General features: G+C 70.9%; 98 protein-coding genes, 1 tRNA gene and 1 pseudogene (2 of these 100 running past the window's edge). 40 read left to right on the forward strand and 60 right to left on the reverse strand.

Going from position 1 to position 114,945, the window contains the following annotated elements:
- Positions 1-1,230, forward strand: the 3' portion of a protein-coding gene (locus AB0259_RS08250; RefSeq protein ID WP_366222397.1) for a glycoside hydrolase family 3 N-terminal domain-containing protein. It extends 1,062 nt beyond the left edge of the window; only the last 1,230 of its 2,292 coding nucleotides appear in the window; its start codon lies beyond the left edge, outside the window; the stop codon is at positions 1,228-1,230.
- Positions 1,231-1,285: 55 nt separating this feature from the next.
- Here the strand turns inward: AB0259_RS08250 and AB0259_RS08255 are convergent, their stop codons facing one another.
- From AB0259_RS08255 to AB0259_RS08300, 10 genes are all read right to left on the reverse strand, one after another.
- Positions 1,286-4,030, reverse strand: coding sequence for an alpha/beta hydrolase-fold protein (locus tag AB0259_RS08255; protein ID WP_366222396.1), 2,745 nt, complete (start codon positions 4,028-4,030; stop codon positions 1,286-1,288).
- A 254-nt stretch (positions 4,031-4,284) separates the two neighbouring features.
- Positions 4,285-5,238, reverse strand: coding sequence for a 3-hydroxyacyl-CoA dehydrogenase family protein (locus tag AB0259_RS08260; protein WP_366222394.1), 954 nt, complete (start codon positions 5,236-5,238; stop codon positions 4,285-4,287).
- On the reverse strand, positions 5,235-5,705 hold the full coding sequence (locus tag AB0259_RS08265; RefSeq protein ID WP_251578118.1) for a ribose-5-phosphate isomerase: 471 nt from the start codon (positions 5,703-5,705) through the stop codon (positions 5,235-5,237). The genes AB0259_RS08260 and AB0259_RS08265 overlap by 4 nt, the downstream gene beginning before the upstream one ends.
- The gene (locus AB0259_RS08270; RefSeq protein ID WP_366222392.1) at positions 5,702-7,423 is read right to left on the reverse strand and encodes a dihydroxyacetone kinase family protein; all 1,722 of its coding nucleotides are present in this window, start codon (positions 7,421-7,423) and stop codon (positions 5,702-5,704) included. Before AB0259_RS08270 ends, AB0259_RS08265 begins: the two co-directional genes overlap by 4 nt.
- On the reverse strand, positions 7,420-8,415 hold the full coding sequence (locus AB0259_RS08275; RefSeq protein ID WP_366222391.1) for a sugar phosphate isomerase/epimerase family protein: 996 nt from the start codon (positions 8,413-8,415) through the stop codon (positions 7,420-7,422). Before AB0259_RS08275 ends, AB0259_RS08270 begins: the two co-directional genes overlap by 4 nt.
- The gene (locus AB0259_RS08280; RefSeq protein WP_366222389.1) at positions 8,412-10,712 is read right to left on the reverse strand and encodes a glycoside hydrolase family 3 N-terminal domain-containing protein; all 2,301 of its coding nucleotides are present in this window, start codon (positions 10,710-10,712) and stop codon (positions 8,412-8,414) included. The genes AB0259_RS08275 and AB0259_RS08280 overlap by 4 nt, the downstream gene beginning before the upstream one ends.
- Positions 10,709-12,217 carry an alpha-N-arabinofuranosidase gene (locus AB0259_RS08285; RefSeq protein ID WP_251578109.1) on the reverse strand — a complete coding sequence of 503 codons (1,509 nt, stop codon included), beginning with the start codon at positions 12,215-12,217 and terminating at the stop codon, positions 10,709-10,711. Before AB0259_RS08285 ends, AB0259_RS08280 begins: the two co-directional genes overlap by 4 nt.
- 46 nt (positions 12,218-12,263) lie before the next feature.
- Positions 12,264-13,172: a carbohydrate ABC transporter permease gene (locus AB0259_RS08290; protein ID WP_251578107.1), complete on the reverse strand. Its 909-nt coding sequence runs from the start codon at positions 13,170-13,172 to the stop codon at positions 12,264-12,266.
- Positions 13,169-14,113, reverse strand: a complete 945-nt coding sequence (locus tag AB0259_RS08295; RefSeq protein ID WP_251578105.1) for a sugar ABC transporter permease — start codon at positions 14,111-14,113, stop codon at positions 13,169-13,171. Before AB0259_RS08295 ends, AB0259_RS08290 begins: the two co-directional genes overlap by 4 nt.
- Before the next feature lie 73 nt (positions 14,114-14,186).
- Entirely contained in the window at positions 14,187-15,548 is a 1,362-nt protein-coding gene (locus AB0259_RS08300) for an extracellular solute-binding protein (RefSeq protein ID WP_251578103.1), read from the reverse strand.
- Positions 15,549-15,732: 184 nt separating this feature from the next.
- On the opposite strand from AB0259_RS08300, the gene AB0259_RS08305 reads away from it, so the two are divergent.
- Entirely contained in the window at positions 15,733-16,764 is a 1,032-nt protein-coding gene (locus AB0259_RS08305; RefSeq protein ID WP_366222384.1) for a LacI family DNA-binding transcriptional regulator, read from the forward strand.
- 15 nt (positions 16,765-16,779) lie between these two features.
- Here AB0259_RS08305 and AB0259_RS08310 read toward each other — a convergent pair whose 3' ends face one another.
- Genes AB0259_RS08310 through AB0259_RS08320 form a run of 3 tightly spaced genes read right to left on the reverse strand, consistent with a single transcriptional unit; the run spans position 16,780 to position 23,557 of the window.
- On the reverse strand, positions 16,780-19,278 hold the full coding sequence (locus AB0259_RS08310; RefSeq protein WP_366222382.1) for a glycoside hydrolase family 3 C-terminal domain-containing protein: 2,499 nt from the start codon (positions 19,276-19,278) through the stop codon (positions 16,780-16,782).
- Complete coding sequence (gene yicI, locus AB0259_RS08315; RefSeq protein ID WP_366222381.1) at positions 19,275-21,551, reverse strand: alpha-xylosidase; 2,277 nt, start codon at positions 21,549-21,551, stop codon at positions 19,275-19,277. The genes AB0259_RS08310 and yicI overlap by 4 nt, the downstream gene beginning before the upstream one ends.
- Positions 21,548-23,557, reverse strand: a complete 2,010-nt coding sequence (locus AB0259_RS08320; protein ID WP_366222380.1) for a beta-galactosidase — start codon at positions 23,555-23,557, stop codon at positions 21,548-21,550. The genes yicI and AB0259_RS08320 overlap by 4 nt, the downstream gene beginning before the upstream one ends.
- Before the next feature lie 176 nt (positions 23,558-23,733).
- Between AB0259_RS08320 and AB0259_RS08325 the strand changes: the two genes are divergently transcribed.
- Together AB0259_RS08325 and AB0259_RS08330 are read left to right on the forward strand one after the other, a co-directional pair.
- On the forward strand, positions 23,734-24,711 hold the full coding sequence (locus AB0259_RS08325) for a LacI family DNA-binding transcriptional regulator (RefSeq protein ID WP_366222379.1): 978 nt from the start codon (positions 23,734-23,736) through the stop codon (positions 24,709-24,711).
- A gap of 2 nt (positions 24,712-24,713) precedes the next feature.
- Complete coding sequence (locus AB0259_RS08330; RefSeq protein WP_366222377.1) at positions 24,714-25,328, forward strand: DUF624 domain-containing protein; 615 nt, start codon at positions 24,714-24,716, stop codon at positions 25,326-25,328.
- A 612-nt stretch (positions 25,329-25,940) separates the two neighbouring features.
- Here the strand turns inward: AB0259_RS08330 and AB0259_RS08335 are convergent.
- The 7 genes from AB0259_RS08335 to xylA all read right to left on the reverse strand — a co-directional run bounded on the left by AB0259_RS08335 (position 25,941) and on the right by xylA (position 34,249).
- On the reverse strand, positions 25,941-27,692 hold the full coding sequence (locus AB0259_RS08335) for an extracellular solute-binding protein (protein ID WP_366222375.1): 1,752 nt from the start codon (positions 27,690-27,692) through the stop codon (positions 25,941-25,943).
- Positions 27,693-27,729: 37 nt separating this feature from the next.
- Positions 27,730-28,662, reverse strand: a complete 933-nt coding sequence (locus AB0259_RS08340; protein WP_366222373.1) for a carbohydrate ABC transporter permease — start codon at positions 28,660-28,662, stop codon at positions 27,730-27,732.
- Positions 28,663-28,679: 17 nt separating this feature from the next.
- Positions 28,680-29,663, reverse strand: a complete 984-nt coding sequence (locus AB0259_RS08345) for an ABC transporter permease subunit (RefSeq protein ID WP_366222371.1) — start codon at positions 29,661-29,663, stop codon at positions 28,680-28,682.
- 216 nt (positions 29,664-29,879) lie between these two features.
- Positions 29,880-30,983, reverse strand: coding sequence for a Gfo/Idh/MocA family oxidoreductase (locus AB0259_RS08350; protein ID WP_366222369.1), 1,104 nt, complete (start codon positions 30,981-30,983; stop codon positions 29,880-29,882).
- The gene (locus AB0259_RS08355) at positions 30,962-31,663 is read right to left on the reverse strand and encodes a ThuA domain-containing protein (RefSeq protein WP_366222367.1); all 702 of its coding nucleotides are present in this window, start codon (positions 31,661-31,663) and stop codon (positions 30,962-30,964) included. The genes AB0259_RS08350 and AB0259_RS08355 overlap by 22 nt, the downstream gene beginning before the upstream one ends.
- Positions 31,660-33,060, reverse strand: coding sequence for an FGGY family carbohydrate kinase (locus AB0259_RS08360; protein WP_366222365.1), 1,401 nt, complete (start codon positions 33,058-33,060; stop codon positions 31,660-31,662). The genes AB0259_RS08355 and AB0259_RS08360 overlap by 4 nt, the downstream gene beginning before the upstream one ends.
- Before the next feature lies 1 nt (position 33,061).
- Positions 33,062-34,249: a xylose isomerase gene (xylA, locus tag AB0259_RS08365; RefSeq protein ID WP_366222363.1), complete on the reverse strand. Its 1,188-nt coding sequence runs from the start codon at positions 34,247-34,249 to the stop codon at positions 33,062-33,064.
- 93 nt (positions 34,250-34,342) lie between these two features.
- On the opposite strand from xylA, the gene AB0259_RS08370 reads away from it, so the two are divergent.
- The 4 genes from AB0259_RS08370 to AB0259_RS08385 all read left to right on the forward strand — a co-directional run bounded on the left by AB0259_RS08370 (position 34,343) and on the right by AB0259_RS08385 (position 38,881).
- The gene (locus tag AB0259_RS08370) at positions 34,343-35,515 is read left to right on the forward strand and encodes an ROK family transcriptional regulator (RefSeq protein ID WP_366222361.1); all 1,173 of its coding nucleotides are present in this window, start codon (positions 34,343-34,345) and stop codon (positions 35,513-35,515) included.
- A 190-nt stretch (positions 35,516-35,705) separates the two neighbouring features.
- On the forward strand, positions 35,706-36,710 hold the full coding sequence (locus AB0259_RS08375; RefSeq protein WP_366222359.1) for a tripartite tricarboxylate transporter substrate-binding protein: 1,005 nt from the start codon (positions 35,706-35,708) through the stop codon (positions 36,708-36,710).
- Positions 36,711-36,795: 85 nt separating this feature from the next.
- Positions 36,796-37,371, forward strand: a complete 576-nt coding sequence (locus AB0259_RS08380; RefSeq protein WP_366222357.1) for a tripartite tricarboxylate transporter TctB family protein — start codon at positions 36,796-36,798, stop codon at positions 37,369-37,371.
- A gap of 1 nt (position 37,372) precedes the next feature.
- On the forward strand, positions 37,373-38,881 hold the full coding sequence (locus tag AB0259_RS08385) for a tripartite tricarboxylate transporter permease (protein ID WP_366222355.1): 1,509 nt from the start codon (positions 37,373-37,375) through the stop codon (positions 38,879-38,881).
- Between the two features lie 51 nt (positions 38,882-38,932).
- Here AB0259_RS08385 and AB0259_RS08390 read toward each other — a convergent pair whose 3' ends face one another.
- From AB0259_RS08390 to AB0259_RS08430, 9 genes are all read right to left on the reverse strand, one after another.
- On the reverse strand, positions 38,933-39,622 hold the full coding sequence (locus tag AB0259_RS08390; protein ID WP_251578068.1) for a response regulator: 690 nt from the start codon (positions 39,620-39,622) through the stop codon (positions 38,933-38,935).
- A complete protein-coding gene (locus AB0259_RS08395; RefSeq protein WP_366222712.1) occupies positions 39,619-41,199 on the reverse strand; it encodes a sensor histidine kinase in 1,581 nt (526 codons plus the stop codon). The genes AB0259_RS08390 and AB0259_RS08395 overlap by 4 nt, the downstream gene beginning before the upstream one ends.
- A 197-nt stretch (positions 41,200-41,396) precedes the next feature.
- Positions 41,397-42,092 (reverse strand): SDR family oxidoreductase, encoded by a 696-nt coding sequence (locus tag AB0259_RS08400; protein ID WP_366222353.1) that lies wholly within the window; start codon positions 42,090-42,092, stop codon positions 41,397-41,399.
- A 27-nt stretch (positions 42,093-42,119) separates the two neighbouring features.
- Positions 42,120-42,695 (reverse strand): TetR/AcrR family transcriptional regulator, encoded by a 576-nt coding sequence (locus AB0259_RS08405; protein ID WP_251578064.1) that lies wholly within the window; start codon positions 42,693-42,695, stop codon positions 42,120-42,122.
- Between the two features lie 4 nt (positions 42,696-42,699).
- Positions 42,700-43,491 carry a CoA ester lyase gene (locus AB0259_RS08410; RefSeq protein WP_251578062.1) on the reverse strand — a complete coding sequence of 264 codons (792 nt, stop codon included), beginning with the start codon at positions 43,489-43,491 and terminating at the stop codon, positions 42,700-42,702.
- Positions 43,488-43,979 (reverse strand): MaoC family dehydratase, encoded by a 492-nt coding sequence (locus AB0259_RS08415; RefSeq protein ID WP_366222350.1) that lies wholly within the window; start codon positions 43,977-43,979, stop codon positions 43,488-43,490. The genes AB0259_RS08410 and AB0259_RS08415 overlap by 4 nt, the downstream gene beginning before the upstream one ends.
- Positions 43,976-45,940: an acetyl/propionyl/methylcrotonyl-CoA carboxylase subunit alpha gene (locus AB0259_RS08420; RefSeq protein ID WP_366222348.1), complete on the reverse strand. Its 1,965-nt coding sequence runs from the start codon at positions 45,938-45,940 to the stop codon at positions 43,976-43,978. The genes AB0259_RS08415 and AB0259_RS08420 overlap by 4 nt, the downstream gene beginning before the upstream one ends.
- On the reverse strand, positions 45,940-47,502 hold the full coding sequence (locus AB0259_RS08425; protein WP_366222346.1) for a carboxyl transferase domain-containing protein: 1,563 nt from the start codon (positions 47,500-47,502) through the stop codon (positions 45,940-45,942). The genes AB0259_RS08420 and AB0259_RS08425 overlap by 1 nt, the downstream gene beginning before the upstream one ends.
- Before the next feature lie 87 nt (positions 47,503-47,589).
- A complete protein-coding gene (locus AB0259_RS08430; protein WP_366222344.1) occupies positions 47,590-47,985 on the reverse strand; it encodes an SRPBCC family protein in 396 nt (131 codons plus the stop codon).
- Between the two features lie 57 nt (positions 47,986-48,042).
- Here AB0259_RS08430 and AB0259_RS08435 point away from each other — a divergent pair, with 57 nt between their 5' ends.
- Positions 48,043-48,618: a nitroreductase gene (locus tag AB0259_RS08435; RefSeq protein WP_366222342.1), complete on the forward strand. Its 576-nt coding sequence runs from the start codon at positions 48,043-48,045 to the stop codon at positions 48,616-48,618.
- Positions 48,619-48,621: 3 nt separating this feature from the next.
- Here the strand turns inward: AB0259_RS08435 and AB0259_RS08440 are convergent, their stop codons facing one another.
- The 4 genes from AB0259_RS08440 to AB0259_RS08455 form a co-directional block, all read right to left on the reverse strand.
- Positions 48,622-49,746 (reverse strand): acyl-CoA desaturase, encoded by a 1,125-nt coding sequence (locus AB0259_RS08440; protein ID WP_251578983.1) that lies wholly within the window; start codon positions 49,744-49,746, stop codon positions 48,622-48,624.
- A 139-nt stretch (positions 49,747-49,885) separates the two neighbouring features.
- A complete protein-coding gene (locus AB0259_RS08445) occupies positions 49,886-50,866 on the reverse strand; it encodes a cation transporter (RefSeq protein ID WP_366222340.1) in 981 nt (326 codons plus the stop codon).
- Positions 50,863-51,357: a transporter substrate-binding domain-containing protein gene (locus AB0259_RS08450; protein WP_366222338.1), complete on the reverse strand. Its 495-nt coding sequence runs from the start codon at positions 51,355-51,357 to the stop codon at positions 50,863-50,865. Before AB0259_RS08450 ends, AB0259_RS08445 begins: the two co-directional genes overlap by 4 nt.
- A gap of 76 nt (positions 51,358-51,433) precedes the next feature.
- The gene (locus AB0259_RS08455; RefSeq protein WP_251578046.1) at positions 51,434-51,973 is read right to left on the reverse strand and encodes a YaeQ family protein; all 540 of its coding nucleotides are present in this window, start codon (positions 51,971-51,973) and stop codon (positions 51,434-51,436) included.
- 87 nt (positions 51,974-52,060) lie between these two features.
- Between AB0259_RS08455 and AB0259_RS08460 the strand changes: the two genes are divergently transcribed.
- A complete protein-coding gene (locus AB0259_RS08460; protein ID WP_251578044.1) occupies positions 52,061-52,432 on the forward strand; it encodes a hypothetical protein in 372 nt (123 codons plus the stop codon).
- A complete protein-coding gene (locus AB0259_RS08465) occupies positions 52,432-53,238 on the forward strand; it encodes a hypothetical protein (protein ID WP_366222335.1) in 807 nt (268 codons plus the stop codon). The genes AB0259_RS08460 and AB0259_RS08465 overlap by 1 nt, the downstream gene beginning before the upstream one ends.
- Positions 53,239-53,260: 22 nt before the next feature.
- On the opposite strand, the gene AB0259_RS08470 is transcribed toward AB0259_RS08465, so the two are convergent.
- On the reverse strand, positions 53,261-53,563 hold the full coding sequence (locus tag AB0259_RS08470) for a DUF1540 domain-containing protein (RefSeq protein WP_064003688.1): 303 nt from the start codon (positions 53,561-53,563) through the stop codon (positions 53,261-53,263).
- 329 nt (positions 53,564-53,892) lie between these two features.
- Between AB0259_RS08470 and AB0259_RS08475 the strand changes: the two genes are divergently transcribed.
- A complete protein-coding gene (locus AB0259_RS08475; protein WP_366222333.1) occupies positions 53,893-56,352 on the forward strand; it encodes a LuxR C-terminal-related transcriptional regulator in 2,460 nt (819 codons plus the stop codon).
- Between the two features lie 235 nt (positions 56,353-56,587).
- Here AB0259_RS08475 and AB0259_RS08480 read toward each other — a convergent pair whose 3' ends face one another.
- Positions 56,588-58,336: a DUF4012 domain-containing protein gene (locus AB0259_RS08480; protein WP_366222331.1), complete on the reverse strand. Its 1,749-nt coding sequence runs from the start codon at positions 58,334-58,336 to the stop codon at positions 56,588-56,590.
- Positions 58,333-58,986, reverse strand: a complete 654-nt coding sequence (locus AB0259_RS08485) for an LPXTG cell wall anchor domain-containing protein (protein WP_251578036.1) — start codon at positions 58,984-58,986, stop codon at positions 58,333-58,335. Before AB0259_RS08485 ends, AB0259_RS08480 begins: the two co-directional genes overlap by 4 nt.
- Before the next feature lie 719 nt (positions 58,987-59,705).
- On the opposite strand from AB0259_RS08485, the gene AB0259_RS08490 reads away from it, so the two are divergent.
- Positions 59,706-60,272, forward strand: coding sequence for a WecB/TagA/CpsF family glycosyltransferase (locus AB0259_RS08490; protein ID WP_251578034.1), 567 nt, complete (start codon positions 59,706-59,708; stop codon positions 60,270-60,272).
- A 136-nt stretch (positions 60,273-60,408) separates the two neighbouring features.
- On the opposite strand, the gene AB0259_RS08495 is transcribed toward AB0259_RS08490, so the two are convergent.
- From AB0259_RS08495 to AB0259_RS08510, 4 genes are all read right to left on the reverse strand, one after another.
- Entirely contained in the window at positions 60,409-61,518 is a 1,110-nt protein-coding gene (locus AB0259_RS08495) for a DegT/DnrJ/EryC1/StrS family aminotransferase (protein WP_366222328.1), read from the reverse strand.
- 33 nt (positions 61,519-61,551) lie between these two features.
- Entirely contained in the window at positions 61,552-62,619 is a 1,068-nt protein-coding gene (locus AB0259_RS08500) for a Gfo/Idh/MocA family oxidoreductase (RefSeq protein ID WP_251578030.1), read from the reverse strand.
- Between the two features lie 477 nt (positions 62,620-63,096).
- Positions 63,097-64,350, reverse strand: a complete 1,254-nt coding sequence (locus AB0259_RS08505) for a glycosyltransferase (protein WP_366222325.1) — start codon at positions 64,348-64,350, stop codon at positions 63,097-63,099.
- Entirely contained in the window at positions 64,350-65,387 is a 1,038-nt protein-coding gene (locus AB0259_RS08510; protein WP_366222323.1) for a hypothetical protein, read from the reverse strand. The genes AB0259_RS08505 and AB0259_RS08510 overlap by 1 nt, the downstream gene beginning before the upstream one ends.
- Before the next feature lie 127 nt (positions 65,388-65,514).
- On the opposite strand from AB0259_RS08510, the gene AB0259_RS08515 reads away from it, so the two are divergent.
- Genes AB0259_RS08515 through AB0259_RS08530 form a run of 4 tightly spaced genes read left to right on the forward strand, consistent with a single transcriptional unit; the run spans position 65,515 to position 69,549 of the window.
- On the forward strand, positions 65,515-66,636 hold the full coding sequence (locus tag AB0259_RS08515; protein WP_366222321.1) for a hypothetical protein: 1,122 nt from the start codon (positions 65,515-65,517) through the stop codon (positions 66,634-66,636).
- Complete coding sequence (locus tag AB0259_RS08520; RefSeq protein WP_366222319.1) at positions 66,633-67,739, forward strand: glycosyltransferase; 1,107 nt, start codon at positions 66,633-66,635, stop codon at positions 67,737-67,739. Before AB0259_RS08515 ends, AB0259_RS08520 begins: the two co-directional genes overlap by 4 nt.
- A complete protein-coding gene (locus tag AB0259_RS08525) occupies positions 67,736-68,731 on the forward strand; it encodes a glycosyltransferase (protein ID WP_366222317.1) in 996 nt (331 codons plus the stop codon). Before AB0259_RS08520 ends, AB0259_RS08525 begins: the two co-directional genes overlap by 4 nt.
- Positions 68,728-69,549, forward strand: coding sequence for a galactosyltransferase-related protein (locus AB0259_RS08530; protein WP_366222315.1), 822 nt, complete (start codon positions 68,728-68,730; stop codon positions 69,547-69,549). The genes AB0259_RS08525 and AB0259_RS08530 overlap by 4 nt, the downstream gene beginning before the upstream one ends.
- Here the strand turns inward: AB0259_RS08530 and AB0259_RS08535 are convergent.
- The 5 genes from AB0259_RS08535 to AB0259_RS08555 form a co-directional block, all read right to left on the reverse strand.
- Positions 69,542-69,760: a hypothetical protein gene (locus AB0259_RS08535; protein ID WP_366222313.1), complete on the reverse strand. Its 219-nt coding sequence runs from the start codon at positions 69,758-69,760 to the stop codon at positions 69,542-69,544. The two genes, AB0259_RS08530 and AB0259_RS08535, sit on opposite strands and share 8 nt — an antisense overlap.
- Positions 69,761-69,880: 120 nt before the next feature.
- Positions 69,881-71,080 (reverse strand): glycosyltransferase family 4 protein, encoded by a 1,200-nt coding sequence (locus tag AB0259_RS08540; RefSeq protein WP_366222311.1) that lies wholly within the window; start codon positions 71,078-71,080, stop codon positions 69,881-69,883.
- Positions 71,077-71,979: an ATP-grasp fold amidoligase family protein gene (locus AB0259_RS08545; protein ID WP_366235835.1), complete on the reverse strand. Its 903-nt coding sequence runs from the start codon at positions 71,977-71,979 to the stop codon at positions 71,077-71,079. The genes AB0259_RS08540 and AB0259_RS08545 overlap by 4 nt, the downstream gene beginning before the upstream one ends.
- Positions 71,958-72,293 carry a hypothetical protein gene (locus AB0259_RS08550; protein WP_251578012.1) on the reverse strand — a complete coding sequence of 112 codons (336 nt, stop codon included), beginning with the start codon at positions 72,291-72,293 and terminating at the stop codon, positions 71,958-71,960. The genes AB0259_RS08545 and AB0259_RS08550 overlap by 22 nt, the downstream gene beginning before the upstream one ends.
- A 62-nt stretch (positions 72,294-72,355) precedes the next feature.
- Positions 72,356-72,814, reverse strand: coding sequence for a GNAT family N-acetyltransferase (locus AB0259_RS08555; RefSeq protein ID WP_366222309.1), 459 nt, complete (start codon positions 72,812-72,814; stop codon positions 72,356-72,358).
- An 89-nt stretch (positions 72,815-72,903) separates the two neighbouring features.
- Between AB0259_RS08555 and AB0259_RS08560 the strand changes: the two genes are divergently transcribed.
- Positions 72,904-73,107 carry a hypothetical protein gene (locus tag AB0259_RS08560; protein ID WP_251578008.1) on the forward strand — a complete coding sequence of 68 codons (204 nt, stop codon included), beginning with the start codon at positions 72,904-72,906 and terminating at the stop codon, positions 73,105-73,107.
- Between the two features lie 8 nt (positions 73,108-73,115).
- On the opposite strand, the gene AB0259_RS08565 is transcribed toward AB0259_RS08560, so the two are convergent.
- From AB0259_RS08565 to AB0259_RS08575, 3 genes are all read right to left on the reverse strand, one after another.
- Positions 73,116-74,447 carry an APC family permease gene (locus tag AB0259_RS08565; RefSeq protein WP_366222307.1) on the reverse strand — a complete coding sequence of 444 codons (1,332 nt, stop codon included), beginning with the start codon at positions 74,445-74,447 and terminating at the stop codon, positions 73,116-73,118.
- Complete coding sequence (locus tag AB0259_RS08570) at positions 74,444-75,508, reverse strand: YihY/virulence factor BrkB family protein (RefSeq protein ID WP_366222305.1); 1,065 nt, start codon at positions 75,506-75,508, stop codon at positions 74,444-74,446. Before AB0259_RS08570 ends, AB0259_RS08565 begins: the two co-directional genes overlap by 4 nt.
- Positions 75,509-75,597: 89 nt before the next feature.
- The gene (locus AB0259_RS08575; protein ID WP_366222303.1) at positions 75,598-76,980 is read right to left on the reverse strand and encodes a cytochrome P450; all 1,383 of its coding nucleotides are present in this window, start codon (positions 76,978-76,980) and stop codon (positions 75,598-75,600) included.
- Between the two features lie 148 nt (positions 76,981-77,128).
- On the opposite strand from AB0259_RS08575, the gene AB0259_RS08580 reads away from it, so the two are divergent.
- The 8 genes from AB0259_RS08580 to AB0259_RS08615 all read left to right on the forward strand — a co-directional run bounded on the left by AB0259_RS08580 (position 77,129) and on the right by AB0259_RS08615 (position 86,018).
- Complete coding sequence (locus tag AB0259_RS08580) at positions 77,129-78,082, forward strand: phosphodiester glycosidase family protein (RefSeq protein WP_251578000.1); 954 nt, start codon at positions 77,129-77,131, stop codon at positions 78,080-78,082.
- A gap of 3 nt (positions 78,083-78,085) precedes the next feature.
- Positions 78,086-79,225, forward strand: a complete 1,140-nt coding sequence (locus AB0259_RS08585) for a bifunctional glycosyltransferase family 2/GtrA family protein (RefSeq protein ID WP_366222300.1) — start codon at positions 78,086-78,088, stop codon at positions 79,223-79,225.
- On the forward strand, positions 79,222-79,845 hold the full coding sequence (locus AB0259_RS08590) for a DUF4956 domain-containing protein (RefSeq protein WP_251577996.1): 624 nt from the start codon (positions 79,222-79,224) through the stop codon (positions 79,843-79,845). The genes AB0259_RS08585 and AB0259_RS08590 overlap by 4 nt, the downstream gene beginning before the upstream one ends.
- Complete coding sequence (locus AB0259_RS08595) at positions 79,842-80,645, forward strand: polyphosphate polymerase domain-containing protein (protein ID WP_366222298.1); 804 nt, start codon at positions 79,842-79,844, stop codon at positions 80,643-80,645. The genes AB0259_RS08590 and AB0259_RS08595 overlap by 4 nt, the downstream gene beginning before the upstream one ends.
- Entirely contained in the window at positions 80,630-82,420 is a 1,791-nt protein-coding gene (locus AB0259_RS08600) for a carbohydrate-binding domain-containing protein (protein WP_366222296.1), read from the forward strand. Before AB0259_RS08595 ends, AB0259_RS08600 begins: the two co-directional genes overlap by 16 nt.
- Positions 82,421-82,502: 82 nt before the next feature.
- A complete protein-coding gene (locus AB0259_RS08605) occupies positions 82,503-83,231 on the forward strand; it encodes a response regulator transcription factor (RefSeq protein ID WP_285875694.1) in 729 nt (242 codons plus the stop codon).
- Positions 83,228-84,694, forward strand: coding sequence for an ATP-binding protein (locus AB0259_RS08610; RefSeq protein ID WP_251577991.1), 1,467 nt, complete (start codon positions 83,228-83,230; stop codon positions 84,692-84,694). The genes AB0259_RS08605 and AB0259_RS08610 overlap by 4 nt, the downstream gene beginning before the upstream one ends.
- Before the next feature lie 82 nt (positions 84,695-84,776).
- Positions 84,777-86,018 carry a hypothetical protein gene (locus tag AB0259_RS08615; RefSeq protein ID WP_366222293.1) on the forward strand — a complete coding sequence of 414 codons (1,242 nt, stop codon included), beginning with the start codon at positions 84,777-84,779 and terminating at the stop codon, positions 86,016-86,018.
- Positions 86,019-86,043: 25 nt separating this feature from the next.
- Here AB0259_RS08615 and AB0259_RS08620 read toward each other — a convergent pair whose 3' ends face one another.
- The 5 genes from AB0259_RS08620 to AB0259_RS08640 form a co-directional block, all read right to left on the reverse strand.
- Positions 86,044-86,343 carry a DUF3072 domain-containing protein gene (locus tag AB0259_RS08620; RefSeq protein WP_251577988.1) on the reverse strand — a complete coding sequence of 100 codons (300 nt, stop codon included), beginning with the start codon at positions 86,341-86,343 and terminating at the stop codon, positions 86,044-86,046.
- Positions 86,344-86,405: 62 nt separating this feature from the next.
- Complete coding sequence (treS, locus tag AB0259_RS08625; protein WP_366222290.1) at positions 86,406-88,694, reverse strand: maltose alpha-D-glucosyltransferase; 2,289 nt, start codon at positions 88,692-88,694, stop codon at positions 86,406-86,408.
- Positions 88,695-88,806: 112 nt separating this feature from the next.
- Positions 88,807-91,326 carry a polynucleotide kinase-phosphatase gene (locus AB0259_RS08630; RefSeq protein ID WP_366222288.1) on the reverse strand — a complete coding sequence of 840 codons (2,520 nt, stop codon included), beginning with the start codon at positions 91,324-91,326 and terminating at the stop codon, positions 88,807-88,809.
- Entirely contained in the window at positions 91,323-92,675 is a 1,353-nt protein-coding gene (locus AB0259_RS08635; protein ID WP_366222286.1) for a 3' terminal RNA ribose 2'-O-methyltransferase Hen1, read from the reverse strand. The genes AB0259_RS08630 and AB0259_RS08635 overlap by 4 nt, the downstream gene beginning before the upstream one ends.
- Before the next feature lie 59 nt (positions 92,676-92,734).
- Complete coding sequence (locus AB0259_RS08640) at positions 92,735-93,091, reverse strand: metalloregulator ArsR/SmtB family transcription factor (RefSeq protein ID WP_366222284.1); 357 nt, start codon at positions 93,089-93,091, stop codon at positions 92,735-92,737.
- 81 nt (positions 93,092-93,172) lie between these two features.
- Here AB0259_RS08640 and AB0259_RS08645 point away from each other — a divergent pair, with 81 nt between their 5' ends.
- The 4 genes from AB0259_RS08645 (at position 93,173) to AB0259_RS08660 (ending at position 96,611) form a co-directional block, all read left to right on the forward strand.
- Positions 93,173-94,474: an FAD-dependent oxidoreductase gene (locus AB0259_RS08645; RefSeq protein WP_366222282.1), complete on the forward strand. Its 1,302-nt coding sequence runs from the start codon at positions 93,173-93,175 to the stop codon at positions 94,472-94,474.
- The gene (locus tag AB0259_RS08650; RefSeq protein WP_251577976.1) at positions 94,474-94,992 is read left to right on the forward strand and encodes a GNAT family N-acetyltransferase; all 519 of its coding nucleotides are present in this window, start codon (positions 94,474-94,476) and stop codon (positions 94,990-94,992) included. The genes AB0259_RS08645 and AB0259_RS08650 overlap by 1 nt, the downstream gene beginning before the upstream one ends.
- Positions 94,989-95,390 (forward strand): arsenate reductase ArsC, encoded by a 402-nt coding sequence (locus AB0259_RS08655; protein WP_366222280.1) that lies wholly within the window; start codon positions 94,989-94,991, stop codon positions 95,388-95,390. Before AB0259_RS08650 ends, AB0259_RS08655 begins: the two co-directional genes overlap by 4 nt.
- 132 nt (positions 95,391-95,522) lie before the next feature.
- Positions 95,523-96,611, forward strand: a complete 1,089-nt coding sequence (locus tag AB0259_RS08660; RefSeq protein ID WP_366222278.1) for a hypothetical protein — start codon at positions 95,523-95,525, stop codon at positions 96,609-96,611.
- An 81-nt stretch (positions 96,612-96,692) separates the two neighbouring features.
- On the opposite strand, the gene AB0259_RS08665 is transcribed toward AB0259_RS08660, so the two are convergent.
- Positions 96,693-98,567, reverse strand: a complete 1,875-nt coding sequence (locus AB0259_RS08665) for an FAD-dependent monooxygenase (protein ID WP_366222277.1) — start codon at positions 98,565-98,567, stop codon at positions 96,693-96,695.
- A gap of 38 nt (positions 98,568-98,605) precedes the next feature.
- The gene (locus AB0259_RS08670) at positions 98,606-99,988 is read right to left on the reverse strand and encodes an MFS transporter (protein ID WP_366222275.1); all 1,383 of its coding nucleotides are present in this window, start codon (positions 99,986-99,988) and stop codon (positions 98,606-98,608) included.
- Between the two features lie 112 nt (positions 99,989-100,100).
- Between AB0259_RS08670 and AB0259_RS08675 the strand changes: the two genes are divergently transcribed.
- The 6 genes from AB0259_RS08675 to AB0259_RS08700 are packed head-to-tail and all read left to right on the forward strand — an operon-like array spanning position 100,101 to position 106,570.
- The gene (locus tag AB0259_RS08675) at positions 100,101-101,600 is read left to right on the forward strand and encodes a fumarylacetoacetate hydrolase family protein (RefSeq protein WP_366222273.1); all 1,500 of its coding nucleotides are present in this window, start codon (positions 100,101-100,103) and stop codon (positions 101,598-101,600) included.
- Positions 101,582-102,280, forward strand: coding sequence for a GntR family transcriptional regulator (locus AB0259_RS08680; RefSeq protein ID WP_251577964.1), 699 nt, complete (start codon positions 101,582-101,584; stop codon positions 102,278-102,280). Before AB0259_RS08675 ends, AB0259_RS08680 begins: the two co-directional genes overlap by 19 nt.
- A gap of 22 nt (positions 102,281-102,302) precedes the next feature.
- Positions 102,303-103,814: a 5-carboxymethyl-2-hydroxymuconate semialdehyde dehydrogenase gene (gene hpaE / locus AB0259_RS08685; RefSeq protein WP_366222270.1), complete on the forward strand. Its 1,512-nt coding sequence runs from the start codon at positions 102,303-102,305 to the stop codon at positions 103,812-103,814.
- Between the two features lie 24 nt (positions 103,815-103,838).
- A complete protein-coding gene (hpaD, locus tag AB0259_RS08690; RefSeq protein WP_251577960.1) occupies positions 103,839-104,987 on the forward strand; it encodes a 3,4-dihydroxyphenylacetate 2,3-dioxygenase in 1,149 nt (382 codons plus the stop codon).
- Between the two features lie 12 nt (positions 104,988-104,999).
- The gene (locus AB0259_RS08695; RefSeq protein WP_366222268.1) at positions 105,000-105,785 is read left to right on the forward strand and encodes a fumarylacetoacetate hydrolase family protein; all 786 of its coding nucleotides are present in this window, start codon (positions 105,000-105,002) and stop codon (positions 105,783-105,785) included.
- Positions 105,770-106,570, forward strand: a complete 801-nt coding sequence (locus AB0259_RS08700) for an HpcH/HpaI aldolase/citrate lyase family protein (protein WP_366222266.1) — start codon at positions 105,770-105,772, stop codon at positions 106,568-106,570. Before AB0259_RS08695 ends, AB0259_RS08700 begins: the two co-directional genes overlap by 16 nt.
- Positions 106,571-106,574: 4 nt before the next feature.
- On the opposite strand, the gene AB0259_RS08705 is transcribed toward AB0259_RS08700, so the two are convergent.
- The 3 genes from AB0259_RS08705 to AB0259_RS08715 form a co-directional block, all read right to left on the reverse strand.
- Positions 106,575-107,294 carry an ABC transporter ATP-binding protein gene (locus AB0259_RS08705; protein WP_251578979.1) on the reverse strand — a complete coding sequence of 240 codons (720 nt, stop codon included), beginning with the start codon at positions 107,292-107,294 and terminating at the stop codon, positions 106,575-106,577.
- A gap of 50 nt (positions 107,295-107,344) precedes the next feature.
- Positions 107,345-108,826, reverse strand: a complete 1,482-nt coding sequence (locus AB0259_RS08710; protein WP_366222264.1) for an ABC transporter permease — start codon at positions 108,824-108,826, stop codon at positions 107,345-107,347.
- Between the two features lie 148 nt (positions 108,827-108,974).
- Positions 108,975-109,065: transfer RNA gene (locus AB0259_RS08715), tRNA-Ser, on the reverse strand.
- Between the two features lie 150 nt (positions 109,066-109,215).
- Here AB0259_RS08715 and AB0259_RS08720 point away from each other — a divergent pair.
- From AB0259_RS08720 to AB0259_RS08730, 3 genes are read left to right on the forward strand one after another with little or no spacing between them, the layout of a single operon-like run.
- Positions 109,216-109,986, forward strand: a complete 771-nt coding sequence (locus AB0259_RS08720; protein WP_366222262.1) for a DUF429 domain-containing protein — start codon at positions 109,216-109,218, stop codon at positions 109,984-109,986.
- Positions 109,987-110,046: 60 nt separating this feature from the next.
- A complete protein-coding gene (locus AB0259_RS08725) occupies positions 110,047-111,426 on the forward strand; it encodes an MFS transporter (RefSeq protein WP_366222256.1) in 1,380 nt (459 codons plus the stop codon).
- A 53-nt stretch (positions 111,427-111,479) separates the two neighbouring features.
- Positions 111,480-112,433 (forward strand): L-lactate dehydrogenase, encoded by a 954-nt coding sequence (locus AB0259_RS08730; protein WP_366222254.1) that lies wholly within the window; start codon positions 111,480-111,482, stop codon positions 112,431-112,433.
- Positions 112,434-112,584: 151 nt separating this feature from the next.
- Here AB0259_RS08730 and AB0259_RS08735 read toward each other — a convergent pair.
- Positions 112,585-113,082, reverse strand: a pseudogene (locus tag AB0259_RS08735) (TRIC cation channel family protein); the annotation flags it as partial.
- 27 nt (positions 113,083-113,109) lie between these two features.
- Positions 113,110-113,808, reverse strand: coding sequence for an alpha/beta hydrolase (locus AB0259_RS08740; RefSeq protein ID WP_366222252.1), 699 nt, complete (start codon positions 113,806-113,808; stop codon positions 113,110-113,112).
- 149 nt (positions 113,809-113,957) lie between these two features.
- Here AB0259_RS08740 and radA point away from each other — a divergent pair, with 149 nt between their 5' ends.
- Positions 113,958-114,945, forward strand: the 5' portion of a protein-coding gene (radA, locus tag AB0259_RS08745) for a DNA repair protein RadA (protein ID WP_366222250.1). It continues 371 nt past the right edge of the window; only the first 988 of its 1,359 coding nucleotides appear in the window; it begins with the start codon at positions 113,958-113,960; the stop codon falls past the right edge of the window.

Below are 114,945 nucleotides of genomic sequence, written 5' to 3' on the forward strand. Positions count from 1 at the left end.
GAGGACTTCACACAGCCGCCCACGAGCATCGACCTCGACGACCTCCGGCACCGCGACCTCGCACGGCGACTCGCCGCCGAGTCCGCGGTCCTCCTCTCCAACGACGGCACCCTCCCGGCCACGGCGCCCGCGCGGATCGCGGTCCTCGGCCCGAACGCCGACTCGTCCGAGGCGCTGATGGGCTGCTATTCGTTCGTCAACCACGTCCTCGCCCACCACCCGGGAACGCCCGCGGGCATCGAGATCCCGACCGTTCTCGACGCCCTGCGCGCCGAGTATCCGGCCGCCGAGATCGAGGCGGTCCGTGGCTGCGACGTCGAGGGCGACGACGAGACCGGCATCGCGGAGGCCGTGGCCGCGGCATCCCGCGCCGACCTCGCGATCGTGGTGGTCGGCGACCGCGCGGGCCTGTTCGGCCGCGGCACCGTGGGCGAGGGCAACGACGTCGACGACCTGGAACTGCCCGGCGTGCAGCGCCGCCTCGTGGAGGAGGTCGTGGAATCGGGCACGCCGGTCGTCGTGCTCATCCTGTCGGGGCGTCCGTACGCGATCGGGTGGGCGCTGGACGGCGCCGGGCGCCCGGCATCCGTCGTGCAGTCCTTCTTCCCGGGCGAAGAGGGAGCGGACGCGCTCGCGGGGATCGTCTCGGGCCGCATCACCCCCTCGGGCAGGCTGCCCGTCTCGCTCCCCCGCTCGGCCGGTGCGCAGCCGTTCACCTACCTGCACCCGCGGCTCGGCGGGGCGAGCGACATCACCAGCGCGGACCCGACGCCGGTGCGACCGTTCGGCTTCGGCCTGACCTACACGACGTTCGCGTACGAGGACCTGCGCGTCGCCTCGCACGCCGGAACCGGCGACGGCGTCACGGCGACCGTGACGGTGCGCAACACCGGAGCGGTCGCCGCGACCGACGTCGTGCAGCTGTACGGCCACGACGTCGTGGGGACGACGACCCGGCCGGTGGCGCAGCTGCTCGCGTACCAGCGTGTGCCGCTGGGGCCGGGCGAGACGGCGATCGTGGAGTTCCGCGTGCCGCCGACGCGACTCGCCTACACCGGCCGGGACGGCGTCCGCGCGGTGGAACCGGGCCGAGTGGACCTGTGGGTCGGGCCCTCCAGCGCCGAACGCCGGGCGACCGCATCGGTCGAGTTCACCGGCGAGGCGTACGCGGTCGGACCGGACGACGCGCGACTCGCGACGGCATCCGTCCTCGAGGCCGCCACGCTCTGATCCGCACGCGCGACGACGCCCTCCCCGAGAATCGAGGAGGGCGTCGTCGTGTGCGTCAGTTGAGGACGAACGTGTACGAGGCGGTGTTGCCCGCCACGTCGTGCACGATCATCTCGTTCTCCCCGGCGACGGCCCCGAACTGTCCAGGACGGATGCCGTTGACGTCGGACCAGCGGTTGTTCGTCAGGTCCTTGGAGACGCCGTTGATGACCACCTTGTCGACTCCCACCGCGTCGTACAGCTTGTAGCTGACGACGTCCCAGGTGTCGTCGGCACCCGCGACCGAGTCCGCCTTGGTGGTGGCCGTCGGCGCGTCGACGTCGACCGTGAACGCGAACGTCCCGGTCTTCGAGACGTTCCCGGCGGTGTCGCGGGCGTTGTACTTGACGGTGTAGTCACCCGAGGCGAGCTCGACCGTGGCCGTGTGAGTGCCGCGCTCGGCGCCGCCCACCGCGGTCTGCGTGCTCTTCACGAGCGTCGAGCCGCGGTACACGTTCGCCACGATCCGGTCGAGTCCGCCGACGTCGGCGGCGTCGACCCGCAGCTCCACCTGGCGGAACGGTCCGGCGCCCGTCGGCGACACCAGGGTCGCCTCGGGGCGGACGGTGTCGGCCGGCAGCGACTGGAACAGGCGCGGGGCGAAGTCGATCAGGTTCTGCTGCCACACATCCCAGCCGTGCGGACCGACCGTGACCCCGTTGAACTCGTAGTCGATACCGAGTTCGTCGAGCACCGGCAGCGAGTTCACAACGGCACCGTAGGTGAAGTCCGTGATGTCGCCGGTGTAGAGGCGGTACAGCTCCGTGCCCTCGTTGATCGCGTCGACGTCGACCCCGGCGGTGCCGCCGAAGCCGGCGGCGAAGGTGCCGATCCACGCGAACTCGCCCGGGTGCGCCTTCAGCATCCCGACGGTGCGGGCACCGCCGGCAGAGAGCCCGGCGAGCGCACGCTTGTCGGGATTGGCGCTGACGTTGTACGCGTCCTCGACGGCGGGGACGACGTTCTCGCGGATCTCCCGGTTGTAGTCGCTCACGTTGCCGTTGGGCATGACCACGACCATGTCCTCGAGGTCACCGTCCCGTGACAGGTTGTCGAGGATCTGGCGCGCGCGCCCCATCTCGACCCAGTCGGTCCAGCTCTGCCCACCACCGTGGTTGAGGACGAACATCGGGTACGGCTCGGCGCGGTCGGCGTCGTAGCCCGCCGGCGTCCAGACGTAGGCGCTCCGCTCCTGGTTCGCCACCGCGCTCGGGTAGGTGAGCACGTCGAGGTCGCCGCCCTCCCCCGCGGGCACATCGGCCAGCAGTCGAGACCCCTCGCCGGGGACGAGGAAGGTGCTCCACGCCGGCTCCGAGGTGACCTTGGTCGGGTTGGAGGCGTCTTTCACCGACTGCCGGTCGACGATGAACCGGTAGTGGTAGAACTTCTCCTCCAGCGGCCCGACGGTCGCCCGCCAGCGGTCGCCGACCTTGTTCATCTCGACGCGCAGCCAGCTGCCGCCGGGAGCCCAGTTGGCCCACACCGACACGTAGTCGGCATCGGCGAACTCCGTCGTCGTCTCGAAGGTCACGAAACCCTCGTCGTCCTGTAAGGGCGTCGGGGTCGTGCCCGCTGCGGGCGGCTCGAAGCGCTCGGTGAGGGCGGTGTGACCCTCACTCATCCCGGCGTCCCCGCCGGCGCCGCCGAACAGCCGCGGTGCGAAGTCGCGGAGGTTCTCCTGCCAGGCGTTCCAGTTGTGCCCCGCGTCGGGGTTGACGCCGTCGAACTGATAGTCGAGGCCCAGCTCGTCGAAGGCCTTCAGCGAGTCGTGGACGTCGTTGTAGGCGATGTCCGTCTTGTTCCCGACGTAGACGCGGAACAGGTCCGTCCGGTTGTTCATCTTCTTCACCGGGATGTCGTCGAGCTCGCCGAATCGTCCGGCTCCGAACGTACCGATCGCGGAGAACTCGCCCGGGTGCTCGCTGAACACCTCGAACGCCTGACCGCCTCCCATCGAGAGGCCCGCCAGCGCGCGCTTCTTGGCACTCGGTGACACGTTGTAGGCGTCCTCGACGGCCGGCACGATGTTCTCGAGCAGCTCCTCGGAGAAGTCGGAGACGTTGCCGTCGCCCATGACGACGAGCATGTCGGCGAGATCGCCCTCCAGCCAGAGGTTGTCGAGGATCTGCTCGGCGCGACCCACTTCGACCCAGTCCCGGTCGCCCTGTCCGCCGCCGTGCTGCAGGTACAGGACCGGAAGCTTCTTGCCCTTCGCCTTGTACGTCGGGGGCACCCAGACCAGGGCCTCGCGCTCCTCGTCGGCAACGGCGCTCTCATAGGTCAGCGTCTCGATCGTGCCGGCCTCCTCGGCAGGCTCCGCCAGCCACTCGGCTGACTCGCCGGGGATGAAGAAGGTGCTCCACTCGGGCTCGGACGTGACCGCGGTCGGATTGGAGCCGTCCTTGAACACCTTCGAGTCGTCGCCGGTCACCTGGTAGTAGTACAGACCCGGTTCGAACGGACCGTAGGTGGCGGTCCAGTTGGCACCGCTGCGCTGCAGCCCGATCTGCGCCCAGTTGTGGCTGGGGCCAAAGTTGCCCTCGACCACCACCTGGGACACGGCGCCGATCTCCTGCTGCACGGCGGCGTCGGGGACGGCGATGCGCAGATAGCCGTCGTCCTGGACCGTGATCCAGGCGTCGGCGGCGACCGCCGGTGACGCAGCGACGACGCCGGTCAGCGCCAACGCACCGCCGGCGACCATCGCCGTGATGCGTTCTCCGAGCCGGCGCGATCGCCGACTCCGGGATGTGATCTCCATCGATACTCCATCTCATCGTGGTGGCCGCGCGCGTCCGACACCTAGGGAGTGGCAGCGCGGAGGACGGCCCTGGGGATGCGGATCCACGGCGTCAGGTCAAAATTTACAACGTCGTAAATCTCGTTCGCGGACACTCTCCCAGTCGATCGCCCGGGGGTCAAGAGGCAATGTACAACGTTGATAATCGCGTCGTCGCCATTGGGCACGCTGACCGCCCGAGCGGCCTTTCGCGGCTCGGGCTGTCCGTGGAACGATCACCGGGGGTCGTCGAAGGGAGAGGGCCCCAGCTCCTCGAGCAGCCTCGCCATGAGGACGTAGGCCCTGTTCCGATAGGCGATCAGCTCATCGGTGCGCGCCGCGTCGATCGCGCGGAAGCCTCCGCCGCTCTTGGTGCCGAGCTGCCCTGCGGCGATCCGCTCGCTCAGCATCGCGGGCGTCGGGAAACGGTCGGGCAAGCCCTCCTGCAGCGAGGCGTAGCAGAACGCGTACACGTCCAGCCCTGCCATGTCCGCGATCGCGAACGGGCCGAAGAACGGCATGCGGAATCCGAACGTCGATCTCACGATCGTGTCGATGTCGGCTACCGATGCGACCCCCTCCTCGACGAGCTGCGTCGCCTCGTGGAAGAGCGCGTACTGCAGCCTGTTGAGGACGAAACCGGTGACGTCCCGCACACGCGCCGGGAGCTTCCCGACACTGCGGACGAACACCTCGGCGGTCGCGATGGCTTCCTCGGAGGTGCCGTCGTGCGGGATGATCTCGACACCCGGGATGAAGGGCGCCGGGTTGGAGAAGTGCACCCCGAGGAAGCGATGCGGGTTCTCGACCGGAGGCGCCAGGTCCCCGAGTGCGATCGTCGAGGTGTTGCTGCCGATCACCGCGTCCGGATTCGCGCGCGAGATCCGCGCCAGCGTCCCGCGCTTCAGCTCCAGGCGCTCGGGGACGGCCTCTTCGACGAGGTCCGCGCCGACCACGGCGCTCTCGACATCGTCCGCCGCGGAGATGCCGTGCCGGACGGCCGCCGCGGCACCCTCGGGGAACAACCCCTGCGCCTCGAAGGCCTCTGCTTCGGCGTTGATGCGGTCGAGGTTGGCGCGCGCGATCTCGGGCGTCGCATCGGTGATGACGACCTCGTGACCGGCGATGGCTGCGACCTGCGCGATACCGCCTCCCATGTAGCCGCTGCCGACGACGGCGATGCGACTCATCGGTCCCCTCCCGCTTCGTACTCGGCGATCGCAGCGACCTTCGCTGCTGACGGCGACGATGTGTCGAACCGATATCCCAGCCACTCGGTCACGAGGCGCTTGGCGAGTTCCAATCCGATCACGCGCTGACCCAGTGCGAGCACCTGGGCGTCGTTGCTCAGCACCGCGCGTTCGACCGAATACGAGTCGTGAGCCGTCACGGCGCGCACGCCCGGCACCTTGTTCGCCGAGATGGCGACTCCGAGTCCCGTCCCGCAGATGAGCAGCGCCCGGTCGGCGGCGCCGGCCGCGACGCGCTCAGCGGCGGCGACCGCGACGAGGGGGTAGGCGGTGTGCTCGTCTCCCCCGACGCCGACATCGACCACGTCGGCGACCCGGTCATCCGCCTCCAGAAGCGCCCGCAGGGCCGTCTTGTACTCGTAGCCGGCGTCATCGCTGCCGATGACGATCCGCCATCCCTCTGTCATGGGTTCTGCTCCAGGTGTCGGGCCACGGCGGTGGCGATGAGGGCGAACGACGTCGCCCCCGGGTCGGGGTGGCCGAGACTGCGCTCGGCGAGAGGTCGCGCCCGCCCCTTCGAGGGGCGAAGACCGGCGGTGGCCTCCGCCGCCGCGGTCGCCGCGCGAGCGGCGTCCGCGAGGAGGGACCGGATGTCGGCATCCGCGGTGGCACCTGCGCGCAGCGCGTCGGCGTAGGGACGCATCGCGTCGAGCATCGTCTTGTCGCCGACCACCGCTCCCCCGCGCTCGGCGACCGCGTCGACCGCTGCGCCCACTGCGGATGCCAGCTCCACGGGCGTGAGCGTGGACCGCCCGCCGGAAGCGGGGAGTTCGGCAGCGAGCCGGCGCAGCGCCGTCGCCCACAGGGCACCCGAGGTGCCGCCGGCACGCTCACTCCACGCGTCAGCCGCCGTCGTGAGCGCGCGCTGGAGCCCGGCCTCTGGGTCGAAGGCCGCGACGGCGGCGTCGACACCGGCGCGCATCCCGACACCGTGGTCGCCGTCTCCGGCGACGGCGTCGAGCGCCCCGAGATCCGCCGCCGCGACTGCTATCGCCTCCTGCGCCGCCCGCAGCAGGGCGCGCGCGTGTTCGGCCCGTCGGCGGTCATCGGGGGCCGCGAGGGGATGCCGCGGCGCCTCGGGCTCCGACGCGATCGAGGCCGCCACGGCGCGGCTCGACGCCGTCCGGACCGCGGCCCCCTTGCGATAGGCGGGAGTGTCGGCGGCAGCGGCCCACAGCGGCTCGAGCTCGTCGTCGAGCCAGACGAGGGTCACCGATGCGCCGGCCATGTCGAGGCTCGTGACGAGGTCGCCCACCTCGGGCTGGACCACCGCCACGCCCGCAGCACCGAGCTCTGCGGACACGTCGCGGAAGAGGACGAACAGCTCCTCGTGCGAGACCGACCCCAGGCCGTTGACGATGACCGCCGCGCGGTCGCCGCGCGATTCCGGGACGTCGTGCAGCAGATCGCCCACCAGCATCCGAGCGAGCTCTCTCGACGACGTGCGCGGGACGTCGCGGATGCCGGGCTCGCCGTGGATGCCGAGACCGATCGACATCATGCCCTCGGGGACGGTGAACAGCGGCGCGTCCGCGCCGGGGAACGTGCAGCCCCCGAAGGCGACGCCGAGTGTGCGGGTTCGCTCGTTGGCGTGCCGCGCCAGGCGCTCGACCTCATCGATGTCGTCGCCGCGTTCGGCCGCCGCCCCCGCGATCTTGAAGACGACGAAGTCGCCGGCGATACCGCGTCGCCGGGCTCGTTCGGCGAGCGGCGCGCTGGCGATGTCGTCGGTCACGAGCACCGTCCGCGCATCCACACCTTCGGCACGCAGGCGGTCCTGCGCGTCGCCGAAGTGCAGGACGTCCCCGGCGTAGTTGCCGAAGAGGAAGAGCACCCCGCCCCCGGCGTCGGCGGCGCGGGCGACCCGATACGCCTGTCCCGCGGAGGGCGAGGTGAAGATGTTGCCGCAGACGGCGCCGGCCGCCATGCCGGGGCCGACGACACCGGCGAACGCCGGATAGTGGCCGGACCCGCCACCCACGACGACGGCCACCGAGCCGAGCGCGAGCGGCGTCGCCCGCACCACCCCGCCGTCCACGCGGCGCACCGCCTCGGCGTGCGCGGCGGCGAAGCCCTCGAGGGCGTCGTCGACGAAGGAGGCGGGATCGTTCGCGATGCGGGTCATCGTTCGGGTCCTGTCTGAGGCCGGGCCTCACCGAGCTGACGCACGCGGCTCGTCCCGAGCTGCGTGGACGGTCGGCGCGGCAGCACGTGGCGTCGGAGATAGTCGCGGTTTTCGGCGCAGACGCTGAGACCGTCGCCGCCGTAGTTCTCGACGCAGATGACGCCCTGGAATCCGTTCGCGAGGGCGATCCGCATCGCGCGCCGGTAATCGATGACCCCCGCGACCATGGGCGACGGTGCCGCGGTGTAGAAGTCGCGCGCGATGTCCTCGTCGCGGGTGTAGTTCTTCACGTGCCAGAAGTTCGCGTACGGGAGGGTCTGCTCGCACAGCTCCAGCCAGGACTCGACTGGCCGGTGGAGCCGGATGAGGTTGCCGATGTCGGGATTGAGCCCCACCCCGGAAAGACCGATCTCCTCGATGAGGCGCACGGCGGATGATGCCGTTCCGAGGAAGGTGTCCTCGTACATCTCGAGTGACATGAGGACGCCGAGCTCCTCCGCATGGCGGCCGAGCTCGCGCAGCCGCGTGACCGCGAGGTCCCAGTCCGCGGGGTCGTCCTTGGGCCCGTCCACCGTCCAGAACCAGAGCTGCGCAGACTGCTCGGCGGTGAGGGGACGGTGCAGCCCGAACGACACGGTGCCGATGCCGACGGATGCCGCGGCCTCGAGCACGCGGTGGCTGTAGGCGAGGTTCGCGTCGCCGTCGCCCGGGTCGACGACGCTGCGTCGGATCGCGGAGAGCGAGAGCGGCCGCACCCCCGTCTCACGTGCCACCGCGAGGAAGTCCGCACGACCCGCGGCATCCAAGTCCGCCAGCCGGAGCCACGAATCGGTGACATCGAGGGCGTCGAAGCCGGCGTCCGCGATCTCGGCGAGCGTGACCGCCCATTCGTCGGGTCCCGCCTCGGTCACCGACCGACCGTCGGGGAGCGTGCCGGAGAAGGGCAGCGCTGCGGCGGCGATCGGCCAGTCGTCGGCCGTCCACGCGGTCATGCGTCGACCCCCTCGACACGGGTCGGGGTGTCGAGAATCGCGTGCTCGACGCGTCTCGTGGGGCCCGCGAGGCGGAGGAGCACCTCGGTCGAGCGGTCACCGACCGAGCGACCGCTCGAGAGGAGGATGTCGCCGGGCTCGACGACGCGCCGTCCCTCGAGACCGACGAACGAGAACCGGTCGGCGTGCACGTCGAAGTGCACCCGCGCAGCGGCACCGGGGTCGAGCTCGACCCGCGCATAGCCGAGGAGCTGAACGACGGGCCGCGTGACCTGCGCCACCGGGTCGGAGGCGTACAGCTGCACGACCGTCGCGCCCCTCCGGCCGCCGGTGTTGCGGACCGGCACCGAGACCGAGGTGCGGCCGTCGGTGGGCAGGTCGCTCGCCGCGGGCTCGGGCGCGCCGACCTCGAACGACGTGTACGACAGCCCGTGACCGAAGGGGAAGGCCGCGGCGATCGACAGGCTGCTGATGCGATCGCCGTCCTGACCGAGGGGCGGGGCGAGGTAGGTGTGCGGGAGGGCATCCGCGTGACACGGGATCTGGACGGGCAGGTGACCCGACGGTGCGGTGTCCCCCGCCAGGATGCCGGCGATCGCCGCCGGTCCCTCGACACCGGGGAAGAAGGCCTGGACGATCGCAGCGGCCCTGCCGACATAGCGTCCCAGCGCGTACGGACGCCCCGAGACGACGAGGAGGATCGCGGGCGTTCCCGTCGCGAGCACCGCGTCCGCAAGGCGACCCTGATGCCCGGGAAGGTCGAGCCCCGGCGCATCGGAACCCTCGCCCGACGTGCCCTTGCCGAACATGCCGGCCCGATCGCCGACGACCACGATCGCGACATCTGCCTCGGCGGCCGCGTCGACGGCACGCTCGATCTCACCATCCGCCGGCGGCTCGACGAGCGGGACCCCCGGAACGACCGAGACCTCCGCCTCGCCGAAGCGGCGGCGGACGGCAGCCGCGATCGAGTCCGCGTCGATGCCGAGCCCCAGCTCCGGGTGCCGCGGAAGGACGTGGATCGGGTACGAGTAGGCCCCCATGAGGACGCGGGGGTCGTCGGCGCCGGGCCCGACGACGGCGATCCGCGCCGGCGGGAGGGTGAGCGGCAGCAGCCCGCGCGGGTTGTCGAGGAGGACGACGGATCGCTCGGCGAGGCGACGGGCGATGCTGCGGTTGCGCTCGCTGTCGAGATCGACGTCGGCCGGTTCCGGCGGCTGCCAGCCGTCGTCGAGCAGACCGAGCGCGACCTTTTGGCGGAGGACGCGACGCACGGCCTCGTCCACCTCGGACGCGGTGCGCTCCGGGTCGGGGTCGTCGACGGCGAGCGCCGCGAACGCGGCGGTGTCGGGGAGTTCCACGTCCATCCCGGCGTGCAGGGCGAGCCGACCGGCATCCGCCACCGTCGCCGCGACGCGGTGCTTCGCCTTCAGGAAGGCGACCGCCCAGTAGTCCGAGACCACGGTGCCCTCGAAGCCCCACTCCCCGCGCAGGATGTCGGTGAGCAGCCGCCGGTCGGCGGCGGCCGGCACGCGGTCGGTCTCGGTGTACGAGTTCATGACGCTGCCGGCGCCGCCGGTCCGCACCGCCATCTCGAAGGGCGGCAGGACGAGGTCGCGGAGATCCCGCTCGCCCATCGCGACCGGAGCGTGATTGCGCCCGCCCCGCGACGACGCATGGCCGGCGAAATGCTTGAGGGTCGCGATCACTCCGGCCGACTGCAGCCCCCGTACGTAGGCGGTGCCCAGGGTGGCGACGACGAAGGGATCCTCGCCGAGGGTCTCCTCGACGCGTCCCCACCGGTAGTCGGTGGTCACGTCGAGGACGGGCGCGAGCCCCTGATGCACCCCGAGCGCACGCATGTCGGCGCCGATCGCGGCCGCCATCTCGTGGACCAGCTCACGGTCGAAGGTCGCCGCCCACGCGAGCGGCGTCGGATACACCGTGGCGCCGAGCGTCGTGAGACCGGTGAGGCACTCCTCGTGGAGGATCGCCGGGATGCCGGGGCGCGTCGAGTCCCGCAGGAACAGCTGATCCTCGCGCGCGGCGATCATCCCGTCGCGCGGTCGCACCGGCGTGGTTCCGAACCGGCGGGTGAGATGCCCCATGCCGTGGCGGGCCGCGGCGGCGAAGTCGAGGCGCCCCGCGCCCATGACGTCCTGCATCGGCGCGATGATCTCGCCGCCCGTCCGCCGGTCGTTCCAGTGACTGCCGAGCTGGGCCAGCTTCTCCTCCCACGTCATCCGGGACAGGAGCTCCTCGATCCGCTCCGTCGTCGTCTGGGTGTCGACGCTCATCGGATCTCGACCACGACCCACGAGACGGCCGGGAGGGTCAGGGTGGCGACCTCACCGTCGCGGTCGACCGCGACCTCGCGTAGCGTCACCCGTTCGGGATCCTCGAGTGTGTTGCGGGCGTGGATGTCGGCGTCGGAGAGCAGGCGCGCGGAGAGCGATGCCGACGCATCCAGTCGGGACACGTCGACCTCGAGGACGACCTCCTCCTCGAGACTGCGGTTGACGGCGAACACCGTGGTCGCCCCACTGTCGGCGTCGTGCGTCGCGACGGCGTCGACGAGCGGCACACGCCCGAAACGCGCGGTCTCGTAGTCGGGCGCGTCGACCGCGACGTCGAGGGTCACGCCGCGGGCGTGGCGGGACGTCTCGGCGAACGGGAAGAAGGTGGTCTGCCGCCAGGCGGGACCGCCGGGCTCGGTCATGATGGGCGCGATCACGTTCACCAGCTGCGCGAGGCTCGCGGACTTGACCCGGTCGGCGTGACGCAGCAGCGAGATGAGCAGGTTGCCGACGACGACGGCATCCATCACGGAGTAGCCGTCCTCGAGCAGCCGCGGCGCGACCGGCCAGTCGTCGATGTCGGTGATCTTGTCGACCTCGTGGAAGCGGCTCTGGTACCAGACGTTCCACTCGTCGAACGAGATCGCGATCTCCCTGTCGCTCCGGCGAGCCGCCTTCACGGCATCGGCCGTTGCGACGACGCTCTCGATGAAGCGATCCATGTCGGTCGCAGAGGCGAGGAAGCTGCCCAGGTCGCCGTCCTTGGGTTCGTAGTACGCGTGACACGAGATGAAGTCGACGTCCTCGTACGACCGCTCGAGCACCACCCGCTCCCATCGGCCGAACGTCGGCATCTGCGAACTCGAACTGCCGCAGACGACCAGCTCCAGCGCGGGGTCCACCTGCCGCATCGCGCTCGCGGTCTTCGCGGCGATCTCCGCGTACTCCTCGGGTGTGCTGGCCCCGAGCTGCCAGGGACCGTCCATCTCGTTGCCGAGGCACCACATCCGTATGCCGTGGGGCTCGGGCGTCCCGTTCGCGACCCGACGGTCGGCGAGGGTCGTCCCGGGGCGACCGTTCGCGTATTCGAGCACGTCGAGCGCGTCGAGCACGCCGCGCGTGCCGAGGTTGACGGCGTACATCAGTTCACTGCCGGCCTTGCGCGCCCAGGAGGCGAACTCGTCCAGCCCGATCTCGTTGGTCTCGGTGGAATGCCAGGCGAGGTCGCGCCGGCGCGGGCGGTCCTCGCGCGGCCCGATGCCGTCCTCCCACCGGTACCCCGACACGAAGTTCCCGCCGGGATAGCGCACCGTGCTGACGCCGAGCTCGCGGACGAGGTCGAGCACGTCGGCGCGGAACCCGTCGTCGTCGGCGGCGGGGTGGGACGGCTCGTAGATGCCGTCGTACACGCAGCGTCCCAGGTGCTCGACGAACGAGCCGAAGAGGCGGCGGTCGATGGCGCCCACGGTCGCGCGCGGATCGAGGGTCAGACGTGCCGTGGGCATGAGGGGACTCCGAGGGTAGAGAGCGGGAGCAGGCGGGTGCGGCAGGTCATTTGAGGCTGCCGATCGACAACCCGCCCTGCCAGTACCGCTGCAGGGTGAGGAAGGCGATGATCAGCGGGATGACGGAGACGAGCGAACCGAGGATGATGATGCTCCACAGCGACGTCCCGCCCGCGTTGTTCGCCGACGCGAGGCCCTGCCAGAGACCGATCCCGACGGTGACGGGGAACAGACGGTTGTCGGAGAGCATCGCGAGCGGCAGGAAGTAGTTGTTCCATGACGCGACGACCGACAGCAGGAGCACCGTCACGATCGCGGGGCGCAGCATCGGGAGCGCGAGCTGCACGAAGATGCGGAAGTCACCCGCCCCGTCGACGCGTCCGGCGTCGAGGAGCTCGTCGGGAACGGCATCGCGCGCGTAGACGTGCATGAGGTAGACCCCGAACGGGTTGAGCAGGGTCGGCAGGATGACCGCCCAGATGGTGTTCGTGAGGCCCAGCTCGGAGAACAGGATGAAGGTCGGGATGACGAGCGCCGTCGCCGGCACCATCACCGATCCGAGCAGGATCGAGAAGCTCAATCGACGCCCGACGAAACGGTACTTCGCGAAGCCGTACCCCGCCGCGACGGCCAGGACCGTCGCCCCGACCCCGCCGACGAGGGCGTACAGCGCCGAGTTGCCGAGCCACCGCAGGTAGATGCCGTCCTGGAAGGTGAAGAGCTGAGTGAAATTCGCGATGTAGTCGATGTCGTCGGCGAACCAGAGCGAGCTGCCGCCGCCGAACAGCCCGCCCGCGTTCTTCGAGCTGTTGACGATGACCCACCAGAACGGGATCAGGAAGTAGATGACGAGGAAGCCGAGCAGCACCTGCAGCGGCAGGTACCGGCGGGGCGACGTTCGGCGTCGCGTGTCGACCGGAACGGGACGACGGGGCGTGTCGGCGGTGGCGGTCATGACAGGAAGCTCCCCCGCTTGCGCGTGATGAACATGAAGAGATAGACGCAGATGAACACGACGGCGCCGAGCGCGAACGAGATCGCGGAGCCGTAGTTGTAGTTCGCCAGCGCGAACGCCTGCTGGTAGGCGTACATGTTGGGTGTGAAGTCCGCGGGGATCGCTCCCGCGGCGAGGTAGCGCAGGATCTGCGGCTCGTTGAAGAACTGCAGTGTCCCGATCAGGGCGAACACCAGGATCAGGACGAGCGCCGGCGCGATGAGCGGGATCTTGATCCGGAAGATGATCTGCCACTGGTTCGCGCCGTCGATGCGCGCCGCCTCGTACAGCGTCGGGTCGATCCCCTGCAGAGCGGCGTAGAGGATGATCATGTAGTAGCCGGCCCACTGCCAGATGACGATGTTCAGCAGTCCGACGAAGATGAGGTTGCGACTCAGGAAGTCGGGGCCCACGAGTCCGAACATCCCGAAGATCTCCGCGAGCGGGCCGAAGCTCTTGCTGTAGAGGAATCCCCACATCAGCGCGCCGATCACGGCGGGGATGGCGTAGGGCAGGAACACCATCAGGCGGGAGAACCGCGAGAAGGCGCCGGTGAGGACGTCGAGCATGAGCGCGACGGCGAGCGACACCGCCATCTGCAGCGGGATGAGCACGACGGAGAAGCGCACGACGAACCAGACGCCGTTCAGGAAGCTGTCGTCCGTGAACGCCTTCACGTAGTTGTCGAAGAGGACGAACCGCTCGCCGCCGATGAGCTGGTTCTGGAACAGGCTCAGGTACAGCGCGAAGAGCAGCGGGGCGACGAGCAGGGCGAGGAAGACGATCGCGAAGGGCGCGACGAATCCCCAGCCGATGAGGCTCTGGCGCCCGCGGCGGCGACGCCGCCGGGCGGTGGGGGCGGATGCGGGGGTGACGGCGCTCTGCGCCAGGTCGACGGTCATGGCGACTCCGGGTTCTCGGGTGGGGGCGCGACGCGTGGGCCGGTCCGGAGGACGGACCGGCCCACGAGCAGGGTCACTGGACCGTGAATCCCTGTTCTTCGGCGTATGCGACGACGTCCTCCTGGAGGGCGTCGGCTGCCTCCGACCCGGTCACGGAGCCCTCGTTGATCGCCGCGAGCTGCGACGTGAAGGCGTCGTAGTAGTACTGACCGAACGGGGTGTAGGTCATGCCGCCGTAGGCGTTGGCCGCCGGGACGTAGACCTCCTCGTTGGCCCGCTGACCGCCGAAGAACGGCACCTCGTAGTCGACGAACTCGTCGGAGTTCAGCGCCGTGAGGTTCAGCGGGAAGATGACCTGGTTCTGCCAGCCGTCGGTCAGCGAGGCGTCGTCGGCGTAGACGCCGAAGGCGGCTTTCGCGGCGAGCTCGGGGTCAGCGGCCTGCGACGTCACCGAGAAGGCCGATCCTCCCCAGTTGACCGACACCGGGTTCGCGGCATCCCACTGCGGGAGCGGCGCGGTGCGCCAGACCCCGGCATCCTCGCCCTCACCGACACCGGCGCCCGTCAGATAGCCGGGAGCCCACGCGGCCGAGATGTAGGTCGCGTAGTCGCCGCCGATCACACCGGCGATGTACTCGGGGGTGAACTGGTCCTGCGTGCCGACGAGACCCTTCTCGACGAGGCCCGCCCAGTAGTCGAGCACCTCCTTGGAGGCGTCGTCGTTGAGCGAGATGCCGATCTGCTCGGGCGTCGCCGAGTCGTACTCGAACGGCTGCGCGCCGTTCTGATACTGCAGGGCCATCATGACGGCGGGCACGTTCGCTCCGAGGTCGCCGAAGAGCGGGCCGCCGGCATCCTTCATCTTCTGTGCTGCGGCCTCGTACTCCTCCCACGTCGTGGGCGGCGCGATGTCGTACTCCTCGAAGAGGTCGGCGCGGTAGATCATGCCCATCGGCCCGCCGTCGACCGGCACGCCGTAGACGCCCTCGCCGACCGACACGTCCTTCCACGCGCCGTCGCTGTAGTCGTCCCGGACCTCGTCGAGGCCGTAGTCGGAGATGTCGACGATGGCTTCCTGGATCTGGAAGGTCGGGATGCGGTCCGCCTCGATCATGATGACGTCGGGCGCGCCCGTGCCCGCGGTGATGGCGGTCTGGAATTTGTCGTATTCGTCACCGCCCTGGCCGACGTTCGTCCAGCAGACCTGGACCTCGTCGTTCTCCTCGTTGAAGTTGTCGATGACGGTCTCCATGTTGGGATACCAGGCCCACATGGTGACGACGGGCAGGTCGTCCTTCGGGATGTCGTTGGTGCAGTTGGTGGCGTCGTTGCCGCCGCCTCCTCCCCCGTTGCCGCCGCCGCCACCGCTGCAGGCAGCGAAGGCGAGGGTGAGGCCGAGGGCGGCGGAGGTAGCGAGGACAGTCTTCGTCTTCACTGTGATTCCTTTCGGATGCTGGGACTTCTTCGTCGGCGCGATCACGATGCGGAGCGGGATTCGCCACGCAGGACTACAACGTTGTAGATCAACGTTGTAGATGAACCTAGAGTCGGGATGCGGAGGTGTCAAGATCCTCCGTGGGACGCCCTAGAGTGAGGGGGTCCTCGAGGGAGGGAGCAGCATGGGTGCGACGATGCACGATGTCGCCCGGGTCGCCGGAGTCAGCATCAAGACCGTCTCGAACGTGGTCAACGACTACCCGTACGTCCGCGACGACACGCGCCGACGGGTGCAGGAGGCGATCGCCGCGCTCTCGTACCGGCCGAACGTGTCGGCGCGCGGTCTGCGCTCGGGACGCACGGGCGTCATCGCCCTCGCGGTGCCGGCGCTGCGCGAGAACTACTTCGCCGAACTCGCGGACCACATCATCCGCCTCGCCGACGCCCGTGGCGTGGGCGTCGTCGTCGAGCAGACCGGCGGTCATCGTGAGGCAGAGATCCTCGCCATCAGCGGAGGCCGACGCCGCTTCACGGACGGCCTGCTGCTGAGCCCGGTGAACCTCGGACAGCTGGACGTCGACGTGCTGGACGTCGACTATCCGCTCGTCCTCCTCGGCGACCGCATCTTCAACGGCCCCACCGACCACGTGGCGATCCACAACACCGCCGCCGCCCGGGCCGGCGTCGAGCACCTGCTGTCACTGGGTCGCCGCCGGATCGCGATCCTCGGCGGCAGCGACGACGACCCCGCGCAGCCGAGCTCGGCGAGCCTGCGCCTCGCGGGTTATCGCGAGGCGCTCGCCGCCGCGGGCGTGCCGGAGGACCCCGCACTCATCCGACCCCTCCTGCACTGGACGCGGGACGCAGGATCGGAGGCGGTCCATGCACTCGTCGCCGAAGGCGTCGCCTTCGACGGGCTCTTCGCCCTCAACGACACACTCGCCCTGGGAGCGCTGCGCGGTCTCGCCCGCGAGCGCGTGACGGTGCCCGACGACGTCGCGGTCCTCGGTTTCGACAACATCGACGAGGCGCGGTTCTCCGTGCCCTCTCTCTCGAGCGTCGATGCGGGGAAGGAGCAGATCGCCGAGACGGCACTCGATCTGCTGCTCGAGCGCATCTCGGAGAAGGGACCGCGCAAGGATCCGCGCACCGTCCAGCCGGCCTTCTCCGTGGTCGCGCGCGAGTCCACCGGATTCGGCGGCGGAGACGTCTGAGCCGATCCGGTCGGGTCAGACGCGGACGACGAGGGTCGCGTCGACGACGAGCCGATCCGCCGAGGGACCGGCAGCGATCCGGTACTCCCCCGGCTGCACCCGCAACGCCCCTTCATGCAGCCAGTCCTCCGGCGCACCGTCGATCCGGATCGTGTCGTCCCACACCGCGAGACGCTCGATCGCGAAGGGCACCTGCACCGTGCGGGTCGTTCCCGGCTGCACGCGCACGCGGGCGTACCCGAGCAGCAGACGTCGCGGCGCGGCGATGGGCAGCTCCGGAGCGACGGCGTACACCTGCACGAGCTCCTCGACGACCCGCGCCGACGGGTTCGCGACCGTGACCGTGGCGACGACGACCTTCTCGTCGATCCGAGGGTCGAGGGCAGGATGCCGGTGGCTCGGCGCCGGCACCGTCACCTCCGCGGCATCCACCGTCACCGCCGTGTAGGCGACCTCGCCGTAGCCCAGCCCGTGGCCGAACGCGAAGGCGTAGGGATCGGGTTGATGGCGGTAGGTCGCCTGCTGCCGCTGCGTGTCGTAGTCGAACAGGTCACCCGCCTGCTCGGGACGCGCCGGCCACGACTGCGCGAGGCGCCCCGTCGGTTCCACGTCACCGCTCAGGACGTCGAGCAGACCGTGACCGAGCTCCTGCCCGGCGTGGCTCGACCACACGACCGTCTCGGCGTCGGCGGCGTCTGCGAGGACGTAGGGGAAGCTGGAGACGATCGTGAGGATGCTGCGCGGATTCGCCGCGCGGGCGGTGCGCCAGATCTCGGTCGACGCGGTGGGCAGCAGGAGGTGGGGCCGGTCCGCGGTCTCCCGCCCCGACAGGTGCGGGTCGTTCCCGACGGCGACGATGACGACGTCCGCCGCAGCGGCCGCCCGCGCGACGTCCTCAGCGCCCGAGACGACAGTCTCGGCCTCGAAGCGCGCCGCGTCGTCGAGGGTGACGGCCTCGGCCGCGAGCTGGCCGATGTCGCGGACGACGCGCACCCAGCGGCCCGAGCCCAGGTGCAGGAGCGACCACGTGCCGTCCTCGTGGACATGGCGACGGAAGCTCTCCTGCACGACCCAGCCGCCCACCCGTGCGGCGTCCGCGCGCATGGGCCAGCCGGCACCCGTGAGGAGCCGACCGCTCCCGTGCGAGCGCAGGGTGAGGACCCCGTCGCCCCAGTCCGTGACGTCGAACAGCGTCGCCGGGGTACGGGTCTCGGTGGTCGCGTCGACGATCGCACCGTCGGCCGTCGCGGCGACGTAACCCGACGGTGCGCGCAGCGCGACGGTGTCGGCGCCGGTGACCGCCTCGACCTGCGCAGCCGGGTAGCGGTCGCGCACACCCTGCGCGATCCCGATCTCGTAGGGAGGCGTGCCCGAGTACCAGTCGGTGAGGACGAGGTCGGCCATCGGACCGACGACGGCCACCGCGGACGGCGACACGAGTGGGAGGACGCCGGCGTCGTTGCGCAGCACCACGACCTGGCGCCCCGCGGCGACCCGGGCGAGCTCGCGCGCGGCGGGGGTGTCGATCTCCTCGGATGCGATTCCCGCGTAGGGGTCGCCGTCGCCGTCGAACTCGCCGGTGCGCACCCGCATCTCCAGCAGGCGCAGGACAGCGGTGTCCACGTCCGCCTCGGTGAGCAGCCCCGCCGCGAGCGCGCCGCGGAGCGCTTCGAGGGTGGGCCCCGGGTCCGGGCCGTCGTCGGTGAAGGAGTCCATCCCGCTCGTCACGAGTGCGGCGGCGCCGTGGACCTCGTCGGGCTGCGCCCGTTGGATCGAGACGAGGAAGGTGGGAGCCCCGGCATCCGATACGACGGCGATCGACTCGTCGCTCCAGCGGCGCGCCTCGGCGACGAGCTCGGGCTGCGTGTGCGCGGGCACGCCGTTGACCCGGTTGTAGGCGAGCATCATGCCGCCCGCGACCTTCTGCTCGATCGCGGGGCGGAACGCCGGCAGCTCCTCCTCGTGGAGGGTGCGCAGCGACATCTCCGACGAGGTGGCCGACCGATCGGTCTCGTTGCTGTAGGCGAGGAAGTGCTTGAGCGACGGCACCGTCCTCCACACGCGGGGGTGGTCGCCGCGCAGCCCACGGCTGTAGGCCGCACCGAACTGCCCGGTCAGGTGCGGATCCTCGGAGTACCCCTCCTCGTTGCGGCCCCACGCGGGGTGGCGCAGCGTGTTCACGACGGGCGCCCACACGTTGAGGTCGACATCGGCGCCCGAGGCGCGCTTGGCGCGCACCTCGGTCGCGACCAGATCGCCGATCCGCTCGATCAGCTCGGTGTCCCACGTCGCGGCGAGACCGACCGGCTGCGGGAACACCGTCGCCACCCCCACCCAGGCCAGCCCGTGCAGGGCCTCGCACCCCGTGTGGAAGGGACGGATGCCGAGGCGCTCGACGGCCGGCATCGCCTGGTGCAGCATCGCGAGCCGCTCGTCCGGGCTCAGGCGGTCGAGCAGGTCGCGGGCACGGTCGGCGAGGGGCAGGTCGACCCGGCGGAACGCGTCGGAGCTCACCCCGCCGTCTCCACACTGATGCTGCCCGCGCCGGTCGCCGACGCCGTCCGATCGCCGACCTGCAGGCTCCACGGCGCGCGGGCGTCACGGGACTCGGCCACGATGCGACCGCCCTCGCGGCGCACGCGGAAGACCGTCGCGGGCGCCCCGTCGTGTCCGGGCACGACCGTCTCGGCGTCGTAGCCGTCCGGCAGCTCGAAGCAGCGCAGCGTGACCCCGTCGGCCCAGTCGTAGTCGGGTCGGTCCTCGCGGGCACCCCACGGCAGCACCGTGCCCGGGCGCACCCGCAGCGGGACGGAGTCGTAGCCGTGGCGCTCCGCGTGCCACCGGCGACCGTCGGCGACGTCACCGGTCAGGAGGGAGGTCCACCGCCCGTCGGGCAGGTAGTACTCCACACCGCCGTCCTCGGCGAACACCGGCGCGACCATGAGGGCGTCGCCCAACAGGTACTGCACGTCGGCGTCGTGCGTCGTGCGGTCGCCGGGGAACTCGAGCACGAGCGGGCGCATCATCGGGATGCCGTCCGTGTGCGCCTCCTCCGCGACCCGCCCGAGGTACGGCATGAGGCGCAGCTTCAGCCGCGTGAACAGGCGCGTGACCTCGACGGCCTCCTCGTCGAACGCCCAGGGCACACGCACACTGCCCGAACCGTGCAGCCGCGAGTGCGACGACAGCAGGCCGAACGCCAGCCATCGCTTGAACACACCGGCATCCGGTGTCCCCTCGAAGCCGCCGATGTCGTGACTCCAGTAGCCGAACCCGCTCATGGCCAGCGACAGCCCGCCGCGCAGCGTCTCAGCCATCGACAGCAGCGTCGAGTCGTTGTCGCCGCCCCAGTGCACCGGGAACTGCTGCCCGCCGGCGGTCGCGGAGCGCGCGTACAGCACCGCCTCGCCGACGCCCCGCTCTTCCTCGAGAACCCGGAACACGAGCGCGTTGTAGAGCTGCGGGTAGTAGTTGTGCATGCGACGCGGGTCGGACCCGTCGTGCCAGGCGACACCCTCGGTGGGGATCCGCTCGCCGAAGTCCGTCTTGAAGCTGTCCGCCCCCTGCCGCACGAGTCGGCGGAGGTGCTCGGCGAACCACTCGGATGCCTCGGGGTTGGTGAAGTCGACGATCGCCATGCCGGCCTGCCACATGTCCCACTGCCAGACGTCGCCGTCGGTGGTCTTCAGCAGGTACCCCTTCTCGGCCGCCTCCGCGAACAGCGCCGAGCGCTGGGCGATGTAGGGGTTGATCCAGAGCGATACCTTGAGCCCCCGCTCCCGCAGGCGCGCCAGCTGGCCGTCGGGGTCGGGGAACATGCGCGGGTCCCACGTGAAGTCGGTCCACTGGAACTCCCGCATCCAGAAGCAGTCGAAGTGGAAGACCGACAGCGGCAGCTCGCGCTCCCGCATCCCGTCGACGAACTCGGTGACACTCGCCTCGTCGTAGGCGGCCGTGAACGACGTCGTCAGCCACAGGCCGAAAGACCAGGCGGGTACACGCGCGGGCCGACCGGTGAGCGCCGTGTACCGGCGGAGCACGTCCTTCGGCTCGGGGCCGGCGATCACGTAGTAGTCGAGCTTCTCGCCGGGGACGGAGAACTGGACGCGCGAGTTGATCTCGGACCCCACCTCGAACGACACCGCGTCGGGGCTGTCGACGAAGACGCCGTAGCCGCGACTCGTCAGATAGAACGGCACCGACTTGTACGCCTGCTCGCTCGAGGTGCCGCCGTCGGCGTTCCACGTGTCGATGGACTGCCCGTTCTTCGTGAACGCGCCGAACCGCTCGCCGAAGCCGTAGACCCGCTCGCCCGGTTCGATCGACAGCTGCTGGTGGACGAAGGTGCCGTCGGGTCCGCTCATGTGGCCGATCGACCGCGGCAGCGAGGTCGTGAGCACGCGGTCGCCCTGCTCGAAAGCCACCCGCCACGCCCCCTCGCGCGACACGCGGACGCGGAGGTCACCGGCATCCAGCACCGCTTCGGTGTCGTCGGCGGTGACCTCCGGCACATAGCCCTCCTGCGCCGTCAGCGCGAAGTCGGGCCCGCGGTGCCGGCTGCCGGCGTGCCGCTGCACCCGCACCCGGATGACGCCGGGCGCCGGCGCGGAGAACGTCGTCGTGATCAGCGGCCGGTTGAGCGTGTCGCCCCGGTGACGGATCTGCGCGGTGGGGGCGTAGACCCTGAGCGTCCCCGCCTCCGCGTCGGCGCGGATGTCGTCCACGCTGCTCGCGTACAGGCCGGTCACCCCCGGCCGCATGAGCCAGTAGCCGTCGGTGAACTTCATGTCCTGCGCCTTTCCGTCACGACCCGCGCGTCCCCACTCGGGACCCTCACGTGCTCGTCCATCTCTTCATCCGTCAGCAGATCGATCCATGCGCCCGGGAGGGGGATCGTCGCATCCTCGCGTCCCCGGTTCAGCAGGAACAGCGCCTCACCGCGTCGCACCGCCTCCACGCCCGGCACCGAGTCCGTCACCGCGCCGGTGACCCCCGCCGCCGCGAGCACGTCGCCGAGGATCGCGTCGAGCAGGTCGTCGGCGACGACCGCGGCGACGTACCAGGTGCCGCCGTGGCGCGTCACGACCGGCCGACCGGCGAGGTCTCCCTGGGCGAACGCGACCAGCGTCTCGGCGCCGTCCGAGCGCAGCTTCTCGGCCAGGACGGACGCGACGGATGCCGGGCGTCGCCCGTCCGTCGCCGCGACGGCGACCCCGTCGTCGGGAAGGCCGACCCACTCCTCGCCGCTCGCGCCGATGAGCTCCCGAAGGAGCGCCGGCGAGCGGCCGGTCAGGATGTGGCCGCGCTCGTCGGCCACGCCGCTGAAGGGCCCGACGACGACCTGGGCTCCGGCCGCCGCGGCGGCCGCGAGACGGTCGGCGTCACCCGGACGCAGCACATAGCCGTGCGGCAGGACGACGACGTCGTAACCGGTGAGGTCCGCGTCGAACCGCACGACGTCGACGGGCACGTTCCGCCGCCAGAGCACGCGGTACCACCGGTGCACCTGCTCGAGACTGTCGAAGCGGGTCGTGGGGCGGGCGGGCTCGCCCGCGGCCCACCACGACGACCAGTCGAACAGGAGCGCGGTCCGCGCCGGGACGCGGGACCCGGCCACCGGGCTCAGCCGCTGCAGGTCGGCGCCCTGCCGACGGACGCCCGCGAACACCTCCGTGTCGGCGCCGGCGTGAGGGAGCATCGCGGAGTGGAACCGTTCGGCGCCGGCGGTCGACTGGCGCCACTGGAAGAAGCAGACACCGTCCGCGCCGCGCGCGACGGCCTGCAGCGAATCGAGCCGCGCACGCCCGGGCGTCTTGGGCAGGTTGTGCGGCCGCCACTGCACGGCGCTGATCGCCTGCTCCATGAGCAGCCATGGCGCCCCGCCGCCGAGCCCGCGCATGAGATCCTGCGCGAACGCAATGCCGGCGGGGCTGTCGGGGTCGGCGGGGTCGGGGTACTGATCGTCGCTCACGACGTCGACGTCCTGGGCCCACGACCAGTAGTCCACGTGTGCGAACGGCCCCATGAAGTTGGTCGTGATGGGTTGCGTCGCCCCGGCCGCGCGGATGGTGTCGCGCAGTTCCCGGTAGCAGTCGCGCAGCTCGTCGGAGGTGAACCGCCGGAAGTCGAGGGACTGCGTCGGGTTGATGAGGTACGGCGCGCGTCGTGGCGGCAGGATCTCGCCCACGTCCGCGTACCGCTGCGCCCAGAAGGCGGTGCCCCACGCCTCATTGATGCCCTCGATCGATCCGTACCGGCGCAGCAGCCACGCGCGGAACGCCCGCGCCGCCTCGTCTCCGTGGTCGATCTGGCCGTACTCGTTGCCGACATGCCACATCCGGACGGCGGGATGCTGCGCGTACCGCGCCGCCAGGTCCGCCGTGATCGCGCGCGCCGCGTCGCGGTAGACGCGCGAGGAGGGCGCGAACTGGTTGCGGGAACCGGCGACCAGGCGCACGCCGTCGCGGTCGACCGGGAGCGTCTCGGAATGCCGCACGCCGAGCCAGGGCGGTGGCGAGGCCGTCGGCGTGGCGAGGTCCACCGCGATGCCGCCCGCGTGCAGCAGGTCGAGCACCTCGTCGAGCCAGCCGAACTCGCGCGCACCGGGAAAGGGCTCGATCTCCGCCCAGCTGAAGACTCCGACGGTGACGAGGTTCACACCGGCGCGCTGCATGAGTTCGACGTCCTCGCGCCAGACCTCGCGGGGCCACTGCTCCGGGTTGTAGTCGCCTCCGAAGAGGATGCCGAGACCCTCCGTCAGGTCCGCGAGGGACGCGGCGGCGGCAGAGGTCATGACCGGGGCCTTTCAGCGATGTGGACGACTTTGTCGAAGCGCTTCAACGATCTCAACTTATACTAGCGATCACGGCCGTGTCCATCGGCCGCCGGGCCTGCGTTCCCCGCTCATGACGAGCCGATACGCTCGATCCACCCGGGTGTCGAGGCCGACTCCCGGGAGAAGGAGTGTCCATGACCACGATCGCGGACGTGGCCCAGGCCGCGGGGGTCTCGATCTCGACGGTGTCCTATGTGATGAGCGGCAAGCGCACCATCTCGCAGGAGACGCGGGACCGCGTCGAGCGGGCGATGGCGGACCTGTCCTACAGCCCTCAGGCCAGCGCGCGATCGCTCGCCTCACGATCGACGAGCGTCCTCGGTCTCCAGGCCCCCATCCGCGCCGGTGTCGACGTGCACGTCGTCATGCAGATCGTCGCCGGCGCGCTCAAGGAGGCACGCGCGCACCATCACGACATCCTCCTGCTGACCAGCGACGATGCCGCGGGCGTCGAGCGGGCGGCCCGGGCGGGCATGGTCGACGGCGTGCTGATCCTCGACGTCGAGACCAGTGATCCGCGTGTGGGCGCGCTGGCGGAGCTGAGCATCCCGGCCGTGCTGATCGGGTTGCCGGATGCCGCGGACGACCTGGTCTGCGTCGACTTCGACTTCGAGGCCGCCGGTCGTCTGGCGGCCCAGCGGCTCGCCGAGCGCGGCCACCGGGCCGTCGCCCTGCTGGGGGCTCCGCCGCAGGTGCAGGCTCGGCACACCTCGTACTCCGACCGGCTCATGCGGGGGTTCCTCGCCGCGAGCGAGGCGGCCGGCCTCACCGCGCAGGCCCTCCCCTGTCCGTCGGGACCCGGGGCGACCCGGGTCGTCGATCAGGTGCTGGCGGAGTCGCCCGACACGACGGCGCTGTTCGTGCACAACGAAGCGGCCCTCCCCTTCATCGCCGCGCGGCTGATGGGCCGGGCCGACGGCGGCCCCGTTGAGATCCTCGCGCTGAGCCCCGCCGAACTCGCCCTGCACGTGCCGGGCGTCTCGGACGTCATCGACCTGCCCGCCGAGACCCTCGGCGCGCGGGGCGCGCGGGCGTTGCTCGACGCCATCGGAGGCACCCGCGGGCCGGGGGCGGAACTGATCGCGCCGCGCTTCGCCGACCCGGCGAGCTGATCGTGCGGATCGACCCCGAGAACCGCGCCGTCCAGGGGCTGAGCACCTTCCTGGAGTTCGTGGTCCTCAACATCCTGTTCCTGCTGTGCTGCATCCCGATCGTGACGATCGGGGCCGCGACGAGCGCGCTGTTCGAGGTCACGCGACGCTTCTCCGACGAGGAGAGCGGAAGGCCGGTGCGCGACTTCCTCCCCGCATTCGCGCGGAACTTCCTCCCCGCGACCGGGCTCAGCCTGATCCTGCTGACGGCGGCCGTCGCGCTCGCCTTCAGCGGACTCTTCTGGCTCTCGTCGCCCGAGCCGCTGTTCACCGGGCTCGCGGTGCTCGGATTCGCCGCCGCCGCCTACGCCGTCGCGGCGTTCCTGCACGCGATGGGACTCGTCGCGGCCTACCGCGCATCGTTCCGCCAGAGCTTGAAGAACGCCCTGCTGCTCCCCGCCGCGGAGCCCCTGCGCACCCTCGTGCTGCTCGTCATCCCGGTCACCGTGCTGTGCCTCGTGATCGTCTTCCCACCGACGATCTTCCTCGTCGCGACGATCGGTTTCTCCGTCGGTGCCTACGGCTGCGCGTTCCTGTTCCGCAGCATCCACCGCCGCCGCTCCGGCACCGCCGCCTGACGCCGCGCCGCGCACGGGAGTGACGACAGATAGACCGCCCGTGCCTTCGCGCCCTGCTCGCAACGCATCGAAGTGAGGATGAATGCTAAGACCCCTCGCGGTCCCCTCTGGAGTCAGGTTCGGGATCGCTGCCTCGCAGTTCGTCGCCCGTGCCGCGAGGCCGAGGATCATCTGACCCCGCGTTGGCGGCAATGACCTCATCGAGCTCCCTGTTCTCGACGGATCGACGTGTCCAGGTAACAGCTGCAACCGCGCCCACGATCGCGATTCCCGCAGGTATCCACCACCCGAGCGCGGAGAAGATGGTCACCGCGACCCCGAGCGGCATGAGGACGGTGACCTGAATCAGTAGGCCCTTGTTCATCTGTCTCCCTGAAGCACGGGTGCGGGGACTCTCGTTCTCGACTCTGCAACCTCAGTCAAGCAGCCTCCAACGGCTTGCGCTTGTTCTCCCAGGGCGTCGGGTACGGAGTCTTGCGCCACGGCCGATGGCACGGAGATCGCGAGAGACGTCCGATCGACCTGACCGTGTCCTCGGGAGAGGTCTAGACCCGCACACGGAAGGGCCCCGCCGGATCATCCGACGGGGCCCTTCTCGCGGTCCGACGGAGGTCAGTCGGCGAACTCCGCGGCGACCGCCTTGCGCGCGGCATCCTGCTCTTCGGCCCTGCTCATGTCGACCTCGAGCACCTTGTCGTAGCCGAGCCCCTTCGCCGTCTCCTGCAGCGAGGCGAAGAGCGAGTCGAACTGCGCGTCGTTCTCGGCGAACACCATCTGCCACGAGGTCTGCACGATGGCGGCCTTGGCCTGGTTGCGCAGCGTCTCGATCTCCGACGAGTCGGCCTCCGGGGTGTAGCTCGCGCCGGGTCCGACCAGCAGCTGGTCGTTCTCACGCAGGTAGTCCATCGTCGTCGTGGCGCCCATCTTGGCCGACCAGTCGTCGGTCACCGGGTTGCTCGTCTCGGCCTGGTACGTCGGCCACAGCTTGTAGCTGTAGGGGAAGCCGGTGTTCGGGTCCGTGTCGATCGGGAGGACCGAGCTGATGTTCAGCTGTGAGGCACCGTCGATGTAGCTGCCGCCGCCCCATTCGGCCGGGACCTCGGCGTCGCCCTCGAAGAAGACCTTGTGGCCGAGCTCGTTCAGCTCGGGCTCACCTTCGGCGTTGACCTCCCACGTGAGACCCTCGGGACCGGCCGCACCCTGCGTCTGGCTGTTGTTGGACAGGGCACCCTCGGGCGAGAACAGCCAGTCGATGAAGGCCGCGATGCGCTCGGGATCCTCGGCCTTGGAGCCGATCGCGAACACCTGCTTGCCGCCGTAGGCCTCGGCCCCGTACGAGAAGATGCTCATGTCGTCCATCGGCGCCATCATGAAGCCGCGTCCCTCGTCGACGTTCGCATCCGTGTTGTAGGCGGCCTGCCCGAGCCACGGCCAGAACGAGAACAGCACCTGACCGTTCTGGTACTTCGTCCAGAGCGTGTCGTAGTTCTGCGTCGTGGAGTCGGGGTCGAGGATGCCGAGCTGGTTCGCCTCGTAGAAGAAGCGGAGCGCGCGGACGTACTGACCGTCGTCGTCGAGGATGCCCTGGTACTCCGAGCCGTCGCCCTTCGCGAGGGCGAAGCCGACCTCGTCGAAGCCGTAGTAGGTGGTGGGCTGCTTCGCGTTGTTCAGCATGTTGCCGTCCCAATCCTTGAACAGCGAGACCGCGTAGGTCTTCTGCCCGTTGGGAGCGGTGGGCTCGGCATCCTGCATCTCCTTGAGGACCGGCAGGAGGTCCTCGAGCGTGCCGATCTCGGGGTAGCCGACCTCTTTGTACAGGTCCCAGCGCACGTAGGGTCCGAAGGTCGGGTCGAGGCCTTCGGAGGGCTCGGTCGGCTTCAGCGACGAGACCTGCGAGGGGAACGCGTAGGTCGCGCCGAGGTCCTCGTTGATGCGGTCGACGGCGGCGTCGAAGCGACCGACGTTCTTCATGGCCGGGTAGAAGCTCTCCGAGTCCAGGAGCAGGCCGCCCTCGGCGAGTTCCTCGAGGCGCTGGCCCTTGTCGGTGATGATCAGGTCGCCGAGGTCGCCCGCCGTCACCCGCGTGTTGAAGAGCGTGTCGCCGCCGCCCGCCACGTTGGGGGCGATGATGTTGAGCTTCATGTTGAACTTGTCCTCGACGAGCTTGCCGAACCATCCCTCCTGCATCCCCATGTAATTGGCGAGGCCGTCGAACACGTCGATGGTGATGGGCTCATCCCACTTCTCCGGGAACGAGGAGATGGTCTCTCGTTCCTGATTCGTGGCGGGGCCGGTGCAGGCGCTCAGCAGCCCGACCGTGGCCAGAGCGGCGACGGCGCCGATGGCCTTGCGTGATAGCTTCATTGCTTTCCTCTCGGTGGTGTGACCGGGATCGGTCGATTCAGCCCTTGACCGCGCCGAGCATGATGCCCTTGACGAAGAAGCGCTGGAACAGCGGGTAGACGAAGATGATCGGCAGGATGACGATCACCGAGATCGTCATGCGGATCGACGTCGGGGTCTGGCTCGTGGCCGCGTCGACGATCGAGGTGAGGTTGCCGCCGTTCTGCATGGCCAGGGCCAGGCTGTTCGCCTGGTTGATGAACATGTAGAGCAGGTACTGCAGGGTGTAGAGGCTCTGGTCGGTGATGTAGATGAGGGTGTCCTGGAAGCTGTTCCACTGCGCCACCGCCGAGAAGATGGCGACGGTCGCGAGGATCGGCGTCATATTGGGCAGGTAGATGCGGAAGAAGATCTGGAGGATGTTGGCGCCGTCCATCTCTGCCGCCTCCTGCAGCTCGGTCGGCATCGCCTCGACGTACGTCTTCACGAGGATGATGAAGAACGGCTGCACTACGAACGGCAGGACGTAGACCCAGAAGTTGTTCGTCAGCCCGAGGTTGCGGACGACGATGAACACCGGGATGAGGCCCGCGCTGAAGTACATCGTGACGATCACGAAGCGGTACCAGAACTGGCGGCCCCACATGCGGGTCTGGGTGAACATGAAGCCGAGGAACGCCGAGGCGAGGACGGCGGCGACGGTGCCGATGACGGTGCGCCCGACCGAGACGATCGCGGCCTGCGTGAGCCCGCCGAGCTGGAACACCTGCTCGTAGTTCGAGAAGTGGATGCCGGTGGGCAGCCACCGGATCTGCCCGAGGGCGGCGAGATCGTTCGAGCTGATCGAGTTGATGATCAGGTAGTAGAACGGGTACGCGCAGACGAAGGCGAGCGCGAGGAACACGCCGTAGTTGACGATTGAGAAGACCGCGCGGCCCGACAGGTCGGTGCTGCGGCGGATCTCGCGACGCGTGGGAGTCGTGGTGACCATGACGGTGCGCTCCTGACTCAGACGATGGATTCGCCGCGCACGCGCTTGGCGATCCCGTTGACGGTGAACAGGAGGATGACGGAGATGAGGCTCTTCAGCATGCCGATCGCCGTCGCCATCGACAGGTTGTTGCCCGTCATGCCGATGTTGTAGACGTACAGGTCGAGCACCTGGATGTAGTCCTTGTTGAAGGCGTTTTGGAACACGAAGTACTGCTCCATGCCGTTGTTGAGCAGGTTCGCGATCGACAGCAGCAGGAGCACGAGGTAGGTCGGCATGAGCTGCGGAACGGTGATGAACCACATCTTCTGGAAGCGCCCGGCGCCGTCGATCTCCGCCGACTCGTAGAGCGACTGGTCGATGCCGGCGATCGCCGCGAGGTAGATGATCGCGCCCCAGCCGAGCCCCTTCCAGATCGACCAGAGGGTCATCGTGAGCCACACGTTCTGATCGGTGTCGAGGAACTTCACCGGGGTGGTGATGAGCCCGGCGTCGGAGAGGATGCCGTTCACGAGGCCCGAGCTCGAGAAGAGCGAGAAGGCGATCATGTAGACGAGCACCCACGAGATGAAGTTGGGCAGTGTCGTCAGCGTCTGCACCGAGTTGCGGAACCAGGGCGCTTTGATCTCGTTGAGGAAGATGGCGAACGCGAGCGGCAGGATCGACGTCGCGATGCCGAGGAAGCTGATGGCCAGCGTGTTGAGGACGACCTGCCCGACCTGGGCCACCTGCGTCGGTGAGCCGACGAGGAGCTGGAACCACTGCAGGCCGACGAAGTCGCTGCCGGCGAGGCCGAGGGCGGGCCGGTAGTCGTACAGCGAGTAGATCCACCCGTAGAGCGGGAAGTAGGAGAAGAGGAAGACGAGCACGAGGAACGGGACGATGCAGAGGAACATCCGGAACGATCGCCGGTTCTTCGACACCCGCTGCTCGGACCGGTGCGGCGCCTTCTCCTCGATCGTCGCGGCCGCAGCCTCGGTGACGATCGCCTGCTGCGTCATCGATCGTGCCGATTCGCGCGCTCGGACATGTGGCGGGTCATCTCACTCCTTTGTGATCGAAGCGCTTCTCCGGGTTACCTGCGAACAGGAGTCGAACCGCTTCGATACGAAGATAACGCCCGAGGGCGACAGCGTCAAACATCTCGTTTCGGTCGCACGAAGACGCCGCTCCGCCGGAGGGGCGGAGCGGCGTTCTGCGCGCGGGGGAAGGTCGGGTCAGGTCAGGGATCGAGACCATTCGGACGCGGCCGTCAGCGGCACGAGAGGAGGCCGCTCGGCGACGGTGTGGATGCTGAGCCGCCGACCCTCCGCGGATGATCGCAGCAGGCTCTCCATGACATCGAGCACGTGGAGGGCGAGCGAGCCGCCGGCACGTCCGGGGCCTTCACCCGCGACGGCATCGATCAGCCCGATCCCGCGACCGGAGTCCGCGTACCCCGCGGATGCCGCGACGGAGCGCCAGCCCTCACGGCCGAGCTCGGCCAGACGGACCTCGCCGTCGAACATGTTCGGGTCGGGCACGATGAGCGACCCGCGATCGCCGTGCACCTCGATCGGCGGCGACGTCGACGCGACGGCGTCGAAGCTCGTGACGATCGTCGAGACCGCCCCGCCGGCGTGCTCGAGCAGGCCGCTCACGTGCGTGTCGACCTCGACCTCGATCTGCTCCCCGGCGTGCGGCCCGGTCGCGATCGTCCGCTGCGACCGCGCGCGGCGAGCGGCGCCGGTGACCGCGACGATCGGCCCCAGGAGGTGCACGAGGCTCGTCAGGTAGTACGGACCCATGTCGAACAGCGGGCCGCCGCCGGGCGCGTAGTAGAAGCCGGGTGCCGGATGCCACAGCTCGTGCCCCGGCGAGACCCACGTGGCACTCGCCGACATCGGCGTGCCGATGGCCCCGTCGTCGACGAGTCGCCGGGCCGTCTGGATGCCGGTGCCCAGGACGGTGTCGGGTGCGGACGTGACCCGCACGCCCGCAGCGGTCGCCGCCTCCAGGATCCCCCGCCCTTCCGTGACGGTCAGGGCGAGCGGCTTCTCGCCGTGGACCGACTTGCCCGCCGAGACGGCCGCGTGGGCGACCTCCGCGTGCGCAGCCGGCACGGTGAGGTTCAGCACGGTCTGCACGTCCTGGTCGGCCATCAGCTCCGCGACCGTGAGGGCCCGGGCGTCGGGTAGGGCCGCCGCCACGTCGGCCGCCCGCTCCGCGTTCAGGTCGGCGACCGCGGCCACGCGGATGGACGGACTCGTCGCGAACAGATCGAGGTACTGGCGGGAGATGACGCCGAGGCCGACGATGCCTACGGCGTGCGGGCTGCCCACAGCAGTCCCCTCTCGACGATGGTGCGGACGTGGGGCTCGGCGAGGACCTCGGGGGTGTGGCCCGGTGTCGCGACGAAGACGCGCCCCCGCCCCCAGAGCCGGGTCCACACGGCGGGACTGACGATCGGACGGTGCCACGGATGGTAGTCCTGCGTCGGATGCGTCGTCGTGGCGAGGACGTCGATGAGGTCGTCGTGCAGCACCCAGTACTGCTCGGTGTGGAGGACGAAGTCCTCGATCCCGGCCGTGATCTCGTGACGCCGCCCCAGGTCGGTGATCTCGACCGTGTAGTCGAGGTAGTTGTCTCGCTCGTCGCCGGGGCGGTCGTCGGGATGCCGGCCCGGATGGGTGGCGAACTGACCCCCGACCAGCTGCAGGTAGTCCGAGCTCCCGCGGTACGAATCGGCGATGCCGCCGTGCCAGCCGGCGAGACCCGTTCCCGACTCGACGGCGGCGCGGAGCCCTTTCACCGCGGCATCCGAGATCGACGACATCGTGACCGCCTGGACGATGAGATCGGTCTCGGCCATCGCGGCGGCCTCGGCGTACACCTCGTTCGTCTCCTCGACGCGCACGTCGAATCCCTGCGCGTCGAGGAACGGGCGGAACATGTCGGTGGCGGCGACGGGGTGGTGCCCGTCCCAGCCGCCGCGGACGATGAGCGCGCGGCGGCGGGTCATCGCAGCTCCGCCGCTCGTCGCGCGGCGACGCGATCGTACCGTTCGCGCACCTCGGGACGGGGGTCGGATGCCGCGTCGCGGTCCATCGCGACCGGCCACTCCGGCCACGATCCGCCGAGTACGGCCGCCGCCTGGCGCGCCGCGCCCAGCGCGACATACTCCCCCGGCGACGGAACGGCCACCGGCACGTCGAAGACCTGGGCGGCGACCGCGGCCACGGCGGGATTGCGGGCCGCTCCGCCGACGAGCAGCACACGCTCGGTGTCGACGCCCAGGGAGCGGATCGCCTCGAGGCCGGTCGCCAGCCCGGCCAGCATGCCCTCGACCGCGGCGCGCGCGAGGTTCTCGCGCGTCGTGTTCTCGAGCGAGAGCCCGTCGAGTGAGGCGCGCGCGGTCGGGAGGTTCGGCGTGCGTTCGCCCTCGAACCACGGCACGAGGACGACACCGCCCGCCCCCGGTTCGGCTGCCGCCGCCAGCTCGGTCAGACCCTCGTGGTCGACGCCCAGCAGGCGCGCGATCGCGTCGAGCACGCGCGCCGCGTTGAGCGTCGCGACGAGCGGCAGGAACCGGCCCGTCGCATCGGCAAAACCGGCCGCCGTCCCGGTCGGGTCGATCGTCCGGGTGTCGCTGACGGCGAAGACGGTGCCGGAGGTGCCGATCGACACGACGACGTCACCCGCCATCGCCCCGACGCCCAGGGCGGCGCCGGCGTTGTCGCCCGCGCCGGGCCCGACGCGGCGGCCGTCACTGTCCGTCACCCACTCGAGCGGCCCGAGGACCCGCGGCAGCACGGCGTCGTGACCGAGCGCCGCCGCGAGCAGCTCGCGGTCGTAGCCACCCGACTCGGGATCCCAGTAGCCGGTGCCCGACGCGTCGGAGCGATCGGTGACGAGCTCGTCGAGCGCGGGGTTCTCGGGTCCGTAGCCCCGCAGGCGCCACGTCAGCCAGTCGTGCGGCAGCGCGACCGCCGCGACGTGGGCCGCGTGGGCCGGTTCCGCATCCCTGAGCCAGCGCAGCTTCGTGATCGTGAACGACGCGACGGGCACGAGACCCGTGCGCTGCGCGAGGGTCGCGGCGCCGAACTCCGCTGTGAGATCGGATGCCGCCAATCCCGACCGCGTGTCGTTCCACAGCAGCGCGTCACGCACCACGGAACCGCCCGAGTCCAGCGCGACCATGCCGTGCTGCTGACCCCCGATCGACCACGCCTCGACGCCGTCCAGACCCCCGGCATCCGCGATCGCGCTCTGCAGCGCGACCCACCACGCCTCGGGATCGACCGATGTGCCGTCCGGGTGCGACGCGCGACCGGAGCGGACGACCGCCCCGGTCGCGGCGTCGACGATGACGACCTTGCAGGACTGCGTCGACGAGTCGACGCCCATGACGAGGGTCACGTCAGCGTGCGCCCAGCAGGTGCTCGGTCGCCAGCTGCTGCAGGCGCACGAAGCCGCCGCCCTTGCCGCCGAGGTAGACGCTCGGATCGAAGTCCTCGTACGCGGAGCGGTCGGCGAGGAAGTCCTCGTACGTCTCGCCCGGGTTGAGGGTCGGCGTCGAGAGCTCGTCGACCTTGGCGGCGGCGAGCGCCTCCTGCACCTCGGGGTCGGCGCGGAACGCCTGCGCCCGTTCCTTGAGCAGCAGGTAGGTGCGCATGTTCGCGGCTGCGGACTCCCAGACGCCGGTCTCGTCCTCGGTGCGGCTCGGCTTGTAGTCGAAGTGACGCGGGCCCTCGTAGGCGGGGACGCCGCCGGGGCCGCCGTTCTCGAGCAGGTCGACGAGCGCGAACGCGTTGTGCAGGTCGCCGTGGCCGAACACGAGGTCCTGGTCGTACTTGATGCCGCGCTGCCCGTTGAGGTCGATGTGGAAGAGCTTGCCGTGGTACAGCGCCTGGGCGATGCCGGCGGCGAAGTTCAGGCCCGCCATCTGCTCGTGACCGACCTCGGGGTTCAGGCCCACGAGCTCGGGGCGCTCGAGCGAGTCGATGAAGGCGATCGCGTGGCCGAGCGTCGGCAGCAGGATGTCGCCGCGCGGCTCGTTCGGCTTCGGCTCGATCGCGAAGCGGATGTCGTAGCCCTTGTCCACGACGTACTGGCCGAGGAGGTTCACGGCCTCGCGGTAGCGCTCGAGCGCCTGGCGGATGTCCTTCGCGGAGTCGTACTCGGCGCCCTCGCGGCCGCCCCACATGACGAAGGTCTTCGCGCCGAGCTCGGCGCCGAGGTCGAGCTGGCGGAACACCTTGCGCAGTGCGAAGCGACGGACGTCGCGGTCGTTGGCCGTGAAGCCGCCGTCCTTGAACACGGGTGCGCTGAAGAGGTTCGTCGTCACCATCGGGATGATCATCCCGGTGGACTCGAGCGCGCCCTTCAGACGGTCGATCTCGCGCTGACGCTCGGCGTCGCTCGAGCCGAAGGCAAAGAGGTCGTCGTCGTGGAAGGTGAGGCCGTACGCGCCGAGCTCGGAGAGCTTCTCGACCGCGTGGACGACGTCGAGCGGGGGTCGCGTCGGTCCGCCGAAGGGGTCGGTGCCGTTGTAGCCGACGGTCCACAGGCCGAAGCTGAACTTGTCTGCGGGGGTGGGGGTGACCATGTCGCTCCTTCGCGAACCAGATAATTGTTGTTGGCAACAACCTATACCAGGCGCGTCGCCGCGACAAACCCCTTTCGTGGCTATGGTGGGTCCGTGACCGAGCAAGGGCGAACCGTCGAATCCGTCCGGCGGGCCAACCTCGGCAGCATCCTGGGCATCGTTCACCGCGAGGGCCCGCAGTCCCGCTCCGCCCTGACCGAGTCGACTGGGCTGAACCGCTCCACTGTCGCCGATCTCGTGGCGACGCTCGCGTCCTTCGGGCTGGTCACCGAGCGGGCCCCCGATCCGTCGCACCGCGTCGGTCGCCCCTCCCCCGTCGTCTGCGTCGACCCCGCCGTCGTCGCGATCGCCGTCAACCCCGAGGTCGACGCGCTCGAGATCGCCGCGGTCGGCCTCGACCGCGACATCCGCGCGGTGGTCGTCCTGCCGCAGGATCGGCTGCTCACTCCCACGGCCACCGCCGAGCTCGTCGCGGCGCAGATCGCCTCCTGGCGCCGGGCGGAGCTGGCGGACGCCCGCATCCTCGGCGTCGGACTCGCCGTCCCGGGGCTCGTCCGGGTCGAGGACGGCCTGGTGCGCGACGCGCCCCACCTCGGCTGGGTCGACGCGCCCCTGCGCGACGTCGTCGCGTCTGCCACCGGCATCCCCGTCGTCGTCGGAAACGATGCGACGCTCGGCACCGTCGCAGAGCACCTCTTCGGCGCCGCGAGCGGCATCGACCACGCCGTCTACCTCAACGGCGGTGCGAGCGGCATCGGCGGCGGCATCATCGTGAACGGGATGCCGGTGCTCGGCGCTGGCGGCTACGCCGGGGAGTTCGGGCAGAACCGCCCCGGCATCGCGACCCTCGCCGACCGGCGGGCGCGCGACGGCGTGCTCGAGGACGAGGTCAGCCGAGCCCGGCTGCTGTCGGTCGTGGGGCTGAACCGCGGCGACGACCGCGAGCTCGGGGAGGCGCTCGCGGCGCAGCTCGACACGCCGTCGGTCGCCGGGGAGGTCGAGCGGCAGCGCCGCATCCTCGCCACGGCGCTCGCCAACGCCGTCAACGTCCTGAACCCGTCCGCTGTCGTGCTCGGCGGGTTCCTCTCCGTGCTGGCGGGGCTCGACGTCGCCGCGCTCGAGACAGCCGTGCGCGCGCAGGCGATGCCCGCCTGCGGCGAGGAACTGCGCATCCTCCCGGCCGGGCTCGCGGAACACCGTCTGCTGATCGGCGCGGCCGAGGCCGTCTTCGAAGGCCTCCTCGCGAACCCGCAGCCCGTCACCTGAGACGCCGGCTCCGCCCGCCGGAGCGGACTTGCGTTCACAGTGTTCACCGCGATCCGGCGGCGGTTCGGTTTGTGTTCACAGTGGTCACGCGCCGCGCCTTGTCGGGCGCTCATCGGCGTTCCCATCATGAGTCGTCGCGGCGAAGACGCCCGGCATCCACCCGACATCGACGACGATCGAAGGACACAGCATGCGACTCATCCGACCTCTCTCCACCCTCGCCGTGGGCGCCACCCTCTGCCTGGCCCTCGCGGCCTGCAGCTCCTCCGGATCGGGAGGAGGGGGCGGCGAAGGCGGCGCGAACTTCCCCGATGACACGATCGACGTCATCGTGCCGTTCGCCGCCGGCGGCCCCACCGACACCGTCACCCGCATCCTGGCCGAGCCGCTCGGCGAGGAACTCGGCGTTCAGGTCGTCGTCGACAACGTCGAGGGCGCGGGCGGCACCGTCGGCGCCGGCGAGGCCTCCACCGCAGACCCCGACGGGTACACACTCCTGCTCCACCACATCGGCATGTCCACCGCACCGGCTCTCTACCCCGACCTCAACTTCGACCCGGTCGAGGACTTCGAGCCGATCGGTCTCGTCACTGAGGTCCCTATGGCGATCCTCTCGCGGTCAGGACTCGGCCCCGCAGACCTCGACGAGCTCGTCTCGTACATCGAGGACAATCAGGGCTCGGTCACCCTCGCCCACGCCGGCGTCGGTTCGGCCTCGCACCTGTGCGGCACGCTTCTGCAGGACGCCCTCGGTGTCGAACTGACCGAAGTCCCCTACGACGGCACCGGCCCCGCCATGGCCGACCTGCTCGGCGGGCAGGTCGACCTGCTGTGCGACCAGACCACCAACTCCGCCAGCCAGATCCTCGCCGGATCCGTCGAGGCATACGCGGTCACCGTCCCCGATCGGGTGGCCGTGCTCCCCGAGATCCCGACGACCGCCGAAGCAGGGCTCCCGGACGTCGAGGTCAGCATCTGGCACGGACTCTACGCGCCCGCGGGGACGCCCGAGGAGGTCGTCACGATCCTCAACGAGGCGCTCATCACCGCGCTCGGCAACGAGGAGGTCGGCACGCAGTTCGAGGAGCTCGGCACCTCGCCGGTGACCGCCGAGCAGGCCTCACCCACCACTCTCGCGACGCAGCTCGACGACCAGATCGCCCTGTGGGGCGGCCTCCTCGGACAGGAGGGCTGACATCGTCCAGGACACCCCGGGGGGCGGGCACCGCCCGTCCCCCGGGGGCTTCCCCTTCTCCTCCGCCGACCTCGTGGGAGGTCTCGTGTTCGCGGGCATCGGTGCGGCCTTCGCCGTCTCGTCGTTCGCCTACGACATCGGAACCCCGCTCGCGATGGGTCCCGCCGCCTTCCCGCTCGGGGTCGCCGTCCTGCTCATCGTGCTGGGCGTCGCCGTCATCGTCCGCGCCGTCGTCGCCCCCAGCCGCGAGGAGACCTTCGTCGAGGGGCCGGCGACGGAGGAGCAGCTGGCCGAGGACTCGACGCTTGATAAGCTCGCCGCAGCGAAGGCGTCGCAGGCGGAGGGCGTTCCCTTCGTCACCCGTCCGGTGCCCGTCGTCGGCGACGTCGAACAGGGCCCGCCGCTCGGGTTCGGCCGCATCCCGTGGCGCCCGTTGCTCATCGTGACGGCGACCATCCTCTTCTTCACCATCTGCGTGGAGGGGCTCGGACTCGTGCTGACCTCGTTCATCGCCGTGGTCGGCGTCTCCTTCGCGCGCGTCGAGACGACCTGGAAGCAGGCACTGCTCACGGGTGTCGTCATGGCGGCGCTCAGCTGGGTGGTCTTCATCCTGCTGCTGCGCCTGAACGTCGACGCCATCGGACCCTGGATCGGAGGCTGAGATGGAGATCCTGGACAACCTCGCCCTCGGCCTGTCGACCGCGCTGCAGTGGGAGAACCTGCTGTTCTGCCTGCTCGGCGTCGCCCTCGGGACAGCGGTGGGCGTGCTGCCGGGCATCGGCCCGACGGCGACCGTCGCGATGCTCCTGCCGCTGACCTTCGCCTTCGGCGAGCCTGTCACGGCGATCATCATGCTCGCGGGCATCTACTACGGCGCCCAATACGGCGGATCGACGACGGCCATCCTCATCAACCTGCCGGGCGAATCGTCCTCTGCGGTGACCGCGATCGACGGCCACAAGCTCGCAAGGATGGGAAAGGCGGGCACCGCCCTCGCGGTCGCCGCGCTGTCGTCGTTCGCGGCGGGGACGGTGGCCACCGTCATCCTCGCCCTCGCCGCCCCGCCCCTCGCGCAGGTCGCCCTGAGCTTCGGCGCGTTCGAGTACTTCGCGCTCGTCGTGCTCGGGCTCATCGCGTCGATCTCCCTGGCGAGCGGCTCGACGCTGAAGGCACTCGGGATGATCGTGCTCGGTATCCTGCTGTCGACCGTCGGGCAGGACAGCTTCACGGGTGACGCCCGATTCACCTTCGGCATCCGTGAACTGGACGGCGGACTGGACTTCGTCTCGCTCGCCGTCGGCATCTTCGGCATCGCCGAGATCCTGCGCAACCTCGCCAACCCCGAATCGCGCAACCCGGTGCTCGCCAAGCTGTCGCGCCTGTGGCCGAACCGGGAGGACCGGCGGGCGATGATCGGCCCGACGATCCGCGGCACCGCGCTCGGATCGGGGCTCGGCGTCCTCCCCGGCGGCGGTCACATCCTCGCCTCGTTCGCGTCGTACGCGCTGGAGAAGAAGATCTCTCGCAAGCCGTGGACCTTCGGCAGGGGCGCCATCGCGGGGGTCGCGGGGCCGGAGTCGGCCAACAACGCGGCGGCACAGACCTCGTTCATCCCGCTGCTGACCCTCGGCATCCCCGCTCACCCGGTCATGGCCCTCATCCTGGCGGCCTTCATCATCCAGGGCATCCAGCCGGGTCCTACCGTGATACAGACCGAGCCGGTGCTGTTCTGGGGCCTCATCGCCTCGATGTGGGTAGGCAACCTGCTGCTCGTGGCGCTGAACCTGCCGCTCATCGGGATCTGGGTGCGGATGCTGCGGGTGCCGTACTGGGCGCTGTTCCCGGCGATCGTGCTGTTCGCCGCCATCGGGACGTTCTCGCTCAGCGGCAACCCGTACGACGTGCTCATGGTCGCGGTGTTCGGCCTGCTCGGCTTCGTCCTGCTGCAGGCGGGCTGCGAGCCGGCGCCGCTGCTGCTGGGCTTCGTGCTCGGCCCGCTGCTGGAGCGCAACTTCCGGCGGGCGATGATCCTCGCCCAGGGCGACGTCACCGAGTTCGTCACGCGACCGATCTCGGGGTCGCTGCTGGCGGTGACCGTCGTCATCCTGATCGTCGCGGCGTTGCCGAAGATGCGCAAGCGTCGTCAGGTGATCTTCGCCGACGCCGAGTGACACGGACGGATGCGGCCCCGCCGCCCCCTCTCGGGGCGGCGGGGCCGTATGTCATCCGCTCCAGGCGTAGTCGATCTCGGGTCGGCCGCGTCCCGCCGGTCGCTGCATCCGGACGCAGAGGCCGAGGTCGGCGAGGTATTCGAGATACCGGCGGGCGGTCACCCGCGACACCGCGCACGCCTCGCCGACCTCCGCAGCCGACATGGGGCGGCCGGCCCGCCGCACCTGCTCGACGATGACGCCGTACGTGGTGCGGGTGAGCCCTTTCGGCAGCACCGAGGTGCGCACCTGACGCAGCGACAGCAGCGAGTCGATCTCGTCCTGCGTCGACGCGCGCTCGTCGATCGCGACGCTCCCCCGCCGATAGCGGAGGTAGGCGTCCATCCGGTCGTGGAAGGTGCGGAAGCCGAAGGGCTTGATGAGGTACTGGACGGCGCCGAGAGCCAGGCACCGACGCACCGCGTCGACGCTGCGATCACCCGTGACGGCGATGAAGTCGACGTCGATCTCGCGGGAGCGCAGGAAGCGTGTGACATCCGTCCCGTGCCCGTCGGGGAGCGTCAGATCCAGCAGCACGAGATCGACGCCCGCTCCGGCGTCGTGATGAGCCGTGATCGTCTCCCGTGCCGAGGTGACCGAGTCGGCGACGGCGACCACCTCGAACTCCTCGAGACGCTCGAGGTAGCCGGTGTGCGTCGCGAGGGCGCGGGGGTCGTCGTCGACCACCACCGTCCGGATCACGACCGGACCGCCGCATCGACCCCGGGGAGGCGCACGTACGCCGTTGCGGGCGCCCCCGGCAGGAACCCGACGTCGCCGCCTCGACCGTCGACGATGGAGCGCACCAGCGCGAGCCCGATGCCGCGGCCCGGTCCGGGCTTGGTCGAGACGCCGAGCTCGAACACCTCGTCGCTGTGCGGCCCCGGTCCGCTGTCGCTGACGAGGATCTCGGCGGTGTCGCCGACGATGCGGCAGGTCACCGAGACCCACGGGTCCTCGCCCTCGCGGGCGGCCTCGAACGCGTTGTCCACGAGATTGCCGACGATCGAGACGAGTTCGGTGGGGGTGAGCGGGAGGACGAGGCTGTCGGGCATGGACACCGAGAACTCGATGCCGAGCTCGTGGGCGGTCGCGGACTTCCCGAGCAGCAACGCGGAGAGGACCGGCTCTCCCTGGGCGCCGACGATCTGATCCGTCAGGTCCTGGCTCGCCTGGCTGGACTCCTCGATGAAGTCGATCGCCTCGTCGACCCGGCCCGCTTCGAGCAGACCCACGATCGTGTGCAGGACGTTCGAGTGCTCATGGGTGCGGGAGCGCAGCGCGTCGCTCATCGTCCGCACGGCGTCGAGCTCGCCTGTCAGCTCGGTCAGCACACTCTGGTCGCGGAGCGTCATGACGGCGCCGGGAGCGGCCGGGTCCCCCGTCTTCTCCTGGTTCACCAGCAGGACGCGATCGACGCCCACGTGCACCTCCTCGACGGCGCGTTCACCGGTGGCCAGCAGCCGGGCGATCTCCGGCGGGACGCCGGCGTCCGCGGCATCCAATCCCTCTGCCAATCCCTCGCCGGTCGACGGCGGCAGGCCGAGCAGATCCGCGGCTTCGTCGTTGTACAGCACGATGCGCCCGCGGCCGTCGGTGAGGACGACGCCCTCCCGCACGGAGTGCAGGACCGATTCGTAGAAAGACACCATGCTCTTCACGCGCTCCGGCGCGAGGTCGCCCGCGACCCGGCGCACGACCCGGCGGGTGAGGGCCGCCGCGACCGTCCCGATGGCGACGAAGACGAGGGCGAGCAGGAGGATCGCGGGCATCCGCGGCAGGACCGCGTCCGAGATCTGGCGGGTGGTCACACCGGCCGACACGATCCCGATGAGCTCGCCGTCGGCGGTCACCGGGACGACGGCGCGCACCGACGGCCCGAGCGTCCCCGTGAAGGTCTCGGTGATCGTCTCGCCGCGCCGCGCGGCGCTGATCGTGCCGAGGAAGGTGCCGCCGATGCGCTCCGGGTCGGGGTGGGTGAAGCGGATGCCGTCGGGCGACATGATCGTGACGAAGTCGACACCCGAGGCATCCATCGTCGACAGGGCGATGGGCTGCAGGACGGCGGTCGGATCCTCGTCGCGCAGCCCCGCGGTCACGGACGGGTAGGTCGCCAGCATCCGGCTGACGGCGAGGCTCCGGTCGCGCGCCTCGGTCTCGGCATCCCACTGCGCTTCGAAGGCGAGCACCGTGACCAGGAGTCCGAGCGCGCACAGCACGGCGCCCATCTGGATGCCGAAGATGCGACCGGCGATACTCCACGACCGTCGCGGCTTCATCGTCACTCCCGTTCCTCGGCGAACGTCAGCGGTGCCCGGCCGGGTGTGCCGGGCACTTCATCCTCGCCGACGGCCGCGCGCGACGGGATTTGCGGTCGTAGTGTTCACGGCGCTGTTCCCCATCCCCGGTCGCGGTCGCCCGGCAGGCGGGACTGAGGACGGTACGCCGGGTCAGGAGGCCGGGCGCGAGGTGACGGTCAGCGGGGCCCGGGCTTGACGGACAGGTCGGTGATGGCGGCGTCGCGGGGCAGGTCGAGAGCGGTGAGTACGGCGGTGACGACGGATGCCGGCTGGATCCAGGCATCCGCGTCGTACGGAGCACCCTCCTGCGCGTGCACCTGGGCCTGCATCGGCGTCGCGGTACGGCCGGGGTAGACGGTGGTGACGCGGACACCGTGTGCGGCTTCCTCACCGCGCAGCGCGTCCGCGAGGGCCTTCAGCCCGTGCTTCGAGGCGGCGTACGCGGCCCATTGCGGGTGGGCGGTGAGGCCGGCGCCGGAGTTGACGAACACCACCTGCCCGCGCGCGGCGCGCACCCGCGGCAGCAGCAGCCGCGTGAGCTCGGCGGGGGCGACGAGGTTCACTGCGAGCTGGTCCTGCCAGGACGACACCGTGAGGTCTGCCACGTGCCCGAGGTCCACGATCCCCGCGGCGTGCACGATCGCATCGATCTCGTCGGGCAGATCGGATGCCGCGACCGCCGCCGCGAGCGATTCCGGGTGCGCGAGGTCGGCGACGATCGTCGCCGCTCCCCCGTGCTCGGCGGCGAGATCCTCGGCTCGCGAGGCGTCGCGTGCGACGAGGACCAGGCGGTCACCGCGCTCGCTCAGGCGCTGGGCGAGGAGCTGCCCGATGCCCGATCCGGCACCGGTGAGGACGATGGTGTGCGGCATCCCCTCATCCTGTCACCGCCACCGCGGTCAGTCCTCCAGCAGCGCTCGTCGCGCCATGCCGGCCAGGATGCCACCGGCCCGGTCCCCGCTGGGAGCGGCCGAATGGGGGGTCGAGTTCAGGAGGCCGAAGGCGGCGAGCAGGCGCGTCTCGCGCTCGGGTGCGCTCAGGTCGGGCCGGAGGGCGGCGAGCGGCCGATCCCACTCCTGCACGTACTCGCGCTGCAGGCGCCGCACGCGCTGGTTCACGTCGGCGGGGAGGTTGGCGAGCTCCCGGTCCTGCACCCTGATGACGTCGGCGTCGGCCGTGGCGAACTCGAGGTGGAACGCGATGAGCGCCTCGAAGACCTCACGTGCGTCCTCGCCGGAAGCGGTCAGCGCGCGCCCGCCCTCGAGCAGCCGCTCGCTCGCGTCGAGCAGGAGATCGCACAGGAGGGCCTCCTTGCTCGCGAAGTGACGGTACAGGGCCGGTCCGCTCATCCCGACGGCATCGCCGAGGTCGGCGGTCGAGACGGCGGCGAACCCTCGCTCGGCGAACAGCCGTGCCGCCGAGGCCATCAGCTCGGCGCGGCGGTTCGCCTTCTGCGTCGCGCGCCACGTCGTCACGGTCTCACCGTCCGAGGGTGCGGCGCGCCTGGCGGAGCACCGGTTCGTCGATCATCCGGCCCCGGAACCGGAACACCCCGGGCTGCCGCGTCGCCTCGTCGAGCACGGCGTCGGCCCACTCACGCTCCTCCGACGTCGGGGCGTACGCCCGGCGGATGACCTCGACCTGGGACGGGTGGATGCAGGCGGTCGCCGCGAATCCGGATGCCGCGGCATCCCTGGCCTCGTCCTCGAGCCCTGCCGCGTCGGCGATGTCGAGGTGGACGGCGTCGATCGCGTCGACCCCGGCCGCCGCGGCGGCGATCAGCACCCGCGACCGCGCGTACCGCGCGACGTCGCGGTAGCGTCCGTCGGCCGCCCGGCTCGAGCGTCCGCCGATCCCGGCGACGAGGTCCTCGGCGCCCCACATGAGTCCGGCGACGAGCGGATGCCGCGCGAGCGCACCCGCGTTCTCGACGCCCCGCGGCGTCTCGCACAGCGCGATGACCCGGTGCCCGTCGAGCCGGTCGACCTCCTCGGCCTCCTCGGCCTTCGCCAGCATCAGCCTGCGGAATCCGGTACCCCGGAGCGCCTCGAGGTCACGGTCGAGCTCATCGCTCGATGCCGGGTTCACCCGCACGATGACGCGCTCGAGATCGACCTCCGCGGCCGTGAGCGCCGTGCGCGCGCCGGCTTTGTCAGCGGGTGCGACGGCGTCCTCGAGATCGAGGATCACCGTGTCGGCCGCGGCGAGAGCCTTCGCGTACCGCTCGGGGCGGTCGGCGGGACAGAACAGGATCGCGGGTCCGATGCTCACGCCGACGCCTCCGGCGACATCCGCATGAGCGTCGAGCGACGTGCGGTCGCGACGACCTGATCGTGCTGGTTGCGCATCGTGTGCACGAATTCGACGATCCCCTGCCCGGGCCGCGAGCGCGACTGCCGCTTGGCGGCGACGACGGTCTCTGCATAGAGCGTGTCGCCGTGGCGCACCGGAGCGGGGAAGGTCACCTCCGAGAACCCGAGGTTGGCGACGATAGTGCCCTGCGTCAGCTGTGCGACCGACAGTCCGACGAGGGTCGACAGGGTGAACATGCTGTTGACGAGCCGGTCGCCGAACTCGGTCTGCTCGGACCAGGCGGCATCCAGGTGCAGCGACTGCGTGTTCATCGTCAGCGTCGTGAACAGCACGTTGTCGGCCTCGGTCACGGTGCGGCCGGGACTGTGCACGTAGACGGTGCCCTGGTCGAGCTCGTCGAAATACAGTCCGCGCTGCACGATCCGGCGCGGCGTGGTGTCGCTCATGCGTCCTCCTCGACTGCGGGGGTCACGACGGCGAGCGTCTGCCCGCGGCCGACGCTGTCACCCGTCGACACCCGCAGCGCCACCGTACCGGCGACCTCCGCCCTCACGACATGCTCCATCTTCATCGCTTCCACGACCACGACCGCGTCTCCGGCCGACACCGTCGCTCCGTCCGCGACGGAGGTCGTCACCACGACACCCGGCATCGGCGAGACGAGCTCGGGCACCGCGGAGGCGTCCGCGTCCCGGCGGTGGTCGAGCCGCACGCGGCGCACCTCGCGGGCTCGACCGCGCACGGCGAGCCACACGCTGTCACCGTCGACGACCGCGACCGTCGAGACGTGGCGGTCCCCGATCCGCACCGCCAACCGGTCGCCGTTCGGGCGGACGGATGCCGCGACCACCGCTCCATCCACCGTCACCCCGTCGCCGACGAGCTCGACCGTACGCTCGTGCGCTCCGGAGGCCAGCCGGTACCGCCGCGGAGCGGGCGGGCCCATCCGCCACGCGTCCGCGCGGCGCCACGGATCCGCACCGCGAGGCACCGCGGCATCGAGAAGCAGTGCGGCCTCGGCGAACACGTCGACCGTATCCTCCGCCGCGACGAGCCCGTCGAGCTCGCGTGCGATGAGCCCCGTGTCGAGGTCGCCGGCCGCCACGGCGGGCACCTCGAGCAGGGCCCGCAGGAACGGCACGTTCGTCTCGAAGCCGAGCACCGCCGTCTCGCCGAGCGCGGCGACGAGACGGCGCCGCGCCTCGTCTCGAGTCGCGCCGGTCGCGATGACCTTTGCGAGCATCGGGTCGTAGTCGAGTGAGACCTCCAGCCCGTCGGCGAGGGCGCTGTCCACACGGATGCCGGGCCCCGCCGGGTGCGCGACACGCAGCACGCGCCCACCCGTCGGCAGGAAGCCCGAGGCCGGGTCCTCGGCGTACACACGCGCCTCGATACTGTGGCCCGTCAGTCGCACATCGTCCTGGGCGAACCAGAGCTGCTCCCCCGCCGCGATCCGCAGCTGCGCCGCCACGAGGTCGACCCCCGTCACCTCTTCCGTCACCGGGTGCTCGACCTGCAGGCGGGTGTTCATCTCCATGAAGAAGAACTCGTCGGGGCGATCGGCAGCCACGATGAACTCGACGGTCCCGGCGCCGCGGTAGTCGACGCTCCGCGCCGTCTCGCACGCGGCCTGCCCGATGCGCGCGCGGGTCGCGTCGTCGAGCAGCGGCGACGGCGCCTCCTCGATCACCTTCTGGTGCCGGCGCTGCAGCGAGCACTCCCGCTCGCCGAGATGCACGACGTTCCCGTGCGCATCCGCGAGCACCTGCACCTCGATGTGCCGCGGGGTGTCCACGTAGCGCTCGAGGAACAGCGTGTCGTCACCGAAGCTCGCACCCGCCTCGCGCCGCGCAGCGGCGAGCGCGACCGGCAGGTCCGCAGGATCCGTCACGACATGCATGCCCTTGCCGCCGCCGCCCGCGGAGGGCTTGATCAGCAGGGGGTATCCGACCTCGGGCGCCGCCGCCCTGAGCTCCTCCTCGGACATGCCCGCACGGGCGACCCCGGGCACCGTCGGAACGCCGCGCGCCTCGACGGCGTGCTTGGCGGCGATCTTGTCGCCCATCGTGCGGATCGCCGCGGCACTCGGCCCGACGAAGACGATGCCCGCCTGCTCGCACGCGGCCGCGAAGGCGGTGTTCTCCGAGAGGAATCCGTACCCGGGATGGATCGCCTGCGCCCCGGTGGAGCGCGCCGCGGCGATGACCGCGTCGATGTTCAGGTAGCTCTGCGCGGCGGGCGCCGGGCCGAGGCGCACGGCCTCGTCGGCGAGCGCGACGTGGCGGGCACCGGCATCCGCGTCGCTGTAGACGGCGATCGAGCGGATGCCGAGCTCGTGCAGCGTGCGGATGACGCGGCAGGCGATCTCGCCGCGGTTCGCGACCAGGACGGTGGAGAACATGCGCATCACATCCGGAAGACGCCGTAACCCGGCGCGTCGAAGGGAGCCCGCAGGCAGACGTCGAGGGCGAGACCCAGCGCGTCGCGGGTCTCGGCGGGAGCGAGGATGCCGTCGTCCCAGAGGCGCGCCGTCGAGTAGTAGGGGCTGCCCTGCTCCTCGTACTGCGCGCGGATGGGCGCCTGGAAGGCGGCCTCCTCCTCGGGGGACCATTCCTCCCCGCCCGCCTCGATCTGCTCGCGGCGCACGGTGGAGAGGACGGATGCCGCCTGCGGCCCGCCCATGACGGAGACCCGCGCCCCGGGCCAGAGCCAGAGGAAGCGCGGCGAGTAGGCCCGCCCGCACATCGAGTAGGTCCCGGCGCCGAACGATCCGCCGACGACGACGGTGAGTTTGGGCACCGACGCGCAGGCGACGGCGTTGACCATCTTCGCGCCGTGCTTCGCGATGCCGCTCGACTCGTACTCGCGCCCGACCATGAACCCGGTGATGTTCTGCAGGAACAGGAGGGGGATGCCGCGCTGGTCGCACAGTTCGATGAAGTGCGCACCCTTGAGGGCCGACTCCCCGAACAGCACGCCGTTGTTCGCGACGACGCCGACGCGGTGCCCGTGGAGCCTCGCGAAGCCGGTGACGAGGGTGTCGCCGTAGTCGCGTTTGAACTCGTGCCACGTGCCGCCGTCGACGATCCGGTCGATGATCTTGCGGGCGTCGTAGGGGGTCGTCAGCTCGACGGGGACGACGTCGACGAGGGTCGCCGGGTCTGCGATCGGCGGGGTCACCGGTTGGGGCTGCTCCCGCAGCGGCGCGGGCGCAGGGAGCGTCGCGACGATGTCGCGGACGATCTGCAGCGCGTGCTCGTCGTTCTCGGCGAGGTGGTCGGTGACGCCCGAGACCCTCGTGTGCAGATCGCCGCCCCCCAGGTCCTCGGCCGAGACGACCTCGCCCGTGGCCGCCTTCACGAGGGGCGGGCCGCCGAGGAAGATCGTCCCCTGGTTCCGGACGATGACCGTCTCGTCACTCATCGCCGGGACATAGGCGCCGCCTGCGGTCGACGACCCGAGGACGGCCGCGATCTGCGGGATGCCGTCCCGCGACATCCGTGCCTGGTTGTAGAAGATGCGACCGAAGTGGTCGCGGTCGGGGAAGACCTCGTCCTGCATCGGCAGGAAAGCACCGCCCGAGTCGACGAGGTAGACGCAAGGAAGCCGGTTCTCGGCGGCGATCTCCTGCGCCCGAAGATGCTTCTTCACCGTGATCGGGTAGTACGTGCCGCCCTTCACGGTCGCGTCGTTCGCGACGACCATGACGTGCCGGCCGTGGATCAGCCCGACACCGGCGACCACCCCGCCTGCGGGGCAGTCGTCGTCGTAGAGGTCGAGTCCCGCGAGCGCGCCGACCTCCAGGAACGGGCTGCCGACGTCGAGGAGCGCGTCGATGCGGTCCCGCGCGAGCAGTTTGCCGCGCGCGATGTGGCGTTCGCGCGCACGTTCGGGGCCACCGCGGGCGGTGTGGGCACGCCGGCGCTCGAGTTCGGCGACCAGATCGGGATACGTCGTGGGGGCTGTCATCGTCGACGGCACCTCCGAGGAGAATGCTTCAGTTAACGTTCGCTAACCGAACAGCACGATAACACCGCGATCGCCGCGCCGGAAGGATCAGGTCTCCAGGATCCTGCGGAGGGATTCCAGATCGGCTTCGACGGCCGCCGCATCCTCGGCGAACTCCGCGCCGGTCACCCCGTCGCGCCGGTAGAGCGTGAAGACGACCTCGCTGCCGTCGTCGTTGCGCAGGACGCGCAGCGGGTTGTGGACCACGGTGCCGTCCGGCAGGGTGACGTCGTGATCGAGGATGCCCGCCTCGATCGGCCCAGGGAAGGCGACCTCGATGTCGCCCATCGGGGAGTCGGCGAGCCAGCGCCCGCCGTCGCGGCGGATGCCGGTGCTCAGGCCGGCCGCCCAACGGGGCAGGTTCGCGGGGTCACCGGCGAAGGCGATCACCTCGCGCGGGGAGCGCTCGATCGAGCGGGAGAGATGGAGCGCAGGCCAGGTCATGCCCGGAGATTATCGCGCGCCGGCGACACCGGCACCGGGAGCGGCCAGGATGGAAGGATGGCGACCTTCGACGACCCGGTGCTGCAGGCGATGGCGACGCGGAGGTCGCTCGCGAAAGTGGGGCCGGGCGCACCCGACGACGAGGAGCTCCGTACGCTGCTCGCCGCCGTCACGCCGGTCGCGGACCACAAGGCCCTGCGCCCGTGGCGGCTGATCGCGCTGCGCGGCGACGACCGCGCGCGTCTCGGCGAGGCGCTCGACGCCGCCGCCGGAGTGGAACGCGAACCGGGTGACCGCAACGGCAAGCCCTTCCGCGCCGACCTCCTCATCGCGGTCATCGCGAGCCCGAAGCCGCATCCTGCCGTGCCGGTCTGGGAGCAGCACGCGACCGCCGCCGGAGCGGCTCACCTCCTCGAGCTCGCGCTGTGGCGGACGGGGTGGGGTGTCATGTGGCGCACGGGAGTGCTCGTGAACTCCCCCGAGGTCCGCGCGCTGCACGGTCTCGCCGACGACGAGCTGCTGATGGGGTGGCTGTACGTCGGCAGCGTCGATGCGGAGCTGCGTGCCCGGATCGACGAAGCGCCGAGGAAGACGCTCGATCCCGAGCCCTTCCTCGGCGGGCTGCCGGGCTGACCCTCAGCCGCGACGCAGAGTCGCGGTGACGGGGCAGTCGAACGGATCGCGGGCCGCGAGGCCCACCCGGTTCAGGTAATCGATGACGATCGCGTACGACCTGCCGAGGCTCGTCTCCGTGTACGGGACGTCGAGGGTGGCGCAGTGCTCCCGCACGATGTCCCGCGCCTTCGACAGGTGCGGACGCGGCATGTTGGGGAACAGATGGTGCTCCACCTGATAGTTCAGACCGCCCATGAGCCACGTCGCCCACCAGCCCCCGCGGATGTTGCGGGACGTGCGCACCTGCTTGCTGAAGAAGTCGAGCTTCGCGTCGGCCGCGATGACCGGCATCCCCTTGTGGTTCGGCGCGAAGGACGCCCCCATGTAGACGCCGAACACGGCGAGCTGCACGCCGATGAAGGCGAACGCCATCCCGAGCGGCAGCAGCAGGAAGACCGGGACGGCGACGACGGCCAGCCGTACGACGATCATGCCGATCTCGAGCCAGCGCGCCTTGACGTCCTTCTCGGTGAAGAGGTACTTCAGGCCCAGATGATGCAGGTTGAGCCCCTCCAGGGTCAGGAGCGGGAAGAAGAGCCACCCCTGCCGCTTCGTGATGGCGCGGCGGATCCCGCGGGCCGATGCGGCATCGGCATCGAGGAACGAGATCGTGTCGATCTCGATGTCGGGATCCTTGCCGACGCGGTTCGGGTTCGCGTGATGACGCGTGTGCTTGCCGGTCCACCACGCGTAGCTGATCCCGACGACCCCGGCGGCGAGGATGCGTGCGAGGCGGTCGTTGGCGGGGCCGGAGGTCAAGATCTGACGATGCGCCGCCTCGTGGGCGAGGAACGCGACCTGCGTGAAGATGATGCCGAGAGCGCCGGCCATCAACAGCTGGTACCAGGTGTCGCCGAGCAGGATGAAGCCGGTGACCGCGCCGCCGAAGGCGAGCAGCAGGGCGACGCCGACGGCGAGGTAGAAGATCGGCGTCCGGCGCAGCAGCCCGGTCTCGCGGACGATGCGCGAGACGTCGGTGAACGCCTTCGCCATGGGAGGGAACTGATCGGTTCCGGCGTACGTCTGACGGACGGGACCGAGACGCGAGTCGGCGACGGATGAAGCGATGGGGCACCTGCTTGGAATCGGGTGTCCGCTGCGGGCGGAGACGAAAGCAACAGACGGATGCCGATCGCTGAGGGCCACGTTACGGCGAGGTTCATCGCCGGCGCGGAATGCAGTGACGTTCCCCACGGGACTGCCAGGCCCCGCCCAGACTCGGGGGTCAGCTCTCCCCCGAGCGCGCGGACGCGGTCTCGGGGAAGGTGCGCACCGGCACGATGACGACGTCGTGCATCTTCCAGTCCAGTCCACGGCACTCGGCCTGCGCCTGCTCGATCTCCGCGAGCCGCGGCATCCGACCCTTCCGCGGCCGGACGAAGGCCTCGACGTGGAAGAACTGGCCCTGATCGCGGGTGCGCGTGCGGACCTCATCGACCCAGCGCAAGGAAGACAGGTGATCGTGGATCCGGTCGATGTCGGGATGCGGCTTCGCGTCGTCGAACGTCGTCGCCCGCGTGTCCATGAGGTCGGTGATGGCACCCTTGGTGTTCTTCACGCCGTCCCACAGGATGCTGCCGGAGATGAAGATGGCCGCGGCGGCGTCCGCCCACCAGATCCCCAGGCCGATGCCGCCGACCCCCACGATCGATCCCACCGCCGTCATCCAGTCGGCCTTGTTCATGTCCGCGTCGGCATAGAGGACCTTGTTGTGCAGTTGCCGCGCCAGCCGCATCTTCACCCGCCCGAACCAGATCGGCAACGGGATGGTGGCCGCCATGACGGCCATCATGAACCACCCCAGCCACACGGACTGACCGAACACCTCCACCGAGCCGATCGGCGGGCGCTCCCCTCGCACGAGGGTGAGAGCGGAGTCGACCAGGAGGAACGACCCCATCGTGAACAGCGCGACGCCCGCCACGAGGTGCGCGACGCCCACGGAACGGAAATAGCCATAGGGGTACCGCGGATTCGCAGGGCGCGACATCACCCGCACGGCGACGAGGAACGCGAACGGCGGTGCCAGTGAGAGCATGTCCTCGACCCAGGCCGCGCGCATCGCCTGCGAACTGCCGGTGACGATCCCGACGACGGGGATGGCGACGGCCAGGAAAGCGATCGTCGCCCATTCCATCCGTATGGCGTGACGCAGCGCGACGCGGCCGTCGTCTCCGAGGCCGTCCCGCAGGGCGTTGCGCCTCATCGACCGGCCTCCTCGCGCAAGAAGACCTCGAGCTCCATCAGGAAGCCGTTCTCGCCGGCCCGTGTCAGCATGACGTGCTTCTCGGTCTCACCCGTGGGGCTCGTGGTCTCGCGGTAGACATCCGTCACCGCCGCGTCGTCCTTCCAGGGGGTCCCGTCAGTGAGGCCGCCGACCACGACGTCCAGGCTCCCGGCGTGCAGGGCGTCGACCAGCACCTCCTCCGTCCCGGTGCGCCACCGGACCGTGGCACCGCGCTCAGCCGCGAACTCCTCGACGAGGTCGACCTCGCTGCCCGTCGGTTCGCCGTTCGAGGGCTCGCCGCCCCCGATCGACGTCCACGGCGGATTCTCGCTCACGCCCGCTCGCAAGACCCCTCCCGAGGTCACGCGCTCCAGCGTGCCGTCGGCGTCGGCGGGGCGCACACCGCACCCGGCCAGACCGAACCCGACGACGAGGATCGCGGCCACGGCCGCTCGTGATCGACGCGACATCCGAACCTCCTCCGGCGCCACCCTAGGGATGCCGTGCCGCCACCCCCAGCGGGGTTGACAGGGTCATCGCCGACGGTCAGCCGACGGGCTGCTCCGTGATGGCCGACGCGGATGATCGGCCGTTCACGTCGAGGTAGAGCTGGCGCTCCGTCACGGAGACCGTGAGCGTGTTCCGTCGCTCGAGAGCGGATGCCGCATCCTCCGCGAATCCCTTGTCGAAGCTGTACAGCGGGATGTCGGCCGCCCGATGGATCGTCTTGCCCGCCCAGGCCTGGGCCAGACGGCTCGGCTCACGGTGCGTGTAGACGGCCACGCGGTCCGCCGCCTTGCTGCCGGCGTGCAGCCGACCGGCATCCGGAGCACCTACCTCGATCCAGGCGGTCAGCCGGCCCGTGGCGTCGCGGACGAGGACGGCGGGCTCGTCCGTCGCGGAGATGCCCTCGCTGAAGGCGATTCCCTCCTCGTACTCGAGGGCGTAGGCGAGGACGCGCAACAGGACGTTCGTCGCGGTCTCGGACGGATGCCGCGCAAGGCGCAGCGAGAGGTCCTCGTAGACGCCGCGGTCGACGTCGGCGAGCTGCACGGTGAAGGTGTGCATCGTGGATCCGATGGCCATTCGTCGAGCCTAGGGGGATGCTCCCGCGGGACCGTCCGGGTCATAATGGTCGGACCGACCCGGCGACCGGATCAGGGAGATCTACGCATGCCGTTCCACAGCAAGGAGATGCTCGAGCAGTGGCTCGAGGAGTTCGCCGCGCTGGGCTATTCCCTCAGTGAGAGGGTGCGGGTGATCCCGCAGGACGGCACCGACGGCCTGGACACCGGTCTCATCGCGCTGAACCTCCTCGACTCGATGACGCTGACGTATCTGCAGCCCGAGCCGCTGGGGTCGATCCACTGGGGCATCACCTTCGAGGCCCGTGACATCGACCTGAAGATGAATGCGGGCCGCACCCTCGAGCTGTCGGCCGAACTCGCCATGGTCTCGATCCTCTGCACGTTCCTGCAGACGAAATCGCTCGCGGAGGTCGAGGCGGAAGCCGGCGCCGTGGAGCCCGAGACACTCGGTCTCTGATGGACGACGTCCTGCAGTCCGAGCTCCGCGCGCTGCAGGCACGGGCCTATGGTCCCGGTGACGGGCTCGCGGTCGACGACGCCGCTCGACACCGACTGGCCGAACTCGAAGAGCAAGCCCGGCGGGAACGGGAGCGCCCGCCCCTGGTCGAGCGCGCACCGGACCGGGGACCCACCCGACCTGCCGCACCCGACGTTCCGCCGCTCCCGCCGGTCTCGCCGACGGACGCCGCCCGCGCCTTCGCCACGGCGTCGAGCGAGCCACCCGAGGCGCTGCAGAGGCGGCGGCGTCGTCTCACCGGTCTCGCCTGGGCCGGTTCCCTCGCCATGGCGGCGACGGTGGCGGTCGGGGTGACGGCGGCGGTGACGAGCCGCTCGGTGTGGACGGCGGCATCCGTCCCCCCGGGGACCGCGATCGCACATGTGGCGACACTGACCCCCGACGCCGACCGCGGATGGCCCGAGACGTACGGCGACCGCCCTCAGGACGGCGCGATCTTCGAGTCGCTCGGGAGCGTCACGCCGATCGTGGGGTCGATGCCGACCGGCGACGGGCTGACCCGATGTCTGCAACTGCTCCCGCCCGAGGCGTGGGAGTCCACGCCCGACGAGGGCTGGGCATGGGGTGGGTACGGCGGATGCAGCGTCGAGCCCTTCTCCGCCACCGCCACCTTCGTGGTCGGACCGACCTCGCCGTCGGATCTGCGGCAGCGATTCGCCGATGGGGTCCGTCTGCAGTTCGTGGCGGGGGACGGCGTCGTCGACGTGTTCTCGGCGGACGCGCCGGTGGCTGAGGCGAGGCGCTGACCGCCTCAGCCGACCGGAGTCGTCAGGCCGCCTGGTAGGTGAGGCAGTCGGCAGATTCCGCCCCGGGACCGACGCGGACAGCGGATGCCGTGCACTCCAGCGACGAGTTGAAGACGCATTCCGAGCGCTGACAGGCGCCGACATGACTGACGACCTTGTCGAGGCCGCCCTTCGTGCCGAGCGGGATGAACGTCGCGCACTCTGCATCACCGGGTGCGCCTCCGATGGTCACCGCGGCGGCGTGGCAATGGGAATGATCGTTGTAGGAGCAGCCGAGGGCGTTGCACTCGGACACGCGGGGCAGGTCGTCGAGAGTCATGCTCATGGGAGCCTCCAAGGGTCGTGGTGGCTCGAGGCTACGCCGCCGCCCTCGAGGGTTGTACAGCCTTACTCGCGAACTTTCCCCCAGATCATCGTGGCTTTCTGAGTTAGGTGAGCCTCACCTCTGCGGAGCGGGGGTCGGGTGCTACCACAATCGCTTCGCTCGTGTCATCAGGGCCACGGGGACGCTCCGCGGTGATAGATTCCCACCATCCCGCATCAGCGGGAAACCCCGGGTCGGACCCGATTCCTGCCCGGGCGCGGGGATCGGCGCACCGCGCGTCGCGCGAGGCAGCGACGTGCTCGCCCCAGCGAAGGGGAGAGGAGTACGAGATGGCATTCGCCACATCGTCCGCCGGCACTCCGCCCGCCCTGGAGCTGTGGCCGCATCTCGCCCTCACTCACCTCGAGGCGGCCCTCGCCACGGACGACCGGCCGCTGCGTCTCGCCGTGATCGGTCCCGCCGGGTCGGACAAATCGCTCCTGCTCGCCCAGATCGCCCACAATCTCCCCGACACCGGGGACATCCGGGTGGTCGACGACGGACATCTTCTGCCGGACGACGAGGTCCATGCCCTCCTGGCCCATCTCGACGATCCGCAGGCGGGACTCGTCCTCGGGTGCCGGCCGTGGCCCTGGAGCCCGGCGCTGGCGGCGTTGATCCGCCGACTGGAGCAGGCGCACCCTGTCATCGCGCTCGGACAGGTGGACGCCGAGGACGTCATCCGCGCCGTCGAGGATGCGGGCCGCTCCGTGGACGCCGGCTGCATCCATGCCATCGTCGAGATGACGGCCTCCGTCACCTGGCTCGTCAAGCAGGCGCTCGCCGCGCACGGTGCCGGGTTCTGCCGAGACCCCTCCCACGAACGCGTCGTCCACGCCATCGAGGAGGTCATCTCCCTGCGCCTCGACACCCTCGACCCCGTCAGCGCCACGATCATCCGACGCGCAAGCCTCGGAGACGACGAGCTGACACCGGCGATCGACGCTGCGGCGAGTGACCCCCTCGCCCTCGGCCACGCGGAGGGTCTGCTCCTGCGCGGCGGGCGACCCGTGCCGATCGTGCGGACGACGGTCACGCGGACGACACCGGTGGCACAGCTCATCGATGTGCTCACCTCGTCGCCGTCGCCCCCACTCGATCCCGGGGTCGCGACCGCTCTCGGTGGGCATCTGGACGCCCGGCTGGCCCTGGTCCTGCGCGCGCACGCGGACGACGCGGCAACCTTCGACCCGACGCGCGCATCAGAGCTCTACGACGCCGCGCTCGCGGCCGGCGACGACCCCGCCCTGATCGCGGTCCGCAAGGCGCGCATGGCGTGGCATCGCGGAGACGTCGACGAGGCGGCGTCACTGGTCGACGCCGTCGTCCGCGACGCGACCGGAGCCGAGCGCGATGAAGCACTGCGCATCCTCGGCTCGGCCTGGAGCGCTCGCGGCCTCCTGCGCGCGAGTGCGGCCACCTACCGAGCCGAGCCGAACGACGACTTCGTGCTGCGCGCACAGGGAGCCGTCTCGGCTTTCGGCACCGGGGACAGCGGACCGCTGCTGGACGCGCTCCGCTTCGTGGACCGCGGAGTGAGCGGGGTCCCGATCACGCTGCACGTCGCCTACGTGAAGCTCATGCGCGGACTCGCGGCATCCCTCACGTCTCCTACGGGCAACGTCTTCGACGATCTCCTGCGCGCCAGCTCGACGTACGGCGACTCCAACGAGCACGGTCCTGTACCGGAACTCCCCGCCGTCGTCGCGGCGATCGGCGCCGTCAACATCGGTGAACTGGACACCGCGGCGAACATCCTCAGTGACGCACTCATGGAGGAACACGGTGGGCCATGGGCGCGCTCGCGGCTGCTGCTGTGGGCCGCCTGGATCGGCGTGCACCGACAGCACCCCGAGGAGTCGGCCGCCCGCCTGGCGGACGTCGACGCCTCCGTCCTGCCGCTGAGCAGCCGAGAGGTGCTCGTCCGCGACTCCGTCATGCTCGCTCACGTCCGCCGCTACGGCTCCCTCGAGGAGCTGCGGGCCCTCTGGGAGCGCGTGCGTGACGATGTACGCCACGTCGAACCCGATCTGTACCTCCTGCACCCGCTGCGCGAGTTCATCGAGACGGCTCCGCTGTTCGACGACGGAGATCGGATCCTTCCCACCCTGGACGCGCTCGCCGCCATCCTGCGCAGTCTCGGGGATCCCACGGTGTGGTCCACCCCCCTCCTGTGGTCCGCGTTCCATCGCGCACTCCTGGACCGCGACGCGCACGGTCAGGCGCAGGCGGCGAGGGCGCTCTCAGCGGCCGCCCGAGGATCCCGCCTCGCCGCGACGATGTCGGCGGCCGTCGGCGAGTGGTCCCGCAGCCGGATCGACGACGGGGACATCGATCGCATCGAGCAGGTGGCGACACGCCTGGCCGACCTGGGCCTGGCGTGGGAGGGAGCCCGACTGGCGGTCTCGCTCTCAGAACGGTCGCGGGATCGGCGCGCGGGCACACGACTGGCCGCCTTCGCGAGGGCACTGCACCCGAACGCGGCGCCCGGGGCCTCGGGGAACGACGTCGCCCTCGCCGACAGCGGCCTGCTGAGCGCGCGGGAACGAGAGGTCGCCGCGCTCGTGCTCAGCGGTATGACGTACGCGGAGATCGGCGAGGCGATCTTCATCTCGCCTCGGACTGCCGAGCACCACATCGCGCGCATCCGCCGCCGACTCGGCGCGACCTCGCGCACCGATCTCATCGACAAGCTGAAGTCCATCGTCGGCGCCGACGACAGCGGCACCGACAGCAACGGACACCGCTGACAGGAACGCACCCGGAAAGGGCGAACCCCCTCCGGGCCAGTTCAGTGGGGACTGCGGCGGGAGGGGGTCCGCGAAACCATCCAGGTCGCCAGAGACGCACAAGTTTGGGGACAGTGCGCGTCGAGACCGCTTGGGGAACGGCCCGGTGACCGATGGGGGATGGCCCTCTCATGCTAGAGGAAAGCGCACCGCCGGAACAGGCATCACCGCGGATCTTGAGGCGAGCAGTCCGGAATCAAGCGGCCGGACACCCGATGCGGCCCGAGCCCACCTCGACCGGAGCGAGCAACGGGGTGTGCAGCAACTGCGGCCCGACGGCATCCGTCGACACCATCGGGCCGGCGACGAATCGGAAGGTCAGCACCTGGGAGGCGCCGGGCGCGAGATCCACGCGATAGGTGACGGACAGGCGGTGGTCGTCCTCCGCGTCGACGGACGCCACGGCTGATCCGTCGAGGGTGACTCCGCCGGCGTACCACCCCCGCGGCGTGACGACCGTCACCGTGGGAGCGATGTTCCCCGCCTTCACGCCGTAATGGCCGCCTCCCGTGACGCTGAGCGGCAGCGTCTCGGCATCCTCCTTCGTCAGCCTGTTGCCGAGATCCACCTCGACGTCGACCTCGCGCAGCCCGTCGGCGCGACACACCCCCGAGCGGGTCTCCAGCCCCACGGTCAGATAGGGCGTGACCTTGCCGCCGGTGGCGTCATTGAAGTACACGGCGAAGGCCTCGGGACCGGCGGCCTCCTGTCGGGCGAGCGGTCCTGCGAACACCGTGCCCGCGAGGATCTCCTGCTGCTCCGGATCGCGACTCCAGATGGAGACCCTGCCCTCGTCCACGACACCCGCCAGCGCGGACACCAGCGCGACCGGACGCGCGCGCTCGGTGACGGCGGTGAAGACGGCGGCGGCGGCATCCGCGAAGTAGCGGCCCTGTCCGTCCTGATCGAGCGTGCGATAGGGCTCGACGAGCAGCCGGTGGATCGCGTTCGATTGGTCGAGCTCACCCGAGGGCGTGTCGACGGGTCCGACCGCGCCGAGGAGCGCTGTCAGGACGACGGGGTCCATCGACACGACCACATCCGGCTGCGGTCCGCCCGATCGCTCCCACCACGCCGAGGCGAGTTGCGCGGTCACGCGGAAGTCCGCCGTCATCGACGTGTTCTGGACGTAGCGTCCGATGCCGTCGCCGAGCGCCCGGACCTCCGCGGCGGACACGGCGGCGAGGGGCTCCTCTGCGGGCGCGAAGTCCGACGAGTCGCGTTGGGCTTCGAGCGAGAGGACGCCGTCGCGCGCGCGGAGTTCCAGGAACGTCCCGGTGATCCCTCCTCCCGTGCGGAGCTCAGCGGTGTTCTGGAGAGTCACGAGGATCCTGCGGTCACCGTCCGCCCCGAGCATCGCGGGAACCAACTCAGCCGCCTGCGCGGCGCCGTCGGTCGCCGTGCGCAGGTCGTCGGCGGCGTCGACGACGCGCCCGACGCCATCGGCGAGTGAGGCGATGAGCGCCGTCCGGTCGATGTCGGCGAGGTCGCGCGCGATGTCATCCTGCGTCGAGGCGGCACGGCGCAACGCAGGAGCCGCTTCGCGCAGCGTTCGCACCGCCGCGGGGGCGTCTGCGTCGGACAGGGCCCGCATCGTGGAGAACATCGTCGGTGCGACATCGTCACCCACCCGCACGATCGCCGCCGCTGTGCGACGGGCGGCCGAGAGGTTCGCACCGAGTCCCGGAATCGCCTCCGCAGCGTGCCAGAGCGGATCGTCGGGAACGGCGGGAGCGATCTCGGCGACGAGGTCGGATGCCGCACGCTCAGCCCCCTCGAGATCGCCCGCGCCGACGGCTTCCGTCGCGAGAGCGGCGTCGGCGGTCGCGGTCTCCAGCGCCTGCTGGAGGTCGAGAGCGGAGCGACCGACGTGGCCGGCGGCAGCCGCGGTGCCGATGAGGAGGAGTGCGCCGGCGACCCACACGAGTCGACGGCGCCTCGTCACTGCTCGACCCGGCGTCGGCGACGGGCGATCAGGAACGCACCGGCTGCCACGGCGACGGTACCGCCCACCGCAGCCGCGATGGGAAGCTGTCCGCCCGTGAACGCCAGGGTCCCCGGGGTGCCGTTCGACGCGACACCTGTCGGCGTGGCGCAGTCGCCGGAGTACCCGGGGTAGGCGAGGGGGACGGCCAGACTGTCGTCGCCCACGTGGAGGGTGGCCGTGACGTCACCCGTCGTCCACGCGGCGGCGTCGTCGCGCGGCTCCCATCGATCCCCCGAGCGCACCCATCCCGGCAGTGCTTCGACGGTCCCATCGGCGGCGACCTCGACGCCGGGCCACAGCACGGACCCGTGTCCTTCACCGGCGTCGTCGACCGCGAGAGGCACCGTGATCCGGTGGCCGTCACCGCTGATCACGAGTTCGGCGCTCGACGACGCGGTACGTGCAGCCGCAGACCCACCCACGCGGACGATCGAGTAACCGATCGCCGGTGCCTCGTCGGTGCACTGCGACTGCACGACCGACCCGTCCAGTCCCGAACCTCCGGGAGTGGACGGGACGTACGACCCGTCCGCCGCGAATGCCGGCGCCGCACCGGCACCGGCGATGACAGCGCCCACGATCGTGGCGCGCCACAACTTCCCCCACATGTCAGCCTCCCCAATGGCTTCGAGCCCGCGCCGTCGAATGCGTGCGCGCTCGGTGTTCAGCGGTCACGTTACCTTCGATGCCGCCGGCGGACCTCCCGTGTTCTCGACCGGGTCCCCTAATGCCACCCCCTAAATGTCCCCCATTTGGGGGACACGAGATTAGGTTTGTCCCCCTATTGGTGGACGCCGTGCGACGCCGGTAGCGTTCCGATATCGCCGCCGCGAAGGCTTTGGGGAGTCGACACGGCAACAGGCGGCTGCAGAGGAAATGGGGGCGAGCTTTGGGGGCCGGACCCGCATCTGCCTGGGCTCTTCGTGCGTCATCGTTCGCGCAGCGATCTCGTACGAAGAGCCCTCACTCCGCGCGTCGTATGGGGCGGTGCGCGGGTAGCTGAGGGGGAGAAAGACGGCGCGCCGAGGGGTCGGCGCGCCGAACGGAAATCGCTGGGGGCGAGGACCGAGGGGGAACGCGGATCGGATCCGCATGTCGGGGGGCGCAGGGCCACACCTGCGTCGATGTTTTCGGGGGATGGATCGTTCATGGGGACAGAACGGAACACGGGTGTGCGCCCGCACGGCTCGCACGTCGATCCGGCGACGGAGCCGAAGCCCGACGTCCTGCGTCGCCTCCGCGACCGCCGTCGGGGCCGTGGGCGTACCACGCGCCCCGATGGCGTCGCAGCCGACGCGAAGGGGAATCGATGATGCATACACGTTCGATGACGTCCGCTCACGCCGTCCTCGATCCCCGCCCGACGCCGCCGGTCATCGCTCGCGCGCACCTTCCTGCTCGCGACACCGTGCGGGACGTGCTGTCCCGAGCGAGCAACGAACACTGGCGCGTGGCGGTGGTGGGCGGCTCACCCGCACAGCTCGAGCCACTCCATCGGCGGTTCATCGCCGAGTGGCCAGGTCTCGCTCTGGTCGGCCACTGGACGCCGATGCGAGCCGCACTCTCCTCGCCGCTGGTCTCCCATGACATCGCGGCGCAGATCCGGCACACGGATGCCGACCTTGTGATCGTCTGCCTGGGTGCGCCCCGGCAGCGGGAATGGATCGACAGCTACGGTGACGCGACGGGCGCGGGCGCCGTCCTCGCCGTCGATGCGATCGATGACCTACTGACAGCTCGAGCCGGTCGTGCCCACACCGAGAGTGTGCGCCCGCGGCTCGACAGGATGTGGCGGCTCATGCTCGAGCCGAAGCGATCAGCGAAGCGGTGCCTCGTCGAGGAACCCCCGGCCCACCCGGCCGTCCGCCGATCCTCGGCTCGTCCCGATGCGTGAACCGTCACCCGCACGCGGGCACGGCCGGACCTCCCCCCCGTCCGTCCGTGCCCGCCTGGTGGATCAGCCGGCGTCGCCCGAGCGCCGGCTCTTCCGCATGCAGTGAGGGCGTTGCCCCCGCGACGGATGCGGGAGGTCAGTGGCCGGAGGCGATCGCCGTCTCGGAGCCTGTCCGCACGGACTGGTCGGGATGCAGGAGAGCGATGATCCGATCCTGATCGTGCGCGCTCAGCGTGCGCGACACGGGCAGAGTGAGGGTGCGGTCGGCGAATCGCTCGGTGCCGGGCAGACCGCCGGGCGGCGTCCAGGCGCGATAGGGAGCCTGCCGGTGGATCGCTGTGCCGCCCCGCGTGGACGCGATACCCGCTGCCGTCAGGTCGCCCCACAGGCGGTTGCGATCCAGCCGATACGCCTCGTCGACCTCGAGCCAGAAGGAGACCGCGTTGCCCGTTCCCCACGCGGGGTCGTCGGCGGGTCGCAGACCCGGCACGCCGACCAACGCGGCGCGGTAGCGATCAGCCACGCGCCGACGCTGCTGCACGATCTCGGGCAGACGACCGAGCTGGACGAGCCCGACCGCGGCGTGCAGGTCGGTCAGGCGGAACTTCCCCTCGATCCCACGGTACCCGCGGGCCCGTGCCGCCCAACCCGCATGGCTCGTGGTGAGCATCCCACCGTCGCCCATGGCGAGGGGTTCCCGGGAGTCGAAGGACCATGTGGCGATCTCGGCCGCCCCGCCGGTCGGGCGCCCGAGGCGGGTCGCACCGACGCCGCATCCGACGTCTTCGATCACGACGATGCCGAGCGGATCCGCGACGTCACGGATGCTCTGCAGGTCGACGGGGATGCCGGCATGATCCGCGACGATGATCGCCGTCGTCCTGGGGGTCACGGCCCGCTCGACCGTCGCCGCGGTCACGTTGCCCGTGAGCGGGTCGACGTCCGTCAGAACGGGCATGGCCGCGACGGAGCGCACGGCGTTCGCGGCCCCGATCGCCGACAGTGACGGGACGACGACGTCGTCCCCCGGCCGCACTCCCGCGACGAGGAGGGCGAGGTGGATGGCGGCGTCACCGGTGGTCGTCGCGACGGCGTACGGCGCCTCGACGAGCCCGGCGAACTCGTGTTCGAACCGTGCGACCCTCGGCCCCTGACCCACCCAGCCGCTCGCGATCACCTCGGCGAGCGCATCGAGTTCCTCTTGGCCGAACCAGGGCGTGTCGGCGCCGACACCGTCCTCAGACACGCAGCGCCCGAGCAGCGATGGCGAGCGCCCGTGTCATGCGGCCACTCCCGCGGTCGATCGGACGTGCGGCAACGGGTGCGGGGCGCCGAATGCCGCCAGGCTGCCTGCTGCCGCGTCGAGGACCGAGAGGACCCGCAGCCCCGCCTCTCCGCTCGTGCGCGACGCGCGACTCTCGCGGATGGCCGCGGCGAACTCACTCACGACCGCACCGAGCGCCTCGCGCTCCTCGAGCGCCGGCGCACGGGTCTGACCCGGACGGTACGAGACGGCGACCTCGCGTCGCTCCTTCGCGGTGGCACGCGAGATCGACGCGACGTCGGCGCCCCGGTCGTACATCGTGAGCCGCTGCTGCGGGTTCACGTCGTCCCACACCAGCGTGTGCCGGGTTCCGCCGATCACCATGCGACGGGTCCGCGTGGGGCTCAGCCAATTGACGTGCACATGCGCCATGGCTCCACCGGCGAGCGGCATGGCGAGATGGCCGATACACGATTTCCCGGTGTTCAACGGGTCTGACCCATGGGCCGAGACGGAGGTGGCCTGCAGCCCGCCCGGCAGGATGAAGTCGATGATCGACAGGTCGTGCGGCGCGAGATCCCGGAAGACGTCGACATCTGGCTGCACGAGGCCGAAATTGATGCGGACGCTGTCGATGAAGAGGATGTCGCCGAGCTCGCCGCCCGCGATGAGCTCCCGCATCTTGAGCACCGCCGGCGTGTAGCAGGACGTGTGGTCCGCCATGAGGACGAGTCCCCGCTCGGACGCGCGACGCACCATGTCTTCGCCGTGCTGCTGTGTATCGGCGAGCGGCTTCTCCACGAGGACGTGCTTCCCCGCCTCCATCGCGGCCATGGCAATGGCGTGGTGCGTCGACGCGGGCGTCGCGATCGCGATCGCGTCGATCTGCGGATCCTCCAGCAGAGCCCGCAGCTCGGGGACGACGGGCGCGCCCCCGACCGCATCCGCCGCGCGACGCGCCCGATCGATGTCGAGATCGCAGATGGCCGCCAGGCTCCACTCGCGGCTCGCGCGCAGCGTTCGCGCCAACGTCGGTCCCCAGTACCCCGCGCCGACCACGGCGACGTTCAGTCGTCTTTTCACTTCGTCCCCCGGATTCCCCAAACGGGTCACGCCCCCCACGAGCGCCCCCCGGCGGCTCGCGCCGCCTTCCGGGCGGGGCGCGTCGCGCCCCCGCACCGGTGTCGTGCTCCGACGGTGATTCGGGTACCGTCTGCGCACGCGTGCGCGCATCCCCCTGTCGACGCGCGACGGGAGTGGCGCAGGGATGGTTCGGAGCGGCCCGCGGATCGGATGGGTGCGGCCGGTCGGTCTCCGGGCGCGTGGACGCACCTCGGACCGGCTCGGCGTACGCCGGCTGTCCCCGTTGTCCCCATGCTCTTCCCCCTGACGCACACACGCGGAGCAGGCGATGTGTGCGGTAGACCGGTGCCGTCGACGATCCCACTCGTCGCCGTTGCGCTCGCCTCCCCAGGCGTGCACGACCGGTGTCCCCGACGCCATAAAACCAGACAAGCGCTCCCAGCACAACACGCCCGGGCCGACGAATCCCCTGAGAGCTCAGCCCCAGCCGCCGAGATACGCCGAGACGTCCGGCTCGCTCGAGAGTTCTCCGACCCCCTCGTTGCGCTCGACCGCGCGGGGGAACAGGTCGTCACGGCGCCACCGGGCCTCGCGCGCCGCGGCGCGCATCGACCGGATGCGCAGCAGCGGCCGCCCGTCATCCGCTGTGACGGTCGCGACCCCCACGCCCTCACGGGCGACGCTCTCCACCACGGCCGCGAGCCCGGCACCGGCGCGCACCGGCCGCACGATCTCGATGTGCAGGCGTACCCGGTCGAGCGCACCGGCCGCCGCCGCGAGGTCGGCGTCGTCGACGACGACAGCCCCGGGCACCGCCGCCGCGACGGAGTCGACGCTCACGAACCGAGCCGCGTCGGAGACGTCCCGCGGTCCGGTCACGGCCACGTCGACCCGCGGCGTCGGCAGGCCATGCGGCCGAGAGCCGGGCACGGGGATGAGCCCCGACAGCAGCATGGCCTCGGCGTTGCGGTGTGCGAGCCCGACGCCGTCCCGTGCTCCCGCGTCCGGGCCGTCATGCCACGCCACAGCGGATGCCGCGTGGGCGAGCACGGCGCCCTGGAGCCAGGCCCGGTAGGTCCACTCCCAGTCCTCACCGCCGTAGGAACGGAACGTCTCGTCGAAGCCACCGGCGGCGTCGAACATGATCCGCGAGCAGGCGAGGACGGCGCCGATGACGTGCCGGTAGCTTCGGTCGTCCGCGTCGAGCAGGTCACGCGAGCGACGGTAGGCGTCGGCGAGCCAGCCGGGCTCGGGAAGCTCCCGTCCCCCGACCACCTCTCGGACGTCCGCGACCGCGGGGGCGTCGGACAGATCGGCGTGCCGCCGCCGACCGACCGCCACCACGTCGGGCGCGAGACCCGGCATCCGACTCAGCTCCCGGATGAACCCGGGTTCGGGGACGGTGTCGGCGTCGAGGAACACCAGCACCTCGCCCGTCGCGTGCGCCGCGCCGAGGTTCCGCACGGCCGCCAGTCGGAAGCCCTCATCCGCCTGTCGCAGCAATCGCACCCCGCTGGGGACGCGCGGCGCCTCGGCGGATCCGTCGTCGGCGACGATCACCTCGAGCCGGTCGGCCGGATGGTCCTGCCCGGCGAGGGCGGCGAGGCAGCGCGCGAGCTGCGCGGGCTGCTCGTAGTGCGCGACGACGACCGAGACGCGAGGGGGATCGCCCGGGGTCCGGCCGTCGAGCAGGTCCCAGCGGTTGCCGGGGAGGGCGATGCCCTCCGGCATCAGGCCGCCCACCAGGCCAGATAGGAGGCCGCGACGTCGTCCAAGGTGGGTGCCAGTGATGCCCCAGGGGCGAGCCGGGTCGAGGAAGGGTCGCGCCACGCGGCTGCGAGGCGCGCCGCGAGGTCGGCGCCGTCGTAGCGGGCGAGGGTGCCGGGGCGGAGGTCATCCATCTCGGCGGCGTAGCGGGAGTCGACGACGAGCGGTCGGCGCCCCGCCTCCACCCAGTCGAGCATCGACCGCGAGGCGGACACGTGCTCGTGCGCAGCCAGGGGGATGCCGGGGGCCACCAATTCCGCCGCGAACTCGGCATCGTCGAGGAACCCCGTCACCTCGACGGCGACGCCGAGCTCGGCCGCCTCCTCCCGGAGCCTGACGACATCGGCCTCGTGACCCCGGGACGGCGCACCGATCGCGCGAACGGCGACGCCCGCGACGACCTCGCCCTCTGCCCGGAGCGCGTGCGCCGCCCGGGCCGCGGCGGCCACGGCGGGTCGATGCCCCTTCCCGGGGTACACGAACCCGGCGATGAGCACTCGCAGATCGGACGGCCGGCCGACACCCGGATCGACTGGACGGATGCCGGTGCGCGCCCCCAACGCGATGGCGTGGGCGCGGGCCGCGTCCGGCAGGAACTCGTCCATGAGCAGCTGCTCGTGGACGCTGTTGACGGTGACCCGTTCGACGGCGGCGACCATACGGGTGTAGGCGGCGCGGCGGCGCGCGAACATCGTGCCGTCGGAAGGTTGCGGCACGTCGTGGAGCGTGAGGGTCAGCCGCACCGTGCGGGCCCACCGTTCGACGACCTCGGCGGCATCCTCGGGCCCGCTGCCGAAGAGACGGTCGGTGGCGTGCAGGTGCACCCGCGCTCCCGGTCCGGCCTCGGCGAGCGCGCGCTCGCCCGCGGGGACGTCCGCCACGTGCACCACCAGGGTCGAGGGGTCGACGAGGCGCACGGCGGATGCCACGTCCTCGCCGTAGCGCGTGACACCGTGCCCGGCGGGACCGAGGACGAGCAGGAGGGGAGGCGCAGAAGTCACCCGGCATGGTTATCCGCCGACGAGGGCGAGGTCAAGCCCCCTACGTCGGGGGGGCTTGAGCGTCTACGGTCGGGGCGTTCAGGCGCACCCACTTCTCAGTCGGCGCGACGTCGTCGAAAGGAGATCTGTGGCTACGAGCACGCGCACCGTCGCCCCACCGGGTGCGGAGTCGACAGGATCGATCACGATCGTGTCGATCCCTGCGAGCCACCCCTACGTCCGTCAGACGACGTCGGATCCGCGAGTCACGGTCCTCCCGGATCCCGTGGCGCCGGGGGGCGACCCGGCCGTGTGGTGGCCGCCCGCCGCCCTCGACCCTGACTGGATCCGGGCCCACGCCGACGAGGCGTCGCTGCTGCACATCCACTTCGGCACGGAGTCGTTCCCGGCGGGGCACCTCACCGCCTGCGTGGCGGCCGCGCACGCGGTCGGCTGGCCGGTGGTCTACACGCTGCACGACCTCGAGCACCCCCAGCTGGGCGACAGCACCGCCTACCTCGCCCAGCTCGATGAGGTCGTCACCGGCGTCGACGTCGTCACGACCCTGACGGTGGGCGCGGCGCGCGCCGTCCGAGAACGCTGGGGACGTCATGCGACCGTGATCCCCCACCCGTCGGTCCTGCCCCGGGACGCTGCGATCGAGCCGGCTGTCGGTGCGGGCCGCATCGTCGGCCTGCACCTGAAGGACCTGCGCCCGAGCGTGGACGGCCCGGGAAGCGTCCGAACGCTGGACGCGGCACTCCGTGCGCTCCGCGACGCCGGCCATGATGTGCGCGGCGAGGTGCGGCTGCATCATCGGGTCCGTGACGCGGATGCCGCAGCCGAGGTCCGCGCGCTGTGCGCGGCATCCGCTGTCCTCGACCTCGTCGAGCACGAGCGACTCGCCGACGCCGACCTGTTCGCCGCACTGGCACGTCTCGACGCCTGCGTGCTGCCCTATCGGCACGGCACGCACTCGGGATGGCTCGAACTCTGCTGGGATCTCGGGGTCCCCGTCGCGGCTCCGCGGGTCGGCTTCCTCGCCGAGCAGCACGCCGACGGCACCGTGGGGTCGTTCGCACCGGGCGACGCGGGGGAGCTCGCCGCGGTCCTGTCGGATCTGTGGGTCGCGCCGTCGTCCCGCCCGGCGAGCCCCGCGCGCGACGCCCTGGTCGACGAGCGCCGCGCGTCACGCACGGTCACCGACGCCGCCATCGCCCAGCGTCACGCCGACCTCTACCTGCACCTGCTCGAGAGTCGCACGGCGTGAGCGCCCGTCCGCTCCGCATCGTCGTCATCGCTCCGCTGCGCTTCCCGATCTCGCGGCCGCACGCAGGCGGTCTGGAATCGGCCGTCTGGGCCGAGGTCGACGCGCTCCGTCGTCGCGGTCACGAGGTGACGTTCATCGCTCCCGAAGGTTCCGACTTCCTCCCCGACGCCCACGTGTTCCGACTGCCGCCCGTCGTGTGGCCGGACGGCGCGGCGCCGACCGACAAGACGTGGCCGGCGAGCTACCACCTCGAGAGCGCACCGGCGCTCGACCGCGCGCTCTCGGAGCTCGCGCGGCACCCGGAGCGCTACGACGTGATCTCCAACCACTGCCTCGACCCGCTCCCGTTGCGTCGAGCCGACTCCCTCGGCGTCCCCATGGTCACGACCCTGCACACTCCGGTCGATGCGGGCGCCGTGGCGGCGCACGTGTCCGCCGGAGGAGCCGGGTCGAAGTTCCTCGCGGTGAGCGCGCACACGAAGACCCAATGGGATGCCGCCGGTGTGCCGTCGCAGCTGCTGCCGAACGGCGTCGACCCGTCGTCGTGGCCGCTCGGCCCGGGCGGCGACGACCTGGTGTGGTTCGGGCGGATCGTGCCCGAGAAGGCCCCGCATGTCGCCGTGGACGTCGCCCGCCGGCTCGGCCGTCGCCTGATCATCGCGGGGCGGATCGGCGACGAGGACTACGCCCGCGACGTCCTCCTCCCCCTCGTCGGCGGGGGGATCGACTACGTGGGCGAGCTCTCGCCCGGCCCCCTGGCCGAGCTTGTGGGTCGCAGCGGGCTCGCGTTGGCGACCCCGGCGTGGGCCGAGCCGTTCGGGCTCGTGGGGCCCGAAGCCCTCATGTGCGGCACGCCGGTGGTGGGCTTCGCGGTCGGCGGCGTGCCTGAGGTCGCCGCTGCGACGATGGGCATGCAGCTCGTAGCCGCCGGTGACGTCGCGGCCATGACGGAGCGTGCAGGCGCGATGCTGCCGAGCGGGAGGGATGCCGCCTTCCGCGAGGTCGTGCGCGAGACGGCGAGGCGCCGCTTCTCGCTCGACGCGCGCATCGACGCGCTCGAGACGATCTTCGCGGGAATGATGGCCAGGGAGACCGCAGCGTGACGGACAGGCGCCCCCGGCTCGGCTGGTACGTGCATCACCACGGGCGAGGACACCTCACCCGGCTGCTCGCGATCGCGCCTCATCTCGACGCAGAGGTCGACTGCCTCAGCACGCTCGCCGCGCCCTCCGGCCTGCCGTCCGGCTGGACATGGACGGTGCTCGACCGTGACGACGACGGCGGGTCGCCGATCGATCCGACGGTGGCGGGGATGCTGCACTGGGCTCCCATCGGTCACTCGGGTCACCGCTCGCGGCTGTCGGTCATCGCTGCAGCGGCCGTGGACGGCCGCTGGGACGGGATGGTCGTGGACACCTCCGTCGAGATCACTCTGCTCGCGCGACTGCTGGGGCTGCGCACCGTGGTCGTGACGCAGCCGGGGCACCGCGTCGACGGGCCCCACATGCTGGGGTTCGCCGCCGCCGACACCGTGCTCGCGCCGTGGGCCCGCGGCATCCTCTCGCCGCCGCACCTCGAAGCGCTGGGTGAGAAGGTCGTGCACACCGGCGGGATCAGCCGGTTCGCGGGTCGCAGCGCCACGCGCGCACGCTCCGACGAGGTCGTCCTGCTCGGGGGCGGCGAAGATGCGGTCGTGGGGCCGGCGGCGATCCGGGATGCCGAGAAGGCGACCGGACGCCCCTGGCGGGTCCTCGGCGGCGGCGCCTGGGCGGACGACCCGTGGTCGGCGCTGGTGTCCGCCGGGGTGGTGGTCTCGTGGGCGGGTCAGAACGCGATCGCGGACCTCGCCGCAGCGGAGGCGCCCGCGGTCGTGGTGCCTCAGGACCGACCGTTCGACGAGCAGCGCGAGACGGGTCGCGCCCTGCACCGCGCCGGTCTCGCGCAGGTGCGGGAGGAGTGGCCGACGGCGGCGCAGTGGCCGGAACTCATCGACCGGGCCGCGTCGGCCCGGCCCGAGTGGGAGCGCTGGGAGGTCGCCGGGGCACCCGGTCGAGCCGCCGCGGCGATCGTCGACACGATGCGGGGACGGCGATGACCCTCGCGGTCGTGAGCCTCTGCTCGACCCCTCGTGTGACGCACCTGCACGCGCAGCTGCGGGCCCTCGGCGGGGTGCCCGATCTGCAGCGCATCGTGGTCTGGATCGGCGACGACGATCCCCCTGCGCTGGACGCCGACACCGTGCTGCGCGTCCCGCCCGGGCCGGCCGGTCTGCGCTTGGCCGCCGCTCGCAACGCGGGTGCGGCCGCTGCGGACGGAGCCGACCTGCTGATCTTCCTCGATGCCGACTGCGTGCCCGGCCCCGAGCTCATCCGGCGCTACCGCGCGGCCGCCGAGCGGCACCCCGAGGCGGTGCTGTGCGGACCGGTGACCTATCTGGCCGAGGGGGTGTCGGCATCCGACCCGGCGGACCTGGTCGCGCTCACCTCGCCGCATGCGGCGCGGCCGATGCCCCCCGACGATGCGGAGCGCACCGCCGCCGCCGACGAATACGCCCTGTTCTGGTCGCTCTCCTTCGCCCTGACCCCCGAGACGTGGCGCCGGATCGGCGGGTTCGACGAGGCCTACGAGGGGTACGGCGGCGAGGACACCGACTTCGCCTTCCGCATGCGGGCCTGCGCTGTTCCGCTGGTGTGGACCGGGGGCGCCCACGCGTACCACCAGTACCATCCGACGAGTTCGCCGCCCTGGCAGCACCTCGACGACATCCTGCGCAACGGTGCGCTGTTCGCGGACCGCTGGGGCGAGTGGCCCATGACCGGCTGGCTGACCGCCTTCGAGCAGGGCGGCGCGGTGACGAAGGATGCCGACGGCTGGCGGCGCGCGACGGCCTCGGCCGACGGGGTCGTCAGGTGAGTCGACGCCGCTGATCCGCCGGCCGCGCGGTCACGGCGAGGACTCCCTGCTCGGTCGTCTCGGCGAGCCGCGCGCGTGCTCGCGGATGCAGCCAGACGGCCGCGTCGGGGTGGAGTCCGAGCACGCGGAAGGTGAGTCGACGTGTGCCGGCGGGCATCCGGACCGCCCAGTCCGTGCCGTCCCAGAACCGGTCGACGGCGACGTCGCCCACCCAGTCGACGGTGATCTCGAGCGGATGCTCCTGGAGGTCGTCCGGGATGCGGACGGTGTACTCATCCCCGTCGCGGACGACGCGGGCGGTGCGTTCCAGCCTAGGCGCGAGTCGACTCGATCACGCCGCGACGACCGCACGGGACAGGAGACGGTCCACCGCCGCGCGGAGGTCGTCGGCGACCGGCGCGGGAGCGAACCGGTCGACGGCTGCCTGGGCTCGCCCCGCTCGCCTGTGGGCGGCGTGCGGGTCCTCGATCACGTGGGACAGGGCGACGGCCAGCGCGTCGGGGTCGGCGGGAGGGACGACCAGGCAGTCGTCCCCGTCGGTGCAGAAGTCATCGAACCCGCTGCCACCGGTCACGATGAGCGGTGTCCCGGCCGCCTTGACCTCGACGGCGACGTTGCCGAAGCCCTCCCATCGCGACGGACACATCACCACGTCGGCAGCCGCGATCGCACCGAACAGCTCGTCCCCCGCGACGTGGCCGAGGAAGGTCATCCGGTCGCGTGCAGCCGCGGGCACGCGGTCGAGCAGGGCCGACCGCGACGGCTCGAACCGGTCGTCACCTCCGGCACCCGCGAGCACCAGTCGCGCGGTGGGATGCCGCAGCGCGACGCGCCCGAACGCATCGACGCCCTCGAGCACGCCCTTCCGCCGTTCGGTGCGCCCCAGGAACAGGACGGTCGGCCCGCAGGCCCCGGGCCAGTTCGCCGGCGGCCTGCTGACGGCCGCCGCGCGGCGGACCGCGGCGACGTCGACGCAGTTGCGGACCACCTCCGTCGGCGGCATCCCGTTCCAGATCTGCGCGGCACGGGCGGCCATCGCGTGCGAGATGGCCACGATCCCCTCAGAACGCCGCACCTGCCGTGCCTCGAGGAGGGCCTGGAGCACGACCGCCGGCCGGCTCGGTGCAGGCAGGTCCGCGAGCCGCAATCCCGAGATCTCGTGCGCGAGACGGACGCCCGTCGCGAGGTTCGTCACCAGCGGGGCGTCCGGCGGAAGGAACGCCCCCAGTCCCATCCACTCCGGCAGGAACACACGGTCGTATGTCCCCGCGCGGAAGACCCGGCGCACCGTTCGGGCGCGGTGGACCAGGGCGGCAGCGGGCGGCATCCCTTCGGCCGGGACGATGACCAGCCGGCGGATGCCGGGCGCCACCCGAGCCTCGACGGGAGCGTCCGAGAAGACCACGAGATCGATCTCGATCCCCTGGGCCGCGAGCGCCGGCAACAGGGCGGCGTAATGACGGCCTATCCCGCCGGTGTAGGACGTCACCCCGGCATACTCGGTCGCGGCGACGAGCCAGCGCTCGGTCACCGGTACCGCCGGGGCACGGTCCAGTGGCGACCGAACTCGGTGTTGAACGACTCGGGGTGGAACGGACTGTCACCGCCGGCGGGGAAGCTCGTCAGCTCGCCGAACACGATGCGACCGTCGACGTCGTACAGGTCGACGCGGACGAAGTCGGTGCCCTCGGCGAGCGCCTCCGCGACGCGGATCATCTCGGCGAGAGCCGTCGGCCGCGGCGGTGTCGGGTCTGCCCACGGCGGTCCGCCGCTGAGCGGCAGATGGGTCCAGCCCCGGTCGAAGAAGTCTTGCGTGCGACCGGCGAAGCGCCCGGCGTCGACCTGGATGTACTCCACCCGCCCGTGGAAGGCGAAGAGCTTGATGTCGTCAGGGATGCGGTCCGCCTCACCGCCCAGCATCTCCTCGACGATGATTCGTCGCGGTACCCGCCCGTAGACCCATTCGCGGTTAGGGCCCTGCCCGTACAGCTGGGCGAGCCAGTCCTTCGCGATGCGCAGGAGGTGCTCGCGCGCGGCGTGCTCGGGCCGGACGTGACGGTAGACCCAGCCGCCGTCCTCGGGCAGCCGCGCGTCCACCGGTGCCGAGGGTGAGACGATGATCGCCGCCCCGCTGCCGTGCGTCGGCTTCAGCACGAACGCGTCGGGCAGCTCGAGCGACAGCAGGTCGTCCGCGCTCTCCAGGACCGTCGCCGCGGGAAGGTGGTGGGCACCGACGCGCTCGGCGACGTATGCGCGCACCGCCGCCTTGTCGGCGAACGTGACGATCAGGGGCCGGTGGTCCCGGAGCATCTTGTAGCGGACCTTCTCGCGGAAGGTGACCGGCCGCCTCGTCCGCCAGAGGCGCCACGCCCGGACGATGCGGCTGCGCTCCCGCCAGCGTGCGCGTCTCAGAACGACTCCTCGTACCAGGGGTCGTCCTCTTCGTACGGGTACTCCCCGATCGTCTCGGGCGGGTGCACCAGACGGTCGTTGCGACTGAGCAGGTCCATGACGGAGGCCTCGTCCTCGATCGGCGCGGCGGGGCCGTCGTGGGGCGTCGTGTAGAGCTGACTCGCGGGCCCGATGAGCATCGACGAGACAGCGGGGCCCTCGGGGGTCGAGATGGGGAAGGTGACGAGATCGGAGGCCTTCTGCTCGGCGAGGGTCTTCGCGTAGCGCATCACCGCGTCCGCGATGGCACCCGTCGTGACGATGTAACCGTCGGAGTAGTGGAGCTCGAGCATTGCTCGATGGTGCTCCCCCGGGGGCTCGGATCGATGGGGGTCGCGCCCCCGGCATCCGTCTCTTACACTGCGCCGTCGGCGGCGCGGGTCATCGGAACGTGCGGGATCCGGTCCTCGATGTAGGACGGGCCCGAGGTGACGAAGCCGAAGCGCCCGTACCAGTCCGCGAGGTGCTCCTGCGCGTCGAGGACGAACGGGCGCGCCCGGTCGAGACCCGCCGCATGCTCGATGGCGCGCCGCACGAGGTCGGCGCCGACGCCCCTCCCTCGGGCCGCGGAGCTCGTGACGACGCGGCCGATCCGCCACCGTTCCCGCTCGTCGAGCAGCCGGAGGGTCCCGAGGATCTCACCATCCTCCTCCGCCCATCCGATGAGGGCGCCCGGCTCGACGTCGCGGCCGTCGAGCTCGGGGTACGCCGCCTGCTGCTCGACGACGAACACGCTCACGCGCAGCCAGAGGATCCGGTAGAGGGTCGTCGCCGGGATCTCGGCGAGCGGGGACAGATGGATGCCGACGGTCACCGCTTCACGTTACGCGAGGCGGGCACCACACCCGCCCGCCGCTCGCAAGCCCCTGCCGCGACAGTCGTCGTCGGCGGAGCGTGAGGGGCATGAGCGAATCCGACGACATCCGACAGCCACTCGACCACCTGCCGAAGAAGGAGGACCGCGACCGCGCGATCGAGATCGAGGAGCCCTCCTACCCGGGAACGGACTCCCCGCACGGCGGCTCCGCGGCCTCGCCCGCGACGGCCGCCGAACCGGACGAGCCGAACCGTCACGGCGTGGCGAAGCTGCCGCCCACCGGCCGCTGAGCCGGCGTTCAGCGGGTCGAACTCTTCCGCGCCCTTCCCGCCCGTGACCGAAACCATCGGGTGACGCCGAACAGCAGTGCACCCACGGCGAGCAGGATCGCGCCGAAGAGCCACACCATGCCGGACTGCTGCGTCAGCAGGAGGACGCACGACGCGACACCGAGGATCGGGACCGCGGTCCAGACGCGGAAGTGGTCGTGCTCCACGCGGTCGCGGCGCAGGACCAGTACCGAGACGTTGGCGCTGAGGAAGACGAACAGCAGCAGGAGCACGACCGTCTCGGCGAGCAGGCTCAGGTCTCCGATCAGGGTCAGCAGCATCGCGACGAGGGTCGTGGCGAGGATGGCCACCCAGGGCGTGCGCCGTTTCGGGAGGACCCGCCCGAGAACCTCGGGCAGAAGACCCTGTTCGGACATCCCGTAGGCGAGCCGGCTGGCCATGATCATCGTGAGCAGAGCTCCGTTCGCAACGGCGACGAGCGCGATGAGGCTGAACAGCCACGGCGGCACGCCGACCCCGGCGGCGGCGACGACGTCGAGCAGCGGACCGCTCGAGTCGACGAGGTCGCCGGGTGGGAGCGCGATCGCGCTGGCGAGGCCGACCAGGACGTAGACGACGCCCGCGGTGACGAGGGACGCGAACAGCGCGCGCGGGTAGGACCTCCGCGGGTCCCGCACCTCTTCGATGACGTTCGCCGAGGTCTCGAAACCGACGAACGAGTAGTAGGCGACGATGGCTCCGCCGAGCACGGCCGTGGGCAGCGCGGCATCCGTCGGCAACTCGAACACGCGCCCGGGATCTCCGCCCCCGCCCGCGACGAGGATGGCGACCACGACGATCACGATCACGAGACCGCTGAGTTCGACGAGTGTCATGACGAGGTTCGCGCCCATCGATTCCCGGATGCCGCGGGCGTTGAGCGCCCCGACGACGGCCAGGAAGACGACGGCGACGAGCGGTGCCGGCAGGTCGATGAAGGTCGAGAAGTAGTCACCGGCGAAGGCGATTGCGAGCCCCGCGGCACTGACGACGCCGGCGGCGAGCATGCAGAAGCCGACGAGGAACGACACGAGGGGACTGCGGAACGCCCGCTCGGCGAAGACCGCCGCACCGCCCGCGCGGGGATACTTCGTGACGAGCTCCGCGTACGAGCCGGCCGTGAGCAGCGCGAGCAGCAGCGCCACCAGGAGCGGGGCCCACAGCATCCCGCCCACCTCCGCCGCGAGGACGCCCATCAGCGCGTAGATCCCCGCGCCGAGGACGTCCCCGAGGATGAAGGCGAACAGCAGGGGCCCGGTGATCCCCCGCTTCAGACGGGTGGGGGTGTCGACATCCGTCATCGGTTCTCGTCCTCGCCATGGGCGAGGCGGATGCGTCGGCCTTCTTCGATGTCCTTCTGCTCCTTGGCGGCCTGCTTGTCGGACTCCCGCGTGTCGCGGGCCGGCAGCTGGATGTCCTCCTCGGCGGCGATGCCGCCCTGCAACTGGCGGCCGCGCTCGAGTTCGGCGTCGAACTCCGCCCCGAACAGGAGCACGTTGTTGGCGATCCACAGCCAGAGCAGGAACACGATGACACCCGCCAGCGAGCCGTACGTCCGGTCGTAGTTCGAGAAGTTGGCGACGTAGAACGCGAAACCCGCGGTGGCGAGGATCATCACGACGATCGCGATCAGCGCGCCGATGCTGATCCAGCGGAACTTCGGCTGCTTCGCGTTGGGTGTCGCGTAGTACAGGATCGCGACCAGGAGCACGACGATGAACAGCATCACCGGCCACTTCGCGATGTTCCAGGCGAGAAGTACGCCGTCACCCAGACCGATGGCCTCGCCGAGCGATCGGGCCACGTCGCCCGAGAGGACGAGGCCCAGCGCGACCAGCGCGAGCGAGACGACCGCGACGAGCGTCACGAGCAGCTGCATCGGGCGCAGCTTCCAGAACGGACGCCCCTCCTCGATCTCGTAGATCCGGTTCATCGCCCGTGAGAAGGCCCCCACGTACCCGGACGCCGACCAGAGGGCCACGAGGATGCCGACGACGAGGGCGACGCCCGCTCCGGGGGATGATGCGACCTGCTGGATCGGCCCCTCCAGCGCGCTGGCCGTGTCGGAGGGGGCGACGTCGCGCACGATTCCGAGGACGGCGTCGGCGGTGGCCTGCCCCTGGCCCACGACGCCGAGCAGCGAGAAGATCGCGATGAGCGCCGGGAAGAGCGCGAGCACCCCGTAGTACGTGAGGCCTGCCGCGGCATCCGTGCATTGGTCCGCGCTGAACTCACGGATCGTCTTGCCCAGCACGTACTTCCACGACCGCTTCTTCACGTCGGTCACGGAATCGGGTTTGCGGGATGCCTCGGGGTCGGGGGCGTCCGTGCGTGTCGTCTGGCGGGTGTTCTGTTCTGCCATGGTGTGCCTCCTGGTCGGAGGTCACCCTGCTGCCGCGACCTCGCAGTTCAGAGGGGGTTGCGTGGCCTGGGCGATCGTGGCATCGGACCTCAGCGGTGGAACGGGCAGCGCGCTCCGTCGGACGACCCCGCGGCCCGCACGCGCCCGCCCGAGCGGGGCTTCGTCGGCATCCGTCGCTCGTTCACCTCGAGCCCCGCGGGGAGGACGGTGAGGCGGGGGTCGCTGAGGGCGCTGATGGATGCCGCGAGTCCCGCGATCGCGAGCTTCTCGCCCGGACAGCGATGACCCGTCGCGACGTCCGCGCCCCCGTGCGGGATGAAGGCGGCGATCGCCTCGTAGTCGTCGACGCCGACGAAGCGCTCCGGGTCGAACACGTCGGGACGTTCCCAGGATCGCTCGTCCGTGTCGGTGCCGAGGATGTCGAGCACGATGCGACCGCCCGCGCGCACCGTGCGACCGTCGACCTCGATGTCCTGCGTGGCGAACGCCGGCAGCATCGGGACGAAAGGCGACAGGCGGCGGATCTCCTGGGCGAACGCGGTGGCGAGCGGACCGTCCACGAGCGATGCTCGCTCGCTGACCTCCGCGGCGATGCGCTCCCGCCACTCCGGGTGCTCCTGCAGCCGCTTCGCGGCGAAGGCGCTGAAGCGGGCGACGGCGATCATCGGACGGAAGCTGTTCTGCAGTTCGACCCCCGCGAGACGCGCGCTGAGCAGTCGGCCGTCCCGGTCGCGGTGCCACGCCCAGGCTGCCAGCGCGGTGTCCGGGTGAGCATCGAGCCGCCCCGCGCGGACAGCGCGGATCAGCCGCTCGGCGTGACGGTCAGACCAGCGCCGATTCAGCGCGGACAGCACGTACTCGGGCGAGTAGGGCACGCCGAACCCCTCGACGATCTGCGCCTGCCGCCGCGCCCACCGCGTCTTCGCCTCGCCGGTGCCGGGGAGCCCTGCCCACCGCATGATCGCGCGGCCCAGGGCTCCGACGGCGGCGTCGTACGCCGACCGCGTTCCGCCGGCGATCCACTCGTCGACCTCGTGCCGCCACTCCCGCTCGAGATGCGGTCGCAGCCGGGCGACCTGCTCGTCCTCGTAGAGCGCCGAGACGAAGGTGGCTTTCCGGTGCCGGTGGTCCTCGCCGTCGAGGCTGTGGACGGACTCGTGCCCGAAGAGGGTCTCCTGGATGAACGGCGGCATGGCCCCGTGGCGCGCGACGCGCTGATCGTCGTAGAACGCCGCGACCCCCTCCGCGCCGCGGACGAGGAGCGCGTCCGAGAAGAGCAGGCGCATCGGCGCGGACCGCGCGCCACCCGGAACGCGGCGCCAGATGTGCTCGCCGAAACGGTAGCCGCGGGTCAGCAGCGAGGCGGAGTCGTCGCGCCACGCGGCGCGCGACACGACACCGAGCGTCGGGTCCGCGGCGCGCTCTGCACGGGTCTGCGGTGTGGGCGTCGAAGTCTCATCGGTGGTCGCCATGCTCCGACGCTCGCAGCCGGCCGCCGTGCCCGACAGGGGCCTGCGTATGCGGACGGCGTGTGGTAGTCGGCATCCCGGACGGCATCGTTAATCCCGCTCTCAGCATCGGTCAACGTCGGCCCGACATTGCGTCCGTACTCCTGGAGGCATGCCTCACACCGTCAGACCGCGCCGCCGCCTCCGCACCGCCCTCATCGCCGGCGGCCTCACCGTCGCCCTCGCCGTCGGAGGGGCGACGGCGTGGGCCGCCGATCGCTTCCTCATCGAGCACGTCGAGATCGCCGACGTCTCGGCGTACGAGGCCGAGAACTCCGCCGTCGAGCCGACGACATCGGCAACGGATGCGGCGGGTGCCGTCGACGGAGACACATACTCCGACGGCGAGACAAGCATCACCGTGTCTCAGGTCGTCACCGGTTCGGGCGACGACACCCTCACGTACTACGTCGCCGATGTGGTCCTTTCGGACGCCACCCGGCTGCGCTCCGCGTTCGCGAAGGATCAGTTCGGCGAGAACATCACCGAGACCACGAGCGGCATCGCCGAGGACAACGACGCCGTGTTCGCGATCAACGGGGATTACTACGGCTTCCGCGACACCGGCATCGTGATCCGCAACGGCGTCGTCTACCGGGACTCCCCCGCGCGCACCGGCTTGGCCTTCTACACCGACGGAACGGTGCAGGTCTACGACGAGACGGCCACGAGCGCCGACCAGCTGCTCGCCGACGGGGTCTGGAACACCCTCAGCTTCGGCCCCGCACTCGTCGAGGACGGAGCTGCCGTGGCCGGAATCGACAGCGTCGAAGTCGACACCAACGTCGGCAACCATTCGATCCAGGGCGAGCAGCCCCGCACCGCCGTCGGCGTGATCGACGACGACCACCTCGTCTTCGTCGTCGTCGACGGCCGCAGCGAGGGCTACAGCCGCGGCGCGACCCTCACCGAGCTCGCCCAGATCATGATCGACCTCGGCGCCGTTACCGCCTACAACCTCGACGGCGGCGGGTCGTCGACGATGTTCTTCGACGGCGAGGTCGTGAACCAGCCCTCCAACGGCGGCGAGCGCGGCACGAGCGACATCCTCTACATCGAGGAGTGAGCCGTGATCATCCTCATCCCCGCCTACGAACCCGGCGCGACCCTGACGGACCTCGTCGGTGAGCTGACGACCTCCGCCCCCGGCATCCCGATCGTCGTCGTCGACGACGGCAGCGGACCGCACCATGCGGCCGTCTTCGACGACGTCGCCGCACTCGGGGCGACGGTGCTCGGACACGTGCGGAACCGGGGGAAGGGCGCAGCGCTGCGCACCGGATTCCAGCACGCGATGACCGCTTTCCCCGGGCGTGCGGTGATCACAGCCGACGCGGACGGTCAGCACGTGGTGCGGGACATCCTGAACGTGGGAGCGGCCACCGTCGCCGCGATGGACGCGGGCACGCCCGCGATGGTGCTCGGATGCCGCGACACCGGCCGACGCGGCAATCCGACGCGCAGCAGGCTCGGCAACGGCGCGGCGCGGGTGACGTTCCGCCTCGCGGCCGGGTGGAGCCTCTCCGACACCCAGACGGGGCTGCGCGGCATCCCGCCCGTCATGCTGCCCTGGATGCTCGACCAGCGCGGAGACCGCTTCGAGTACGAGCAGAACGTGCTCCTGCGCTGTCACCGCGACGGGTGGGCGGCGAGCGAGGTCCCGATCGAGACGGTCTACCTGGCGGGGAACACCTCGAGCCACTTCCGGCCACTGACCGACACCCTGCGGGTCGGGCTGCCGCTCGCGCTGTTCGCCGCCTCGTCGCTGCTGGCCTTCGCGGTCGACACCCTGCTGCTTTTCGTCCTGACCGCGTCGACGGGAGCCTTGATCCCCTCGATCGTCGCCTCGCGGCTCGTGAGCGCGACCGTGAACTTCGTCGTCAACCGGCACGTGGTCTTCCGACGCGACGGCGCAGGTGCTCTGCGCCGCGAGGCGACACGGTACGCCCTGCTCGCCGGTGCCCTGCTGGCCTCGAACGTCGCCTGGATGACGATGCTCACCGCAGCTGGGCTGCCGCTCCTGGCCGCCAAGCTCCTGACCGAGGCAGCGCTGTTCGCGCTCGGCTACCTCATCCAGCGAAGCGTCGTGTTCGACCGGACCCCGCGCGCGCCACGCCTCGAATCGGCGGTCAATGCGGCTCTTAGGAACGGTGAAGGTGCCGTCGCTCAGATGGACATCGTCACCACTCACCCACGGAGGAACCCATGACCATCGCCTCGATCTCGCTCATCGCGATCGACCTCGCCGCCGCCCTCATCCTGAGCCTGGGCCTGTACTACCGGCGTCACCGTCGTCGTGACCTGGTCGTCGCCTTCCTCGGGGTCAACGTCGGGGTGATGGCCGTCGCGACGGTCCTCGGCACGGCGGAGGTCGCACTCGGCCTCGGCCTCGGCCTGTTCGGCGTGCTCTCGATCATCCGGCTCCGTTCCTCGGAGATCTCGCAGCGCGAGGTCGCCTACTACTTCGCCGCTCTGGCCACGGGCCTGATGGCCGGCCTTCCGACCACCGACATCCTGCCCGTCACCGGACTCATCGCACTGATCCTCGTCGTGATGTGGGCAGCAGACCACCCGCGCCTGCTCTCCCGCAGCCGCCATCAGGTGGTGCGACTCGACCGTGCCGAGGCCGACGAGGCCGCGCTCCGCGCCCTCGTCGGGCAGCGGCTCGGCGGTGAGGTCACCTCGCTGACCGTGCAGGAGCTCGACCTCGTCAACGACACGACAACCGTCGATGTGCGCTACCGCATCTCGGATCAAAGCAGCATCTCGGCGGACCCGGCGACATCGCAGCGGATCGAGGGCCGTCTCACGGCCGGAGCAGTCCGATGAGTCCCGACGGCCTCGCCCGCTTCGCCGGGGTGAGCCTCGAGGACATGGTGGCCGAGGCGGCGCTCCTGGCCCGCGTCGACCGCAAGTACGTCGTGCCCCAGTCCGCACTGGGAGGCCTGCTCTCACAGGTCGACGAGCGCACCCGCGTCCTCGAGATCGACGGCGCCCGCCGGTTCGCGTACGAGTCCGTCTACTTCGACACCCCGGACCTGCTCAGCTTCCACATGGCCGCGCAGCCCCGCCGCCGGCGGTTCAAGCTCCGTACCCGCACCTACGTCGACACGCACGCCGCCTACCTCGAGATCAAGACCCGCGGCGCTCGTGGGACGACGGTCAAGGAACGGTCGGAGTACGACATCGCCCAGCGCGCCGTGCTCACCCCAGAGGCCCAGGAAGAGGTCGCCGCGGCGTTCGCGGCGATCGGCGTCGACACCGATCGCGTCGACGAGCTGGATGCCACGCTCGTCACCCGGTACGCACGGGCGACGCTCCTCGCCCCCGACCAGTCGTCGCGGGCGACCATCGACACCGACCTGCGCTGGGACCGCCCGGACGGCACCGGCTTCTCCCTCCCCGACCTCGCGATCGTCGAGACGAAGTCGCCGTCGTCGGCATCCGCTCTCGACCGACTGCTGTGGCGCGCCGGGCACCGTCCCGTCTCGGTCAGCAAATACGCGACCGGGCTCGCCGCGCTGAGCCCCGACCTCCCCCGCAACCGCTGGGGACGCCTCCTGCGCGGCCCCTTCTCCCCCTCATCCGCCGACATGCACACAGAGGAGCTGCCATGCGCCGCCGCCTGATCCTTCCCGCCGTCCCCCTCACCCTCGCCGGGCTCGTGCTCGCGGGGTGCGCCGTCACCGGCGTCGCCTCGACCGGCACGAGCGGGACCTCGTCCACGACGAACGACTCCTCCACCGTCGCCGTCGCCGAGATCGACTCCGATCTCGATCCGACGGCCGTCCTCGCCGCGAACGAGGACGCCACGGTCGTTGCCGACGACGAGTGGTCGGCGGACGACGCGGTCGACGTCACGCTCGAGGGCTCGACGGCGACGACGTCGGGGAACGGAGTGACCGTCGACGGGGCGACGGTCACCGTCACCGCCGGCGGCGTCTACCGCCTGACCGGGGATCTGACCGGGTCGGTCGTCGTCGCCGCGCCCGACGACGCGCACGTCGTGCTCATCCTCGATGGCGTCGACATCACGAACGCCGACGGTGCGGCGATCAGCGCCATCACCGCCGACGACGTCGTGATCTCCCTCGCGGCGGGCAGTGAGAACACGGTCTCGGACGCCGCGAGCTACGACGACAGCGCCGAGGCGAACGCCGCGATCCACGCCGACGCCGACCTCACCGTCAGCGGAAGCGGATCACTCGTCGTCGCCGGCAACGGCAACGACGGCATCGCCAGCACCGACGACCTCGCGATCATCGGCGGGACGATCACGGTGGATGCCGCCGACGACGCCCTCCGCGGCAAGGACGCCCTCGTCATCTCGGGCGGAACCCTCGAGGTCGCTGCCGGCGGCGACGCGCTCAAAAGCGACGACGACGAGGACGCCACACGCGGGTACGTCTGGATCTCAGGCGGTGACATCAGCGCCACCAGCGGCGACGACGGCATCGCCGCGACGACGGATGCCGTGATCACGGGCGGCACGGTCTCGATCAGCGCCGACGGCGCGGCGGACGCCGGCTCGAAGGGCATCAGCGCGGGCGTCGTCATCGCGATCGGCGACGGCGCGATCGACGTGTCGGCCACGGACGACGGCCTGCACTCCGACGGCTCGATCGGGATCTTCGGCGGCACGGTCGCGGTCACCGCCGGAGACGACGGCGCGCACGCCGAGGCGGCGCTGGAGATCGGCGGCGGCACGGTGACCGTCGAGCAGTCGAACGAGGGCCTCGAAGCGACCGACATCGCCATCAGCGGCGGGGACGTCGCGGTGACGGCGTCCGACGACGGGCTCAACGGCAGCGGCGATGCCGCATCGGACAGCGGGGCCCAGGGCGCCGAGGGGGGCATGGGCGGCGGCATGGCCGACACCGGCGAGACGATCACGATCTCGGGAGGCACCCTGACCGTGAATGCCGGCGGCGACGGCATCGACTCGAACGGCTCCGTGACCGTGACCGGCGGCGACATCGTCGTCTGGGGCCCGACCTCGGCCGGCAACGGTGCGCTCGACAGCAACGGCGGATTCGACATCTCCGGCGGCACCCTCCTCGCCGTGGGCAGCTCGGGGATGGCCGAGTCCCCCGACAGCGGCACAGCGCAGGCCTGGGTCGCCGCGACCGTCAGCGGATCCGCGGGAGACGAGATCCAGATCACAGATGCCGACGGCTCAGTCGTCTTCTCCATCACGGCGGAGAAGGAGTTCCAGACCGTGGTGTTCTCCTCCTCCGGCATCGACGCTGACGGCACCTACACGGTGTCTGCGGGCGGCTCGTCGGTAGCGGTGGCGGCGGGTGAAGCCGTCGCCGGCGGAATGGGCGGCGGCCCCGGCGGGATGGGCGGCGCTGGCGGAGGCACCGCACCCGGCGGTGTCCCCGGCGCCGGCGAACACTCCTGATCCCGCGCGGCCGTGCGGCGCGCCTCCTCCCCCCGGCCGCCGCACGGTCGCATTCCCCTCCTCGACACGGAAAGCTGATGCCATGAACTCTCCCCGCCCCGCCCCGCTGACCCGCCTCGACGGCTCCCCGATCCGCGTGCTGGTCGTCGATGACGAGGCGAACCTCAGCGACCTGCTCCGCATGGCGCTGCAGAACGAAGGCTGGGACGCTCGCACCGCCTCGAACGGCCAGGAGGCCCTCACGCTGGTGCGCGAGTTCGCCCCGGATCTCGTCGTGCTCGACATCATGATGCCGGGGATCGACGGCATGGAGGTGCTGCGCCGCCTGCGGTCGGCGGGCAACGACGTGCCGGTCCTGTTCCTCACCGCGAAGGACGCCGTCGAGGATCGCATCGCCGGCATCAGCGCGGGCGGCGACGACTACCTGACCAAGCCGTTCAACCTCGAGGAGGTCGTCGTCCGGCTGCGCGCGATGGCGCGTCGTCATGTGGCGGCGGCCGCCGCGGTCGAGACGCGTCTGCGGGTCGGTGACCTGACCCTCGACGAGGAGACGTACGAGGTGGAGCGCGGCGGCATCCCGATCAAACTGACGGCGAAGGAGTTCGAGCTGCTCCGCTACCTCATGCAGAACCCGCGGCGGGTCCTGTCCCGCGCGCAGATCCTCGACCAGGTCTGGAGCTACGACTTCGGCGGCACCTCGAGCGTCGTCGAGATCTACATCTCCTACCTCCGGAAGAAGATCGACACCCTCGGCGAACCGCTCATCCACACGGTGCGCGGCGTCGGGTACACGATCAAAGCAGCCTCATGAGCGCATCCGACCGCACCGGGCGGCGGCGCTGGACGCTCCGGCGCACCCTCGTCGTCGGCACCGGCACCCTCGTCGCGATCGCGCTGCTCGTCACCGGCCTCGCGACCTCGCTCGCCCTGCGCACCTTCGTGTACGACCGGCTCGACGGCCAAGTGCTCGAGACGCTGCAGATCATCCGCGTCGGAGGGGGGATGCCGGGCGGCTCCTTCCCATCCGACGGTGCCTCCGGGGACCGCGAAGGCCCCGCACCGCGCATCGGGTCGCTGCACGCCGTCTTCGCATCCGACGGGTCCGTGGTCTCCTCGAGCTACACGGGCGACGACGGCCAGGTGACCGCTCTCGACGAGAGTCAGCTCGACGCGATCAAGCGGGCCGCCCTCCCGTCGCGCACCCCCGAGACGGTCGACCTCGGCGACGGCCTCGGCGAGTTCCGCCTGGCGGCTCGGCAGGACGACGGGATGCAGGTGGTCGCCGGCATCTCGCTCGACGAGGTGACCGCCACGACATCCGCCCTCACCGTTATCCAGGTCGCCGTGGCCGGGAGTGCGTTGCTGCTCGTCCTCATCGGCCTCTCGCTCGTCGTCCGCCGGACGCTGCGTCCGCTCGACCGTGTCGCCGCCGTCGCGGACCGCGTCGCCGCGCGCCCGCTCGCCATCGGCGAGGTCGAGATCCCCGAGCGCGTCCCCGACGGCGACACCGACCCCGCGACCGAGGTCGGCCGCGTCGGACAGTCGCTGAACGTGCTGCTGGCGCACATCGAAGCGGCACTGACGTCCCGCCAGCACAGCGAGGACCAGCTCCGGCGTTTCATCGCCGATGCGAGCCACGAGCTCCGCACCCCACTGGCGTCGATCCGCGGGTATGCACAGCTGTCGCTCGGCGAGAACGCGCCGATGACGCCCACGCAGCAGCGCGCGTTCGACCGGATCGCCTCGGAGTCCACGCGCATGGCGGACCTCGTCGAGGACCTTCTGCTGCTCGCCCGGCTCGACGCCGGTCAGCAGCTGCGCCGCGAGAGCGTGGACCTCACGATGCTCGCGATCGACGCGATCAGCGACGCGCACGCCGCCGACCCCACACGGACGTGGCTGCTCGACCTGCACGAGGACGACACGATCGAGGTCACCGGCGACGAGAACCGGTTGCGTCAGGTGGTGGCGAACCTCCTGCGCAACGCGCGCACCCACACGCCGACGGGGACGCGCGTCGTGCTCGCCCTCCGCCGGGACGGCGGGGACGCCGTGCTGGACGTCGCCGACGACGGTCCCGGGATCGCACCCGACGTCCGCGACCGGCTGTTCGAACGGTTCGCGCGCGGCGACGTCTCGCGCAATCGGGATGCCGGGAGCACCGGCCTCGGCCTGTCGATCGCCGAAGCGATCGTCGCCGCCCACGCCGGTTCCCTCGCCGTCGCGAGCGCACCGGGTCGCACCGTGTTCACCGTGCGGCTGCCCGCGGACTGAGCCGCGGCATCCGCCCATATCCGCGGAACGGATCCCCGTCCACCCCTTCCGCGGTGCCGCTCCGCCGGTCCAGGCTGGGCGTGTGGAATTCGACGACGACCTCGGTGCCTGGGTGGCACGGCAGCGCTGGTATGCGGGCAAGAGTCACGATCCGCGGTTCCGCGTGCTCGACGCGCAGCCCATGGACGGCGCGACCCGCTACCTCCTCATGGACGACGCGGGCGCTGTCCCCACGCTCTACAACGTGCCGCTCGCCGAGGTGACGGATCCTGCCGGCGACGAGGTCGTCACCACGACCGCGGAGGGGCGTTCGGTGGTGGATGCCACGCGCCATCCTGCCTTCACGGTCGGACTCCTCGCGGACATGGGCGTCGACACGAGCCGTGTGACGGGATCGCGCGTCCTGACCGGGGAGCAGTCCAACACCTCGATCGTCTACGACGTCGACGGGTCGCCCACGATCATCCTCAAACTCTTCCGCACTCTGCACCACGGCGAGAACCCCGACGTCACCGTCCAGCGCGTGCTCAGCGACGCCGGGTCGCCGTACGTGCCGCGCTTCTACGGCAGCGCCGATGCCGAGTGGCCCGACGTCGGCCGCGAGAGCGGCACGGCGCGCGGCACCCTCGGGTTCGCGCAGGAGTTCCTGCCGGGGGTGCGGGACGGGTGGGCCATCGCGCTCGACGCCGCCCGCGAGGGCCGCGACTTCACCGACGCGGCCCGCGACCTCGGTGTCGCCGTCGCGGGGGTCCACGGCGACCTCAGCAACGCGCTCGAGTCGACCGCGGCCTCCCCCGAACAGCTCGACGCGGTGGGCCGCGCCTGGCGCCGGCGTCTTGCCATCGCGTCGGCCGAGGTCCCCGCCGTCGCGGACCGGCTCACGGCGATCGACGCCGTCTACGCCGCCGCGCTCGAACGCCCCTGGCCGCGGCTGCAGCGCATCCACGGCGACCTGCACCTGGGCCAGGTGCTCGCCGTGCCGCACGGAGGCTGGCGGATCGTCGACTTCGAAGGCGAGCCGCTGCGTCCGATGGCCGAGCGGGCGATCCCCGACCTCCCCCCACGCGACGTGGCCGGCATGCTGCGCTCCTTCGACTACGCGGGTGCCGTCGGGGCGGGCCCGGATGCCGCGGCCTGGGCGGAGGCGTGCCGCGAGGCCTTCCTCGCCGCCTACACCGCGGCGCCGGGCGCGATCGCCCTCGACCCCGTGCTGCTGCGGGCCCTGGTGCTCGACAAGGCGGTGTACGAGTCGATCTATGAGGCGCGCAACCGTCCGGACTGGCTGCCCGTCCCGCTCGCCGGCATCGACGCCGCGCTCGCCTGACGGGCGGGCGCGACGTCGTCGCCGCTCACTCGGACGCGCCGCGTCCCGTCGCCTGCTGCAGGCGGTCGATGTGCTCGGACGCCTGCGCCTTGGTGAGGTCGGCGGGGATCTGCTCGCCCGCCTCGCGCGCAAGGGTGTCGAGGTAGCTGCGCTGCGCGCCGGTCATCGGCTCGTCGCCGGTGACCCACTCCTCGGGGTCCTTGATCGCGGTGTCTCCGCTCGGCCCGCCGAGCATCTCGCCCGACTGCCCGGTCTCGGGCGGAAGGGAATGGCCCTCGGCGGGGGCGGTCGTGTCGTTCTCGGAGGGGATGCTCTGGTCGCTCATGCAATGACGCTACGCAGCGCCCCCGACATCACGGGAGGGCTTGCGCACCGGCGTCCGAGCGGTCACTCCTCGTGGGGCTGGGCCTCGAGCAGCAGGAACAGGGCGCCATACGCAGGCAGCGACACCGAGAAGCTCTGCAGGTCGTCGACGCGGCCGATGACCTCATCGGCTGCGGCGTCGCGCACCTCGCTCTGCGGGGTCAGGTGCTCGGACTGCACGGTGCCCTCGATGGGCTCGGCCGAGAAGTTCAGCACCGTCACCTGCACGGGGGCGTCGGCATCCGGCACCCCCTCGTCGAGTCGGTGGACCAGCACCAGCATGCCGGCGTGCGCCACCTCGGGGATGTCCACCTGCGTCGCCGTCGCGACGCCGTGCGCACGGCGGAGGTCGATGATCGCCGACAGGCGCGACGCGAACGATTCCGGGTCGTCGAGCTGCGCCGGCAGCGGACCGTAGAGCGCGCGCCCGCGCGGCATGCCCGAGGTGGACCGGGTCGCACCCGGGTCCACATCGAGCAGATCGTGCGCGCCCCGCTCGATCCAACGGGTGTCGCCGGCGCCGATGAGGTCGCCCACCTCGTCTCCGGGCAGCGTCAGCATGCCGACGAGGTCCCAGCCCGAGAGCCCGAAGACCCCGGGCTGCCAGGCGTTGTAGGCGCACAGCAGCAGGTGGGCGTCGCGGATCGCGGGGACATCGTCCTCGGTGATCTCGTCCAGGGACGGGATGCCGCGGGTCGCCGCGATGAGCGACGTCGACGTGCAGGCGATGCCGTTCTGCGTGAACACGCGGTTGTAGTCACCGGCATCCACCAGCTTCTCGGTCAGCTCGGCACGCACCACTTCGGCGAGCTCGCCGCCGGTGATGACGTCGCCGCGGAAGGCGTACTCCTCGTCGGCGTGGCGGGTGGCCCAGTGGACGAGCTCGTAGGTCAGCTCGTCGTGGTTCTGCAGACCGTGGACGAGCTGCACGGGGGCGACGCCGAGCTCGAGCGACGAAGTGAGCGCGAGTCGCAGGAACTCGGTCTGACCGGTGGCGAGGGCGTGGTGGTAACCCGGCCGTCCGATGAAGTCGTACGACAGGTCGGCGCCGACCGCGCCGGTGTCGCGGATGTCCTCCATCGTGAGGTTCAGCTCTTGGAACGTGAATCCGCCGACCTTGCGGACCATGCCCGCGATGATGTGGTTCGCCGCGTGCGAGAGCGGATGCCCCTCCGACCACGCGGGCAGCCCCTCGGCGCTCTTCTCCACGCCGAGGAAGCCGTTCGCGTCGAGGCGGAGCGCGCTCGTGCCGAGCTCGCCGAGCGAGTGCAGGGCGTCGCCGATCACGAGGCGCATGCCGGCGAAGGTCGGGTCGAGCCAGTTGATCGACGGCTGGCCCTGCTTGAAGTAGTGCAGGTACACCCAGCGGCGGGTGACGCCGTCGGGCCCGATCGCCGGCGCCGTCGCGCTCCAGTTCGTCTCCTTCACACCGGGCGTGTAGAAGATGACGCGCTGCAGCGCGCCGATGATGTAGCCGTGCTCCGAGAGCGTGTGCTCCGTCGCCGGGTCGAGGTTGACGCTGTCGTAGCCCTCGGGGACATCGGGCAGCAGGTGCCAGTCCTCCGGCGGGATCGCGACCATGTGGTAGATCCCGGGGTAGTCCTTGAACCCCATCTCGGCGAGGCGGAAGTCCGCGCCCTTGCCTGTGTGGCCGGGGACGATGTCATCGATGATGCTGCCGCCGTGCGAGTCGGCGACGTCGCACAGCGCGCGGAACTCGTCCTCCGTCCCGAACGCGGGATCGATCGCCGTGCTGATGCGGTCGAAGTGGCCGTCGACGCTGGGGGTCTCGCCCCAGCCCTCGATGCCGCCGGCGCGCTTGACGGGCCCGGTGTGGATGGCCGTGATGCCGATCCGCTCGAACACCGACCAGAGCTCGTCGTCGCCGAGGGCCGACAGGAACGACTGGCCGGGACGTGTGATGAGCGAGATCGGGTAGGCGGTGAACCACACGTCGCTGGTCGCGATCGCGCGCCGCGCGTCCGGGCGCGCGTACGCGTTCCGCCACATCGTGGGCTGTCCCGACAGCTGACGGGCGAGCACGTCGGCATCCTTCAGCATCGACTGACGCACCAGCCACTCGACGTACGACGGGTTCGTGCCGTTCGCGGTGCGCGGGTCGGTGCGGATGCGGCGCACACTGCTGCCGCGCAGGTTGTCGCGCGGGCGGAGACGACGCGGACGGGCGGGGTAGCGCTGCTCGTCGTAGCTGATCTCGGGCATCTCGAGATCGCCGTCCTCGGCGGCGGCGAGCGCCGACAGGTCGATGGGTCCGGTGTAGAGATCCTCGGGTCGATCGTCCTCATGCGCCATGGCTCCACGCTACGAACTCCGGCCGGTCGCCCGGAAGGGGTGGTGCGGAGTTTCTCGCCGCGATATGGCGCTCGCCGGCGGCGTTCGCGTCGGGTCGGCCGGGGGCGGGGGGTCAGAGTCGGGGGTCGATGGGGTCGGACTCGAGGGCGAGCACCGCGAAGACGGCCTGATGGACCCGCCACAGCGGCTCGCCGGCGCTGAAGCGGTGCAGGGCCTCGATCCCGAGGGCGTACTCGCGCGCGGCGAGCGAGCGCTTGTGTCCGACGTTGCGGTCGCGCAGGCGCGCCAGGTTCGCCGGGTCTGTGTAGTCCGGCCCGTAGATGATGCGCAGGTACTCGCGCCCTCGCACCTTGATGCCGGGCTGCACGAGGCCCCTCTCCGAGCGCGTGAGGTTGGCGAACGGCTTCACGACCATGCCCTCCCCGCCGGCGCCGGTGAGCTCCTCCCACCAGTCGATCGCGGCGGTGACGGATGCCGCGTCGTCGAGATCGATCCGGCGTCGGCGCGTCGGCGCGACCAGGTCGGGTGCGGCCTCGACGAGGCGGTCGGCGACGGCCAGGTGCCAGCCGTGATCGCGCGTCTCGAACGTGGCCTCCCCAGCAGCCAGCACCTGGAACGGCGCGATGCGCACCTCACCCTGCTCGCCGACGTACCGGCGGTACGCGGCCCGGAAGCCCGATGCGCCCTCGGCGCGCACCCGGTTCCGCCCGGCGAGAGCGCTGACGTCGATGCCGGATGCCTCGGCCCGGGCCAGCACCGCGGACGCAGCACCCGTGGCGGTCTCCGCCGCCGACGCCACCGACGCGTACAGGTCGCGGATGAGGTCGCCAGCCTTGAGCGACCATGGGAGGATCTCGGCGTCCAGCAGGATCCAGGAGGCGCCCAGCTCCTCCCACAGCCCGGCGCGCTCGATCGCCCCGTCGAGGCGGGAAAGCAGCTCGGCTTCGACGTCCGCCGCGAAGAACGGACGGCCTGTCCGGGTGTGGATCGCGCCGCGCCGCCCCTGCGGCGCCGAGAAGCGGGCGGGTTCGCGCGAGACGAGCACAAGGGCGCGCGAGCCCATGTGCTTCTCCTCGGCGATGAGTTCCGTCACGCCGCTCGTCCGGTAGGTCGCGAACGCCTCATCGGGGTGCTCGAGAAACCCGTCCCGCGCCGATGAGCTCGGGGGCGACATCGTCGGCGGCAGGTGGATGAGCCAGCGCGGATCCGTCGCCCACCGGCTGATGGTCTCCAGCCCACCGGCGGACTGCTCCTCCTTGATGCCGACCCGGCCATGGAGACTCGTCTCGACGATGAGCCTGCCCCGCACGTCGGCCAGGTCGAGGACGCCGGGCTCCCGGGTCGGGGCGGCGGGCGCGAGCGGCCGGATCGGGTCGTACCAGACCTGCTCGGCCCGCACCGAGACCACCTCGCGTTCGGGGTAGCGCATCGCCGACAGCGCACCGCCGAAGACGCATCCGGTGTCGAGGCACGCGGTGTTGTTGACCCATTCCACCGTCGGCACGGGCGTGTGCCCGTAGAGGACGACGGCCTTTCCGCGATAGTCCTGCGCCCACGGGTGCCGCACGGGCAGGCCGAATTCGTCGGTCTCGCCCGTCGTCTCGCCGTAGAGCGCGAACGCACGGACCCTGCCCGACGCGCGGCCGTGGTACTGCTCTTTGAGCCCTGCGTGGGCCACGACGAGGCGGCCCTCATCGAGGATGAGGTGCGACACAAGGTCGTAGCAGAACGCCGCGACCTGCTCGCGGAACTCGTCGCTCTCGCCCGCCAACTGCGCCAACGTCTCCTCGAGCCCGTGGGAGAGGGTGACCTTCGCTCCGCGCAGCGCCCGGACGAGCTTGGCCTCGTGGTTGCCGGGGACGGCGAGCGCGGTGCCGGACGCGACCATCCCCATCGCCAGGCGCAGCACGCCGACCACATCGGGACCGCGATCGACGAGGTCGCCGAGGAAGACGACGCGACGCTGCTCGGGATGCCGCGCGTCGACCGCGCGGCCCTGCTCGTCGCGCAGGACCTCGTAGCCGAGGCGCCCGAGCAGGGTCTCGAGCTCGCTCCGGCATCCGTGCACATCGCCGATGACGTCGAACGGGCCGTGCTCGTCGGTGCGGTCGGTGAGCAGGCGCGTCCGCTCGACCGTGGCGGCGGCGACCTCCTCGGGCGAGTGGAGCACGTGCACCTTGCGGAAGCCCTCGCGACCGAGGTGGCGGAGCCCGCGGCGGAGCTGATCGTTCTGCCGCTTCACGACCCCGGCCGGGATGTGGCGGTCGGTGCGCACCGCATTCCGCTCGACGGCGACGGCCTCGGGAACGTCGAACACGATCGCGACCGGCAGCACATCGTGCGCCTTCGCGAGCTCGACGAGCTTGCGGCGGGCGTCCGGCTGCACACTCGTCGCGTCGACGACGGTGAGCAGGCCGGCGTCGAGTCGCTTGCCCGCGACGTACTGCAGAGCGTCGAAGGCGGCAGCGGTCACGGACTGGTCGGACTCGTCGTTGCCGACCATGCCGCGGAAGGTGTCGCTCGAGAGCGTCTCGTACGCACCGAAGTGCTCCCGCGCGAAGGTCGACTTGCCCGAACCGGATGCCCCGACGAGGACGACGAGCGACAGGGCGGGGATGTCGAGGACGCTCATGCGCCGGCCTCCTTCCGGAACAGGGCGAGCTGGGTGGGAGCGCCGCGGTCGGCATCCGCCTCACCCACCGGACGGAACTCCACCGCGTAGCCGTGCCGGCCGGCGACCGCCTCGGCCCACGCCCGGAACTCGGCACGGGTCCACTCGAACCGGTGGTCGTCGTGACGGAATGCGCCGGGCGCGAGGTCGGGATACAGCGTGTTGTACTCGGCGTTGGGTGTCGTGACGATGACGGCGCCGGGAGCAGCCGACGCGAAGACCGCATCCTCGAGCGCGCCGAGCCGCGAGGGGTCGACGTGCTCGACGACCTCCATGAGGACCATCGCATCGAAGCCGCGCAGGCGCTCGTCGCGGTAGACGACGGAGCCGTGGAGGAGCTCGAGGCGTTCACGTTCCCCGTCGGATGCCTCGGCGAGCCGCAGCATCCGCGCCGCCAGCTCGAGCGACCGAGCCGACACGTCGACTCCGACGATCTTCGTGAACGATCGGTCCCTCGCCAGACTTGCGAGGAGCGCGCCCGGACCGCATCCCATGTCGACGACGCGGCGGGCACCGACGTCGGCGAGCGCGGCGAGGACGGCACCCGCCCGGTGCTGCCGCAACGGGGCCGGTCGCTCCGCCGACGCGGCGGGATCCTCGAGCAGCGCGCGCTGATGCAGCAGGTAGCGGCGGGTGATGAAATCGCGCTCGGGGTGGCCTGTCAGCCAGCCCTCCCCCGCACGCTCGAGCTTGCCGATCTCGTCGTCGCCCACCCAGTAGTGCTTGCTGTCATCGAGGACGGGCAGCAGCACGTAGAGCTGGCGAAGCGCCTCGGCCAACCGGACGTCGCCCGTGAGCACGACGGAGCTGTAGCGGGAGTCCCCCCACTCCGGGTGCGCATCGTCGAGGGGGATCCGTTCCTGCGCGACAGACCAGCCGCAGGGCTCCAACAGCCGTCGGACGAGATCCTCGTCCCCACGGGTCGATACGACCGGGATCTCGATCTGCAACGGCAGAGCGGATGCAGCCAGCTCCGGGTACGTGTCGCTGCGCCCCGTCATCGCGGTGCGGAAGACGGTCCCGATCGCGACGGCGAGCATGCTCGATGCGACGTACGGGCGGTCGTTGACGTAGTGGCCCAGGGCCCCGGCATCCCCTAGAAATCGCTTGTTCCGGACGAGCGCGATCGGATCGACCTCGAGCAGCACCGCGACGGTGCAGCGCTCCACGGTCGCCTCCGGGTAGAAGACGTGGATGTCGCCGACGGGCGCTGAGAACGTCTGCACCTTCGCGGGGTGCTTGTGCACCAGGTAGCCGAGAGCGGTCGCATCCTGACCGTCCACGGGCGCATACGTCACCGTCACGAGCATCGTCGCCTCCCCCGTCGTGGCATCCGCCCCACTCTAGGGGCGCCCCGGGGGGCGGGGGGTCAGGCGGTCAGGAAGTCCGCGATGCCGGTGAGTGCCTCGGGCTGAAGCCGGTAGTACGCCCACGTGCCGCGCTTGGAGCGGGAGAGGAAGCCCGCTTCGGTCAGCACCTTGAGATGGTGCGACACCGTGGGCTGCGACAGGCCGACCGGCTCGATCAGGTCGCACACGCACGCCTCCTGACCGGCGGACGAGGCGACGATCGACAACAGGCGCAGGCGCGCAGGGTCGGCGAGCGCCTTCATCGTCACAGCCAGGCGCTCCGCCTCCACCTGTCCGATCGGCTCCTTCACGAGCGGAGCACAGCACGCCGCCGCGTCGACCGCAGGGCTCGGGATCACGGGAAGCATCGTCACCATGTATCGATGTTAATCGATATTGACAGCCATCGATATAGCGGCGCATACTTTCGATCGACATCCAGCGATACGGAGGACAGGATGACGCTGCTCGACCTCACGCCCCGCGCGACCGCCACCTCGCGGCTCGCCACACTCCCGGTGGTCGTCATCGGCGCGGGACCCGTCGGCCTCGCCGCCGCGGCGCACCTCCTCGAGCGCGGCGTCGACGTCATCGTGCTCGAAGCGGGTGACGGACCCGCCGCCGCCGTCCGGCGATGGGGGCACATCCGCCTCTTCTCGCCGTGGCGCCACCTCGTCGACCCGGCATCCCGCCGTCTCCTCGAGGCCTCGGGCTGGGTCGCACCCGAGCCGGATGCCGCGCCCACCGGGCGCGAGCTGGTGGAGTCCTACGCGACGCCCCTCGCCGAGCTCGAGGCGATGCGCCCCCGCATCCGCTACGGGTCGCGCGTGATCGCCGTCGCCCGAGAGGGCATGGACCGCACCCGCAGCACCGGGCGCGAGACGACGCCGTTCGTCATCCGGTACGTCACGACCGACGGGATCGGCGAGCTGACGGCCCGCGCCGTGATCGACGCCTCCGGCACCTACGACTCCCCCAATCCGCTCGGCTCCACCGGTCTCGACCTGCTCGGCACCGCCGACCTCGGCGACCGGCTCGTGCACCCCCTGCCCGACGTGCTCGGGCGAGACCGGACGCGCTTCGCCGGGCGCCACACGACCGTCGTGGGCGCCGGCCACTCCGCCGCGAACACCCTCCTGTCCCTCGCGACCCTCGCCGAGTCCGAGCCCGGCACCCGCATCACCTGGCTGATCCGCAATCCGACCGCGGTGCGCGTGTCCTCCTCCGCCGAGGACGAGCTCGGCGACCGCGCCGCGCTCGGGTCGCGCCTGGACGCTCTCGTCGACAGCGGACGGATCGAAGAGGTCGACTCGTTCGAGATCGGTTCGGTCGAGCGTCGCGGCGACGGTGTCCGACTGATCGGGATGCGGCGAGGCGCGGCATCCGTCCACGACACGGATATCGTCGTCGGCGCGACGGGTTTTCGGCCCGATCTGTCGATGCTGCGCGAGATTCGGCTCGGGCTCGACGACATCGTCGAGGCGCCCGTCCGGCTCGCGCCGCTCATCGACCCCAATGTGCACTCGTGCGGCACCGTCGAACCGCACGGCTTCGACGAGCTGCGGCATCCCGAGCACGGCTTCTTCATCGTCGGCATGAAGTCCTACGGCCGCGCACCGACGTTCCTGCTCGCGACCGGCTACGAGCAGGTGCGCTCGGTCGTGGCGTGGATCGACGGCGACATGCGCGCCGCGACGCAGGTCCGGCTGACGCTTCCGGCGACCGGCGTGTGCTCCACCGACCTGGGCGGGTGCTGCTGATGACACGGACACGGCCGATGGCGTCGCTCGACTGGCCCGACGTCGAGCGCATCTTCGCCGCGGGGATCGCCGGGGGCGAGGCGACGTTCGAGACGACAACCCCGACATGGGAGGCGTTCGATGCCGGCAAGGTGCCAGACGCGCGCCTCGTCGCCGTCGACGCCGATGACCGCGCCGTCGGGTGGGTCGCGGCATCCCGCGTCTCCACCCGCGAGGTCTACCGCGGCGTGATCGAGCACTCCGTCTACGTCGACCCGGCGCACACCGGCCGAGGCGTGGGACGCGCCCTGCTCGACGCGTTCATCGACGCCGCCGAGTCGGCGGGCTACTGGACGATCCAGTCGAGCGTCTTCCCCGAGAATGAGGTGAGCCTGCGGCTGCACGAGAACGCCGGCTTCCGAATCGTCGGGCGGCGCGAACGCATCGGCCGGTCGATGCTCGGTCCTCACGCCGGACAGTGGCGCGACACGCTCCTCATCGAACGCCGATCCACCCGAAACGGACACGACACCCCATGACCGCCACCCCCACCGTCCTGTTCGTCTGCGTCCACAACGCGGGACGCTCCCAGATGGCCGCCGGCTACCTGCAGCATCTGGCGGGCGACCGCGTCGAGGTGCTGTCTGCCGGCTCCGAGCCGAAGGATCGCATCAATCCGGTCGCCGTCGACGCCATGGCCGAGGAGGGCATCGACATCGCCGCGAACACACCGAAGCTGCTGACCGTCGACGCAGTCCGCGAGTCGGACGTCGTGATCACGATGGGGTGCGGCGACGCCTGCCCGATCTTCCCCGGCAAGCGCTACGAGGACTGGCAGCTCGACGACCCCGCCGGGCAGGGCATCGAGGACGTCCGTCGCATCCGCGACGACATCCGCGCCCGCGTCGAGGCGCTCATCGCCGACCTGACCGCCTGAGGCGCGGCAACCACTCGCACCGGAGTGTCCGGATTCGTCCGGATAGCCTCCGACGATCCGTCCCCCGGATGAGAACTCCCTAATGTGATGCCGCGTGCGCCCGCACGCCCAGTCCCTTGCAGGAGGAAACGCATGACATTCCGGTTCACAAAGATCGCGACCACGGTGGGGGTGGCGACCGCGCTCGTGCTCTCATCGCTCGTCGCCGCGGCGCCGGCGAACGCGGCGATCGTCAACGCCTGCACGGTGACACTCACGGCGCCGAAGAAGATCTCCGCGGCTTCGCACGAGCAGATCTTCTACGTGGATGTCGCGAAGTCCGATGCCGGGCAGGCGCCCGACTGCCTCGAGAGCGTGACCATCGCCCTCATCCGCAAGAAGGACAACCGCAAGCTCGATTCGTGGCGGATCAGCACGTCGCGGATCGACTACCAGAACGGCCGGGTCCAGCTCGAGCTCCCCGCCTACCCTGACTTCGCCATCGCCGGGTCGTACACCGCCACCGTCCAGGACGCGAGCCTGAGCTACTCCTGGGCGTCGGCCAACGACGCCGACTACTGGACGGACAGCCCGCGGGTCGTGTTCGCGAACGCGGCCATCGATCTTCGCCATGCCGCCGACGCCACGATGCGCCTCACCCGACGCGTCGACGGCGTGGCGTTCTCGGGGACTGTGTCACGGTTCGACCCGTCGTGCTGCTCTCCTGCCTTCGTGCCGCAGTCGGGCTCACGCGTCGCACTGCAGAAGAAGAGCGGGTCGACCTGGATCACGAAGAAGACCGTCACGAGCAACAGCAAGGGTGCCTACTCGGCCGTCATCCGTGACGACGCCAAGGGCACGTGGCGCGCCTTGGTGCAGGCCGCACCGACGCACTGGTCGGATGCCAGCGGGGCGAAGACCATCGCGAAGAAGACGACGGGCAAGGCCGCCGGAAAGGTCGGCATCTCGTCCGAGGCGACCTACTCCCGGGGTACGGTCGTCGCGACGTCGTACACCGCATCGGTCTCCTTCGACGCCGGGGCGGGGTTCACCGCGGCGCCGAAGGACACAACGGTGAAGGTGCAGAAGCGCTCGTCGAAGGGCTGGAAGACGATCGCCACCCGGAAGACGAACGCCTCGGGCAAGGCTGCCTACACTGCGTCGTCGAAGGGCACCTACCGCTTCGTGGTGCCCGAGACGAAGCTCACCAAGGCCGCGACCTCCGCCGCTCGCAGCTGGTAGGGCGCGGCTCACTCGCGACCCGACGCGATCTGCTGTCTCCGCCGCTCGGTGGCAGCAGTTCGCGTCGGATCGAGCGCGCGGTCAGCGCGCGAACGCGCCGGAGAGGAAGACGTCGAGCTCGGTGGTGGCCTCGAGCGGCAGCACCGCCGCGACGTACTGATCGGGGCGCACCACGACGACAGCGCCGCGGGCGTCGATCCCCCGCTCGGCGAAGATGTCGACCGAGTTCCAGGCACCGGGCCCGGCCGCGTAGACCTTCTCCCAGTCCATGAGGCCGAGCGGGCCCGTGCGCGGCCGGAAGATCTCCGGGACCGACAGCAGATCGACCTCGTCGTAGCTCTGCGGGTAGACCACCTTCACGTCGAACACCGCGTCGACGTCGGCTCCGGCGGGCGTGAACCGCACCAGCGGCGAGGCGGGCGACGCCGCCCAGTCGGCCCACGCGGCCAGGGCTGCGGCATCCGGGTCGGCGAAGGCATAGAGACGCCAGCGGCCGTCGGCGCGCGCGTGGTGGCCGAGGTGCACGACGTTGCCGTCGCTCACCCGCGTCACCGGGACCGACGCGAAACGCTTGCCCACCGGGTAGCCCTCCGCGAGCGCCTGATGGCGATCGTCGCCGACGATCGCCGACGCGTCGTAGCGGGTCATGAACCCCGAGGGGAACTCGGCGGTCGCGAGGTAGTAGTTCGCGAGGTCATCGGGGTCCGAGATCTCGTGGGGCTTGCGTGCCATGAGCGACGACCACTCGCGGTCGAAGTCGATGAGCTGCTGAGCGACGGGCTGACGCTCCTCCGAGTACGTGGACAGGAGGGATGCCGGGGCGAGCCCGGTGAGCACGTGCCCGAGCTTCCACCCGAGGTTGAAGCCGTCCTGCATCGACACGTTCATGCCCTGCCCTGCCTTCGCGCTGTGCGTGTGGCAGGCGTCGCCGGTGAGGAACACCCGCGGGGTGCGGCCGTCACCGTCCTCGACGTCGTCGAACCGGTCGGTGACGCGATGGCCGACCTCGTACACGCTGTGCCAGGCGACCTCCTTCACGGCGATCGAATACGGGTGGAGGATCTCGTTCGCGCGCCGGATGATCTCCTCGATCGGCGTGCTGCGCACCGCGCGGTTGTCGCTCTCGGCGACCTCGCCGAGGTCGATGTACATGCGCGAGAGGTATCCGCCCTCCCGCGGGATGTGAAGGATGTTGCCCGCCTCGGAGGTGATCGCGCATTTGATGCGCCAGTCGGGGAAGTCCGTGTTCACCAGCACGTCCATGACACCCCAGGCGTGCGACGCGAACTGCCCGACGTGGCGCCGCCCGATCGCCTCGCGCACACCGCTGCGCGCGCCGTCGCAGCCCACGACGTACTTCGCCCGGATCGTGCGCTCCTCGCCGGCCCGGTCGCCCTCCGCGTGCCGGACCCGCACGTGGATCGGATACTCGTCCGCGTCGTCGCGGCTGAGTCCGCGGAACTCGATGCCGTAGTCCGGACGGATGCGGCCGGGCCCGAGCGCCGCCGCCTCGGCGAAGTAGTCGAGCACCCGCGCCTGATTGACGATGAGGTGCGGGAACTCGCTGATCTTGAGGCCGTAGTCCTCCGTGCGGCTGGTGCGGTGGATGCGCGACGGATTCTCGGGGTCGGGCCCCCAGAAGTTCATGTACCCGATGTTGTACGCCTCGGCGATGATCCGCTCGGCGAACCCGAATGCCTGGAAGGTCTCGACGCTGCGGGGTTGGATGCCGTCGGCCTGCCCCAGCGGCAGCCGGCCGCCGCGGCGCTCGATGATGCGGGTCGAGACGGTCGGGAACTGCGCCATCTGGGCGGCCAGCAGCATCCCGGCCGGCCCCGATCCCACGATGAGCACATCGGTCTCGTCGGGGAGGTCGTCCGGCCGCTCGATGCCGGTCCCGGCGGCGTCCTGGACGCGCGGGTCCCCCGAGACGTAGCCGTGGTGGTGGAACTGCATGGTGCTCGCTTTCGAGAAGACGACCGGATGCCGCGGGTTCAGGCCCGTGCCACCCCGTAGATCGGGCTCTTCGCCTGCTCCTCCTCGTGATCGGGCCCGAGGGGGATGCCGGTCCGGTCGCGCAGCAGCAGAGTTGCGAGCAGGCCGAGCACGGTCATCCCGGCCAGGTAGAAGGCGACCGACCACGTCGTCCCGGTGGCCTGGACGAGTGCCGTCGCGATCGTGGGGGCGAACGCACCGCCGAGGATCGCGCCGATCGCGTAGGAGATCGAGACCCCCGAGAAGCGGATCGAGGCGGGGAAGAGCTCGGCGTAGTACGCGGACTGCTGACCGTAGGTGAACCCCAGACCGATCGCGAGGATCGCGAGGGCGGTGAACAGGAGCCCGAGGTCGCCGGTGTTCACGAGCGGGAACAGGGTGAACACGCCGATCAGCTGCAGGATCCACCCGCCGATGTAGGTGGCGCGGCGCCCGATGCGGTCGCTGATCCAGCCGGCGGTCCAGGTGGAGGCGAGCCAGAACAGGGCCGAGCCGGTGACGGCGAGGAGGACACCGCTGCGGTCCATCGCCAGCGGACCCTCGGGGTTGGTCGCGTAGTTCTGGATGTAGCCGCCCGTGGTCATGTACCCCGCGGCGTTGTTGCCGGCGAACACGAGCGCCGCGATGACGACGAGGAGGGCGTGCTTGCGGAACAGCTGCACGATCGGCGTGCGCGTGCGCTCCTTGCGCTCGGCGAGCTCGAGGAAGACGGGGCTCTCCTCGACGCGACGACGGATGTAGTAGCCGACGAGGATCAGCACGATCGAGAAGAGGAACGGCACACGCCAGCCCCATTCGAGGAAGGCCTCGCCCGGCGCCAGGACCGACATCAGCGCCATCATCCCGGAGGCGAGGAGGAGACCGATCGGCACACCGATCTGCGGCGAGGCGCCGAACAGCCCGCGCTTCTGCTTCGGGGCGTGCTCGACGGCCATGAGCACCGCACCGCCCCACTCGCCGCCGGCGGAGATGCCCTGCAGGATGCGCAGGAAGATCAGGAGGATCGGGGCGGCGAGGCCGATGACGGTCCAGGTCGGCAGGAGACCCACGAGGGTCGTGGCGACACCCATGAGGATGAGGGTCACGACCAGCACCACGCGGCGCCCGTACTTGTCGCCGAAGTGGCCGGCCAGGAACGCGCCGAGCGGGCGGAACAGGAAGCTGATGCCGACCGTGAGGAACGAGAGGATCGTCGCCGTGCTCTCACCGAGCGGCGCGAAGAAGAGCTGCGCGAAGACGAGACCGGCCGCCTGCGCGTAGATGAAGAAGTCGTACCACTCCACGGTGGTGCCGACGACGGTCGCGAAGACGACGCGTCGGCGGTCGGTGGGGCTGCTGATCGTTCCGGTAGGGGTGAACCCCGTACGCGAGGATTCGCTCATCTTCGTTGACTCCTGGGTGACGTCGTTGTCGGGTGCGCAGTGGTCCGTTATGGTTGCTGCGGATGCGTCGATAATATACGATTTGGGATATGCCGCAAGAGCGAGGGAGCTCATGACCCACGACATCGAACCGACGACCCCCGTCGATCCGCGCTTCGCGGCCCTTCCTCAACGCCCGGGCAAGGTCCTCGCTGTCCACCTCAGCTACGCGTCGCGTGCCGACCAGCGCGGGCGTCGCCCGTCGGCGCCGTCCTACTTCCTGAAGCCGTCGAGCTCGCTCGCGGCGTCGGGCGATGAGATCGAACGCCCCGCCGGCACCGAACTCCTCGCCTTCGAAGCCGAGGTCGCCCTCGTGATCGGCTCGGACGCCCGTCACGTCGGCGCCGCAGATGCCTGGGCTCACGTCGGGTGGGTCACCGCGTCCAACGACTTCGGCCTCTACGACCTCCGCGCGAACGACAGCGGCTCGAACGTCCGATCCAAGGGTCGAGACGGCTACACGCCCGTCGGGCCCGGCCTCATCGATGCACGGCAGATCGATCCGGCCCGCCTCCGGGTGCGCGCATGGGTCAACGGCGAGCTCGCGCAGGACGACACGACCGCCGACCTGATCTTCCCCTTCGCGCAGATCGTCGCCGATCTCTCCCAGCACATGACCCTCGAGCGCGGCGACGTCATCCTCACCGGCACCCCGGCCGGGTCGTCGGTGGTCGTCCCCGGCGACGTCGTCGAGGTGGAGGTGGATGCACCGGATGCCGCGGGGGCGCCGACGTCGGGGCGCCTGCGCACGACGGTCGCCCAGGGCGCGCAGGGATTCGACCCCGAGCTCGGGTCGCTCCCCGCCGTCGACGACCTGCAGCGCGCCGAGGCATGGGGCTCCCGCGAGGCCGCAGGGCTTGCCGTCGAAGCCGCGCCCGGCCTCGACCCCGCGCTGCGCGAGAAGCTCCACCGCGCACCCGTCGCCGGACTCTCGCAGCAGCTGCGCAAACGCGGCCTCGACAACGTCACGATCGACGGGGTCCGGCCGCTGCACTCCGGCGCCAAGCTCGTCGGCACCGCCCGGACGCTGCGCTTCGTCCCGAACCGCGAGGACCTCTTCGACAGCCACGGCGGTGGCTACAACGCGCAGAAGCGCGCGTTCGACGCGGTCGGCGAGGGCGAGGTCATCGTGATCGAGGCCCGCGGCGAGACCGGCTCGGGCACCCTCGGCGACATCCTCGCGATCCGCGCGCACGCCCGCGGGGCCGCGGGCATCGTGACCGACGGCGGTGTCCGCGACGTCGAGGCCGTCACGGCCGTCGGCATCCCGGTTTACACGGCCGGAGCCCACCCCGCGGTCCTCGGCCGTCGTCACGTCCCGTGGGACGTCGACGTGACCGTCGCCTGCGGCGGGACCACCGTCCAACCCGGGGACATCCTCGTCGGCGACGCCGACGGCGTCATCGTGATCCCCCCGACGCTGGCCGCCGAGGTCGCCGACGCCGCCCTGGAGCAGGAGATCGAGGACGGCTGGATCGCCGATCAGGTCGCCCACGGGCATCCCGTCGACGGACTGTTCCCCCTTTCGGGCGAGTGGAAGGACCGGTACCGCGCATGGCGGGCGACGATCTGACGACGGCACCCGACCTCAGCAAGTCGCAGCGCGCGTACCACTGGGTGAAGGAGCGCATCGCGTCGCAGGAGTTCACGCCGGGGTACCGCCTGGTGCTCGGCGCGATCGCCGGGGAGCTCGGGATGAGCGTCGTGCCGGTGCGCGAGGCGATCCGCCAGCTCGAGGCTGAAGGGCTCGTCACGTTCGAGCGCAACGTGGGCGCCCGCGTCTCGATGGTCGACGACACGCAGTACCGCTTCAGCATGCAGGCGCTGTCGATCCTGGAGGGGACCGCGACGGCTCTGGCCGCGCGCCGCCTCACCGCGGACGACTTGCGGCACGCACGCCTCACGAACGAGCGGATGATCCAATCGCTCAGCGACTTCGACCCGCACTCCTTCACCCGCCTCAACCAGGAGTTCCACGCGACCCTCTACGGCAAGTGCGCGAACCCGCGGATGCTGGAGCTCGTCGAGTCGGAGTGGGCACGTCTCGGCCACCTCCGCGATTCCACCTTCAGCTTCGTGCCGGGCCGCGCGCAGGAGTCGGTGCGCGAGCACGAGCAGATCGTGGCGCTCATCGAGCGCGGCGCTCCCCTCGGCGACATCGAGCAGGCGGCCCGACGCCACCGGTCCGCGACCCTCGACGCCTACATGATCCACGAACACCCGGACGAGGCCCTCGGCCTCCCGAACTTCTGACCCTCGAGCAAGGACGCACGACATGACGGACCCCACCCTCGCGGCCCCGCACACGCCCGCGGACCTCCCGACCCGCATCCGGCACTACATCGACGGCGCCTTCGTCGACTCGCAGGACGGCGAGACCTTCGACGTGCTCGACCCGGTGACGAATCGCGTGTACCTGCAGGCCGCGGCGGGCAAGAAGGCCGACGTGGATGCCGCCGTCGCCGCGGCGCGGCGTGCGTTCACCGAGGGTCCGTGGCCGCGGATGCTGCCGCGCGAGCGCTCGCGCGTGCTGCACCGCATCGCCGACCTCGTCGAGTCGCGCGATGCCCGGCTCGCGGAGCTCGAGTCCTTCGACTCCGGGCTGCCGATCACGCAGGCGCTCGGGCAGGCCCGCCGTGCCGCCGAGAACTTCCGCTTCTTCGCGGACCTGATCGTCGCCCAGTCCGACGACACGTTCAAGGTGCCGGGGCGCCAGATCAACTACGTCAACCGCAAGCCGATCGGCGTCGCGGGGCTCATCACCCCCTGGAACACGCCCTTCATGCTCGAGTCGTGGAAGCTCGGCCCGGCACTCGCGGCCGGCAACACGGTCGTGCTGAAGCCCGCCGAGTTCACGCCGCTGTCGGCATCCCTCTGGGCCGGCATCTTCGAGGAAGCAGGGCTCCCGCAGGGTGTGTTCAACCTCGTCAACGGCCTCGGCGAGGACGCCGGTGATGCCCTCGTCAAGCACCCCGACGTGCCGCTCATCTCGTTCACGGGCGAGAGCTCCACGGGCCAGCTGATCTTCGCGAACGCGGCACCGTGGCTGAAGGGCCTGTCGATGGAGCTCGGCGGCAAGAGCCCCGCCGTCGTCTTCGCCGATGCGGACCTGGATGCCGCGATCGACGCGACGATCTTTGGGGTGTTCTCGCTCAACGGCGAGCGCTGCACGGCAGGCAGCCGCATCCTCGTCCAGCGCGAGGTGTACGACGAGTTCGTGGAGCGCTACGCCGCGCAGGCGCAGCGCGTGACGGTCGGCTACCCGCACGACCCGGCCACCGAGGTCGGCGCCCTCGTGCACCCCGAGCACTACGACAAGGTCATGTCCTACGTCGAGCTCGGCAAGACCGAGGGCCGGCTCGTCGCGGGCGGCGGCCGCCCCGACGGCTTCGAGAACGGCAACTTCGTCGCGCCGACCGTCTTCGCCGACGTCCCGCCGACCGCGCGCATCTTCCAGGAGGAGATCTTCGGCCCCGTCGTCGCGATCACCCCGTTCGACACCGACGACGAGGCGCTCGCCCTCGCCAACGACACGAAGTACGGGCTCGCCGCCTACATCTGGACGAACGATCTGAAGCGCGCGCACAACTTCTCGCAGGCCGTCGAGGCCGGCATGGTCTGGCTCAACTCGAACAACGTGCGCGACCTCCGCACCCCGTTCGGCGGGGTGAAGGCCTCGGGCCTCGGGCACGAGGGCGGCTACCGCTCGATCGACTTCTACACGGACCAGCAGGCCGTGCACATCACCCTCGGCAAGGTGCACAACCCGACCTTCGGCAAGAACTGACCTCACTCACGCAAGGACGCTGACATGAGCCACCGCGACGACATGACCCTGACCTCCTCCGGCTTCTGGGTGAGCCAGGAGGCGCCGATCCGATCGGCGAACCCGATCCCGACCCCGTCCTCCCCCGCCCCCGACGTGCTGCGGTGCGCGTACATGGAACTGGTCGTGACCGACCTCGCGGCATCCCGCGTCTTCTATGTCGACATCCTCGGGCTGCACGTCACCGAGGAAGACGACGAGGCGATCTACCTGCGCTCGACCGAGGAGTTCATCCACCACAACCTCGTCCTGCGTCAGGGTCCGGTCGCCGCGGTCGCGGTCTTCTCCTACCGGGTGCGCTCCGCGGAGGACCTCGACAAGGCCGTCGCCTTCTACTCCGAGCTCGGCTGCGACGTGCGGCGTGAGCCGAACGGCTTCACGAAGGGCATCGGCGACTCGGTGCGTGTGGTCGACCCCCTCGGCTTCCCGTACGAGTTCTTCTTCGCGACGGAGCACGTCGAGCGCCTGTCGTGGCGGTACGACCTCTACAGCCCGGGCGAGCTCGTGCGCCTGGACCACTTCAACCAGGTGACCCCCGACGTGCCGCGCGCGGTCAACTTCATGCAGTCTCTCGGGTTCCGCGTGACGGAGGACATCCAGGACGAGGAGGGCACCGTCTACGCGGCCTGGATGCGGCGCAAGCCCACCGTCCACGACACCGCCATGACCGGCGGCGACGGTCCCCGCATGCACCACGTCTGCTTCGCGACCCACGAGAAGCACAACATCCTCGCGATCTGCGACAAGCTCGGCGCTCTGCGACGCTCGGACGCCATCGAGCGCGGCCCGGGCCGGCACGGCGTCTCGAACGCGTTCTACCTGTACCTGCGCGACCCCGACGGCCACCGCGTCGAGGTCTACACGCAGGACTACTACACGGGCGACCCCGACAACCCGGTCGTCACGTGGGACGTGCACGACAACCAGCGTCGCGACTGGTGGGGCAACCCCGTCGTCCCGAGTTGGTACACCGACGCCTCGCTCGTGCTCGACCTCGACGGCGACCCGCAGCCCGTCGTCGCCCGCACCGACTCGTCCGAGATGGCCGTCACGATCGGCGCCGACGGGTTCTCGTACACCCGCGCCCCCGAGTCGACGGGCGACGGCGAGTTCAAGCTCGGCAACCAGCTCTGAGGAGGAGATCGGATGCTGCCTCCCGAGACCATCGCCGACATCGCGGCCGAGCTGGCCGAGGCCGAGCGGACGAACGGCGTCATCCCGCGCATCACGGCGCGGTACCCCGATGCCACCGTCGAGGACTCCTATGCGATCCAGGGCGTCTGGCGCGACCGCAACATCGCCGCGGGGCGCCGGCTCGTGGGCCGCAAGATCGGCCTCACGAGCAAGGCGATGCAGCAGGCGACGGGTATCACCGAACCGGACTACGGCGTGATGTTCGACGACACGGTCTACCGCTCCGGCGACGAGATCGACGCCTCCCGGTTCTCGAACGTGCGCGTCGAGGTCGAGCTCGCGTTCGTGCTGCGCGAGTCCCTCGAAGGGCCGGGCTGCACGCTCGAGGACGCATTGGCCGCTATCGACTACGCGGTCCCGGCGCTCGAGGTGCTCAACTCGCACATCGAGCTCGAGGGCCGCACGATCGTCGACACGATCTCGGACAACGCGGCCTACGGCGCGATGGTCCTGGGCGACGTGCACAAGCGTCCCGACGAGATCGACCTGCGCTGGGTGCCCGGCGTGCTCTCGCGCAACGGCGAGATCGAGGAGACCGGCGTCGCCGCGGGCGTCCTGGGCCATCCTGCGACGGGCGTCGCGTGGCTCGCCAACAAATTCGCCCAGCACGGCGCCCGCCTGGAGGCCGGCGAGATCATCCTGGCGGGCTCCTTCACCCGTCCGATGTGGGTGGCCGCGGGCGACGAGGTACGGTGCGAGTACGGCCCGATGGGGGAGATCACATGCCGCTTCGTCTGACCCCGACCCTCCGCGCCGCGCTCGCAGACGCCGACCGTCCGCTGGCGGGGATGTGGGTGTGCACCGGCTCGCCGCTCGTCGCCGAGATCTGCGCCGGTGCCGGCCTGGACTGGGTGCTCATCGACATGGAGCACGCCCCGAACGGCCTCGAATCCGTGCTCGCGCAGCTGCAGGCGGTCGCCGCGTACCCTGTGACGCCGGTCGTCCGGGTGCCGTCCGACGACGCGGTCGTCATCAAGCAGGTGCTCGACCTCGGCGCCCAGAACCTGCTCGTGCCGATGGTGTCTTCGGCCGCGCAGGCGCAGGCGGCGGTCGAAGCGGTGCGCTACCCGCCGCGCGGCCGCCGGGGCGTCGGATCGGCCCTCGGCCGGTCGGCTCGCTGGAACCGGGTCGACGGATACCTCGCCGACGCCGACGACCACGTGTCGCTGTTCGTCCAGGTCGAGACGGCCGAGGGCGTCGACGCCGCCGGGGCGATCGCCACGGTGGACGGCGTGGACGGCGTCTTCGTGGGACCGAGCGACCTCGCGGCATCCCTCGGCCTGCTCGGCCAGCAGACGCATCCCGATGTCACCGCCGCCGTGCTGCGCGCGTTCGCCGCGGTGAAGGATGCCGGCGTCCCCGTCGGCGTGAACGCGTTCGATCCCGATGCGGCACAGGCATACATCGACGCGGGCGCCGACTTCATCCTCGTGGGCGCCGACGTCGCGATGCTCGCGCGGGGATCCGAGGCGCTGGCCGCACGGTGGTCGCAGGCTGCCGGCGAGGACCGCGCGGGCTACTGAGGCGTCAGCGCGTGACGTCGGTGACCGTCCCCTTGGCGAGGCGCAGTCGCCGCTGAGCCCGCGCCGCGACCGCCGAGTCGTGCGTCACGACGACCAGCGTCAGACCGGCGGCGTGAAGACCTCCGAGCACCTCGAGGATCTCGTCACGCATCGACTCGTCGAGGTTGCCGGTCGGCTCGTCCGCCAGCAGGACCCGCGGACGCTTGACGATGGCACGCGCGATCGCGACGCGCTGCTGCTGTCCGCCCGAGAGCTCTCCCGGGCGGTGATCGGCGCGCTCCGCGAGGCCGACCCGTTCGAGCGCGTCCGCGACGCGCACGGCCCGATCCGGCTTCGCGATCCCGAGCGGCTCGAGCCCCATGTCGACGTTCTCGGCGGCCGTCAGTGTCGGGATGAGGTTGAACCCCTGGAACACGAAGCCGATCTCCTTCGCACGCACCGCACCGAGCGCTGCGTTCGACGCCGTGGCCAGATCCGTGTCCCCGAGCTGGACGCTTCCGGCCGTCGGCTTGTCGAGTGCTCCCAGCAGCTGCAGGAGCGTCGACTTGCCTCCGCCGGTCGGTCCCTGAATGGTGACGAACTCCCCGGCCGCGATCGCGAGATCGACGCCGGCGAGCGCGCGCACCTTCTGCCCGTTGCGGGTGTAGTCCTTCGTCACACCGGTCAGCCGGTACGAGGCCGCCGTCGAGGTGGAACTGATCTCGGGGATGAGGGTGTCGGTCATGTGATCTCCCAGGAGGTGCATGGATGCGGTGTCGGTGGTGCGGTCGCGGCTCATGCGACGGCCCTCAGCGCCTCGGCGGGACGCAGCCGCGAGGCGCGCCAGCCGCCGAACACACCGGCGACGAGACCGCCGGCCAGGGCGAGTCCGAGCGCGAGCAGGATGATGGTCGGCGCGAGGGGTGCCGAGAGAGTCAACTCGGATGCCGCTGTCGTCACCGGATCGGCCATCCCGCCGGGGCCTCCGCCCATGCCTCCGGGGCCTGCGCCCATTCCGCCCTGGGGTGCGCTGGCTTCGGCGGCGACCGAGACGGTCGGCGAGATGAGGTTGATCGCGAGGACTCCCAACAGACCGATCGCCACACCGATGACGCCTCCGATGGCGGCCTGCACCACGGACTCGCCGGCCACCTGACCGACCACGCGACGGTCGGACCAGCCGATGGCCTTGAGAGTGCCGATCTCCCGCGTCCGCCGCGAGACACCCGAGATGGTGAAGAGCACGGCGAGCGCGACCGCGACGATCAGCAGGATGACCGAGACCCACGTCCCCAGCCCCGAGATGAGCGTACTGGCGCTCGACAGCGACGACGAGACGGACGAGGCCAGGTCGGACTGAGAGCTCACGGTCGCGTCGGGCAGCTCGGCTTCGAGCGACGACTGCACGGTGCCGATCGCGTCCGCCGAGGCGGCCTGCACGTAGATCGTCGAGACGACGTCGCCGGCTCCCGAGATCTCCTGAGCCGTGCCGAGGGGCAGGTAGACGTTCGCGGCGGTGTCGGCATCCGCCGAGGTGGATGCCACGATGCCGACGACCTCGACGTCGGTGCCGCCGACGTCGATCGTGTCGCCGACGGCAAGCTCCTCGGAGGCCGCATAGGTGGCGTCGACGACCGCGACCTTCGCCCCGGCATCCGCTGCTTCGAGGGCCCGGCCGTCGGTCACCTCGACGGCCGAGAGCGGACCGACCCCGGTGGTGTCGGTCGAGACGCCGAGCACCGTGAACGAGTCGACGCCGAACGAGCCGCCGCCGAATCCTCCGCCGCCCTCGCCCGGTGCCGGGCGTGCGTCTCCGCCGGTCGTGCCCGACTCGGCCCCGTCGCCCGACGGCGCCTGGGGCAGCTCGCCGTCGAAGGTCGTGTTGGTGAGGCTCAGTGCACCGACAGCCGCCGAGACACCGTCGACGTCGGCGACCGTACCGACGGTGGAGCCGTCGAGCGTGCCACGGCGGAAGTCGGTCATCAGCCGGGACTGGCTCAGCGTCGTCGAGCCGTCCTCCCCCGTCTGCGCGCCGTCCTCGTCGAAGTCGAACCGCGGGCCGCCTCCCTGTCCGGGCTCGGCCTGGGCCCCGGTCACGGTCAGATCGGTGCCGACGCCGTAGACCGACGCCAGCGCCGAGGTCTGCGCGTCGCGGACTCCCGCCGCCAGCGAGTTGACGATGATCACGAGTGCGATCGCGAGGGCGAGCCCCGCCGCGACGATGGCCGTCTGCTTCTTGCGCCCCGACAACTCGCGCCGCAGATAGGTCAGGTACATGTCTCTCCTCCTCGGCGCCGAGAGCGCCACGGAGGCGACGGTAGGAACGGTGCACTAACCGCTCATTCACCGATCTGAGGAAAGTCCTATGTGCGGTGCGGGCACTCGCCCTGGAAATGGAAAAACCCCCGACTCGCGGGGGTTTTTCTGGCGGTGACGGTGGGATTTGAACCCACGGTAGGGGGTTACCCTACACAACTTTTCGAGAGTTGCACCTTCGGCCGCTCGGACACGTCACCGTCGTCCAGCTTACGACACGCGAGCGGATGCCGCGAACCGGCGCCTTCTCCTCCTGCCGAGGCGTCGCAGATCGTCGCTCAGAGCACGCGTCGACAGCCGTCTGCGGCCACCCGATGCGCGTCGGCGAACGACCGGGGTAGCGTCGGCGTGTGATCACCACGGGAGTCGACCTCGCCGCGCAGCCTGCACGCACGGCGGTCGCCGTCCTCGCGTGGCACGCGGAGGGCGCGGAGCTCTGCGAGCTCCGGCTCGGTGCGGACGATGCCGACGTCGTGCGCCTGGCGCGGGATTCCGCGACGGTCGGCATCGATTGCGCCTTCGGATGGCCGGACGAGTTCGTCGCCTACGTCAGCGCGCACGCGCGCGGCGACGCCCCGCATCCGGACCTCCGCGGCATCGCCGGACGCCGGCGTCTCGCCTACCGCGAGACCGACCGCGTGATCCAGACCCTCACCGGGCGACTGCCGCTCAGCGTCTCGACCGATCGACTCGGCCTCACCGCGATGCGCTGCGCCGACCTCCTCGCCTCCTTCGCCGACGCCGGCGACTCCGTCGACCGGTCCGGCGCCTCAGGACGGCTCGTCGAGGTCTACCCCGCCGCCGCCCTCCGCAGCTGGCGCATCGACGTGACCGGCTACAAGACGGATGCCGCGGCCCGCGTCGCCGCGACCGCGAACCTCCTCGCCGCGGCGCCGTGGCTCACCGTCTCTGCCGAGCAGCGCGGGCTGATGGAGGCATCGGACGACCCGTTCGACGCCGTGGCCGCCGCGCTCATCGCCCGGGCGCACGCGCTTCGTGCGACGCATCCGCTCCCACCCGCGCACGCCGACCGCGCCCGCCGTGAGGGCTGGATCACCCTCCCCGCCGGCCCCCTCACCGACCTGCACCCGACGCGAACTGTCGTCTCGGCGGCGGAATGAGCGCCGTTCGCGTCGGCTCGGCCGCAACGGTGCTCCCCCGGACGGGTCTACGGTGAGGCTGTGAGCGCCCCGACGACGACCCCGCGATTCGGACTCATCGTCGCGATCGCGGCGCTCGCGTCGGCAGTCGCCTTCCTCGACGGCACCGTCGTCAACGTCGCCCTGCCCGCGATCGGCGAGGAGCTCGGCGGCGGCCTGTCGACGCAGCAGTGGACGGTGGATGCCTACCTCCTCACCCTGAGCTCCCTCATCCTCTTCGCCGGTTCGGTGAGCGATGCCTTCGGCCGCGTGCTGGTTCTGCGCATCGGACTCATCGGCTTCGGCGTCGCCTCGATCGGCGTCGGCCTCGCCCCCGACCCGGTCGTCCTCATCATCGCGCGGGCGTTGCAGGGCGCCGCCGGCGCCTTCCTCGTCCCGAGCTCGCTCGCGCTCATCACCTCCCTCCTGAACGGCCCCGCCCAGGCGAAGGCGATCGGTCAATGGACGGCGTGGACGACCGCCGCCAACCTCGCCGGCCCCCTCCTCGGCGGACTCTTCGTCGACCTGCTGTCGTGGCGGTTCGCCTTCCTCGTGCAGATCATCCCGATCGCCGTCACCTTCGTGCTGCTCGCCCGCCTCGGCCACGTCGACCACCGCCGCGACGACGCGCACCTCGACCTCGTGAGCGCGGCGCTGTGCACACTCGGGCTCGGCGGCGTGGTGTTCGCCTTGATCGAGCAGCCGAATCTCGGGTGGGGCCATCCGGCGATCTGGATGCCGCTGGTCGCCGGCATCCTCATGTTCACCGCGTTCCTCCTCCGGCAACGGACCGTCCCGTCGCCCATCCTGCCGCTCGGCATCTTCCGGGTGCGGAACTTCTGGACCGGCAACCTCGCGACCCTCTTCATCTACGCCGCGCTCACGCTCAACGGCTTCGTCGTCGGCGTCTACCTGCAGCAGGGCGCCGGGCTCAGCGCGACCCTCGCGGGACTGGCGAGCCTGCCCACCACCGCCGCGCTCATCGCGCTCAGCTCGGTGGTCGGCGGGTGGGTGGGCCGGTTCGGACCGCGCCTGTTCATGACCGTCGGACCGCTCGTGATGGCGGTCGGGTCTCTGATGCTCCTCGCCGTCGGAGAGGACTTCGACTACTGGACGCAGGTGCTGCCGGGACTCGTCGTGTTCGGCCTGGGACTCGGCGTCACGGTGTCGCCACTGACCTCGACGATCCTCGGCGCGATCGGCGGCGAGCGCTCGGGCATCGCCTCGGCGACCAACAACGCGGTCTCCCGCATCGCCGGCCTCGTCGTCATCGCCATCCTGGCCGTCATCATCGGCGGCTCGCTCGACCTCGACGGATTCCACCGCTCGGCGTGGGTCACCGCGATCCTCATGGCCGCCGGCGGGGTCGTGTCGTTCCTCGGCATCCGCAGGCCCGTTCCCACCGACGCACCACCGGCCTGATTTCCACGGCCCGATCCGGGCCACCCCCGAGCAGCGACTGCCACACTGGCCCTATGAGCGTCATCGAGAACTCGAAACTCACGGTCGTCGGCGCGGGGGCCGTCGGATCGAGCGTCGCCTACGCCGCCCTGATCCGGGGATCGGCGCGGCACGTCGCCCTCTACGACATCGCCGCGGAGAAGGTGGAGGCCGAGGTCCTCGACCTCGCCCACGGCGCCCAGTTCACCGGGTCGAGTGACATCTCGGGCGGTGCCGACGTCTCCGTCGCCGCCGGATCGCACGTCGTCGTGATCACCGCCGGTGCCAAGCAGAACCCGGGCCAGACCCGCACCGAGCTCGCCGGTGTCAACGCCGGCATCCTGCGACGGATGCTGCCGCAACTGCTCGAGGTCGCACCCAACGCCGTCTACGTCATCGTCACCAATCCGTGCGACGTGCTCACCGTCATCGGTCAGGAGGTCACGGGGCTGCCGCCGGAGCGGATCTTCGCCTCGGGGACGGTGCTCGACACGTCACGCCTGCGGTGGAAGCTGGCCCAGCGCGCCGGGGTGTCGACCTCGAGCGTCCACGCGTACATCGTCGGCGAGCACGGCGACACGGAGTTCCCGCACTGGTCGCGGGCGACGATCGGCACCGTCCCGATCCTGGACTGGCAGCCACCCGACGGCCAGCCGCGCTTCACCGCCGACGAGCTCGACGCCATCGCCGTCGAGGTGCGGGATGCTGCGTACAAGGTCATCCAGGGGAAGGGCGCGACGAACTACGCGATCGGGCTCTCGAGCGCCCGCATCGTCGAGGCCATCCTCGGTGACCAGCACGTCGTCATGCCGGTCTCGACGGTGCTGAGCCATTTCCAGGGCGTCGACGGGGTCGCCCTTTCCGTGCCGTCCGTGGTGAGCAGCGCAGGTGCCCGGCCGATCCTCGAGACCTCGTTCTCAGAGGGCGAGCTGGCCCTTCTGCACCGCTCCGCGGACGCCCTCCGGACTGTCGCGACCTCCCTGCGCTGAGCGGATCACGCCCGTCGCGCGCGCGGAACGAGATCTGCTCGGGGAAGGTCCAGTCGAACACGACCGCCGAGATGCGCACGGCCGTGGTGACGGCGATGCAGACGAACCCGGCGATGAGGATCGGCACCGCGAGGGCGTCGAGGACCACGAGCACGACGATCCCGGCGCCGGCGGCGACCGCGTACAGCGTGCTCACCTGCAGGAATGAGAAGGGCAGGTTCAGGGCGACGTCGCGCAGGATGCCGCCGCCGATGGCGCCGATCACCCCCACCACGACCGCACCCACCGGCCCGACGCCGAGGGACAGCGCCTTGGAGGCACCGATGGCGCCGAACATGCCCATGACGATCGCGTCGAGGACCACGAGCGGCCACACCACACGCGACAGGAGCGGCTGCACGACCATGCCGACGAGCGCACCGGCCGCCGCGACCAGCAGATACCAGTTCTCCCAGATCACGACGGGCGGCTGATTCAGCACGACGTCGCGCAGCAGACTGCCGCCGAGAGCGACGAGCAGCCCGATCACGAGCACCCCGAGCAGGTCGATGCGCTGATGACGATGCTCCGCCGCGAGGACCGCGCCCTGCACGCCGCCCAGCCCCGCGGCCAGCAACTCGGCCCAGAGCGGGACGGCGAACGGGCTCATGTCGCCACTCCTCGTCGTCGACTCGTCTCAGCGCCCGGCGCTCGCCGCGGCGTCCTCGATGACGTTCGCGACCGTCTCGGCCTGGGAGATGAACAGCGCGTGGCTCCCGGGGACGTTCGTGATCTTCGCGCCGACGCGTGAAGCCATGTGCTGCAGCATGGCCTGGTCGAACGCCTTGTCCTCCGTGGCGATGACGGCCCAGCTCGGCGTGTCGCGCCAGGCGGCGGTGGTGACGGCCTCACCGAAGACCGACATGTTGACCGGCACCTGGCTGTCGGCGAGGAACGCGGCATCCGCCTCGTCGATGTCGGCGGCGAAGCCCGCCCGGAAGTGGTCGCGGGCGAGGAAGCCGTAACCGTCCTCGCGCACGTCGATGACGAACTCGGGGGTGGCCGCGAAGCCCTCGTACTGCTGCGCCGAGGTCTCACCGGCGTCGGGGATCAGCGCCGAGACGTAAACCAGTGCGGCGACCTTCTCGTGCGTTCCCGCCTGCGTGATGACGGTGCCGCCCCAAGAGTGTCCGACGAGGACCACGGGGCCGTCCTGCTGGTCGAGAACGCGGGTCGTCGCGGCTACGTCCGCGTCGAGCGAGGTGAGCGGATTCTGCACGATCGACACGCGGTAGCCGCGTGCGGTGAGCAGGTCGTAGACGAGGCGCCATCCGGCTCCGTCGGCGAATGCGCCGTGGACGAGGACGACGTTGGTGATGCGGTCTGCAGTGGTCATGGCCTTCTTCTCTCTGGAGGGCTCCGGCGAGCCGGGATGATGTGGGGTGTAACGGCTGTGATACGCAATATATTGCATATTGTAGAGGGGAATCCAGACCAGGTTCTGGAGGGCCGATCAATGTCGGATGCCGCGGCTAGCCTGAACGCATGGCTCCACGACGTCCCGCCCCGACCGCAGCGTTCCGCTGCACCGAGTGCGGATGGACGACGGCCAAATGGGTCGGCCGGTGCGGCGAGTGCCAGCAGTGGGGCACCGTGGTCGAAGCATCGGCGCAGACCGGGATCACGGCATCCGTCACCCCCGTCACACCGACACGCAGTGCCCGTCCGATCACGCAGATCGACACACGCGAGACGCCGCGCCGAACGAGCGGCGTCGGCGAGTTCGACCGCGTGCTGGGCGGCGGCATCGTGCCGGGGGCCGCGATCCTGCTGTCGGGCGAGCCGGGCGTCGGCAAGTCCACGCTGCTCCTCGAGGTCGCCGCGCAGAGCGCCCGCGCCGGGCGGCGCGTGCTCTACGTCAGCGCCGAGGAGTCGCTGAGCCAGGTCCGCCTGCGGGCGGAACGCACAGGCGCCCTCCACGACGAGCTCTATCTCGCGAGCGAGACCGACCTCGCCACCACCCTCGGCCACGTCGACGACGTGCGGCCCGACCTCCTCATCGTCGACTCGGTGCAGACCGTCTCATCGAGTCTCATCGACGGGGCCGCCGGTCAGCCGAGTCAGGTGCGAGAGGTGGCGTCCACCCTCATCCGCGTCGCGAAGGAACGCGATCTTCCCGTCGTGCTCGTCGGCCACGTGACCAAGGACGGCCAGGTCGCGGGACCGCGCATCCTCGAGCACCTCGTCGATGTCGTCTGCCACTTCGAAGGCGACCGGCAGACCTCGCTGCGGTTCGTGCGGGCGCTCAAGAACCGCTTCGGCGCGACCGACGAGGTCGGGTGCTTCGACATGGCCGGCGACGGCATCGCCGAGGTCCCCGACCCGAGCGCGCTGTTCCTCAGCAACCGCCCCAGCGAACCGGGCACGTGCGTGACGGTCGCCCTCGAGGGGCGTCGCGCGCTGCCGGTCGAGGTCCAGGCGCTGACGCTCCACACGTCGGCCCCGAATCCCCGCCGCATCGTCAGCGGCGTCG

It is taken from the genome of Microbacterium sp. NPDC080005, from assembly GCF_040702445.1.
GTDB classification, from domain to species: Bacteria; Actinomycetota; Actinomycetes; order Actinomycetales; family Microbacteriaceae; genus Microbacterium; species Microbacterium oleivorans_D.

What these genes read in the sequence shown, in the direction of transcription:
- AB0259_RS08430 (WP_366222344.1), bottom strand. Translation starts at nt 47,985, where the DNA reads ATGACCTGGCCTGCGCTCCATCTCTCCCGCTCGATCGAGCGCTCCCCG.
- AB0259_RS08450 (WP_366222338.1), bottom strand. Translation starts at nt 51,357, where the DNA reads ATGTCGCGTCGATCACGAGCGGCCGTGGCCGCGATCCTCGTCGTCGGG.
- AB0259_RS08475 (WP_366222333.1), top strand. Translation starts at nt 53,893, where the DNA reads ATGGCATTCGCCACATCGTCCGCCGGCACTCCGCCCGCCCTGGAGCTG.
- AB0259_RS08455 (WP_251578046.1), bottom strand. Translation starts at nt 51,973, where the DNA reads ATGGCCATCGGATCCACGATGCACACCTTCACCGTGCAGCTCGCCGAC.
- AB0259_RS08275 (WP_366222391.1), bottom strand. Translation starts at nt 8,415, where the DNA reads ATGACCGCGTGGACGGCCGACGACTGGCCGATCGCCGCCGCAGCGCTG.
- AB0259_RS08640 (WP_366222284.1), bottom strand. Translation starts at nt 93,091, where the DNA reads ATGGTGACGATGCTTCCCGTGATCCCGAGCCCTGCGGTCGACGCGGCG.
- AB0259_RS08530 (WP_366222315.1), top strand. Translation starts at nt 68,728, where the DNA reads ATGACCCTCGCGGTCGTGAGCCTCTGCTCGACCCCTCGTGTGACGCAC.
- AB0259_RS08265 (WP_251578118.1), bottom strand. Translation starts at nt 5,705, where the DNA reads ATGACAGAGGGATGGCGGATCGTCATCGGCAGCGATGACGCCGGCTAC.
- AB0259_RS08550 (WP_251578012.1), bottom strand. Translation starts at nt 72,293, where the DNA reads ATGCTCGAGCTCCACTACTCCGACGGTTACATCGTCACGACGGGTGCC.
- AB0259_RS08335 (WP_366222375.1), bottom strand. Translation starts at nt 27,692, where the DNA reads ATGAAGCTATCACGCAAGGCCATCGGCGCCGTCGCCGCTCTGGCCACG.
- AB0259_RS08280 (WP_366222389.1), bottom strand. Translation starts at nt 10,712, where the DNA reads ATGAGCGTCGACACCCAGACGACGACGGAGCGGATCGAGGAGCTCCTG.
- AB0259_RS08635 (WP_366222286.1), bottom strand. Translation starts at nt 92,675, where the DNA reads ATGCTCGTGACGGTGACGTATGCGCCCGTGGACGGTCAGGATGCGACC.
- AB0259_RS08270 (WP_366222392.1), bottom strand. Translation starts at nt 7,423, where the DNA reads ATGACCCGCATCGCGAACGATCCCGCCTCCTTCGTCGACGACGCCCTC.
- AB0259_RS08395 (WP_366222712.1), bottom strand. Translation starts at nt 41,199, where the DNA reads ATGAAGCCGCGACGGTCGTGGAGTATCGCCGGTCGCATCTTCGGCATC.
- AB0259_RS08565 (WP_366222307.1), bottom strand. Translation starts at nt 74,447, where the DNA reads ATGACGGATGTCGACACCCCCACCCGTCTGAAGCGGGGGATCACCGGG.
- AB0259_RS08695 (WP_366222268.1), top strand. Translation starts at nt 105,000, where the DNA reads ATGCTGCCTCCCGAGACCATCGCCGACATCGCGGCCGAGCTGGCCGAG.
- AB0259_RS08385 (WP_366222355.1), top strand. Translation starts at nt 37,373, where the DNA reads ATGGAGATCCTGGACAACCTCGCCCTCGGCCTGTCGACCGCGCTGCAG.
- AB0259_RS08435 (WP_366222342.1), top strand. Translation starts at nt 48,043, where the DNA reads ATGGCGACCTTCGACGACCCGGTGCTGCAGGCGATGGCGACGCGGAGG.
- AB0259_RS08675 (WP_366222273.1), top strand. Translation starts at nt 100,101, where the DNA reads ATGACCCACGACATCGAACCGACGACCCCCGTCGATCCGCGCTTCGCG.
- AB0259_RS08425 (WP_366222346.1), bottom strand. Translation starts at nt 47,502, where the DNA reads ATGACAGCCCCCACGACGTATCCCGATCTGGTCGCCGAACTCGAGCGC.
- AB0259_RS08290 (WP_251578107.1), bottom strand. Translation starts at nt 13,172, where the DNA reads ATGACCGCCACCGCCGACACGCCCCGTCGTCCCGTTCCGGTCGACACG.
- AB0259_RS08570 (WP_366222305.1), bottom strand. Translation starts at nt 75,508, where the DNA reads ATGGCAGAACAGAACACCCGCCAGACGACACGCACGGACGCCCCCGAC.
- treS (WP_366222290.1), bottom strand. Translation starts at nt 88,694, where the DNA reads ATGGCGCATGAGGACGATCGACCCGAGGATCTCTACACCGGACCCATC.
- AB0259_RS08355 (WP_366222367.1), bottom strand. Translation starts at nt 31,663, where the DNA reads ATGACCCGCCGCCGCGCGCTCATCGTCCGCGGCGGCTGGGACGGGCAC.
- yicI (WP_366222381.1), bottom strand. Translation starts at nt 21,551, where the DNA reads ATGAAGTTCACCGACGGCTACTGGCTCATGCGGCCGGGGGTGACCGGC.
- AB0259_RS08285 (WP_251578109.1), bottom strand. Translation starts at nt 12,217, where the DNA reads ATGCCCACGGCACGTCTGACCCTCGATCCGCGCGCGACCGTGGGCGCC.
- hpaD (WP_251577960.1), top strand. Translation starts at nt 103,839, where the DNA reads ATGAGCCACCGCGACGACATGACCCTGACCTCCTCCGGCTTCTGGGTG.
- hpaE (WP_366222270.1), top strand. Translation starts at nt 102,303, where the DNA reads ATGACGGACCCCACCCTCGCGGCCCCGCACACGCCCGCGGACCTCCCG.
- AB0259_RS08665 (WP_366222277.1), bottom strand. Translation starts at nt 98,567, where the DNA reads ATGCAGTTCCACCACCACGGCTACGTCTCGGGGGACCCGCGCGTCCAG.
- xylA (WP_366222363.1), bottom strand. Translation starts at nt 34,249, where the DNA reads ATGGTCACCCCCACCCCCGCAGACAAGTTCAGCTTCGGCCTGTGGACC.
- AB0259_RS08660 (WP_366222278.1), top strand. Translation starts at nt 95,523, where the DNA reads ATGACATTCCGGTTCACAAAGATCGCGACCACGGTGGGGGTGGCGACC.
- AB0259_RS08575 (WP_366222303.1), bottom strand. Translation starts at nt 76,980, where the DNA reads ATGGCGACCACCGATGAGACTTCGACGCCCACACCGCAGACCCGTGCA.
- AB0259_RS08560 (WP_251578008.1), top strand. Translation starts at nt 72,904, where the DNA reads ATGAGCGAATCCGACGACATCCGACAGCCACTCGACCACCTGCCGAAG.
- AB0259_RS08590 (WP_251577996.1), top strand. Translation starts at nt 79,222, where the DNA reads ATGACCATCGCCTCGATCTCGCTCATCGCGATCGACCTCGCCGCCGCC.
- AB0259_RS08305 (WP_366222384.1), top strand. Translation starts at nt 15,733, where the DNA reads ATGGGTGCGACGATGCACGATGTCGCCCGGGTCGCCGGAGTCAGCATC.
- AB0259_RS08460 (WP_251578044.1), top strand. Translation starts at nt 52,061, where the DNA reads ATGCCGTTCCACAGCAAGGAGATGCTCGAGCAGTGGCTCGAGGAGTTC.
- AB0259_RS08700 (WP_366222266.1), top strand. Translation starts at nt 105,770, where the DNA reads ATGCCGCTTCGTCTGACCCCGACCCTCCGCGCCGCGCTCGCAGACGCC.
- AB0259_RS08375 (WP_366222359.1), top strand. Translation starts at nt 35,706, where the DNA reads ATGCGACTCATCCGACCTCTCTCCACCCTCGCCGTGGGCGCCACCCTC.
- AB0259_RS08740 (WP_366222252.1), bottom strand. Translation starts at nt 113,808, where the DNA reads ATGACCACTGCAGACCGCATCACCAACGTCGTCCTCGTCCACGGCGCA.
- AB0259_RS08630 (WP_366222288.1), bottom strand. Translation starts at nt 91,326, where the DNA reads ATGAGCGTCCTCGACATCCCCGCCCTGTCGCTCGTCGTCCTCGTCGGG.
- AB0259_RS08595 (WP_366222298.1), top strand. Translation starts at nt 79,842, where the DNA reads ATGAGTCCCGACGGCCTCGCCCGCTTCGCCGGGGTGAGCCTCGAGGAC.
- AB0259_RS08340 (WP_366222373.1), bottom strand. Translation starts at nt 28,662, where the DNA reads ATGGTCACCACGACTCCCACGCGTCGCGAGATCCGCCGCAGCACCGAC.
- AB0259_RS08655 (WP_366222280.1), top strand. Translation starts at nt 94,989, where the DNA reads ATGACCGCCACCCCCACCGTCCTGTTCGTCTGCGTCCACAACGCGGGA.
- AB0259_RS08260 (WP_366222394.1), bottom strand. Translation starts at nt 5,238, where the DNA reads ATGAGTCGCATCGCCGTCGTCGGCAGCGGCTACATGGGAGGCGGTATC.
- AB0259_RS08610 (WP_251577991.1), top strand. Translation starts at nt 83,228, where the DNA reads ATGAGCGCATCCGACCGCACCGGGCGGCGGCGCTGGACGCTCCGGCGC.
- AB0259_RS08620 (WP_251577988.1), bottom strand. Translation starts at nt 86,343, where the DNA reads ATGAGCGACCAGAGCATCCCCTCCGAGAACGACACGACCGCCCCCGCC.
- AB0259_RS08680 (WP_251577964.1), top strand. Translation starts at nt 101,582, where the DNA reads ATGGCGGGCGACGATCTGACGACGGCACCCGACCTCAGCAAGTCGCAG.
- AB0259_RS08320 (WP_366222380.1), bottom strand. Translation starts at nt 23,557, where the DNA reads ATGACCTCTGCCGCCGCCGCGTCCCTCGCGGACCTGACGGAGGGTCTC.
- AB0259_RS08255 (WP_366222396.1), bottom strand. Translation starts at nt 4,030, where the DNA reads ATGGAGATCACATCCCGGAGTCGGCGATCGCGCCGGCTCGGAGAACGC.
- AB0259_RS08325 (WP_366222379.1), top strand. Translation starts at nt 23,734, where the DNA reads ATGACCACGATCGCGGACGTGGCCCAGGCCGCGGGGGTCTCGATCTCG.
- AB0259_RS08345 (WP_366222371.1), bottom strand. Translation starts at nt 29,663, where the DNA reads ATGACGCAGCAGGCGATCGTCACCGAGGCTGCGGCCGCGACGATCGAG.
- AB0259_RS08295 (WP_251578105.1), bottom strand. Translation starts at nt 14,113, where the DNA reads ATGACCGTCGACCTGGCGCAGAGCGCCGTCACCCCCGCATCCGCCCCC.
- AB0259_RS08470 (WP_064003688.1), bottom strand. Translation starts at nt 53,563, where the DNA reads ATGAGCATGACTCTCGACGACCTGCCCCGCGTGTCCGAGTGCAACGCC.
- AB0259_RS08705 (WP_251578979.1), bottom strand. Translation starts at nt 107,294, where the DNA reads ATGACCGACACCCTCATCCCCGAGATCAGTTCCACCTCGACGGCGGCC.
- AB0259_RS08505 (WP_366222325.1), bottom strand. Translation starts at nt 64,350, where the DNA reads ATGCCGGAGGGCATCGCCCTCCCCGGCAACCGCTGGGACCTGCTCGAC.
- AB0259_RS08670 (WP_366222275.1), bottom strand. Translation starts at nt 99,988, where the DNA reads ATGAGCGAATCCTCGCGTACGGGGTTCACCCCTACCGGAACGATCAGC.
- AB0259_RS08490 (WP_251578034.1), top strand. Translation starts at nt 59,706, where the DNA reads ATGACGTCCGCTCACGCCGTCCTCGATCCCCGCCCGACGCCGCCGGTC.
- AB0259_RS08730 (WP_366222254.1), top strand. Translation starts at nt 111,480, where the DNA reads ATGAGCGTCATCGAGAACTCGAAACTCACGGTCGTCGGCGCGGGGGCC.
- AB0259_RS08465 (WP_366222335.1), top strand. Translation starts at nt 52,432, where the DNA reads ATGGACGACGTCCTGCAGTCCGAGCTCCGCGCGCTGCAGGCACGGGCC.
- AB0259_RS08710 (WP_366222264.1), bottom strand. Translation starts at nt 108,826, where the DNA reads ATGTACCTGACCTATCTGCGGCGCGAGTTGTCGGGGCGCAAGAAGCAG.
- AB0259_RS08485 (WP_251578036.1), bottom strand. Translation starts at nt 58,986, where the DNA reads ATGTGGGGGAAGTTGTGGCGCGCCACGATCGTGGGCGCTGTCATCGCC.
- AB0259_RS08605 (WP_285875694.1), top strand. Translation starts at nt 82,503, where the DNA reads ATGAACTCTCCCCGCCCCGCCCCGCTGACCCGCCTCGACGGCTCCCCG.
- AB0259_RS08650 (WP_251577976.1), top strand. Translation starts at nt 94,474, where the DNA reads ATGACACGGACACGGCCGATGGCGTCGCTCGACTGGCCCGACGTCGAG.
- AB0259_RS08580 (WP_251578000.1), top strand. Translation starts at nt 77,129, where the DNA reads ATGCCTCACACCGTCAGACCGCGCCGCCGCCTCCGCACCGCCCTCATC.
- AB0259_RS08445 (WP_366222340.1), bottom strand. Translation starts at nt 50,866, where the DNA reads ATGAGGCGCAACGCCCTGCGGGACGGCCTCGGAGACGACGGCCGCGTC.
- AB0259_RS08415 (WP_366222350.1), bottom strand. Translation starts at nt 43,979, where the DNA reads ATGAGCGACACCACGCCGCGCCGGATCGTGCAGCGCGGACTGTATTTC.
- AB0259_RS08400 (WP_366222353.1), bottom strand. Translation starts at nt 42,092, where the DNA reads ATGCCGCACACCATCGTCCTCACCGGTGCCGGATCGGGCATCGGGCAG.
- AB0259_RS08645 (WP_366222282.1), top strand. Translation starts at nt 93,173, where the DNA reads ATGACGCTGCTCGACCTCACGCCCCGCGCGACCGCCACCTCGCGGCTC.
- AB0259_RS08600 (WP_366222296.1), top strand. Translation starts at nt 80,630, where the DNA reads ATGCGCCGCCGCCTGATCCTTCCCGCCGTCCCCCTCACCCTCGCCGGG.
- AB0259_RS08420 (WP_366222348.1), bottom strand. Translation starts at nt 45,940, where the DNA reads ATGCGCATGTTCTCCACCGTCCTGGTCGCGAACCGCGGCGAGATCGCC.